This is a genomic window from Acinetobacter sp. ANC_7513, assembly GCF_056779915.1.
In genome coordinates, this window is sequence record NZ_JBWYIW010000004.1 from 1 (window position 1) to 115,343 (window position 115,343).

Here is a 115,343-nt window from a genome sequence, read left to right on the forward strand (position 1 = left end):
CACCTACAAACAAGAACAAGCCAAAGCAAACCATCTCGATGCAAGCGAAGCCAAACAACAACTCGAAAGTAGCTTAAACAACGCCAAAGCTCTCAGTGAAGTGGCAAAAAATCAACAAACTGATCCACTCAGCTTACTCGAAAACCTACAGGGCTATCTCAAGAACTTAGAGAGCGAAGATCAAAGCAAAGCCGCGGCTTTTAAACAAGCGATCATGCTCTTGGCTTCACCAAGTTCAATTGCCGTAGAAAGTAACGAAGACATCCACCTCAGTGCAGATGGGCAGATCAACCAGATTGCACAAGGAAGCATTAACACCAGCACGCAAGACAGCATCATCGGACATGCCAGCAAAAAGATCAGCTTATTTGCAGCGCAAGAAGGGGCACGAGTCTATGCAGGCAAAGGCAAGATCGAGATTCAAGCTCAAGGGGATGGTGCTGATCTGATTGCAAGAAAGGGTGTGCAGATTATTTCCACGGAAGATCGAATTGAAATTAAAGCGGCAAAAAAAATAGTGTTGATCGGTGGTGGCTCACAGATTGAAATTAGCAGTTCGGGAGTTTTACCGACCACAGCTGGTAAGTTTGAGGTTAAGGCAGGGCAGCATCAATTTGTGGGGGGAGCAAAGGTGCCGTTGAATTTTCCACTCATGCCAAATGAAATAAGACAACAGATTGCAATTAAATATCATGATGATGAGCCTGTTAAAGGTGTAAACTTTAAAATGAAATACGCAAATGGTCAGATATTTTCAGGTGTGACTAATGATGAAGGGATAGCTGATATAAGAGATGCGCCTGATGGTGAAGCAGAGATTATTTTTGGGGAAGATGCTAGATCTTATGAAGTTGTAGCACAAGCAGAAGAAAATATTAATTTTAAAGCAGATTGGAACATCTCAGATCTAGAAGAATCATACCAACAAGCACTTAAGGATTCTAAAAAATGAGTGCAGAAAATAAAATAGCTATAATTCAAATTGGTTCAGAGCTTTGGTCGAATACCAAGGCTGCCGGCAGTTGGGTAGGTGGAGCCTTACAAGGTGAATTTAACGAAAAATCAACTTTAGGTCAGATCGTATTTGATGCAGTTATTAGTATGTTTCCTGTCGCAGGTGAAGCCACAGCTGTTAGGGATTTAATCGCTATTTCAAATCGCATGGCAGGTAGTGAACAAGAGAAAAATAAAGTCCTGAACTGGGTTAGTATTATTTTGTGTTTATTGCCACTCATTCCAATATTTGGTGGTGTGTTAAAAGGTATTGGGCGCTTACTCATTACTGTGATTAAAGATGCCAGTAAAGCCGCAGAAGTAGCAATTGCAATTTTGGCTTTTTTAAGAAAAATGGGTTATGGAGACCCAATTAAATTTATAAACGCACTTAAATTTTCAAAATACCAAACTAAAATATTATCCGAGTTTAAAAAATTTATTGCGCGATTAAAATCCTCGATTCAGTTTTTCTTATCAAAAACGAGAGTCGTTCTACCTAAGCATGTACAACAACAATTAAACTCATTTTTACCTGAGTTAGATAAGCTTGCCAAACTCGCAGATAAAATGATTCCTTCTGCAATTAAAGAGTTGGACAGTGCTTTAAATAAAGTCCGATCTGAAATGATCAACCAGATGAATAAAGCTGGTGCGAAGATAGGTGGTGGAGAAACTAAAGTTTTAACCACGGAAGCACGTTTGGCTTCTACTGCTAGAAATACGATTGCGAGCAAGGGTCATAAACCTGCGCCTTTAAGCCATTATAAGCATAAGGACGGATGGCCGGATTTAGCTAAGAAGAAAAATGATTCTGCGACAAATGATGTTTTAAAATATTATGTAATAGCCTCATTTAGTCAGAAAGCTAATATTGAAGCAAAGTTATATAAACCTGGTGCTAGAGTTGGCTGGAAACGAATCATTGATCAAAAAAAACCATTTAAATCTGGTGCGTATTGGGCGGATAAAATGCCAATTAATGGCACAGCATGGCGTTTTGATTATGCTGTAAAAAGTGACTGGTCTAAAAATGGTATATTTGTGGCCCTAGACCGTATACCTACCATAGCTGAGTTAGAAAAATTAAATATTGTTGTACCTAAAAATTGGCAAGGCTTAAAAGTATGGGAAGGTCAGGTTGCAGAGCAACTTGATTTAGAAAAAATGCAAGGCAGTGGATTGTTGTTAGCTGGTGGTGAAAAACAGTTATATATAGATTTTGGCCACCCAGACAATCAGCCGATCAGGCAATATATTGAAAACATGGTTAAAATTCAAAAAACCAATTGGAATGATGCCATTCTTCCAAAAAAATTAGAAGATACGGTTGCGTATTTGGCGGCAAGAGAAAAAGCACAGAAAACTGTTCAACAGGGTCAGGTAGCTCGTGGTGTGTCTGCGACAGGTCGAGCAAATACTAAGCATGAGCAAAGTAAGGCGAATTAAGGGAATTTATGATGTATATCATTGATCAGAAAGCGAGAGACCAAACTTTTTATCTCATGAAAAAATATACCAGTTATCGGTATTTATATGTTGCATATGAACTGGAGAAAGAATTTGTAGACGCATTTGAGCAACAATTAAGGCATCCTCCTCTAAACTTATTGAATGAACCTGAAGGCTTTAAGGAGAGTCATGAAGAAGAATTATTATATTATTTGAGTGATCTAAGTGATACAGAAAAAGGTTTAACGGAACTGAGAAAAAGCAAATTCAAAAAAGAAGCATATGATCTTTATTTTGAAGGGAATATTCAGGGGAGGATTTTTGGTCGCTATGGTGATGAACATGGCTTGCTATATGATGTTTTTTATCAAAACCTAGGCATAGGTCAAGAGCCAAATGGAAATATTTTTATTGAACATGACCACACACGACATATTTTAAAATTATTGATAGCAAGAGCTATGGAGGGTATCACAGTTAATACTTTGTATAACGTTTCATATGATGTACCAAATAATAATCGAATTTATTATAAGAAATGGAGCTATGAATCTTTATTTAGTAAACTAAACTGGCCACCATGTAAGCAAATCGTTGAACCGATCATCCCTTGCCCAAATTATAATGAAAGCTCAAAAGGTCAAATTCATTCAGGTGAAGAAATCCAAATTTCAGGCATTTATGAACCATGGTTCGAAAAACCTGTCTATCAAAAATTAACCAATGATTCTGACTATAATATTTATGTTGGATGTCCAAACTACTTTTTAGAAGGGACAGAAGCAACCCAATATAAATTGGAAGGGACCGATGATTGGTACGATGTTAAATGGCGTTTAATTTGGGAAGACAATCGCTATATAGATGGAACCATACCCGAGGAAGAAAAGAATTATATTTTTGATATAGAAAATATAGGAAAACAATCCAATCAACCCGAAACTGAATCAACTGAAAAATTAAGTATAGCGGCTGGGCAGGTTTGTCCTAAAGCTGGCTATTGGTATACAACAGCGAAATCAAATTCACGGCAATACTTTAAACAGGGTGAGATCTTTCCAAATTATGAAAGTGATTGGGGCGAGGTGTACTGGCAGTTTGATGGAGAAGAATAAAACTATATCGCTCAAGGTGAAAACTTTCGCATTGATGGAAGTTTAATAAAAAACCCGCTTTCGCGGGTTTTTTTGATCTCAAACGAGATTACATATTCGGATAGTTCGGACCACCCGTACCCTCAGGCACAACCCAAGTAGAGTAAAGCCGATTGGCGACGCTATTTTGCGGTATTTGCATCATGGAATCATAATGGTGAGGTTGTTAAATACCGAGTGCCAAGGGGTGGGATCAATGTATGGGAAGGTCCAGCCGCAAGTCAGACTTTTAAAAATAGTGCGGGTAAAGTTGAAAAAGTGAATAGCAAAGGCGAGATATTTGTACTTGAAGGTGGTGGCATACAAATTGTTCTGGACCCAAAAGATTTAGTACGAGCAAATGTAAGTAAGCGTGAAGCAACCCCTTGGGGCTATGACAGTGGTTTAATTGTTGAAACGAAAACCAATATGGTTGGTGTGCCGCGTTTAGAGCAGAATTGGTATGGAGATAAAAAATAATGTCGCAATCATCTGAAATTCGTCCGCAGGAAATTTTCCTACTTGAACGCTATAGTTCGGCTGAATATTTTAAAGAACTGGTAGATGCTTTTAAAAATATGCTCGATGCAGCGGAAAATGCACTTGAGCTGTTTATGCAGGATTTACCTTATGATTATCGAAACCAACATATTTCACAACAACCTGACATAGTTTGGGGTGAGCATGTATTGCCTAATTTCAGATCAACTCTTGAGAGCTTGAATTATGGATATAAACGTTTATTAGAGGGTGATTTATCTGCTTTGCAATATGCAGGGAATGTGGTGACTGACTTTAGAAATCAAAGAATAGACTATTTCCCTGATTGGATGGATGAGGGTAATTTAGCCTTATTTGATCAATGGCAAAGTAAAGCTAGTAAGTTATCATCTAATATTAAAGCTACAGTTTTTGGTAGCTGGCCTATGACTTTTTTAAAAGAAGACTATGATTCAGATTATTTAGGAGAGTTAAACTTACCATCATCTTTACCAATATATAAGTTAAACCAAAATGTTACGGTAAAAACAGGCGAAACTGTGCCACAGGATGGTATTTACATTCCTGAAATACAGGAAGCAAGTGCACAGCTGCTGCTTAAAGGGCATGATGCGATAGAAGCATTAGTGGGACTTGATCCAGATTGCCCACAATATGATCATGAGGAAGATACGGAATGGGTATTGGTTGAACGAATTGCAGACGAGGGTGGGTCATCTGAGACTATTCAAGCTGAAAATTTAAAAGGTTTTGCTGGGCAGACTTGTCAACAGACAGGTAATTGGTGGAGTCCTGCAAATCAATTGCAATCCCGTTATTTTGAACAGGGAGAAGTATTTCCGAAGATTGAGAATAATAGCTGGGGAGAAACGATTTGGTATTTAGAAGTTACTAATAAGAAATAATTTATATATAAAAGATTGGATTGTCAAAATAATGATAAAGTTTTGATGATGGTAAAATTCTACCTGAGATCAAATCTGATTGGGATGAGGAGTTTTGGTAGTTTGATAGTGATGACTAACTTATGCTTAGAAGCTGTTCTAAATTGACTCGTTTTCAAAAACAATCAATTGCCCTAATTTATTATGTTACTTCACGATCTTATTTGGAAATGTTACTGACCAAACTGGATGAGTTGATTCAACATACTGGTGGAGTAATTGATTTAGCTGATCAGCAGTATCGTGACCGTGTTTTATTGCAAGAAGGTTGGGGAATGGGGGATACTTCAGCTAATTGGAGTACCTATGCTTACCCATCTTTACTCGATTTCAGATTAGGTCTAATCAGAATTATTGAAGAAACGAAACAGGAAAAATATGGCTGGACACCTGCATATAATACAGCACGTATGTTAGGCGAGTTTCGACCGAACTGGATGTCAGAAGAAGAAGAAGCTGATTTTAAATTGCGTTTTGATGAATTATATAGATTATGTAGTTATTACGACTCTTGCGTAAAGCCTCCAAGATCATGGAGTTTATATGGTTTATTTGAAGTGATTAAAGAACTGGGAATTTTTGAATATAAAGTACCTAAATTTAAGCTTCGTACAGACATACGTGTAAATAGTGGGGAAATTATTCCAAAAACAGGGGTATATATTCCTGTGGGTGATCGATATGGCGTACCACAATTTGCTTGGACTTATCGCGATGAAAATAGTTTTACACGTGGGCAATTAGAAGAGTGTGAAACATTAAATGCTTTAGGAAAGGACTTATTTTCTAAGTTTAATGAATATACAGCATGGACTCCTTCTGAAGAGTTAAGGGCGTTCGCAATTGAAAATATTAAAAATAAGCGAATAGAAGATGATTGGGATTATTTAAAATCAGATCGAGAAGTACAATTGGAACTAACCCCATCATTAATCTCAAGAAATGCATTTACTAGCTTTGATTCTAGCTGGTATTTCGTTGAGTTAATAGAAGGTGAGTTTGAAGATATTGGGGTTGAGGATGTAGATACTTTTGCTACACCTGATTTAAAAGTTATAGGGGGAGAATTATGCCCAAGAACAGGTTATTGGATTTTATCTAATGATAAAGGAAAACGACTGTATTTCACCAAAGGAACCATAATGAATAAATCTAGTAAAGATTGGGGCGAAGAATATTGGGTATATGACGGTGAAGAATAGAAAGTCATTCTAGGCTTTTATTTAATTGAACGCTTTGTCATGCTACCCCTTATGATGAAATCTTTGAACTCAGAACAGATCAAAGGGGGCAGTGCGTGCAGGAGAAGGTATACTCATCTCTACCTACAAACAGGAACAAGCGAAAGACCTCAGTGAAGTGGCAAAAAATCAACAAACTGATCCACTGAGCTTACTCGAAAACCTACAGGACTACCTCAAAAACTTAGAGAGCGAAGACCAAAGCAAAGCCGCTACGTTTAAACAAGCGATCATGCTCTTGGCTTCACCAAGTTCCATTGCCATAGAAAGTAATGAAGATATACATCTCAGTGTAGATGGGGAGATCAACCAGAAAAACAATTTGATGAATATGGCAAATTAAATAATCAATCTAAACAATAAATAGAGTTAGTGGTATTACGGTTGGTGAAGGATTTAAGTTACCGTTGTTTCGTTATCCTGAAGATAAGTCACCAGAATCTAACGATGATAAGCCTCACGGTAATTCATCTAATAATGGTCGTGGAAGAAATTAAATAGCTTATTAATTAGGATTTGTAAATGAGCACATCAACTTTATTTTTGAATAATCAAGAAATAGAAGAGTTAGTTCAGGATATTCCTCTTGATACGTCAATAATAGACCTCTTTCATAAATCAAAAACTGATCTATCTTTAGTTGATTATTTGTACCGAAGAATTTTAAATCTTCATGCATAATCTGCGGATGAAATACATTGATTCAAAGAAGCTCTCTGAAACACAGTTTAAGCGATATACAGGCATCTCATGGTCAACCTTTGATTTAATGGCTAAACAGCTAAAAATGCTTGTACCTGCTAAAGGTAGACCATCTAAGTTAAGTGTAGAAGATCAAATCCTTCTGAGCTTAAGTTATTGGCGTGAATATCGAACATTATTTCATGTCGCAACGAGTTATGGTGTGTCAGAGCCTACGGCTTCAAGAATCGTCCGCCACGTAGAGGCTTAACTGATCAAGTCCAATCTATTTAATTTACCCAAGAGTTTGCCTGAAGGCGAAAGTATCGACTGGAATGTGGTGATCGTAGATGCCACAGAAATTCCAATACAAAGACCTAAAAAAACAGAAGAAAAGCTATAGTGGTAAGAAGAAAGCTCATACTTTCAATGTACAAGCCATCATCCACTATAAGACTCAGCAAATTCTGAGTTTATGTACGAGTCGTGGTGCAGTACATGATTTCGAGCTCTTCAAACATAACCTGAATCAAATTCCTAAAGGGTCTTTTATCCTTGCAGATAAAGGCTATCAAGGGATTTATACGGTGTATCCAAATAGTCTATTGCCATTAAAAGCAAAAAAGCACTGTAAACTAGAACCTGAGCTAAAAGTTTACAATTAAGAAATCAATAAAAGAAGAATTGGGATTGAGCATGTATTTGGGACTTTGAAGACCTTCAAAATCCTTGCTGAGCGATATCGCAACCGTGGCAAAAGATTGGGATTAAGATTCAGTTTAATCGCAGGGATTTATAATTTAGAACTGAGTAAAAAATGATTTATGAAAGAACCCTATTGTTTACTAGTATTAAAGTTAATACATTAGAAACTAAGTGTTAGTGATTACTGTGAATGTTGAATATCTGAAATGACGATATTGCTTCTAGTTCAGCATTGCTGAATAAAGTTACTACAGAGTTAAATCAAGATAAAATCGATTTAAATAATAGGGAAAATAAAACACTCCATAAAAAAACCGAGCAAAAAAGCTCGGTTTTTTTTGTACGTTATTTATTTTTCAACAAAAGCACGTTCAATCACATAATCACCAAGAACACCCATACGTGGAGATTCTTTTAAGCCATGTTGATCAAGAAGTGCAGCTACATCGTCAAGGAATGCAGGAGAACCACATAACATTGCACGGTCAGTTTCAGGATTAAAACGAGGTAAGCCGATTTTCTCGAAAAGAGCACCAGTTTCAATCGCAGTTGTAACACGACCTTGAGTATGGAAGTCTTCACGTGTAACTGTTGGGTAATAAATTAACTTTTCTTTCGCACCAAGTTCCCCAAAGAACTCATGGTTTGGAATTTCATTTTGAATAAGGTCTTGATACGCCAATTCTGAGATATAGCGTGTACCGTGTACAACGATGATTTTCTCAAAACGCTCATAAGTTTCTGGATCACGGATAGTCGAAAGGAAAGGAGCTAAACCAGTACCTGATGATAAAAGATACAAGTTTTTACCAGGATTTAAATCATCAAGAACAAGTGTACCAGTCGGTTTTTTAGAAACTAAAATTTCATCACCAACTTTTACTTTTTGTAGGATTGATGTCAAAGGACCATCTGGAACTTTAATAGAGAAAAACTCAAGTTCTTCTTCATAGTTCGCGCTAGCAATCGAATATGCACGCATTAAAGGCTTGCCATTGACTTCTAAACCAATCATCACAAATTGACCATTTTTAAAACGCAATGCTGTATCGCGAGTCGTTTTAAAACTGAATAATGTGTCATTCCAGTGGTGTACGTGAGTAATCTTTTCGACGTTAAAAGCAGCCATTAAAGGTCTCAATAAATTATCAAATTAGAACAGCTTGCTATTCTAAACTAAAACCATTCTCGATAAACTGAATATATTTAATTGAGCTTATCAAAAAAAGTGATTATGAATGAGCTGACTTTACCTGTGATTGGTATAATGAGATCTCCCTACAAAGAAAAGTTTGGTATTCCACGTCAGCCAAATTTAGTAAATGTTGAAAGTTATATTGAACTATTGGCGCCATATAATGATGAATTGGCTTTTGAAGGTATACATGATTTCAGTCACTTATGGCTGATTTGGCAGTTTCACGATAATAAAAATCAGAATAATCAAAAATTTAAGCCTCAAGTCAGACCACCACGTTTAGGTGGAAATAAAAAAATGGGGGTCTTTGCGACAAGAAGCATGTACCGTCCAGCACCTATCGGTATGTCAGTCGTACAATTCAAAAAACTTTTTAAAGAAGGTGATTCTTTGAGATTGTATGTGTCTGGCAGTGATTTACTAGATGGAACACCCGTTATCGATATCAAACCATATATTCAATATTCTGATGCCGTGGTTGAGGCGACGAGCGGTTATGCACAGGATAAGCCAATTCAAAAAAAAGTTGTTTGGTCAAAAACTGCTGAAATTCAGCGAAATCAACTGTTGGATCAACAATGTGTCGCTGAAAGTTTAATCAAGGAATTGGAACAAGTTTTGTCATTTGATCCAAGACCATCTTATCAAAATGATCCTGAGCGAATTTATGGGCTAAGTTTCGGCCCCTTAAATGTCAAATTTAAAGTGGATACTGAGGTTGAGATCGTTGCACTGGAACTTTGTTCAAACGAATAAATTGTTGGACTGATGTATTTAAAGCTGAATTTGATCTAATGAATTTAATTATAAATTCTGAATAGGCTAAAGGCTAATGTTGAATAAAGAATTTGCTATAGTTGGGCTCAAGGAATGGGGCAATTTGAATGAATTTTAATTTTGAAATTGATACAACATGGTGTTTAGAACAACTACTAAAAGATGGTCGTATTTTAGAGCGAGATAAGTTGCTCATACAAACCCGACACCGTCAAAAAGATCAATTTAAATGGCATCCATTGCAGTGGATTGCACATTTTGAATTGGTTGATCAAGTTCAACCTCAACATAAGTTAACATTGCAACGCTTATGTGAATGGTTAGCATTAAAAACACAACTCCAATATTATGTGATCGACCCGCTTAAAGCAGATGTTGCAGCACTGACTCAGGTCATGTCACAAGAATATGCATTCAAAAATAAAATTCTAGCGGTGGAGGTGCATCCTGATCAGATCTTAATTGGTACAGATCAACCATTCTTGGATGATTGGGTTAAGAATTTAGAAAAGAGCTTAAGTCCTAAAAAAATTGTTAAGGTTTTACTGAATCCAGAGCAGTTACAACGTTACTTGATTGAATATTATCAAGTGAGCCGAGCAGTAAACTCTTCTCAATATTCAGGAGCTTACGACCGACAGAGCCGAGGTGTTGAATCCCTTTTACAATTGGGTGATAGTCAAAATCCTGATGCCAACGATCAGCACATCGTAAAATTAGTCGACTGGTTGCTTCAATTTGCCTTTGAACAGGGTGCGAGTGATATTCATCTTGAGCCTCGTGCGGAGAAAGGACGTGTTAGATTCCGTATCGATGGTGTGCTGCATACGATTTATAACATGCCCAGCAATACACTCACGGCAGTAATTTCTCGTATTAAAATTCTGGGTCGTATGAACGTTGCAGAAAAACGACGTCCTCAGGATGGGCGATTAAAAACGCGTACACCTAAGGGTCAAGAAACTGAACTGCGTTTATCAACTCTGCCTACTGCAGCAGGCGAAAAAATGGTAATGCGAATTTTTGATCCTGAAGTATTAGTGAGGAGTTTCCAACAACTGGGTTTTGAAGGAAAACTGCTAGCACAATGGAATGCCATTACCAAAAATAGTCACGGCATCATTTTAGTGACAGGTCCAACTGGTTCAGGTAAAACCACAACCCTGTATTCATCAATGAAACAACTTGCGACTGAGCAATTAAATGTTTGTACGATTGAAGATCCTATCGAGATGATAGAGCCAAGCTTTAATCAGATGCAGGTAAACCCTGCAATTGATCTTCATTTTGCCGATGGTGTACGTGCCCTCATGCGCCAAGATCCAGACATTATCATGGTAGGGGAAATCCGAGACCAAGATACAGCGAATATGGCGATTCAAGCTGCTTTAACAGGTCATCTCGTACTTTCAACACTTCATACAAACGATGCACCTTCAAGCTTGACTCGTTTACATGATCTAGGGGTGCAGCCATTTTTAACAGCGGCAACAATCTTAGGGGTTTTGGCGCAAAGGCTAGTCAGAAAATTATGTTCTCATTGTAAAGAAAAACGGGAAATTAATGCTCAAGAATGGGAGCATCTGACCTATGGGTATTTAGTAAAGATGCCTGCTCAAGTGTATCATGCCAAAGGCTGTGAACATTGTCGTCACACAGGGTATAAGGGGCGGGTGGGTATATATGAATTTATGCCTGTGTCTCTAGAAACAAAACAAAAAATCAGTGCTAATCTTAATTTAGATGAATTACGTGCTCACGCAAAAAAAGAAGGTGTAGAGCCGTTGCGTATTGCGGGTGCTCGAAAAGTCCTTGAAGGGGTAACGACATTAGAAGAGGTGCTAAGAGTCGTACCACTAAGTTAATTGTCAAAGATTAATAAATATTCATATTTCTTAAGATTCGCTTCAGCTTTGTTTGTTTTAATAGCTTCATCGAAACAAACATCACTTGAAAAGGTATAGAAAATGAAAATGTTTAATCAAGCTTTAATTGCGACAGCTTTAGTCGGTGCAACTACATTTGCAATGGCTAATACGGCAGTGAACCAAAGTGCTGTTAATCATGCAGCCATTGCACAACAAGCAATTACGACTGTTAAAAGTGCTTTAACTGCCAAAGATGATACGCCAGTGAAATTAAAAGGCTATATTGTTAAGGCAACTGGTGATGAAAAATATCAATTCCGCGATAGCACAGGTGTGATCACTGTGGATATTGATGATGAACTTTGGCAAGGTAAACCAATCTCTGCAAAAACACCTGTTGTTTTAATTGGTGAAGTGGATATTGATTATAAGCCTGCTAAGCGTGTAGAAATTGATGTAGATCAAGTTCAATTTTAATGAGCTATCTACTAAATTGAGTATTTGATTTATGGCTTTCAAGTACTCAAACCAAAAAAACCACATTCTCCAGAAATGTGGTTTTTTTATGCATCTTTTTTTGAAAAACTTTATAGTGAATGAATTGTGACTTAGTGAAGAGAGACATGCGTATATTATTAGCAGAAGATGATGTGTCACAAGCTGAAAGTATCAAAGCTTGGTTAGAAATGGATGGATATAGTGTTGATTGGGTCGAGCGTGGAGATCATGCGATATTAGCAATTGAGCAGCATCAATATGATTGTTTATTACTTGATCGTGGATTACCGAAAGCAACTGGTGATGACATTCTGACACATTTAAGAAAACACCAACACAATACACCAGTTATTTTTATTACAGCCCAAGACAGTATCCAAGATCGTGTTGGAGGACTTGATTTGGGTGCTAATGATTATCTAGTTAAACCATTCAGTTTAGATGAGCTCTCGGCGAGAGTGAGAGCACAACTACGTACTCAGCACAAAGGCACGTCTCAAATCCTAATGTATGGATCCGTGAGTTTGGACCCCCAAACCAAAGTTGTTAAATTGAATTCAGAAATTGTCAATCTTACAGCGAAAGAGTACCAAATTTTATATAAGTTGATGCAACATCCTGAACGTGTTGTGACACGTGAGCAACTAGAAGAGTCCTTATATGCATGGGGTGATGAAATCGAAAGTAATGCAGTTGAAGTTTTTATTTATCAGATTCGGAAAAAAATAGGCTCAACCATGATTAAAACGATTCGTGGATTAGGTTATCGAATGAATCTGGATCAGGTTTAAGGTAGAACAGTGTTGGATCAGCAACCTATATCTTTACAACATCGTCTTGTTAAGTCTTCAATGCTCAGTTCGATGTTGGCGGGCGTTGTCGCATTAATTCTTTTATTGGTGATCTCGTTTTACCAGAACATGCAGACCCATGACAATATGATGGATGAAATCGCCGATTTGATTTTGGTCAGTGATATTTCAAGTCATGTGGGAAATGAGTTAGATGATTTAAGTGAACAATTTGATATCAAATATGAGTTAAAGCTCAATGAACTTATTTTGATTGAATCGCAAGACCTTGCTTTCAGTCAAATTGGTTCCAAGGTCTTTTTTCAGAATGATCACTTTGGTTTTGTTTGGCTAGAAGGACGATTATTTCGTTATTACAGTGAGCAAAGTGATCAGCAAATTCTAACTATGCTTCAACCCATGTCAGCGCGTGTTGATCAGTTATTCAAAAGTTTGCTGGGCTACGGTGGTGTTCTCATTATTTTATGGGGCATTCAATGGTTTATTCTACACTTTATTATACGACGTCAGTTTCGATCTATTCACCAACTTTCAAAATTAATATCGCAAAAGACTGTTAAGGATTTATCACCGATTACACCTTCAAAACCAGAACTAAAAGAACTACAACCTATTGTGCATCAAATAAACCAAATGATGGAGCGTTTAGATCGTGCAATTACTGCGGAACAACGCTTTACAGCAGATGCATCCCATGAATTAAGGTCGCCACTTTCAGCGATTCAAATGCGGTTACAACTTTTAAAACGAAAATACCAGTCTGATCATGAGGATTTGTCACAAGACTTAGAGCAGATTCTAAAAGATGTGAGTAGGGGCTCAAATATTTTAGAAAATTTACTTTTGTTGGCCAGACTTGATCCGTCTTCAACGCAAGATGTACCGATACAGTCCATAGATTTAGACCGTTTGACGAAAGAGGTTTTACATTCAGTACAACCTTTGAGCCAAGAAAAAAATATTCAGTTTAAAACTGAGTTAGGAAATCATGCGATTAAGGCAAATCCTGAGTTAATGTTTAGCTGCATTCGAAATTTAGTCGATAATGCCATCCGCTATACGCCACAGAATGGAATCGTTGATATTTTAATCAAACAAAATAATAATGAAATTCTATTTGTGATTGAAAATGAAGGTCACGGCATTGAGCAAACAGTGATTGATCGGCTGGGAGAAAGATTTTATCGTCAGTTAGGCACACGTACAACGGGCTCAGGATTAGGATTATCAATTTGCCGTAAAATTGTCGAATTACATCAAGCCGAGATTGTATTTAAGAAATCGAAGTTAGGTGGTTTAAAAGTTGAAATAAAATTTCATTAAAACTAATTGTCTATAAAGTTGAAGAAATAAAATTAAAGAAGCAGTATGCGCTGATTCATACTGCTTAGTTCCACGATTATTATTATCAAATTTTAGAATTTTTATTTTGTCAAAATGAGTCGATTATTTCGTGTGAGACGAAGGCGATATTCTTCACCTGCATGCATGATGCGAATTTCTCTGCCTAGAGCAAATAGATTGTTTGAGTGAAGCATTGGTAATGCTTGGTGGTTTTCGTTATTACGTGTGAATAAGCTAAATGGTGCGTTCATTCCTTGGACTCCGTGGTATGTGGTGAACTATTTAAATGATAATCATTATCGAATAGAGCTGTCAACGATAATTTTTCTCATTTATAAAAAAACATAAAATGCTTACAATTAAGCACTCATTTTTTGAAAGATAATCATGTCAAAAAAAACGATTAATGTTTCTATAGCGTTGTTATTCCATAAAAATCAAGTTCTTGTAGGGTGGAGAGAAGCCTCTTTACATCAGGGGGGGAAAGCTGAGTTTCCTGGAGGGAAAGTCGAGTTAGGAGAAACTCCTGAACAAGCTTGCCAGCGTGAAGTTCAAGAAGAGGTGGGAATTTTTCTAGATCATGTCTATTTATTTGATCTTATTACGCATGAATATGAAGATCTAATCGTAAAATTGCATATTTATCAGGCTTATGTTGATCAGTCTCTACTAGATCATATTCAAAGTCCTTGGACATGGCATGATCGTTCAGCACTAACCATTTTGAATTTTCCTAAAGCTAATGATGCCATTGTTAAACGACTACTCTGGCCGAATAAAATTGCAATAAAAAATATAGATCGTCTCGATACAACCATTGATCTTAATCGAGTTAGCTATTTGAGAACTGAAAATGCTTTAGATTTTGCGCTGCAACTCAACCAGTATAATCAACTGGATCAGCTCATTATCAATCGTGATGTGTGGATAGGATTATCAGAATCAAATCAGAAAAAAGTATTTGCCGTACAATTTAAACATGATCAATTGATGCAATTAAATTCTGATTCATTTATGGAGGAATGGAAGGGCATTAAACGCATCGCATCCTGTCATGACCATTCTAGTGTCAGTCGAGCTGTAGCGTTAGGTTTTGATGCAATATTTTTAAGTCCAGTACTGTGTACAACATCGCATCCTCAGCAAGCACCCTTAGGTTGGACGCAGTTTGAATTGTTATCAAAAGATATACATATACCAGTTTATGCGCTAGGCGGTATGAAGCCTGAATTATTAGATCAGGCCATACAACATGGAGCTTATGGAATTGCTGGTATTCGTGCTTTTTAAAGGCATTAAAAAGTAAAACTCATGCTTAAATCAAAATTTCTTGATTTGGTTTTGTGCTTCTTGGATGAGTTTTTGATTTTTTTGGAGTTGGCTTGATTTCAAAATAATTTGCCAAAGTTGTCGTTTCATCGTTGCTGTTTGAGCATAACTGAGACCTCGTTTTGCCAACGATTCAGCATTTTTTGCCTCATTTTTTTGATTGGCAATCATCGCGAGATACATATAGGTCTCTGCAGATTGAGGGGCAAGTCTTTGTGCTTGGAGTGCGGCTTTCTCAGCTTCACTCCATTTTGCTTGACGAAATGCATGATGGGTTTGTTGCATTAAGTTTTTAAATGCGGGAAGTTGGCGGCCATCATCGAATTTTTGAGTTGAGCTTTTCTGTTCAGGAATAACAATTTGTAATTGTTCCCGTTTAATCTCAGGTCGATCGTAAGGCGTAATTTTAATACCATCGGCATCTTTTTGGGATGGTGTTGTTTTAGTCTCAGCTTGTTTAGGTTTCTGAGACGGTTGTGAGTTTTGAGAGGAGGTTAAAGTTTGGCAACCGCCTAAGAGTAATATGCTGGCGAATAGTACGCTAAAATTCAGTTTTGTCATTAACCTTAACTCCTCCTAAACTTATTTTAAGGATTATAACTTCCACTCGAAAGTACTCGAGTGGCATTCGTATTTAAATCCCGTTCCATTTCTGTTTCGCTCTCACGAATATATTGGTCGATGCTGTCTTCTGCTGGAATTTCTTCTGCATTCGTTTCAGGAACGTAAGTCGGCTCTACTTGGTAGTGTGGTAAGCCACATGCTGTTGCGCGACGTGGAACAGTATATTTAAGTATCGGTACATAGAGCGCACCTTGACAACCTTGAGCTGAAAGCTCGCCGCTATTTGAATCAATCCAATGCCATTGTACCTCATCAGGTTGACGTAAATTGACTGGTTTTTGCTTCAGTTGCTTCATTACGTTGGTCCACACGGGTAAAGCGCCAGATGAGCCCGTTAAGCCTGTGACTTTATTGTCATCTAATCCAAGCCAGACAACTGCCAAATGATTACCTGAATACCCCGCGAACCAAGAATCTCTTGTATCATTGGTCGTACCTGATTTACCCGCTAGATTTAGATTCGGAGCGAGGCCGTTATAAGCAGCACGTCCTGTACCTGCCGACATCACACGTTGTAATCCGTAATTTAAAATATAAGCAGCCGATGGGTCGATCGTTTGTTGAACATTTAAACTATAGCGATTAATGAGCTGACCATTGGTATCAACAACTGTTCGGATAGATTTTGTAGGATATTTAAACCCTCCAGTTGCAAAGTTGCCATAAATATTCATGATTTCCATAGGTGACATTTCAACAGCCCCTAAGAAAATCGATGGATAATTCGGAATAGGTGAAGTCACGCCAAACTTCATTAAATGATTGGTAAATGAAGAAAGTCCAAATTCTTGTCCCAAGCGAACTGTAGATAGGTTATATGAATTGGCTAAAGCTTGAACCATTGGGACGTAACCATACGAAGTTCCGCTATAATTTTTTGGGGTCCAAGTCTGATTGCGATCGACTGGCACACTAATTGGCGAGTCTTCGATTGCCGTCGCCCAGTTATAACGACCAGATTCCAAAGCAGTTAGGAAAATAACAGGTTTTAATAATGAGCCTACCTGACGTTTTGCATCAACTGCGCGGTTAAAACCTGTGAAGTCAGATACTGAACCTACGGCTGCAATCAATTCACCATTTTCAGGGTGAGAAACTAATACCGCGCCTTGAAGCTCTTTCAAGCGTGCAGGATTGGTCTTAGACAGTCTTGATACTGAATCTGTAAATGATTTTTGTACTTTGATTTGTGCGATTGGATCTAATGTGGTGAAAATTCGAAGACCTTGTTTCGTTAAATCGCTTTCTTGGTATTCTGTTTTGAGTTGACGACGAACGATGTCTAGGAAATCAGGGAAGCGAGCTGGGCCTAAAGTCGGTTTTTTAATCACGTTTAAAGGTTTAGCTGACTCAGTTTCATATTGATCTTCAGTCAAATATCCCATGACTAACATATTGTTTAGAACAACATTACGGCGTTTTAATGCACTTTCAGGATTTCTCCAAGGATTGTATAAGCTAGGACCTTGAACGAGTCCAACAAGGAAAGCCTGTTGCGCTACACTCAATTCTCTAAGTGGTAAACCAAAATAAAATTGAGACGCTAAACCATAGCCATTGATCGAGTAATTACCATTTTGTCCTAAATTAACTTCATTCAAATATGCTTCCAGAATTTCATCTTTGTCATAATGAAACTCAAGCAACAACGCCATAAAGGCTTCATTTACTTTACGTTTGATTGTACGTTCAGGGGTCAAATAAAAGTTTTTAACCAATTGCTGCGTGAGTGTAGAACCACCTTGACGTTTACCACCAGTAACGTTGCTTACAACTGCGCGTGCTGTACCACGAAACGAGACGCCGTGATGGTGATAGAAGTTACGGTCTTCAGTGGCAATAAGCGCTTGAATTAAAGGTTTAGGAACACGATTGAGTTTAATGAGAACACGGTCTTCGTTGTGTTGAGGGTAGATTCCCCCAACTAACATTGGTTCTAGACGGGCAATCCCCGTACTCGATGGTTTTGTTGCTTTAATCTCTGAAATTTGACTAGCGCCAAAACTGACTTGGAGGATTTGTTCTGGTTCTACACTATCACCAAAATCGAAACCACGCGTGTGGACATAAATGGTATTACCTTGAACCAAAAAATTACCTGGCTTGGTATAGTCTTCAGCGTTTTTATAACCCAACAGACCTAGCTCTTGAATGAAGTTTTGTTGCTCAACGGGTGCATTAGCATAAACTTCCAAGGGGCGTGCATATACTTTCGCTGGAATATCCCAACGATTGCCTTCAAATTTATCGCGAATAATATTATCTAAACGGATTAGATAAATACTAAAAGCCACAAATGCAGAAATCACCAGCACTGAGAAAATCAATGCAATTAAGCCAATACCACGTTCAAACTTCATAGATCAAAAAGCAAAACCCTGTTTTATTGCGCTCATCATGCGAAGCTTTTTTATAATTTGCAATAATTAAACTGTGAATTTATGCCTTTTTTAGATAAATGTAATGATTTATCTAATTCAATATTAAGGAGAAAATTAAGATTTTAAGTTGGGGAAATGTGAAATTATTCGTGAAATTCATAACATGAAACAGGCTTGAAATATGTAAGTCACAGAATGATGATGATATGATACTCAATAATTCATCTGGAGCCGTAGCATACGTGCAACTTTCAGCAAAGTCATTTCGTAATATTGGATTAATTGGACGACCAGATAAATCATCTGTGGTTGAGACTTTAAGTCTAATTCATGACCATTTGATTAGTTTAGGTTTGCATCCAGTTTTTGATTCAGAAACCGCTAAATTGGTCCCTTATAAAAATTCGCAAACGGTCAGTCGAGCTTTATTGGGTGAAGTTACAGATTTGGTGATTGTCGTAGGTGGTGATGGTTCATTGCTTCAAGCGGCTAGATCTTTAGTGAAATACAATACTCCCGTCATCGGGGTAAACCGTGGGCGTTTAGGTTTCCTAACAGATATCAAACCGACAGAAGTGTTATTTAAATTAGATCAAGTCTTGAAAGGTGAGTTTCAGCTAGATCGCCGTTTTTTATTAGAAGTCGAAGTTCGTAGTAAAAATGAACTGATTTATGATGCAATAGCATTGAATGATGTGGTTCTGCATTCAGGTAAGTCAGTCCATATGATTGAGTTTGATCTTCATATTGATGGTCAATATGTTTATCGCCAACACAGTGATGGTTTGATTGTATCGACACCTACGGGTTCAACAGCATACGCACTTTCTGGTGGCGGTCCAATTTTGCACCCAAGTATGGATGCGATCGCGCTAGTGCCAATGCACCCGCATACGCTTTCTTCTCGTCCGATTGTGGTGGGTGGTCAAAGTGAAATTAAAATTCAAATTCGTAAGAATCGAGTGTTGCCAATGGTGAGTGCTGATGGGCAACACAGTGTTTCTTTAAATGAAGGTGATTGGTTGCATATTCGCAAACATCCTTTCAAACTTACTTTATTACATCCACCTGGATACGACTTTTATATGGCATGTCGTACCAAACTAGGATGGAATCAAGATTACGATTCATTTCATCAGCAGGACTAAACATGAATATTGAACAAATGTTATCAGTTTTGGATGCAGACATCGTTGCTCGTTTAAGAACTGCCGTTGAAATCGGTAAATGGCCAAACGGTGTAGCTTTAACTCAAGAGCAGCGTCAGATTTCAATGCAAGCAGTCATTGCTTGGGAAGCTAAAAATCTGCCAGAAACAGAAAGATCAGGGTATATTGATAAAGGTCATAAAGAGGAAGGTGATGAATGTGATTCACATGTTCCAGAGCCAGAATTTCAACCTATACGTTTTGTATAATCTTCTATGTTAAAAAAGACACCTGATGGTGTCTTTTTTTAATCCGAAGTTAAACTCGATGACGTGACTGCCAGTATTCTTGAGCCAAGGTCTGTGCTTGTGTAAATGTTTCAGCCACATTCATAGTGTAGATTGCGATTGCCATAGTTTCAATAACAGCCACCTCTCCATAGCTATGGTGGGCATCACCTAACCATACGGCATTGAAAGTATCTAAGTTCAACTCTTCTTCAATTGCTGAACGATCAGCTGTGAGTTTCGGAAGTTCAAGCTCATACAGTTCACCGTCTCGTATACCGCAAATTAAGGTTTTTGCATCTGGGTTTCGTTCAAATTCACCGCCTTCACCTTTAATCACCGCACTGTTAACGTAACCTAATTTGGCAGCAGTCTGTTGATGAGAACTGCGATACACAGGGTGAAATATCGCTTGCAAAGTGGCTTTGGCATTGAAGGGATTGATGAGTCGTGAAAGCGTATGAATGGGTGAGCGTAAGCCCATGATATTGCGTAATGCAATTAAATCACTCAAGGTAGGTGAAATGACTTCGAGTGGTATATAGGCAAAGTTATGCTGATTCAGTTCTGATGCCACTTCGTTTTCATTTTGACAAATGGTATAACCTAAATACTGTAAAACTTGTTCTGTATATAATCGATTGAGGGTATGTCCAGAAGCCCCATGCATTACAATACGATGACCATGTTTTGCTAAGGTTAACGCCGATAAGATAAACCACGGATAGTGTTTGCGTTTCCCCGCGTAAGAAGACCAGTCTAGGTCGACATCAATAGCTCTAAATTTAAGTTGATCACGAGTCGCTTGCACAAAGCCAGCCAGTTCATCTACAGATTCTTCTTTCACTCGTAAAAGCATTAAAAAAGCACCCAGCTGAACGTCTAATACCTCATTTTTTAAAATCATCTCAAATGCTTGATAGGCTTCTTCATAGGTCAGTGATCGCGCACCATTTTTTCCTTTGCCAAGAATACGAACAAATTGCGCAAATGGATGTTCAAAGTCTTTATATAAATTACGTTTTGTATTCATGATCAATGCAGTTGGATGTTCTTAATGACATTGTAACGTGGAATGATGCTTCGAATAAAAGCTAAATATCAAATTCAATGATCAAGCATTATTTTTAGCTTTTGAGACTGACCAGATTGTATGAATTTTCAAGCGCTTTTGTCCATGACAACTGGAAAAAAACGGGATAGCATGAAAACTTATAAAAAAATGAAGTGTAAGGAACACAAGAATGTTGGCATATGATGCAGATTTAGAATTATTCCGTGATAATTTCAAACGTTTTATGAGTGAGCACGTTGCTCCTTATTATGAGCAGTGGGAACGCGAAGGAAAAATGCCACGTTCAGTGTGGAATGCACTTGGTGAAAATGGCTTCTTGTGCGTAGATGTTCCTGAAGAATATGGTGGTTATGGTGTTCCAACAGAATATTCTTTAATGTTGGTTGAAGAGTCGGCACGTGCAGGTTATAGCGCATTATCGACAGGTATTTCATGTCACTCAGAAATTGCAGCACCATATATTCTACACATCGCGAACGAAGAACAAAAAAAATACTGGTTGCCAAAAATGGTTTCTGGTGAAGTGGTGGGAGCAATTGGAATGACAGAGCCAGGTGCTGGTTCTGATTTACAAGCCATCCGTACGAATGCCATTTTGAATGGTGATCATTATGTTTTGAATGGCTCTAAAACCTTTATTTCAAATGGTCAGCATGCAGACTTGGTTGTGCTTGCCGTTAAAACAGATCCTCAGGCACGTGCTAAAGGCGTCTCACTTCTATTGGTTGATACTCATTTAGAAGGGTTTAAAAAAGGCACAAATCTCGACAAAATCGGTTTGCATTCGCAAGATACTTCGGAACTCTTTTTTGACAATGTCAAAGTTCCAGCTGATCAGCTTTTAGGTCAAGCGGGTCAGGGATTTGCATATTTGATGCAAGAATTACCACGTGAACGTACAGCGATTGCTGCGACAGCATTAGGAGCAATTCGAGGTTCAATTGATGTGACAGTTCAATATGTCCAAGAACGTCAGGCTTTTGGGCAAAAAATTGGACAATTCCAAAATTCTCGTTTTGTTTTAGCACAAGCGAAAATCGATGAACTGGCTACAGCCGCTTTTTATAATCAAAACCTAGCATTGTATAAAGAAGGGAAATTGGATGTTGAAACAGCAGCTGCATTAAAAAGTTTCAGTACAGATATGCAAATGAAAGTGGCGGATAATCTACTGCAACTCTTTGGTGGCTATGGCTATATGACGGAATATCCTATTTCACGCTTCTTTGTGGATGCACGTATTCAACGAATCTACGGCGGAACCAACGAAATCATGAAAGAAATCGTAGCACGTGGCATGCTAGGACGTTAATTTTTATCCGTATTTACATCTCGCTTGAGGAATACAAGCGAGATGTATTCGAATGTGTTTTCAATTTTAAAACTTATAGAACGAACTGATTTAAAAAAAAAGATTAAAGCTATCCTATTCAATGTTCTTGTCTTTTTTCTAATTTATAGCGCGTATTGGATTGATGATTATTTCAACTGTATATTTTTAAGTCTTATTGCCATAAAGTTTGGTTGCTTAACATTTGAAAGCTAACTATTGTTATACTGTTTACATAACTGATTCTGTAAGGCGACATTACAATGATCAACGATGATCAAAACACGACGAATTCTTTAGACTTAGCTAAAATACGCGAAGATATCGACTCAGTAGATCAACAACTCCAACAACTGATTAACCGTCGAGCACGACTTGCTGAAGCTGTAGCAAAAGCAAAATTTGCTTCTGAAGAAAATCCAATGTTTTATCGTCCTGAGCGTGAAGCACAAGTTTTGCGTAATGTGATGGAGCGTAATGAAGGTCCTTTATCTGACGTGACGATGGCGCGTTTGTTTAGAGAAATTATGTCTGCGTGTCTTGCTTTAGAAGCACCACAAAGCATTGCTTTCCTTGGTCCAGTAGGAACTTACACCCATTCGGCAGTACTGAAGCATTTTGGACATGATGCGGTTGTGCGCCCACTTCCTACAATTGATGAAGTGTTCCGTGAAGTCGAAGCAGGCAGTGCACATTATGGTTTAGTTCCTGTTGAGAACTCATCCGAAGGTGTGGTTAACCACACGCTTGATTGTTTTAAAGCGTCACATTTAAATGTGATTGGTGAAGTTGAATTACGTATTCATCATCAATTTTTGATTTCTTCAAATACGCGTAAAGATAGCATTAAACAAATCTATGCGCATCAACAAACTTTAGCTCAATGTCGTGGTTGGCTCGATGCTCATTATCCAGGTGTTGAACGTGTGGCTTTGAGTTCGAATGCTGAAGCTGCTCGCCGTATCCGTAATGAATGGCATTCTGCGGCAATCGCATCTGAAACAGCTGCGAGCTTATATGATTTAGAAATCTTGCATAGCAATATTGAAGATAATCCAGAAAATACCACACGCTTCTTAGTTATTGGGCGTGAAAAAGTACCACAAAGTGGTAATGATAAAACTTCTTTATTGATCTCTGCACATGACCGTGCAGGTGCGTTATTAGAAATTTTAGCGCCGTTCGCTAAACATAACATTAGCTTGACCAGTATCGAAACAAGACCTGCTTTGCCTGAAAAATGGGCTTATGTATTCTTTATCGATTTAGAAGGGCATATCGAACAAGAGAACGTACGTGCGGCTGTCGAAGAAATTCGTCCATTAGTCAAAGAAATCCGTGTTCTTGGTTCATACCCAATTGCGGTACTTTAAAAAGAGTTGAAACTTAGATATGTCTCAACCTTTATTTAAAAAAGTTGCATTTATTGGGCTAGGATTGATTGGATCAAGTTTAGCACGTGTCATTCAAGCACATGGTCTTGCTGAAAATGTTGTGGCATCTACGCGATCTGTTCAAACGTTAGAAGATGCTAAAGCTTTAGGTTTGATTAGTGAAGGATATGCTGATGCCAAAGATGCAGTGGTTGATGCAGATTTAATTGTTCTTGCTTTACCCGTGAGAGCTACACAATCTGTATTGAACTCGATCAAATCTGTGATTACTCCTGATACTATAATTACAGATGTGGGCAGTACCAAAGGCAATGTGGTTGAGGCTGCAATTGCGGTTTTTGGTGAGCAGTTACCCGCAGGTTTTGTTCCAGGGCATCCAATAGCTGGTGCTGAACATACTGGTGTTCATGCAGGTAAAGTAGATTTATTTGCTAACCACAAAGTGATATTAACGCCGTTAGCAACAAGTGCTGAGTGGGCAGTGCAAAAACTGATTCAGTTATGGCAAGCTGCTCAAGCTGAAGTAATTTGTATGGATGTGGAAAAGCATGATGAGGTGCTTGCGCATACAAGTCATCTGCCACATTTAATGGCATTCAATTTGGTTGAGCAACTTGCAAATCGTGAAGATAATCTGGACATTTTCCGTTATGCAGCAGGTGGTTTCAGAGACTTTTCTCGCATTGCGGCGAGTGATCCACAAATGTGGCATGACATATTCTTTGCCAATAAAAAAGCGATTTTGAATGCTGTTGATGGATTTGAGAACCAATTGGCTCATATTCGACAGCTCATTGAAAACGAAGATTCAAAAGCACTCATGGGATTGCTTGGACATGCTCAAGCAGCACGCCAACATTTTAACCATATGCTTGCCAAGAAACCTTTAATGGAGAACAAAACTGTGACACAGCAATTTACTATTCTGCCGGGTGCTAAATCATTTTCTGGAAAATTTAGCGTGCCAGGTGACAAATCTGTGTCACACCGTTCAATCATGTTTGGTGCGATCGCTGAAGGTACAACACATGTTACTGGTTTCTTAGAAGGTGAAGATGCCTTAGCAACACTTCAAGCATTCCGTGATATGGGTGTAAATATTGAAGGTCCAAAAAATGGTGAAGTCACGATTCATGGTGTAGGAATGTATGGCCTTAAAGCTCCAGCAAGTGAGCTTTATATGGGTAACTCTGGGACTTCGATGCGTCTTCTGTCAGGGATGTTGTCTGCGCAAAAATTTGACTCAGTAATGACTGGTGATGCATCGTTGAGCAAACGTCCTATGGAACGTATTGCAAAGCCACTCCGTGAAATGGGTGCTCAAATTCAAACAACAGGTGAGCGTGGCACACCGCCAGTATCGATCACAGGTAATCAGCAACTAAAAGGTATTCATTACGATTTACCGATGGCTTCTGCACAAGTGAAGTCTGGCATTCTGCTCGCTGGTTTATGGGCAGAAGGTGTAACGTCGGTGACTGAGCCAGAACCGACACGTGATCACTCTGAGCGTATGTTACGTGCATTTGGGTATGATGTGAAAACTGAAGGTAACCGTATTTCTTTAAAAGGTGGTGGTAAGTTAGTTGGCACGAATATTCAAGTGCCTTCAGATATTTCATCTGCTGCGTTCTTTATGGTGGGTGCTGCCATTACTGAAAATTCAGATGTAACACTTGAGGCAGTGGGTATTAACCCTACTCGTACTGGTGTGATCGAAATTTTGAAGCAAATGGGGGCTGATATTTCAGTCGAGAATGAACGAATTGCAGGTGGTGAACCAATCGCTGATATTCGAATTCGTGGCACTCGTACTTTGAAAGGCATCCACATGCCTGAAGATCAAGTGCCTTTAGCGATTGATGAATTCCCAGCATTATTTATTGCTGCAGCTTGTGCTGAAGGTCAAACAGTGTTAACTGGTGCAGCTGAACTTCGTGTAAAAGAGTCTGATCGAATCCAAGTGATGGCTGATGGATTGAAAACAATGGGTGTTGATTGTACGCCTACGGAAGACGGTATTATTATTGAAGGTAAAGGTAAGTCTGGTGATTGGTCTGCTATCTTTACAGGTGGTGAAATTGAGTCACATCATGATCATCGTATTGCAATGAGTTTCTCCATTGCGGGTCTGCGTACTTCAGGCGCAATTAAAATTGTGGGAACTGAAACCGTTGCAACAAGTTTCCCAACATTTACTCAACTCACTGAACAAGCGGGTTTATCTATTCAAGTTAGTGAATAATACGACCAAAGATTTGTATATTTCTTTTCAAACAGCCAAGCAAAAGCTTGGCTGTTTTGTTTATATTGCTTATTCTAATTCTATATAATTAAAAAGCCTTTGGATGAGGAAATGAAAAAATTACAATTTTTAGTTGATCAAACGAAATACGCTAAGGCTCATTCAAGTCATTCTCATGATAATGCACAAACTTACGTTACAGCATTGTTATCTGAACAGTTGGTGCAACATGGATTTCACACTCAAACTACGAATCCGCATGAATTAGAAGTCAGTGTCTCTGATCACCCAATCGCTTTAGGGGTGAACTGTAATCAACCAGATGGCGAAGGACATTTTGTATGTGAAATAAGTGCGCATGCAGACGAGGAACAGGATTGGTTCCAAAAAATTGAGACGCAGAGTGTGATTAAACAACTTGCGCAAGCAGTAGAGCAGACATTAAGAGAAGATGAGTCGTTCCAGTCGCTAGAATGGAAATCCTAACGAGGAATAAAACAAACCCAATGTAAAGAATCTACACTGGGTTTTTCTGAAACACGTAATATTTATATTAAGCCGTAAGGAAGCGAGTGATCGCGACGCGAAGTTGCTTCAAATAACCTGTGAAGAAGTGATTAGCACCAGGTAGCACTGTAATAATATGGCGTTGAGGCTTTGCCCATTCAATTAAATCGGATAATAAAGTGACTTCATCTGCTTCACCATGAATAAACAGAATATCACCTTTAATTGCCGGAGTAACATAGTGACGGATACCAGCAACTGTGGCTGTTGGTAAACCACATAGAATGACTTGTTCAGGTTGAATTTCTTGAGGTAGTGCATGATAGGCCTTCGCCATAACATGTGCACCAAAACTAAAGCCTCCAACATAGAAAGGCAATGTAAGGTGTTTTGCACGTACTTGACGGATGACTTCTAAAATATCTTCTGTTTCACCAAATCCTTCATCGTGAACCCCTTCACTTTGACCTGATCCACGGAAACTTGGACGATAAACGATATAACCACGCTCAAGGAACATTTGAGCTAGCAGAGTGGGAACTTTGTGTTGAGGAGTACCACCTTGAAGCGGGTGAGGGTGACAAACGACCGCAAATCCTTTTACTTCAGACTGAGGATAATCTACAAAAACCTCAATTTTGCCAACAGGGCCTTGAATGAACATTTGTTCAGACATAAAAATACCGATTAACGTGCAGGAGAATCGTATATTTTAACGTCAATAATTAAAAAAAACACAATTGGAAATAAAATAAGTCTACTGTTATAGTTTGATTAATTGTTTTTTGATCAGGTTTCTATGTTTGCCTTAATTTCTCCTGCTAAGACATTAGATTATGAATCTACACTTCCAACTGATGAGCATACTTTACCAAGATTGCTTGACCACTCACAACAGCTTATAGACGTAAGTCGTAAATTGTCTGCTTCAGAAATCGCCAAATTAATGAGTGTGAGTGAAAAGATTGCGAATCTTAACGTGGAGCGTTTTAGAGATTGGCAATCAGACTTTGATTTATCAAATGCACGCCAAGCAATTTTTGCTTTTAAGGGGGATGTTTATACAGGTCTGGATGCGTATTCGCTTACGCAAGCTGATTTAGAATATGCTCAACGCCATTTAAGAATGCTATCTGGTCTCTATGGATTACTTCGACCAATGGATTTAATGATGCCTTATCGTTTAGAAATGGGCACGAAATTAGCAAATCCACGCGGTCACAATCTTTACGAATTTTGGGGCGATGAAATTACCCAGTTGATCAACGAAGACTTATCAGAAGCCAAGAGTGATTTATTGGTCAATATCGCATCCGATGAATATTATAAATCGGTGAAAGAAAGCAAAATTAAAGCTGAAATTATCAAGCCTGTATTTTTAGACCAGAAAAATGGAAAATATAAAGTGATAAGTTTCTATGCTAAAAAAGCCCGAGGATTGATGGCACGTTATATTATCGAAAATAAACCTAACACGGTGGATGATCTTAAATCATTCAATACAGACGGCTATTATTTCGATGCTGAAAGTTCTTTGAAAGGTGAGCTCGTTTTTAAACGTGATGAGCAGGCTGCTTAAAAATAAATAGGCGGTAGCGGGGCAAGGTGTCTGATGATTGATGCATATTTAAACCAGTTGAGAAGATACTGGGCCGTTACTGCACAACAGCTTGAACTATCCTCAGAGGATTCCATATCTATTCTTGATAGATTAGAAGTTCATTACAGTGAGCCTCATCGGCATTATCATACAGTGCAGCATATCGTTGAATGTATGGATCACTTATAATTGGTTCTACCAAATTTAAAAGATCCTTTATCAGTCTCTATAGCTCTTTGGTTTCATGATGTCATATATGAGCCTAAGGCACACGATAATGAACAACAAAGTGCTGATCTGATGCTGAACATCATATCTCCCCACATGGAGATGAGGAGATATGAGAAAATTTATCAGTGGATATTAGCGACCAAAGAGCATCGTGCTTCAGTTGATTCAGACCTTAACTATTTACTTGATATTGATCTTGCAATTCTTGGTTCAACCGCCAAACGTTTTGAAGAATATCAGCAGCAAATTCATCAAGAATTCAGTTGGGTACCCTCTGAAATTTCTACACTAAAACGAAATGAAGTTCTTAATAGCTTTTATCAAATGGAATCCATTTATAAAACAGCATATTTTCATGACACTTAAGAAAATCAAGCCAAACAAAATTTTGAGCGAGCATTCGTTAGGCTGATTTGAAAGCAGCTAATGCGCGCTGTCGACTCATCTTTAAATCAACAATAGGTTTTGGATAATTGAGTTTAAGATTCGGATATTTAGCATAAGGCTCATGAATGATTTTCGCATCAAGATGAGCTAATTCAGGTATCCATTTGCGAATATAATCACCTTGACTATCAAATTTTTGTGATTGACTAATGGGGTTAAAAATACGGAAATAAGGTACAGCATCTGTACCTGTTGAAGCACACCATTGCCAGCCACCATTATTTGCCGCTAAATCCCCATCTATCAAATGTTGCATAAACCATTGTTCGCCTTTACGCCAGTCGATGAGCAAATTCTTACTAAGGAACATGGCGACAATCATTCTGACACGATTGTGCATCCAACCTGTTTGAAGCATTTGACGGATTCCAGCGTCCACAATTGGAATACCCGTTTGTCCAAATTTCCAAGCATTTAATTCATCGGGTGCATCACGCCATGGCACATTAGACGTATTTAAATTGAATGGTTGATATTTCGATAATCTTGGAAAATCAAATAGGATGTGTTGATAAAATTCTCGCCATAATAACTCATCTAACCAAGTTTGTTGACCATCAGAGTAGAGATGAAAATTGCCATTTGAGCGACTAAAAATTGCAGCCAAACATTGTCGAATCGAAATAATTCCTAGATTTAAATACGGTGATAATTGACTGGTAGCATCAATGTTTGGAAAGTCGCGTTGTTGTTTGTAGGGCTCTAAATTCTCGTCAACAAATTTCTCGAGCATTTGTAGTGCATATGATTCTCCAACAGGCCATTGATATTTAATCTGAGCATCAGGATAAAAATCATGTATCGATGGAATTTTGGAGGTATGAAAGCGTTGTATAAGCTCATGAGGCTGTACTTTCGGTACAGGGAGTGGTTGAGGAACAGAGATATTCAAGATCTCATAGCATGCACGTTTATAAGCACCAAAAACTTGGTAAGGCTGGTGCGTCTTATTACGAATTGATCCAAGTGGGAAAATTGTGCGGTCATGATAATACTCGACAGTTACTTGATGCGATTCTAATAAGGTCTGGACTTGTGCATCACGATGTAACTCATTCACGCCGATTTCAATGTTGGCGTGTATCGCAGTAATTTGATATTTATTTGCGAAAGTTAATAATCTAGCTGGTACATCATCCCATTGGGGAACGATTTCCACTACAAGTGGGATATTGAATTGCTTTAACTCACTTTCAAGTGATTTAAGTTGGCGAAGATAAAAGTCAATTTTAATCACTGCATCATCATGCAATTTCCATTGTTCAGGTGAAAGTATCACCAATGCACAAGTATTCCCATGCCGGTTTGCCTCCATTAACGCCGTGTTGTCCCTAACTCTTAAATCCTGACGAAACCAAATGAGATTCATATGATTAATATCCAAATATCCTCAGGAAATTATAAGAATTTGAATCATTTAAATCGTTAAGCATTGTAATTTTTTGCATAAAAAAAAGGCGAAGCAGGAGCTTCACCTTTTTGTCCTAAAATCCGTAGATCTTAGTGGTGGTGACCACCTACACCGTGAACGTGACCGTGATCTAACTCTTCTTGAGTAGCTTCACGGATTTCAACGATTTCAACATCAAATGTTAAGTCTTGACCAGCAAGCGGGAAGTTAGCATCAACGATTACGTTTTCGCCTTCAACAGCTTTAACAGTCACAATTTGAACGCCATCATCAGTTTGCGCTTGGAATTGCATACCAGCTTCGATGTTGTCTACGCCTTGGAACATTTGTTTAGGTACTTCTTGAACTAAATCAGTGTTGTACTCACCATAAGCTTCAGCAGCAGGAATCGTTACTGTGAATTTGTCACCAGTCGTTTTACCTAACATTGCTTTTTCTAAGCCAGGGATAATGTTGCCAGCGCCTTGCAAATATGCAAGTGGTTCACCTTGAGATTGATCGAGAGTTTCACCCTCTGCATTAGTCAATTTATAGTTAAATAAAACCACAAGGTCATTTGCAATAACTGTCATGTTAATGATCCATTCAAATATTTTAAGGGTACATCATAAAGTGAAAACCAATTTTTGTAGACAATTTTCTAAAAAAAATGCAGTTTCGATAATTTATAACGCTTAAATATTACATTGGGGCGTCTTTTAGATTTTTCAATGCAATTTGATTTTAGGTGCTATTTTTCTGGTCACAAAATCTTTGGCTGTGAGTAATCCTGCCTGTGCATAACCATAAATCGTGGCTTGATGCAGTCGGTAAAGAGATACATACATCGACTTCGCCACAAATCCTTGGACATTGACCTGACCTAGTAATTCGCCGACTGCTTTATTCTCACTTAAAGACACAAGTGAACCTTTGTCAGAAAAATTGAACATCGGTTGTGATCTTCCTGAAATTCGCGCTTTCATTGCATCAACGAGGAAAGCAGCCTGTTGACTTGCTACTTGCGCACGCGGTCCTAAAGCTGTTTCACGGGCATCTAAAATACAGTATGCGCAATCACCGAAAGCAAAAACATTCGGATCTACTTTTGTTTGGAGTGTTGCAAATACGTGTAAGCGACCCATACGATCTTTTTCGAAGCCTTCTAGGTTTTGAATCACTGCTGGAGTTTTAATGCCTGCAGCCCAAACTTTTAATTGTGCTGGAATTGAACTTCCATCATTAAAGTAAATTTGATCAGCATCCACTTTTTCGACACGCTTAGACGTTAAAATATCCACATTCATGCGCTTAAGCTGCTTAGTGCTGTGGTCTGACATTTTTTCAGAAAGAGCCGGTAAAATACGATCAGCGCCTTCGATTAACGAAATTTTGACGTTTTTAGGGTCAATTTTATTAAGACCGTATTTAAAGAAGTTTTGTTTGGCTTGAACTAATTCAGCTGCAAGCTCAACGCCAGTTGCACCTGCACCTATAATGCCAATATGCAGCTCACGATGGTCATTATTATTTTGAGCTTCGATATAAAGATGAAGTAGATGCTGCTGGAACTGTTCAGCCTGTTTTGGATTATCTAAATAGTGACAATGTTCTTGCACACCTGAAGTATTGAAATCATTGGAAACCGAACCAACCGCCAGAATAAGAGTGTCATAACTTAGCGTTAAATGATCAGTCGATTGGTCATAGGTTGATGCAACAGGTTTGAGCAATTGAATGGTCTTGGCTTCACGATCTAATTGTTCGAATTTACCCAATACAAACTCATAATGATGCTTCGCAGCATGACCAAAATAATTTGTTTCTTCATCACTAGGGCTCAACGTACCTGCTGCAATTTCGTGTAAAAGTGGTTTCCAGATATGTGTGAGCTTTTGGTCCACTAATGTAATTTTTGCTTTTTTCGATTTGCCCAGCGTGTCACCCAGTTGTGTTGCTAGTTCTAAGCCACCAGCACCACCACCCACAATGACAATATGATGAAGATTCGACATTTAATATTCCTATTTTTATAGCGTCATAAATAAAAAAGAGATGGGGTTAATATGCCATCTCTTTTTTAAAAGAATTGTTCTTTTTGTATTACAAGTTACAGATTTACAATAAAAAACTGCAATCAGTTTAAAGGATAGATTTTTGCTTGATTTGTACTGCCAGATCCAAAACTAAATAATTGTTTAAACCAATTCAAAATACTTTCAAACCATGATGCTTCATCAATTTGAAGTTCATCTTCAATCAATACCGTTTGAATGAGTCTGTTATTTTGATAGATATGAATACGTGCCAACTGCTGAATTTGCGCGATAGGTGCGGTTAATGATTGTGTTAGTAGCTCGACGTTCATATGCGTTTGAGTTTGCTGTAAAGGCTCAAGAGCTGAAGTGAATCCAAAAGCATCTGCTTGAATCAAACGATGAGTTTGATTGTCAAAATTACGCATATCAATCATTTGATTTGCGTTATACAAAGAGGTCGTCACGATACTTGGCTTTTTAGTTTCGACTTTGAACCTTTTTAAGGTAGATGCGACTACAGGGAGTTCAGCAATTAGTTGCTTATTTTTAATTGCAATTTCATTGCGTGTATAGGCATAGGATAGGTTTAAAAGTTGATGTGCGATTTCAGCGCGTTTAAAGCCACTTTGAGCACCGAGTACCACAACAATAAGTCTCCTTTGATTGAGGTCAAATTGTTGAGTTGGTCGGTTGGCTGTAAGTGCAAGGTTATAGCCTGCAGCACGAGTAAACCCTGTTTTTAAACCATCAACAGTAGCATCTTGTTTAAGTAAGATATTCGTTGCACGGTGAAAATGCTGATTGTAAGTAAAACTTTGCTGTTTCGAGTAGTCAAGGTAATCGGGTGTTTCATTGGTGAGTGCTTGTGCGAGCACGGCTAAATCATGCGCTGTTGAATAGTGCATATCCATTGTAATGCCCGCGGGATTGGCAAAGTTTGTATCTTTCATGCCAAGTGCTTTGGCTTCTTGATTCATGCGTTGAACAAATGCAGGCACTGATCCTGAAATTCGTTCAGCCAATGTGACAGCAGCATCGTTGGCAGACATGATAATTAAGCCTGCCAAAAGCTGATCAATCGTAATTTGTTGAGTCGGCATCAGATACATCTGAGACTCATCCCATTGAACTACATTGACAACTGGTGTGGCAGTAATAACTTCATTTTTGCTAATTTTACCCGCTTGAATGTCTTTCAGCGCGATGTAAGCCACCATCATTTTGGTTAACGAAGCTGGTGCACGTTGGACATGGCTATTGTGTTCAGTAATGACTTGACCTGATTGTGGATCTAAGACAGTCCATGCTTCAGCTTCTAAACTTTCTGGTGCAACTTCGAACAAGGAAGCATGTGTGATATTTACTATAAAAAAACTAAAAATTATGAGTAGAGCAGAGTAGAGTTTCAACGGGTTTACCTATATAAGCCAATCCAATGGCATAGATCATCAAGCACACCGCATGCTATGCCTTTTTTTTCTGAAACTCTAGTCAGATTTGTAGACAATTAATACGAATCGCGCAACTCCAAGTAAAAAAATGCTAATCTAAATACAAGTTGGTTCTATAGTTTCTCAATTAAGACATTATGTTGCATTATCAGATCGAATTTGACGACTTTCGTCAGCATCTCATTCACGTTACTGTTCGTTTCGTTGCTCAACCAACTCAAGTATTGAGCTTGCCAACTTGGATTCCAGGAAGTTATCTCATTCGAGAGTTTTCAAAACATATTGAGTCTGTTCGTGCCTATGATGAAGATGGTCGAATACTCAAGATTCGTAAAAATGAAAAAAATAAGTGGCAGTTATTTAATACTGATTTTGAGCTGATTACGGTTGAGTACGACGTCTATGCATACGACCTCTCAGTACGTGGTGCTTATGTTGATGAAACACGCTTATATGTGAATCCTGCTTGTGCATGTTTAGGTTTAGAAGGACAAGAAGATAAAGCGGTAGAAGTTGAGTTATTTTTGCCAGATGAATTGAAACATTTCCAACTCGCTACAGGATTGGCATCTAAAAGTTTAGTGCGTGGTCGCTATACGCTTAAGGCAAAAAACTACGCTGAATTGATTGATGCACCATTTGAACTTGCAGATCAAACTCGTTTTGCTTTTGAAGCAAATGGTATACCACATGAGTTTGTGGTTTCTGGCAAACATGCGATGAATGTCGAACGTATGAAACAAGATATTGAGAAAATCTGTACGACAGAAATATCCATGTTTGGTTCAGCACCATTTGAAAACTACACTTTTATGACCATCGCGACGGGTAACAGTTATGGTGGTTTAGAGCACCCGAACTCAACAAGTTTGATTTCTCCACGTGATGATCTACCTAAGTCCAATGAGCCTGTTGAACCTTCCGCTGATTATCAGCGTTTCTTAGGGTTGTGTAGCCATGAATATTTTCATTCATGGTTGGTGAAATTTATTCGCCCTGAAAATTTTGTGAATTATGATTTAGACAAAGAGGGCTACACCTCTTTGCTGTGGATTTTTGAAGGCTTTACGTCCTACTATGATGATTTGATTCTACTGCGTAGTGGTGTGATTTCTCAGGAATCTTACTTGAAGTTGTTAAAGGCGCAGATCGATCGTTATTTGCAAAATCCAGGTCGTTTTGTTCAAACTGTTGCAGAGTCAAGTTTTGATGCATGGGTCAAATTCTATCGTCAAGATGAAAACTCTAACAATGCTGGCACAAGTTACTATAACAAGGGTTGCTTAGTAGCGCTGTGTCTAGATTTAGGTTTACGTTTAAGAGGTTCAAGTCTTGATGCATTGATGCGTAAGCTGTATGAAAATACGCAAAAGGGTACACAGGTTCATGAACGTACCATCTATGAATTATGCCAGGAATTAACAGGTGATGATTGGTCTGAACAAATTAATCATTTGATTAATACCACGGATGAGTTACCGCTTGATCAATTGTTCCCTGAATTTGGCTTAGACTATGTTTTAAAGCATGATAAATCTTTACCATTTGGTTTAAAACTTGTAGATAAACCTGAAGGTGTATTAATTCAGTCTGCTCGTCGTGATGGCGCTGGTGTTAAAGCTGGGCTTTCTGCTCATGATATTATCATCGCAGTTGATGGTTTGAAGGCGACCACTAAACAACTCGACAAGTATGCAAAATTGGAAGGTACTTTTAATGTGCATGCTTTCCGTCGTGATGAATTAATGCAATTTGAAGTTCAATCAGGTGGTAGTGAACTCACTGAAGTAGAACTTAAGGTTTCCGATCAATCTAGAGTGGAGAAATGGCTTAAAGCTTAATTTGCCTAGGTCATAAAATTCATGTAAAACCCATACTTAGCTATGGGTTTTTTATTGTCAGAAGATGAATCAGAAAAGTTTGGTGTGGGGTATTGTAATTACAGTCATATGGCTTTTAGTCATTGCGTTGATTTGGTTTTTTGCTAACTTACAAAGTCCAGTATCTCTCAATGAATTGGGGGATGCACTTGCTGGAATTTTTGCACCTATTGCTTTTCTTTGGCTTGTTCTTGGTTATGTTCAGCAAGGTAAACAGCTTGAACAAAATACCAAAGCCTTAGAACAACAAGAAAAAGCATTACAGCTTCAAATTGATGAAATACGAGAGAATGTCAAACAACAGAAAAGATTAGTAGATGATCAGAAAATTATTATAGTTCGATACATGAGTCTGTGAAACCAATTTTAGTTGTAGCTCAGTCAAAAATTAGATTAAATCCACACCCTATCGATGCGGTAAATGCAAAAATAGAATATCAAGAAGCACCATTACTTCAGTTTAGAATTTTCAATGATGGTAAGGAAAAGGCATGTTTTGTTGAGGTGTTAGGTGGAGTTGACAATCTTAGACTATTACAGCAACTTAACCGAATTAATGACTTTACTAGTGTTTGGATCTCAAATTATTTATCTAAAGGTGAATCAGAGATTTTAAGTAAATGTTGCGAATTAACATACAGACTAATTATTAATTTTGAAGATATATATGGAAATAAATTTCAATCGCAACATTACTTTGATATTCGAATAAATAATGAAAATCATGTATCAATTATCGGAAGAGAATCAATTCCCTCGATAGGTTGAATAACCATATGAACTTAATAACAACGGAATATGGTAATGATCTAAACTACCATCAATCACAAAAACCACTGGCACTTCTGGGAAGAAAGTACGTTTGTTATTTGCTTTAAACCAGTCACCCGTTTTAAAAGTTACTCTGTAAACACCTTTTTGAAGATCTGTTTCAGCTGGATATAGAGCCTTGATACGACCATTTTCATCCGTTTTAGCTTCGTTGAGCTTTACCCATTTTTCACCCTGCTGCGCTTCAAGGGTAACTGCAATATTTGAGGATGGAAGACCAGTTTCTTGATTAAGCACATGAACACTTAAAGGATTTGCCAAAGTGAATGTTGAAAATGCAAAACCTGAAAGAGCAAGCGTAAATTTTTTCATAAGTATCAACTCACAATAAGCAAATAATCGAAAAAGTGTACTTAAAATGAGAGATTATTTAAGTTAATTTATGTATAAAAAAAGGATGCAATCGCATCCTTTTACTTTTTATACAATAGCTTGAGCTTAGCGTGCGCGTCCACGTGGAGCTTTTGTATTTGGGCGAGTAGTACCATTGGTCTTACGACGTGGTTTCTCATGTTCTTCCATTTGCCAAATACGTTTAGTACCCGATTTTTTCTTAGTACCATCTTTATTGACTTTCTTATTAATCGGCTTGCCACCTGTACCGCCTGGTTTCTTCACATAAGAGCGTGAGCGGTATGGCTCTTCTGCAGGAACATTTTGAAAGTCAGGATAAAGTAATGGTTCAATTTCTCTAGTTTCGCCAGATTCAAGACCCATCTGTACTAAGTCTATTGATCCAATTTTAGTGCGAATAAGACGTAAAGTTGGGAAACCTACTGCTGCAGTCATACGTCGAACTTGGCGGTTACGACCTTCGCAAATCGAAATTTCAACCCAAGAAGTAGGTACAGAAGCACGGAAACGAACAGGAGGATCACGATCCCATAACCACTCAGGCTGTTCAACTTTTACAGCTTTTGCGGGTAGAGTCATACCGTCTTTAAGCTCTACACCTTTACGAAGCTGTTCTAAAGCCTCTTCAGTCACATCACCATCAACTTGAACCAAATAAGTTTTAAATTTCTTATTGGCAGGGTTGGTAATGTACTGATTTAAACCACCATGGTCGGTTAAAAACACTAGACCTTCAGAGTCCATGTCTAAACGTCCAGCAAGACGTAAAGTCGGATCGTCAACGAAATCAGACATTGTCATATGCGCTTCGTCTTTACGAAACTGGGAGAGAACGCCATAAGGTTTATTGAGAATGACGATTTTCATATAAAAACTTCAATAATGTGCAAATAGTGAAAGGTCTGACTTATCAAGAATTTATGAACATCCTGAATTGATCTGAGGATTCGATCATTGAAGTCAAACAAAATAAATCGGGGAATTGGTGACTATTATGCGTGATTCAAAAAAGAAAGTATCGTATTGATCAAAAAAAATATGTAATTCTGACGATTTAATCGGTATAAGCAGGCTTTTATTGGTTGCTGACAAGTGCTTTTAATTTAAACAATACAATGCAAACGTCGATCAGACGCTAAAATTTAACTCAATTTAAGATGTTAGGTTGTATATGAAAAAAAGGATTATCGGATCACTCATTGCAATCAGTTGGATGCTTACTGCTTGTCAGCCCCCAAATTCAGGCGCAACAGCAGGAATACAATATCCATATTTATACTGGAAACTTCAACAGCAAGCGTTGACAGAGCCGTTGGCGATACCCGTTGAAGGAGTCAAAGTAACTCAAATAGCAGATACTTGGGGGGCAGCACGTTCAAATGGTCGTACACATCAAGGAATTGATATTTTTGCCAAACGAGGTACGCCTGTATTGAGTACAACACAAGGAATTGTAAGTCGTATCGGCACAAATAGTTTGGGAGGTAAAGTCATCTGGGTGGTAGGACCTCAGTTAAGTCGCCATTACTATGCACATTTAGATGAATATGCAGCACACATCCAAGAAGGTGACTGGGTTGAAGTCGGTGAAGTATTAGGATATGTGGGAAATACTGGCAATGCGATCAATACACCTCCACATTTACATTATGGGATTTATTTAACGAGTGGTGCTACAAATCCATATCCATATTTAAAACCAGATTTAAAACCAGAGGAATAAGTCTCGTTAATACAAGTAAACAAATGAGAGAGCCTTGTAAGCCTCGTAACATATATCAATTTTAATCCTCTGAAATTTAAATAGCTTACACAATGGAAGTTACGATGCAGTATTTTGATACAGCTCTATGCTCGCAGTTTCGTGCAAAAGGGTTATGGTTATTTGTATTGGTCTAATTCAAGTGAAAAAGAATTCAAGATCAGTATCAAAATCTGATAATCATGGAGATATGAAATGAGTAATCAATACAATCAAGATCAAAATGAGCAACAGCAACAAAATCACCAGCAACGTCAACAAGGTCAACAGCCACATCAACAGCAACCCAATCAGCAGCAACAGCAACAAGATCAACAGCAGCAGAATCAGCAACAGTCCCGTCAACAATCACAACAGCAATCTGATTTAGATCAACAAAATCGTTAATCCATTAATCATGAATTGAATGGGAATTTAGGGATGAATGCCCATTCTTGTCAGTAAATTCAAGCATTAACAATTTAAAGTGAATGACACGAGGAAGATAAGATATGGCGAATAAGTCCAAGTTAAAAATTAAAGATTTAAAAGATCAAATTAAATCGAGACTTAAGAAAATTTCTAAGCATGAATCTAAGTTAAAAGATTTAAAGAAAGCGCTCAAAAAGCGTAAATAGCAAAAGACCCTCATGTGAGGGTTTTTTTATGGAAGATCATTAGAAATATACAGTTTATGAACGAATCTTTGTGAAGCAATAATTTATAGTCAAGATTGAAATTAATCTATGATTTGAAATGATAAAAGATTATTATTCTCAATTAGAAGTTTGGAAATATTAGGGTGTATTTATGAAAATGTATCAAGTTGATGCCTTTACTACAGCGTTGTTTAAGGGGAATCCTGCAGCTGTAGTGGTCAGTGAAGAATGGCTTGATACATCACTCATGCAAAATATTGCATTTGAAAATAATTTGGCTGAAACGGCTTTTGTTAAAATTATTGATGATGAAAATTATGAAATCCGTTGGTTTACACCTAAAGTTGAAGTCGATTTTTGTGGTCATGCCACTTTAGCGAGCAGTTATGTACTTTTTAATGAGTATACTCAAGCGAAAAAAATTAAATTTCATGTCAAAGATTTAGGAATTTTTACCATCACTCGACAAGATGATGGAAAAATTACAATGAATTTCCCTGTTCGAATCCCTCATTTAACTGAAGAGTTTCCTGAGTTATTAAAAGAAGTGGTTGATCGTCCAATCAAGGAAATTTATCTAAATCAACAAGCTTATATTTTAGTCTTGGAAAGTGAACAAGATGTGCTTGATGCCAAACCTAATTTTGCCAATATTAATGCAATTGCTGAAGCATATGAGGTTAGTACTTGTATTACAGCATCCGATCATCCCGATATTGCTATAACTGCAGCATCAGAACAATATGATTATGTGGCACGTTATTTTGCACCACATAAAGGCATCAATGAAGATCCTGTAACAGGTTCTATGCATACAGGATTAGCACCCTTGTGGGCTGAGAAATTGAATAAAACAGAACTTATTGCTTTTCAAAGCTCAGAACGAGGTGGCGTGTTGTATTGCCAACTTAAAGAGAATCAAAGAATTGAAATTTCTGGCTATGCCAAACTTTATATGAAAGCTGAAATTTACCTTTAAAGCATAAACCCTATTGATCATACCCTTGTCAGGCGTGTGATCAATTTTTTTATATCAATAATTGGAAGAACAATGCTAACTCGTTTTAAAAAACTTTCACTTACTTTAATGATCGTTGCGGTCAGTTCTAGCGGTTTAGCACAACCTGTTTTGGTCAAGACTGAACAAAATATTGAAGAATACAAACTAGAAAATGGTTTACGGGTAATTTTGGCACCAATACCTAAAGAAAATAAAATTTTTATGAATATGGTGTATTTAACGGGAGCTTTGAATGACCCACAAGGTAAAGGTGGTTTAGCACATTTACTTGAGCATCTCGCGTTTAAAGGCACAGAAAATGTAAAAGGAGATGAGTTTCAACGTCGTCTAGATCAGCATACGCTTATGAGTAATGCGATGACTGACTACTATTCTACCCAGTATATGAGTGTCATCCGTCCAGAAAAAAAAGCCATTGATGAAATGTTGTATCTGGAGGCAGAGCGAATGGATAAGCTCGTACTTCAGGAAAAATTTGTTCCGTCAGAAATCGCAATCGTAAAACGAGAGCGTGAGGTTCGAATGGATCAACCTTTTTCAGTATTGATGGATCAAATTTGGAAATCTGCTTACGGAAATCAGTATCTAGGTCGTCTACCGATTGGTGATTTAACTGAGCTTCAGTCAATCAACATGAAGGAACTGAATCAATTTTACCGACAATGGTATGCACCGAATAATGCAGTTCTAGTGATTGCAGGTAAATTTGATAGAGCGGATATTCTGAGAGCAGTGGATAAAAATTTTAATCAAATTCCTGCGCGTCAAATTCCTGAGTCAACCAAAGTTCCAATGCTTGATTCGACCAAGATCAAAGATCGTCAATTTATCGTGCAAAAGGGAAGTGATTTAGGCAAATACAATATTTATCTCAATGGCACCCAGCAAAAAACACAGACTGCACTCGCTTTAGCACCTTATTTATTTACAATACAACCTAGTGGTCATTTGTACAAAGATATTGTAGAAACAGGTACGGCTACACAGGTTCAATCGACGACATGGTTAACACCGGATTTTAATCTTGTTTTTATGGGGGCAGTGTATGCTCCTAATCACGACGAGAAAAAAGTTGCCCTTTCTCTAGAGAAAGGAATTGAGAAAAAGCATCAATTTAATGAAACAGAATTAAATCGTGTCAAAAACATGATTAAAAATGGTCAAGAGAGCATGATGACCAATGCTTCTTCTGTGGGCGGTTTCATTAGTGATTATGTGGTTTCATCCAATGGGGATTGGGCAAAATATTTTAAAGATCAAGCAGAGATACAAAGTTTAAATGTCGATCAAGTTAATCAAGCAATAAATCAATTCTTGGTTGCTGAGCATCGCATTTCGGGAGACATACAACCTACGCCTGAGGATCAAAAAAAGGCACTCGAGCTAGACGCTAATGAACAAGATTCAAAAACTTTAGATCAAGTAACAACTCAAGAAGAGCCTTTAAAAGACCCAGCTGTGTATAAGGCTGAAGTGGCTGAGCACTTAAAAAATTCCAAACAGTATGTTGAAAAGTTAGAGAAAAAAATCAAGCGTGGTATTTTGAAAAATGGGATGCATTATGCACTATTCCCAACGTCAACACGCGATGACAAAACTTACGCATCGATATCTTTAAATTTCGGGACAGCACAATCACTCAAGCATCAAGGTGAAGCACTAGGCTTTATGTCTTATTTGCTATTGAGAGCATCTGAGCAATATAGCCTGCAAGATATTGCAGACAAATCAATCGAGGCGGGTGGTCGAGCATCTGCTTCAGCTGTTGATAATGGTATTGTGATTAACGTATCTGCGAAGAAAGAAAAATTTCCAGAATTCTTCAAGTTTATTGTCGACGTTATGAATAATCCGAAATTTGAGCAAAGTCAGTTTGACCTCATCAAATCGCAAACATTATCGTCATTAAATCGACCATATACAGAGCCTGAAACTGTTGCAGGACTGACTATTGCTAGAATCGTAGAGCGATATGAACCAGGTGATTTGCGATATCATTTTGAACCTGAGTTAGCAAAACAGCAAATTCAAACCATCACCAATGATCAAATTAAAGCTTTGTACCAAAAGTATTTTACAACTCAAAATGGTCAAATATCGGTGACAGGAGATTTTGATGACAAAGCCATTCTGAAATACTTGAATTCATCTTTAGGTCAGTCTAAGACAAAAGAACCATACCAACGTTTGCAGGGCAGTCATATAGATTATCCTGCTCAAAAAGTTCATGCGCTGGCTGAACAGCGTCAATTTGGTAATTATCAAGCGGTTATTGCCATTCCCGTGGGTAATAATCATCCTGATGCAGAAGCATTATATGTGTTGAGCCATATTCTAGGCGAGTCACAATTATCATCACGTCTTGCCATGGAGTTACGTGAAAAAAATGCGTTGGTTTACAGCTTTGGTAGTAGTCTGAGTTTGGATAATTTTATCAATGCTGGTGCTCTAGGTGTAAGTGCTAATTATGCAGCAGGAAAATCAGCCCAAGTTTCTCAAGGTGTGCATAAAGTATTTACTGACTTATTAAAGAATGGTGTGACGGAGCAAGAGCTTGAAGCGGCTAAAGCCAATATTATGAAACAGCGTGTCACGAATTTAGAGGATGAGCGCCGTATTCATCGTGGATTGAACAGCCAGCTTGAACAAAATAAAACACAGCTTTCAAGACTAGAGCGAGATCAGGCATTTGCAAAACTGACGAAGAAAGATATAGATGCAGTGATCAAAAAATATATTAAGCCTGAGTTTTTGGTTGAAGTTATGGCAGATCAGTATGGTAAACCACAACCTGAAATGATTTCAAAGCCTAAAACTTAGAACCACAATGTACGATTCAAAAAGGCTCATTCGATTGTGAATGAGCCTTTTTTTTAAAGCTTATAAAATTGCTGCGCATTTTTACAAAATATCTGTTCAACAACATCTGAATTATAGGTAGCGACAATGTCGCTAAAGGCATCAATGATATTTGTGAGTGATGTGCTCACTTTATCCATCGGGAAGTTGGATGCAAACATGACACGATAAGGCCCAAAACATTGTAAAGCATGAATAATCATAGGAGAGACCAATTCAATGATTTGTTGTTTAGATGCTAGTGTTCGTCGTGTATGAAATTGATGACCTAAAACAGGCATGAAGAGTCCAGACATTTTTGTATATACATTCGGACATTGAGCTAATTCTGCAAGATCTTCTTTCCAGTGGAAATAGATATTGTCTCGCGCAGTTTGGGTGATTCCTGTGTGTTTACCTACTGGGCCAAATAAACCTGCTGGTGTGCCCAAATGGTCTAAGACAATCGAAGTCTCAGGAAAACGTTTTGCCAAAGCAATAACATCTTTAAGCTGGCTAGAATAAACCCAAGCATCAAAGCTTAAATTGTACTGGGCTAAGGCTTCAAAACCTTTTAAAAATTTTCGATCAGTGTAGAGGTGGGGATCATCGTTCCATGCATGAATTCCAGGATCTTCATGATGTGCAGCCATTTTTTGAATACCACGAAAATGCCGAGATGCCTTTTTATGCATTTTAAGAATTTTTTTGAAATTACTTTCACGAGGATCAGCTGTTGCAACGATTCCAGCCAATTTGATGTTTTCTTGAGAAAAAGGAAGCTGCTGAATAAATTGCGTTTCTTCTACAACGCCAGTCCCTTTTTGATGATGCCAGCTGGCTTCGACATGTACAACACGGCTCACAGTATAGTGTCCAATGTCTTTGTGGTAATCCGCTGGTAAATAGGGTGCTGTGATGTAATCTGTAAGTCCTACTGTCTCTATTAAATCTTTAGGTTTTACGAGACGAACGACTTTATCCAAGATTTTTGGATGTTTTCCAAAAAGTTTAACAGCTAAAGCGGCAGCGTGCGGCGTGTGATAAGGATCCCATTGATGGATATGTGCATCGACAATGGGAAAGTTGAGTTGATTCATCGCTATCCTTAGTTGAGTCATCAATAAGAATAACATACGAGAAATTGATCAATTTTTGAATTGCATTTTCGTTTGAATATTAGATTTTAAGCATTAAAAAAGCCCCCTAAAGGAGGCTCAATGCACACAATGCAAATCTATTTAATGTTCGTGGTCATGTTTATTTGCATGAAACTCTTCATTACGACGGAAGCGAAGATAGTTTTCAAACTGCTCGCAGTATTCGTCATAATTATCTTCAAGCATCATATGAAACTGTTGCATGATATAAGACATCACTTGTTCTTTAGCATCACGCATTTCATTGCCATCTTTAAAGTTATTGGCAGCAACCCATGTGTTAAAACGAGCAGTACCAAATAGCATCGCAGCACTGACTTGACCACGAGCATCAGCTGGTTTAACAGTAGAACCTTTTTCAACACGGCAAAATTCATTGGCTTGCTTAATAAATTCATCAGCACGTTCGAAGAAAATCGCATTCAATGCTTCTTCTTCAGTGACATCAGTCGCTTGAATCTTTTGAACCATGAATTGTTCCTAATAAATAACTTAATTCAAGCACTATTATAGGCAAAGGCTTGCATAAACTAAACCTTTCACTTAATCTAAAAATAGCCTAAGTAATTTTTTTATGAGCTTTTCTATGCAAGATGCTATCGCAGTTCAAAGTTTAAAAAGTGATATTGCGTTACTGAGACAGAATATTTGGCCACCTGTTGATCTTGCGAATGTCGAAGGTCTTCCCATTTATTATGGAAGCAAAGAGCAAGTAGCTGCTTATTACCAGCAGTGGACAGGTCTAATCGAAAGGGCACAAGATTTATTTCAACCTTTTATGGAAGATGAGGTTTTAGATGCCATTCATTTACCGAGTCATCTAAATTTACCGCTGTTTTATTTTCATGTAGACCGAATTCGCATTAACAAAACACGTGCAAAGGAATCAAAGACTTTTCGTGGTATTGCTAGTGTATTAGAGAAGTGTGGACAATTTGAACCTGAACAAGTTTTGGCAATGAGTCGTTGGTTGGATCATGATGACACTGCTGCATTAGTTGCGCATCGCGAATTTATAGATTTAAGAACTTATGTATTTCAGCATGGGCAAAGTGAATATACGAGAACACGTTTTTATGTAAATGGTATTGTCTTAAGTGTTGAGCCTCATTTCGAGTTGGTTGATGCTCGCGATAAACCACGTAAGCAACGAAATGACTCATATAGCGATCCATTGGCTGATAACAACACGTGGCGTATTTATGGTAAATATCGTTAGTTGGACTGATTGAACTTAGTTTAGACATTAGAATCAACGATTAGCTACCATATAAGAACAAAGCTTCTACGATCCATATCCAAACTTATTGATTAGTATTGTTTAAAATAGTCATCACAAAAAATAACTAATTTCAAGAATGATGACTGAAAAGATTAAACAATTTAAAAAGGCGTGGATGTTATTTCGTCAACATGATGAAAATGGATTAAGTGTGTTCTTCGTTTTAGCCATACTTCAAATTTTAATTATTGGTACAAGTGTTGGTTTACCGTATTTGTTTAAGCTGCTGATTGACCAGACCAGTGAGCCTGATCATTACTATTCGATTCAAGACTTTTTTCAAATTCATCTGCTCTATTTATTCGCCGTGGCTTATGCACTTGCTTGGTTTATCAATGAAGGGATGAAGAATGTAAATAATTTTGCCATGTCTATGATGATCAGAAATGTTGATGCATCCATGCTTAAAGCTGGTGTATTTAATTTTCTAGATTTGAAATTAAAAGATCAACGTCAACAAGATATCGGTGTATTTAATGCCAATTTAATTCGTGGCAGCGAAGCACTTGGTACAATTATTTTTACTATATTTTTTGTCATTGTACCTACGGTATTTAAAATCTTAGGTATGGTGTATGTGCTCGGAAATACGATCAATCTTGAATTTGGTGTGTATTTTTTCGTATTCTCAGCTTGTACAGTTGCTTTATCGCTCATCATTACCTTTAAGACACAAGATATCTTTACGATTATGTATGGTGCTCGAAATCAACTGAATCAATTTGTGATTGAAAAACTCCAACAAAGTTATGATATCAAACTCAGTCATTCGAAATATTACGAATTTGAAGAGTTTAGCCGCAGAATCGATGACTATAAAATAAAGACTCAGGATACCTATAAAAAACTTCAGTATCTCATGATATATCAACTGTTATTTGTGTCATTTTTTCTTTTGGTATTCATGGTTTTATCAGTCTATATGTTTGAATATCAAAGTTTTAGTTCAGGTGATTTTGTTTTAGTCAGTACCTATATTATAGGTTTAACCATTCCTTTAATGATGATGTCTCAAAATATCATTCATTTGAAAGGTCATATTGTGGCTATTGATCAGTACCTAGAATATTTTGAATTGGAACATGAGTCATTCAGTACGAATGATCTAACAGCTGAGGAACAGAAAGAAAGTGAGGTGGCGTATTCATTTCAAAATGTGTCATTTGATCTAGGTCAGCAGACGATTGAAAATTTTAATTTAGACATCGTGTGTGGAAAAATATATTTAATTCAGGGGCGAACAGGTATTGGAAAATCAAGTTTCCTCAATTATTTGGTGGGAATAGAAAAGATCAAATCTGGACGGCTATTCTTTAGAAATTTAGAGATCACTTCAGTATTTTCAGAAAAGATATTTGATCAGATTGCTGTGGTCAGCCAAACTCCGATCGTATATTCAACCTCATTAAGACAAAATTTGATTCAAAATACTGAGATCAAATATTCTGATGAGGAGCTTAAACATTGGCTAAAAGAGTTTGATTTACTCCATTTGCTGGAAAAAAATCAAATTGAGTTAGACGATGATATACAAGAAATTTATAAAAACTTCTCTGGTGGTGAAAAACAACGATTAAACATCATTCGTGCATTATTAAAAAAACCAGAGCTTCTGATCTTAGATGAACCTACAGCAGCCTTAGATGAGAAAACAAGTTCGAAAATTTTAAAAATTATTCAAGAGCGAGTTGAAACGGTCATTATGATTTCTCATGAACGTATGGCGACAGAAATCGCAGATGAAATTATTGATTTCAACATCATTCTAAATTCTATCGATGAGGATTAAATGATGATTGTTGTGGCATGAATATCAATCAAAAAAAGCGTTTTTTAAAATATGTATTTATTTGATTAAATTTAGTCTTGAGCAACGATTCATGTACTTGATGATAGATTTTGATGTCAGTTAAATATTTTTTTGCATGATCTGAATGATTTTTATGCTATGAAATATTTATGATAATACAAAATCTACAGCTGCTTGCGCATGAATAGAAGTTGTATCAAATAGAGGGACTGAGAATTTTAGATCTCCTATAAGCATACAAATCTCAGTGCATCCTAAAATGATTCCTTCAGCGCCAGAAGATATTAATTCTTCGACAATATGAATATATTTCTTTTGCGAAGCTTCGCTAATTATGCCTAAACATAATTCGTTGTAAATAATATCATGAACAATTTTTCTACTCGCTTTATTAGGTGTTATTACTTTAAGTCCTTTTTCCTCCAATCTGCTTTTATAAAAATCTTGTTCCATCGTAAATGCAGTACCAAGCAGCCCAATTTTTGTAATTTTCTGGCTCATGATTTCCATGGCTGTCGCATCTGCTATATGAATAAATGGTATGTTGGTTGATTCCTCAATATAAGTTGCTACTTTGTGCATTGTATTTGTACAAAGTACTATGCCATCTGCACCTGCTTTTTCTAATCGTATGGCTTGATCTCTTAAATAGATTCCTGCATCTTCCCATAATCCTTTGCGTTGTAACTCCTCAATTTCAGCGAAATCAACGCTAATAAGAATAACCTTAGCAGAGTGTAACTTGCCAAGTTTCGTTTGAACCATCTTATTGATTTGTTGATAGTACAAATCAGTCGACTCCCAACTCATTCCACCTAATAAACCAATTGTCTTCAAGTTCGCACCTTTAAAAATTAAATATTTAATTTATCAATATAATGAAAATTATCGAGTATGAAATTGCTACTTTTTAAAATAATGACTTAATCAAAGTGAGAAAAGTTCAGCTTTTGATGTGTATTTTTAGGGGATGAATGTATATAAGTTTAGCAGCAGAATTTACCAATCTTATGGTTGAGTAAGCTTCTCATCGGAAGAATTCACATTAACCCCGAACTTAGATGCCATAAATAGAGGAAAATTATTGTATTGCTGAACAATCCATGTATAGAGCATTCTAGTTCAAAATCTTGTAGGATATCAATCAAAAGGCTCATTCATGAGCCTTTTGATGAGTGATTTGAAAGATTAAAAAGTCTATTGTTCATAAGATTTTTAAAATTAAATCAAGGTGTCTACAACACCTTTTAATACACCTAATCCTAGTGAATCAATTGTTCCATTAAGTGTTTCATTTACGCCAGTGCCAATTTTCACTAAAGGATCTTTTAATCCTACAAGAGAGCCGACAGTACCAAGCAAATTAGTCACTAAACCTGCACCAGATACTGCTTCAATTTCATCTAATGTAAGTTCTTTTAAAGTTGTTGGATTTGAATTATTCATTGTATTCACCATTCATGTTTGATTTTATTTTCAAGTAAATCGAATAACTAGCGTTAAACGATAGACTCATCATAATGAATGCATTTTGTATGCCAACTAATAAATAATGATAAATATATAATTTAGGTATAATTAATAATATGGAGGAGTGATTAACGGATTTTTCATGAAAAAATTCATCATTTTTGTGCAAATGTCACCGAATTGGTGCATTGATCGATTTGAATGATGGTTGAGAATTTAGCGCGTTAATTTCTTAAATTGATTTCACTCAACGAAATGAGTTTATATTTCATAGAATTATTTAAGAATTGAGCGTAAAAAATTACACTCAACTCAACTCAACTCAACTCAACTCAACTCAACTCAACTCAACTCAACTCAACTCAATTAATTGATGTACATTGCTGAGCTTTAGGATTATTCAATCCTCGACTATGAGTGAATACAGCAATTACAGCTAATGAAATAAAAATCAATACACTGTAAATTAAGGTACTGGTATTGAAGTGATCTACCATAAAACCACCAAATAAAGCGCCTGCTGCAATCATGATTTGGAACATACTGACAAAAAGAGGCATCCCTTTTTCAACCGCATGTGGCGCATGTAAAAACATCCAGATATTGGCTGTCGTAGGAAAGGCACCAAAAGCAAAACCCCATAATGCTGTAAGAATATATGCACCAGTTAAGAATTTGGCATAAACAGGGAATGTAAGGAATACGATTGCTAAACACAATGCAACAGCAAAAAGCGTATAGCGGACATTGATATTGCTGCTATAACCGGAGAATGCATTGCCTACGAAGCCTGCTGCTCCATAAATAAGAAGTAAAGAACTGATGGTTGAACCATCAAATCCTGCTTCATTTTTATAGAAAGGCGCCAAGTAACTGTATGTTGAAAAATGCGCTAATCCGATAAATAAAACAATGATTAACCCTTTACGAGCTTTTGGATCTCGAAACAATGCGGGTAGATCGCTATATTGAATAGCTGAAGTCGGCGGTAATTTCGGTAGGAATTTAATTTCAAAAAACAGAATAATGGCACCAATCACCGAGGTGATCATAAAGGCATTACGCCAACCGTAAATTTCACTTAGCCATGTTCCAACCGGAACACCCAGCACAGTTGCCAGAGTCACGCCAGCCATGACGATAGCTGTTGCTTTGGCGATGGGTAGGTGAGGAGGTGCAACACGACCACTTAAGGCGATTGCAGTTGCCCAGAATCCGCCTATCGCGATACCCAAGAAAAAGCGACTCAATAGAATCCAAGTGAAACTTTCTGAATAGCTCGTAATGAAATTTGCAATGACCATGACCGCTGTGAGTGCGATTAATAAATAGCGTCGATCAAGTTGCTTCACCCAGACCGAGATAAGCGGTGCTGCGAAAGCACCCATCACGCCTGGAAGGGTAATGAACAGGCCAGCAGTACCGACTGAAATGTTGAGATCTAGTGCGATTGCATTGAGCACACCAATAGGGAGAAACTCACTGGTCACTAATATAAAAGCGGTGATAGAAAGTGTTATAACAGCAAACCAATTTCCTTGATTTTTTGTAGGAGATGGAGAATTAACAGCGGTTTCAGTCAGATGAGATTCGGATTTCATTGACCAACGCTCCTTGAAAATAATTTCATAATGATTGTTATAGAAATAAAATATTTGAATTTAAGATCTGGGTCAATTAATTTATTAATGATCATTATAAAATTAATTGGGTTGAATATGCAGGAAAGTTCAAAGCCAATAAATCAAATGGATAGTGCCAAATCAATATCAAAGGGGCGTGGACGTCCTAAGTGTTTTAATGAAGAACAAGCACTTGAAAAAGCCATGACACTATTTTGGAAATACGGTTATGAAGCCACTTCAATGAGTGATTTAACATTCGCCATGGGAATCACTGCACCTAGTCTTTATAGTACGTATGGTGATAAATCTGAGCTCTTTAATCGTTGCATTGACTATTATCTCAGGCACGAATCATGCTCGATGGAAATGATTTTTAAACAGGCACATTCCATAAAATTAGCAATGGAACTCTATTTGATTGAAAATCTAAAACGACTGGTGCAAGAAGACAAACCTAAAGGATGTATGTTGGTCGTGTCGACAATGAACTGTTCGATTCAAAATCAACAAATACAACAATCAATTTCGCAAAAAAGACAGCTATCTAAATCGAATTTACTAGAAAAATTATTAGCTGCCCAAGCTTCAGGTGAAATTAGTGTACAAACTAATATTCAGGCAATGACAGATTATTATATGACGATTTTGCAAGGACTAAGCTTACAAGCACGTGATGGCGCAACTTTTGAACAATTGGAAAGCGTTGTACACATGGCGATGCAAACTTGGGATCATTTTTAAGTCAGAACTTCTCACTGACGAAAAGTTCTGACTTGAATTTTATGACTTGATAAATTTTCTGCTTACTAAGAATTGTTCAGTCGCTTCCAAAAGTTTTTCAGCGTAAATTTCTTGCTTTGCCGTCAACCAACCTAAGGCGAACCAGTCACTGGCTTCTAATTCTGTTTGCTGTAAGTAGGATGATGAGGAAGACAATACTTGATATTGTTCAGCTGCATAATGTGCATCATTAAGCGCCTTGCCGTATTTTTGTAAATTCTTCACATCAAAAATTTGTGTTAAGACTGGGAAACTGAATTTTAATTCACTTAAATGTATTGCCAATTGGTCAAGACTTTCAAAGTTAGAAGGATCAGCTTCATTCAGACATTCCTGTAAAACTTTATACTGCTGTTGAAGCGTATTTTGAGCATAGGTTTTGAGGTCTTGGGTTTGCACCTTCTTGGAATTGCCTAAACTAAAACTCAAAAGTTCAAGATAGTGTTGAACGTTTTGGGTAGATTTGACTAAGTTATTTAATTTTTCTCGGGCGTAGAGCACATCTTTGCTGAGCATTTCAGCAGTTTTAGGGTTTTGCAGAATAGCACCTAAGGTGTGTTGCATATGCTCATAATGTTTTAGGTTTTCAAAATGACTTTTAAATGCAGATAACTGATGTGCCCATTTATCTGTGCTCTTTGATGTCCAGTCTTTAAAAATAGATAGACTTAAAAACAAATAGTTCAAAGCAATATGTGCTTGTTCGATGTGTTCCTGTTCAGCCACTTCCGCAGAAATCGCAGCAATATTCGGCAGCAAATGTTGCATATGGTGACCGATCATCATTCGAATCGTTTTTTCTGCGCTTTCTTTTTTTGCAACGATCCATTCTTTTTCAGTTCGCGCTGGGCTTACAACTAAATTTGAAACCAATAAATTACCAAACTCAGCCTTACTTCGAACGTCTAGCCAAAGTTGATATTTTTTGACCCACTCAAAACTAAACGCTAGTAATGTTTCAACTTTTCCTTGTTTGAGTTCAAACTCTACTTCATGAATCTCATGTTCTCGATCATCTGATCGTACAACGCCAATATCTAGACTCACTTCAATCTCGGCATCTTCAAAGCTAATCACTCGAACTGTACGTTGAATGTCTGTTTCAAACTGCAAGACTAATTGGTCAAAATCACCTTTCAATGCGTCATTTAAGACCTCATAAGCTTCGGAATCATCTGAATAAATAGATAGATCTAAATTCGGTGCAGCCTCAAGATTACCTAAATCATGATTATGTTCGAAACGGTGTAAATGGCTTTTACTTTTCGTCGCTTTTAGGGTTTGAACCCAATTGGTATTTTCAAGACGTTGTCGAATGGCTATCCCATGCTGAGAGAGTAGGCGATCTGGAGTGTCATAGTACTTTGCTTGCATTTGAATGAGTTCAGACTTTTTTGGATCGATTGCTTTTAAAATCGCATTCCGTCGAGCTTCTGGGATCTGAAACTTTAATTCAATTTCAAGCATGTGATTTTCCTAATCGATCAATCATTTTCGTAGAAGTAAGACATTTGATTGCCTTTTAATTTAAAGGGGATTGTAACTGATTCAGTTAGAACCACAATCTTGACAATTCACTTACATTTACTTGAATGAATGATTAATCACAATATTTGTAAGATAAGCTTTTCAAGTGCGATTTTTTGAATTATGGTGGTCAAAAAAAGGACAGGAATACAACAATGAATGCTTATGTAGAGCCATCTTCATCGCAAGAAGAAGCTAAATTTCAATTACCCATCAAGAATTACTCAGAATTTTATCGTTTTTATTTGACTGAACACCGCAGCATTATGAGTCGTCGTTTACATGCAGCAGGTAGCTCAATCGGTATTTATTTTTTTACTCAAGCGATTCGTCAGCGTAAAGCTAAATATCTGGTCTACGGATTAGTTTCAGGCTACGCATGCGCGTGGGTGGGGCATTTTGTTTTTGAAAAAAATAAGCCAGCAAGCTTTAAACAACCGTTGTATAGCTTTATTTCAGACTGGAGAATGTTATCGGATATTTTGCGCGGAAACTTGAGTTTGAAAGATCGTAAATTTGATAAAATTGATAGCTAAATTTATATATTGTTAAAAAAGCTCAGCAGATTCTGGGCTTTTTTTGTCATGAAATGTTTTAAGAAAGCTACACAAAAATATGATTATATGATAGCTGGAGAGGCTTAACATCCAATGAATAAATCCAAATTATAAATATTGGGATTAAATAAAAAATTAACGTATTCAGTTAGATGAGTTAACGGTATTATTCTGATAAACCGCATATAATACATATTATGTTAATTTAAATAATACTGAAAAAAAAGAAGATGAACTATATATAGAACTTTTATTATGAGAGTGAGTATTTTTAATGCGAAACATACTTCTGTTTGATTTGGATCAAACTATTTTGAATAGGAATGAGTCACTTATTCGTTTTATAAGTTGGCAAGTAAATTTTTTCCAATTAGTACCACAAGAACTAAAAGATGCATTTATAAAAAAATTTATTGAATTGGATGATAATGGAAATGTTTGGAAAGATATCGTTTACAGTCAATTAATCAAAGATTTTAATATAAAAAAATTTACTGTTGATGAATTACTTAATTCTTACATTACTGATTTCAATAAATTTTCAATTGGTTTTGATGACGTCCAAAAAGTCATTTCAGATCTTTATCAAAAGGGATATAAGATTGGGTTAGTCTCCAATGGAAAAAGCCCATTTCAGGAACATAATTTTTATGCTTTAGGTCTTACCGAATATTTCTCGACTATCATAGTTTCAGAAGCGATTGGCTTAAGAAAGCCCGATAAAAAAATATTTGCTTACGCTTGTAACCAGTTAAATTGTACACCTTCTGATTGTATTTTTATTGGTGACAATCCTAAAGCTGATATAGAAGGTGCAAAAAATGTTGGTATGAAAACTATTTTTTTTCACCCAAATACAATACTAAAAAAAGCAATTACAGATGAGAGTATTCATCATTATGATGAATTAGAGCGAGCCATCAATAGAATAAATAATGGGGGCTTATGATGAATGATAAAATTAATTTATATGAAAACGTTTTATAAAATTGAATGAATTAAGAAAATGTATTGATAATATTGGTGCTTCACTCATTTTGATACTATCCGAGCGCTTTAACTAAACTAATAAAACTAGTAAAATTAAAGACTTAATCTGAGTTACACTCAGTAGATCTCTGAAAGAGAAAACAATCAAATTGTTAATTTTAAAAAACTTTCTGATGAAGCTATTTAAGTCCATTAGTTGCCGGCAAGTTTTACGATTGATTATTGATGAAGTTATCAAACATCATGAATTAAGTACTGAATCAAATAATTAAACGCATCTATTTAATATAATTGAGATTATACAAAATTATTGACTGTACTTTAATGGAAGAGGGAATCCTTTATGCATTTACTGTACATAACATGCCAAAAGGTGTTTTCATACTAATTATGAATGTGTTCTTCCAAGGCTTTGTCCTATAATGTTTTAAATTTTTAGTATTTGCCTAGAGTTATTCTTTATGCGCGGTTTGTATTTAATCACCAACGATGATCCTATTGAACTTCTATTAGCAAAGCTTGAAGGAGCGATGGCAACTTATGAAGTTGCAGTACTTCAGTATCGTCGTAAAAACGTTGCGAAAGAAGATCAAGCTTATGAAATTGAATACATGAAGAATATGTGTAATCAATATAAGGTTCCTTTTGTCATCAATGATGATTTAGAGGCCGCAGTCAAATATGGCGTGGGTGTGCATCTTGGTCAAGATGATGGTTCAATCCAAGAGGCTGTGGAAAGATTGCCAAAAAACGTCTTAATTGGACGTAGTTGTAATAATTCTATTGAACTAGCTGAGCAAGCGATCGCAGACGGCGCAAATTATGTAGCATTCGGCGCAATTTATGCGACACAAAGCAAACCTGAAGCAGGTAATATTGGTTTAGAAACATTAAAAGCTGCAAAAGCAAAATTAAATGTACCTATTTGCGCGATTGGAGGTTTGACGGTTGAAAATGGCGCTGAAGTGATTGCTGCTGGAGCAGATCTTTGTGCTGTCATTAGCGATGTATTGGGTCGGTCTATGTCAACTGTTGGTCAACGTGTTTACGACTGGTCAGAGCTATTTGCTAAACAAGCTTAAATTTTTTACTTTTTCGAGTTGAGTGATTTTCATGAGTTTATCTCCTAAGCAAGAACAACTATTTAAACAAGCCAGCAAACATATTCCTGGTGGTGTGAATTCTCCAGTACGTGCTTTTAATGGTGTAGGCGGTACGCCGGTATTTATTGAAAAAGCTCAAGGTGCCTACCTGTATGATGTAGATGGCAAACGCTATGTAGATTATGTGGGTTCATGGGGACCAATGATTTTAGGACATGCACACCCTGCGATTATTAAAGCTGTTCAAGACGCCGCTGTTGATGGTCTAAGTTTTGGTGCACCTACAGTGCATGAAACGACATTGGCAGATATTATCTGTGAAATTATGCCGTCGATTGAATTGGTACGTATGACCAACTCAGGGACAGAAGCAACAATGACTGCGATTCGTCTTGCACGTGGGTATACAGGTCGTGACAAGATTGTTAAGTTTGAGGGCTGTTACCATGGTCACTCAGATTCACTTTTAGTGAAAGCAGGTTCTGGTCTACTCACAAGTGGTGAAGGCGAGGCGACATCTGCGGGTGTTCCTGCTGATTTTGCAAAACATACATTAACGCTTCCATACAATGATATTGCGACTTTAAAAGAATGTTTTGCTAAGTTTGGTTCCGAAATTGCGGGTGTTATTGTTGAACCTGTTGCAGGTAACATGAACTTGGTCAAACCAATTGATGGATTCTTGCAAGCCATTCGAGATGTGTGTGATGAGCATGGTTCAGTATTCATTATTGATGAAGTGATGACTGGATTCCGTGTGGGATTAGGTGGAGCTCAAGCACACTACGGCGTTACACCTGATTTAACTACGCTAGGTAAAATTATTGGTGCAGGTCTTCCTGTAGGCGCATTTGGTGGTAAGCGCGAAGTGATGGAATGTATTGCACCTCTAGGTAAAGTTTATCAAGCGGGAACTTTGTCAGGTAATCCGCTGGCAATGAGAGCTGGGATTGAGATGTTTAAACATCTTCGTCAACCAGGTTTCTATGAAAATCTAACCGCACAGCTCGAAAAGTTATTGACTGGTTTACAGACTGCCGCTGATGAAGCAGGTATACCATTTAAGACTCAACAGGTTGGAGGTATGTTTGGATTGTATTTCACTGATCAAGAAGACATCACAAGCTTTGATTCAATGTTGAAATGCGATGTTGAAATGTTCCGTAAATTCTTCCATGGCATGTTGGATGAAGGTGTAAATTTAGCGCCTTCTGCTTTTGAAGCCGGCTTTATCTCAAGTGCGCATTCCGATGAAGATATTGCGTTCACTATTCAAGCAGCTAAGAATGTATTTGCGCGTTTAAAATAGAATTTTTTTGAAAATCTATTAACATAAGCCTACAGTGTAAATACTGTAGGCTTTTTTGCACGTATAAAATTCACGGACTTAAAATAGAAATGAAATTAAAACATTATTTAACTTTAGAAGACGCGGAGTTCTTACTGACGCGTGCGCAACAATATGCGATTGATAAAAAGTTGAATGTCAGTATTTCTGTTGTAGATGAAACTGGAAGTTTACTTGCAATGAAACGCATGGATGGTGCATCTCCGATGACTGCGAATTTGTCAGCTGAAAAAGCAAAATGTTCAGCTTTGAGCCGCCACCCATCTCAAATTTTTGAAGAGCTGATCAAAGATGGGCAATTGGGTTTTCTGACTGTTCACTCATTGTCGGGAATGTTAGAAGGTGCGGAACCCATTATTTATCAAGGGCAATTAGTGGGAGCCGTGGGAGTTTCAGGTGCTAAATCTTTTGAAGATGCTGAAATTGCGCTGCATGCCATAGAAGTTTTCTTGGCTTTAGCTGATTAAAGTGGCAATGTCATATTTTTATACACCACCCAAAAAAATTGAACTCAGCGCGAGTTTGGCAAAGTGGTCCATTCAAGCTGAACAATGCGTCTTGGTGGTTTTTGGATTTCAACGTTTAGCTGAATATAGCAATGACCAACATCAAGAATTATTAATTCATTTAAATCGCTTAATTAAAAAAGCTCAGGCTTTAGATATTGAAGTGATTGAAATTGAAGAGCAGCAATCATTTTCTAAAGTAGCGCAGTTGGGTGAATTGCTCGCAGAAAAGAAACAACTCATTGTATCTGGCATGATCAATTCACCTATAAAGCAACTTTTACAGCATATCATTTCGATTACTCCTCAAATTTGTGTGGTGAACGATGCTGTTCATGTAGAAACGAAGAGCCAACATTTACAGTGGATAGAGAACTGTGTAGAACAAGGTATTCATCATATGAATACCTCTGCCATGATTCGAATGTTGGAATTAAGTGCGCCGACTTCATTTATTCTTTCTGAAAAGGGCATATTACTGTCTATTGCTGAATACCTCGAATTCGATATTTTAGAAATTGATCCATTTCAAGATTTACGGAACTATGGCTTAGATTCAGTCGCAATGGTGAGTTTGATTGGCTTGTGGAGAGCCAATGGCGCACATATAGATTTTGAATCATTTGTGCAAAATTGTACACTTTCTCAATTGCTTCCTATCCTGAGAAAAGACTGCTAGATGTCACAAACAAAACTTAATTCATTTGAATCGTTAGATTGATTTAATTTCTATCAGATATCGGAAAAATCATCACTGTTTGTCCATTTCAAGATTGTAATTTATCGCTAAGCTTTCTATTATTGCCGCCTTGTTTTCACGATCTGCTAGGAATAGAAATTTGAGTCATTTTCTTCAGGAACATCTCATTCATCGTGATCAAGATTTTATGGTGATTCACAAACCAGCTGGATTACTTTCTGTTCCGGGCAAAACGCCTGATCTTCAAGATTGCGTTATCAATCGTCTTCTTCAAGAAGAACCACGTACGCTTCTGATTCATCGTTTAGATCGTGATACATCAGGCTTATTGGTGTTTGGACTCAGTAAAACAGGTCAAAAATCGATCTCTCGCCAATTTCAAGAACGTGAAACGGATAAAACTTATCAAGCACTAGTCGTGGGATGTGTAAAAGGTCAAGGAACTGTAGATATTCCCGTGATTTACGACCCATCGCGTCCGCCATTGCATATCGTAGATGCGCATCACAATAAAGCAGCGTTAACGCATTGGGAAGCAGTTGAACAATTTCAAATTCAAGATCAGTGGGTGACACGCGTAAAATTAACGCCAATCACAGGTCGAGCACATCAACTTCGCGTTCACATGCAGCATTTAGGGCATCCCATCGTAGGGGATACTTTGTATGCAACACCAGCGCAACAAGCTTTGAAAGATCGACTCTGTTTGCATGCAGAGCAGTTAAGTTTCAATCATCCTGTTACCGGTGAACGACTGAACTTTCATTGTCCAGTGCCGTTCTAAATACACATTTTAAAATCAGCATACGAATATTTTTATGATCTGATCATGATGAAATTATGGTTATGATCAATTAAATAGATCGGTGCTAAATATTGCTCACTTTTTGGTGGGCTTTATGTCAAAATATATTGCTTATAGACGTTAAATTTTGCTCAAATCATCTCCTGTTTGAGCATAAGTTTTCAGTCCTAACTTGAGATAAGGTGGAAAAATTGCAGCAGTTTGCTATTGGTCAACGTTGGTTATCAGACACAGAGACAGAGTTAGGTTTAGGGGTTTTGATTGATGTAAATGAACGATCAATTAGTATCCTCTTTCCTAAAAGTGACGAAACCCGTGTCTATGCACGTAGTAACGCACCTTTATCTCGAATTGTGTTCAATGTGAATGATGAGCTTCAAGACCAAGAGGGCATCGTCTGGAAAGTCGAATCATTAGAAGAGCGTGGTGGCGTTATTCGTTACAACGTCATTCGTCAGTTACAAGATGGTACTGATGAACGTAAATCATTAAATGAAACTCGTGTTGGTGCGACGATTCAATTGTCTAAACCACTTGATCGTTTACTGGCAAGCCAAATTGATTATAAAGAATGGTATGACCTGCGTATTGAAGCATTACAAATGCAAGCTAATATGCAAAATAGTCCATTACGTGGCATGGTGGGTGCTCGTGTTGGATTGATACCTCACCAATTTTATATCGCGCATGAAGTAGGTAAGCGCTTTGCTCCACGTGTCTTATTGGCGGATGAAGTTGGTCTAGGTAAAACTATTGAAGCAGGTTTAATCATACACCAGCAACTTAAAACAGGACGTTCTGAACGCATCCTCGTTTTAGTTCCTGATTCGCTGCAATATCAGTGGATGATTGAAATGCGTCGCCGTTTCAATTTGAATTTCTCGCTATTTGATTTAACGCGTACTGCTTCGATCAAAGAACATGATCCAGAATTGAATCCGTTCTTAACTGAACAGTGCATCATTGCGTCTGTTGATCTTATGATCGACCATGAAGATTTACGTGTGCAAGCGCTCGAAGCAGGTTTTGATTTGCTTGTGGTGGATGAAGCACATCACTTGATGTGGTCAGAAGAAGAAGGGGGTAATGACCGCTATGACCTTGTTGAAGAATTTGCTGAAAAAACAGCAGGGGTACTTTTGCTGACTGCAACGCCGGAACAGTTAGGTGTTGAGTCCCATTTTGCTCGTTTACGTTTACTCGATCCGCAACGTTTCAGTTCACTTGATCGTTTCTTAGATGAAGAAGAAAAATATCAGCAAACTGCTCAAATTGCGGAAGTGCTGATGTCGGATCAACCCCTTGAAGCTGATCATTTCCAAGCAATTGAGCAGTTACTGGGTCACAAGATTGAAGATGAGCCAGAACAGCGTTTCCGTGCAATTCATGAATTGTTAGATCGTCACGGTACGGGACGTGTACTATTCCGTAATACACGTGAAGCGATTCAAGGCTTCCCTGGTCGTGATTGTCAGCCTGCACCATTACCTGCGCCAGAAGGATGGTCGATGGATGGTAAACTTCGTGAACAAATGTGGCCAGAAGAAGCGCAATTGGACGGGGCTTGGATGGAAACTGATCCGCGTGTAACGTGGATTATGGAAATGCTCCGTACTCAGTTAAAGCATAAAAAAGTCTTACTCATTGCGCGTAGTGGGCCTGTGGTTGAAGCTTTAGAAAATGCATTACGTATCCATGCAGGGATTCGTACAGCAATGTTCCATGAAGGCATGAGTCTATTAGAGCGTGACCAAGCAGCTGCTTATTTTGCAGAAGATTCCTATGGTGCTCAGATTTTATTGTGTTCAGAAATTGGTTCAGAAGGTCGTAACTTCCAGTTTGCTTCAGATTTAATTCTATTTGATTTGCCAGCGAACCCTGATGTTCTTGAACAGCGTATTGGTCGACTTGATCGTATTGGTCAAGAAAACCGTATTCAGATTCATGTGCCATATTTAGTGGGCACTGCACAAGAGCGTATGTTCCGTTGGTACAATGAAGCATTAAATATTTTCAGCAATATTTCTCCGACCGCGCAAACCTTACAAGAAAACTTTATTATTGATCTTAAAGATTGCTTGTTGGCTGATAAAGGTCAAGCCTTTGAAGATTTGCTTGAAGCTGTAAGTGTGCAACGAGAAGCTTTAGAGCAAGAGCTACAAGCAGGACGTGATCGTTTATTGGAATACAATTCTTGTCGCCCAATGGTTGCGCAAGAAATTGTGCAAGCGCTTGAAGAGTATGATGACAATACGACTTTGCCAATGTTTATGAAACGCTTCATGGCGTCAACCAATATTGATTTTGATGAGCAAAGTAATGGCACGGTGATTATTAAGCCTACTGATCAAATGCAAGTCCAAGGTCTGACTTTGGATGAGGAAGGCATGACCGTGACGTTCTATCGTGATCAGGCTCAGATCCGTGAAGATGCGCAATACATAACGCTAGAGCATCCTTTCACTGAAAGTGTCATGGAAATGATCAATACGCAATCGTTTGGTAGTACCAATGTGGCGTTATTGAAATCTGCAGCTTTACCACAAGGTTCAGTTTTAGTTGAGGTGTGGTTCAAAGTGGATGTGATTGCACCGAAAGCATTGAACTTGCCAGCGAGTTTACCAACACAATTGATTCGTGTGTTATTAAGTGAAAAAGGCCAAGATTTATCAGCTAAAATTGCACCAGATATTTTGAAACCATACTTACATCATCTTGACGGTAATAGTTGTCGCCAAGTGGTGAAAGCACGTCGTGATGTCGTTGAACAACGTTATGCACAAGCTTTAGACATTGCAAAAGGTGCTTTGCCTGAATTAAAACAGCAAGCGAAAGAAATCTATAGCAATAAATGGCAATATGAAATTGATCGTTTAAGTTATTTGAAACAATTTAACCCAAGTATTCGCGAAGATGAAATTGCACGTTTGCAGAAGCTTCAAAAAGAAGGCTTAAGCCTTTTAGAAGGTTTAGCTGTAACGCCTGAAGCGATTCGAGTCTTGGTGGTGGTAAAGCCATAAAATAAAAAAAGCACCCTAGGGTGCTTTTTTTAGGACTGCAGAAATTGATTGAAGTCAGGTTTTCTTTTTTGTAAGAAAGCCATCACGGCTTCAATCATTTCAGGTGATGTTAAACGTTCTGCAACAACCTCAGCTTCCTGAACAATACAATTCAGAATTTGATCTTGCTCGGGTCGAATTTGTTTTTTAATAATTTTTAGCGTGGTCATTGGCAGTTGACTCATCTGTTGAGCTCGCTGCAAAGCTAATTGTTCAGGTTGCTCGCAAATCTGATTGATGATTCGACATTTTAGCGCTTCTTCCGCTGAAAATTTTCGACCTGTGAGCAATAATTCGGCAGCCATATGATAACCAGCCAACTCAGTGAAAAGAAGGCTGGTGCCACCCTCTACAGATAATCCCAAACTTACAAATGGAATTTGAAATTCTGTATCGGGGTGGGCGTATACCATGTCACAGTGAAATAGCATAGTGACGCCAACGCCTATAGTGCAGCCACGTACCGCAGCAATAATAGGTTTAGAAAATCTTGCGATCGCTTTTAGGAAGACAAAGGGTGGTGTAGCATCAGCGGCTAAACCAACATATTTTTGAGCGGCAGACATAAAATCTTTCAGATCATTTCCTGCGGTAAAATCCTGTTCGTTACCCTGTAAAATCACAACATTCACTTGTTGAGATTGATCTGCCGCATCCAATATTTTTGCAATGTCATTGTACATTTCCCCATTTAAAGCATTTTTTTGCTCGGGGTGATCAATTTTGATGGTCAGGATTCTATTCTCAATCGTGACATGAATAAAAGGGTTTAGTGAATCTAAATTTTTTAACATGGCGGCATTCCTTGTCGCAAATTAAAAAAGCTCAGTAGACACGATTGTATACTGAGCTTTTGTTCGTGCCTTATTGGCATTAAAGTCGATTTAAAATTTGCTCAGCATCTGAATAATTCATGTATTTTGGTACGGCATAAATTCCATGGGCTTCAGTAAAAGCAGATTTAATCATCTCTGGGAAATCTTGCTTTTTTAAATTCGGAATCTCAGTATCGATTTTCAAATCTTTGAGTAATTGCTTTACGCTTTGAATGAATATATTTGCGGCTTGTTCATCCGAAGTGTGTGACGAGCTTAAACCAATTTTCTTCGCTGCTAGTGCTAAGCGTTTTTCTGATGCTTTACGATTAAATTCTAGAACATGAGGCAAGATAATGGCATTAGCGCGTCCGTGTGGGATTTGATATTGAGTCCCTAATTGATGCGCCAAAGCATGTACATAGCCAATTCCAGCACTATTCATTGCCAAACCAGCATAATGAGAACCGAGCGCCATTGCTTCACGTGCTGCAATATTCTGACCATCTTCAAATGCAGTTTTTAAATTTTCCATGATCAATTTCATGGCTGCACTGGCGTAATAATCTGATTGTTTGTTGGCGAATCCGCTTACCCACGATTCAATTGCATGAGTAAGGGCATCAATACCAGTGTCAGCAGTGATAGCAGGTGGCATGCCTTTCATGATGACGGGATCTAAAGCAGTTGCTAATGGAACGACTTTGGGATCAATAACTAAGCCTTTAATATGAGTTTCACTGTCTGAAATAACTGCGGCAATGGTAACTTCAGAACCTGTACCTGCGGTGGTCGGAATCACGAACAATGGATATGCAGGTTTACGGCTTTTTAAAATTCCAAAAAGTTGTTTAGGCGATTTATGGTTTGCGGCTGCGAGCGCTAATACTTTTGCTGTATCAATCGTCGAACCACCCCCTATACCCAATACGCTATCGCATGCGGTATTTTTAAACAGTGCTAGAGATTTTTCGACAATTTCACAAGTTGGATCAGGTTTTACATCAGAGAAAATAACAACTTCAATCCCATTGTGCTGTAATTGATCTTGAATGGGTTGTATGACACCTAATTTGACCAATACTGCATCAGTCACAATCATCACTTTTTTCATGCCGAGCTGAGCAATATTGCCACACAATTGCATTGATGAATCTTTACCCGCAAATACGAGAGGATGTGATACTGGGATTGCAAGGGTGAGGGCTTTGACAGCCATGAGTTGAGTTTTTGCACGTAAAATAGTGGCAATCTGAGCCATAATGATCAATCTCTATCCATGAGTTTGATTTAGTTATAGGATAATCATTGTCCAAGTACATTGGCGATAATCATCAACACATTGGTCTTAAATTACAATTTTATCAAAAATATAGCGCTATTAAACTGAGCAAAATAATGGTTGGATTTTGATCAGAATTCATGATAGAAAATAGAAAATAATTCGAAAATTTAAATCGTAAAGCTGTAGTTTTTACTCGGCAATCAGGAACTCAGGACGAGTTTAAAACGATTAAATCAGCTTTCGGTTATGAGTCATTACATAACAACAATGATGCGTTATTGGGAGTCATTACACATGGAAGTAAATCAGAACAACAACCAATTTGAGTTTTTACCGACTCATATTCACTATTTAATGTATTGGGAAAAGAAATCGCCAAACCAAGATTTCTTGGTTCAGCCTTTACCAAATGGTCAGGTGATTAAATACACTTGGGGAGAAGTGGCCAGTCAAGTCAAAAAAATGGCTGCTTATTTACAATCTTTGAATTTGCCTGGTCGTTCTCAGATTGCAATTTTTGGTAAGAATAGTGCGCATTGGATTATGGCAGATCTTGCAATTTGGATGGCAGGTCATGTGTCGGTTCCTTTATATACGACTCTCAATGGTGAAGGAACCAAATATGTTCTAGATCATAGTGAAACTAAGGCTTTGTTTATCGGTAAATTGGATGGTATTGGAGACAGTTGGAACGATGTGAAACAAATCATCCCGCAAGATATGCATTGTATTAAATTGCCATTGGCACCTGACTATAATGCGCCAACATGGGATGAGATCACTGCGAAAACAGCACCAACCAGTGAGCCTTATTTTCCAAACGAGGATGAGCTTGCGACCATTATTTATACCTCGGGCAGTACAGGTCTACCTAAGGGCGTTATGCAAAGTTATAAGACCTTGCTCTCACCTGCGAGTGAGCTGAAATCTACGTTTGGTGTTTCAGAAAAAGATCGTGCTTTATCTTACTTGCCGCTAGCGCATGTTGCAGAGCGTGTATTTATTCAATCATCCGTCATGATTTGTGGTTTTACCGTTTATTTTGCTAATTCATTAGATACATTTATTGAGGATCTTAATCGTGCAAAACCAACGATCTTCTTTTCTGTGCCACGTTTATGGACCAAATTTTATTTGGGGATTAATGAAAAAATTCCACTTAATGTACAAAACGTGTTGTTTAAAATCCCATTCTTGGGCAATAAGATTAAGCAAAAACTCTTGGCAAAATTGGGTTTGAATCATGTTCGTTATGCTTTAACGGGTTCTGCACCTTTACCCGTAGATATTATTAAATGGTATCGTAATTTGGGCTTAGAGTTGCTTGAAGTTTATGGAATGACAGAAAACTGTGGATACTCGCATATCACACGTATGGGTGAATATATGAGTGGATATGTCGGACATGTTCAAGCACGAGTAGACTGCAAGATTGATGAGAATGGTGAGATTTTAGTCAGAAGCCCAGGAACAATGTTGGGTTATTACAAAAACCCAGAAAAAACAGCTGAAGATTTGACTGAGGATGGTTATTTAAGAACAGGTGACATGGGTGAAATTGATGCGACTGGCCGTCTAAAAATTACTGGACGTGTAAAGGACATCTTTAAAACTCAGAAAGGTAAGTATGTAATGCCTGTACCAATTGAACAAAAGATTGGTAATAACCAAATGATTGAATCTGTCTGTGTTGGTGGTGCAAGCCATAAACAGCCGATCGCCTTTGTGATGTTGGCAGAAGAAATTCGCAATAAATTACAGCAAGATAATAAACGTGATGATATCGAAGCAAAATTAATTGAGTTGAAGAATGAAATTAATGAAAAGCTTGAACCGCATGAAAAAATTGCATTCTTTGTGGTCATCATGGATTTGTGGACGATGGATAATGATATGTTGACGCCGACTATGAAGATTAAGCGTAATAAAATTGAGGCGAAGTACGAAGCATTTATTCCAACTTGGGTTGCTCAAAATAAAGAAGTAATTTGGGAAAAGTAATAAAAAAGCCCTTCAACTGAAGGGCTTTTTTACATTCAATATTCATTCTTTCAGATGACGTGCGCCTTCTAAAATCATTCGGATCATCGTCATCGTTTGTTCAGCTACAACTTTTCTTTCATCGTGTGGCATGTTGATTAATTTAGCACCCATAGTGAATACCAATTGAGTAATCGCTTTTGCAGCTAATTCTGGATGCTTGATTTTATGAGGGTTATTTTGCTCAAGGCGAACAAGATCATCCATGAGTTCTTGCTGAAAGTAATTGAGCTGTTTTTCAACCGCCTCTTTATAAGAGGCAGAACCAGTATAACCTTCACGTAACAACAAGCTCAGATTACCTTCGTCAGCATCTAACTGTTCAATAAATACTTCAACTGAACTACGCACAATACTTGAATTACGAACTGCTTTTAAGCGGGCTTGATGCAAGATTTGACGTAAAACAATACCTGAGCGATCAATCAATTCAATGGCAAGTTCATCGATATCTTTGAAATGTCTATAAAAGCTGTTGGGGGCGATTCCTGCTTCACGAGCAACTTCGCGTAAGCTTAAAGATGCGATGCTTTTTTGAGGTCCGATAAGGTTGAGAGCAGCTTGGAATAATTCTTCTTTCGTGATTGTGGCTTTTCTTCCGACTGTACGTGCAGTTGGATGCTCCAAAATGGATGCGGATTCACTGGCATGCAGAGGAGAAAGGGGAATCGTAGAGCTGCTCATAAATATCAGATGTTTACAGTTAGAGTTGCATTATATCGCTCTGTGTCAGGATATGGAAATCAATAGATGATATACAAGTGTCTATACAAATATATATACATGTGTATAATAATTCTAAACCCACTGTGATGAGCCCATAATGCAAGCAGTTAAGCAACCTAAAAATTTGATTAGATCCGCAGTAAATGCTGTATTTGATCCGAATGCTGCCAATTTTTGGTTGCAAAAGATCGATCCAATTTGGTCGGTGAATCAATCATTAGGCAAAATTGTTGAACGTACACAAGTTGCAAATGATACGGTCAGCTTAAAAATTGCGGTTAATCGAAAATTTCAGTTTGGTGAAGCAGGGCAACATCATCCAGTTATTGTCACGACACGAGGTCGTTGTTTTGAACGTACCTATAGTTTGACCAAAATCGACACTCAACATGTATTGTTGACTGCTAAGAAAGTCGATCAGGGTGTAGTCAGTTCTTGGATTAACGATATGGCTGAGGTAGGCGATATTGTTGAGTTTGGTGCACCCTATGGAGATATGACACTTGGAAGTGTAAATACACCTCTATTAATGCTGGCCGCAGGGAGTGGTATTACTCCAATGTACAGCTTAATCAAGGCATTATTGCAGCAAGAAAAAAAATTAGTTCAGCCAGTTAAATTGATGTACTGGGCAAAAAAAACAGAAGATTTAGCATTTCAAACAGAGTTGATTGCTTTGGCGAATCAACACTCAAATTTTAATGTTGAATTTTTTACCACTCAAGATGAAGTGGCTGATTCCCGTTTAGAAGATTCTCATTTAACTGCTATCGAATCCTTAGATCAATATACGGTTTATGCATGCGGTCCAGCAGGATTTGTGCAAGTTGCTGAACAACTAACTGATACTCGTGTTCATAAATTTAAAGGTGAAGCATTCAGTGTTGAACCATTCATTAGTGATGAAACTGGTTTTGTTCAGGTCACACTTACGAAATCAAATAAGGTCGTCACGATTCCAAAGGGACAATCAATACTTGCAAGTTTAGAGCAACAAAATATTCGCCCACAGCACGGTTGCCGCATGGGGGTATGTAATAAATGTGCATGCCATAAAGCGCAAGGTGCAACTAAAAACCTCGTCAATGGTGCAGAAAATACTGAGCCTGGAAATCTGCTCAAAATCTGTATCAATTCAGCTCAGTCTGATCTCACTATCGACCTATAAGCGAGAATAATCATGAATATGCCAGTTCAAGCACAATATTTCAAAAACCCAAAAAATCGTGAACTCACTGATGCACAACTTGATGAACTCGCACGTGAACTTGATGCAATTAAGCAGGAAGTTCTTGATGATTTAGGTGAAAAAGACGAAAAGTATATTAAGCGAGTGTATGCAGCGATTCGCTACAGTTCAATCCTTGGACGTGCATGCTTATTTGCTGGCTGGTTTCCTCCAGCATGGCTTTTAGGCACAGGCTTGCTTGGTTTTGCCAAAATCATGGAAAACATGGAGTTGGGCCATAATGTGATGCATGGTCAATATGATTGGATGAACGACCCTAAATTTAAAGGGACAACTTACGAATGGGATATCGTCGGCACATCTGATGATTGGCGCCAAACCCACAACTACAAACACCATACCTATACCAATATTAAAGGTATGGATGATGATATTGGTTATGGAATTCTTCGTTTGTTCCCAGAGCAACGCTGGAAAAAAGGATATTTATTACAACCACTTTACAGTATTCCATTCTGTTTGTTATTCCAGTGGGGTGTAGCGATTCAGAACTTAGAAATTGGTAAGCGCTTAAAAGGGCGCATGAGCAAAGAAGAATTTCAACAACGTTTGAACCCGATGAAAAAGAAAATGGGGAAACAGTTATTTAAAGATTATGTTTTTTTCCCACTCATTGCAGGTCCTGCAGCATTACCCGTTTTAACAGGTAATTTAGTCGCTAATGGTATTCGTAATATTTGGACATTCAGTATTATTTTCTGCGGTCATTTCACCAAGGATGTGGAAGTTTTCCCGAAGTCAGTTTTAGAAAATGAAAGCCGTGGCCATTGGTATATGCGTCAAATTCGTGGGTCTTCTAATCTCACAGGTTCTGAAGGATTCCATATTTTGACGGGGCATTTGAGTCATCAGATTGAGCATCATCTTTATCCAGATATTCCTGCTCGACGTTACCGTCAAATGGGGCCTAAAGTGAAAGCGGTGTGTGAAAAATACGGCTTGAATTATAATAATGCGAGTTTATTTAAACAATATGGTCAGGTTTTGGGGCGTATTGTGAAATATGCATTCCCATTTAAAAAGTAAAATCATTAAAAAAAGCCACTTATTGAGTGGCTTTTTGAACTTTAATAGCAAACTATTTTAATTGAATTGATCCATTTGCATTGACTGTGATTGTTGATTCTCCAGCAGCCATATTTTGTGAGTCTGCAACGGGTGCACTCTCTACAACCATTGCGGCACGTGCCATGGCCAATGGTCTTGGTGAATAATTATTGGTGTTCATATTCAAGTTAACCAAGTTATAACTAGAACGATTCCAAGCTTTAGTGAGAACCTGAGCGCGCTGTTGGAAATTTTGCGTGGCTTCAGTCAATAACTCATTTTCAACCTGCTTTCGTTTTTCAGTGGAAACAGTGAAATTAATCGATTGTGTTTGAAAATCTTGTTGTAACTCGCTAATTAATTGGCTCGCTGCTTTAAAATCTTTGCTTTCAATATTCACTTCAGCGCGGCCGCGCCATTCCTTCAGTTTTGTTGAATTGTTGTTGTCATAGACAGGGTAAGTGGTCTGAGAACCTGTTTCGACCTTAACTTGGGGGTATTTTTTACTGATGTTGATGGCCTGATTCATCAATTGGGTCATTTGTGTTGAAAGTTGTGCAGGCTGTTTATTACTTTTTTCAATAAATAGAATGGCGTGCATTTCGTCATTAGAGACTTGTTTAGAAGCGTCTGCTTGAAGATTAATAATATTAGTTTTAGGTTCTGTGTCAGCAAGTACCGAAAAGCTAATCCCGGTAGCTAAGATCAATAGTGGCAGTTTTAATAATTTCATTGTTATCTCTGTATCTTCACCTGATGAATATTCTACAGAATATTCTAATCTTTTTTGATGGAGAGAAAATGTGATTATTTGGTGATGAGATAGTAGCAATTGTAATATTCAACACCGATTTTACGACTTAAGTCGCCTTAACAAGGCTTTTAAAATGTATTTTAATTGAATTGTAGTTGAACAATAAAAGAATATAACTTGTCTTTGGATTAGTGCATTAATAATTTGTAATTCATGGATAATTCTATTATCAATGGTCTAATAAGTAGTATTAGAAATAGATTAAACATTCTGTATATTTAAATAATAAAATTTTAAAAACATGTAAAACAATAAGATAGTGTCTTCATTTGATAAATTATTTATAGTCTGAAACTATTGTCATAAAGAAAATAAGTATTGGCATATAGGTCAAGATTTTTCCATTCTAGCTCTCATCAGAGATGCAGGTATCTCTCTAAAAGAATTTGTCCTTTAGAAGGTTGTTTTCAAGCAATTTCCTAAGGTCAAATAGATCATCGAATGAAGTTGAAGGAAGTCTTGATGTCTAATTCTGCTGTAGTTGAATCAGTAGCACAAGCGTTACGAACTGCTGAATTATCACAAAGTGCAATCGCACCAATTCGCCCAACGTTGGGTGGTGAAGCTGCTGATGTAGATATCGCTTACGCTGTACAAGAAGTGAATACAGCGCGTGCCTTATCAGAAGGTCGTCGTTTAGTTGGGCGTAAAATCGGTTTGACATCAAAAGTGGTTCAAGCACAACTCGGTGTAGATCAACCTGACTTCGGTATGCTGTTTGCAGACATGGCTTATGGTGATGGAGAGGTGATTCCTGCAGGTCTATTGATCCAACCTAAAGTAGAAGCGGAAATCGCTTTGGTGATCAAACAAGATTTAACGAAAGAAAAACACACTTATGCTGACATTATCAGCGCGACTGATTATGCACTTCCTGCTGTTGAGGTGGTGGATAGTCGAATTGAAAACTGGAAGATCAGTTTGATTGACACTGTCGCAGATAATGCATCTTCAGCTGCATTTGTATTGGGTTCACGTCCTGTAAAACTCGATAACCTTGATCTAGTGAATTGTAAAATGATCATGACACGTGGTGAAGAAGTCGTGTCTCAAGGTGTTGGTAAGGCTTGCTTAGCAAACCCTTTAAATGCAGCTGTCTGGCTTGCTGATGAAATGGTACGTCGTGGTCGTCCATTGTTAGCTGGTGACATTATTTTAACAGGTGCATTAGGCCCTATGGTTGTAGCAAACCCAGGTGATGAATTCAAAGTTGAGATTGAAGGCTTTGGTTCAGTGACTGCTGCTTTCGCTGCTGAATAAGTCGGAATTTTGAGAGAGTACGTTAATGAAAAAGATTAAATGTGCAATGATCGGACCAGGTAACATTGGTACTGATTTGCTTTACAAACTTCAACGTAGCGAATGGTTAGAGCCAGTTTGGATGGTGGGTATCGATCCTACTTCTGAAGGTCTTGCTCGTGCTGCGAAAATGGGTTTAAAAACCACTGCAGAAGGGGTTGATGGTCTTCTTCCTCACGTCATTGAAGATGATATCAAAATTGCTTTTGATGCAACGTCTGCATATGTACATGCTGAAAACAGCCGCAAGTTAAATGAACTTGGTGTACTGATGATTGACTTAACACCTGCTGCAATTGGTCCTTTCTGTGTTCCACCTGTGAACTTAGAAGCTTTACTTGCAGAAGGTGAAGTGCCTAACGTGAATATGGTAACGTGTGGTGGTCAGGCGACAATTCCTATGGTTGCAGCAGTTTCACGTGTTCAACCTGTTGAATATGGTGAGATCATCGCGACTGTGTCTACAAAATCTGTAGGTCCTGGTACACGTAAAAACATCGACGAATTCACACGTACAACTGCGGGTGCTATTGAGAAAGTTGGTGGTGCGAAAAAAGGTAAAGCGATCATCATCATTAACCCTGCTGAGCCACCACTTATGATGCGTGACACAGTACACTGTCTTGTTGAAGGTGAGCCAGATCAAGCTGCGATCACTGAATCAGTTCACGCGATGATTAAAGAAGTGCAAAAATATGTACCAGGTTACAAACTTGTAAATGGTCCAATTTTTGATGGTAACCGTGTTTCTATCTTCTTGGAAGTAGAAGGTTTGGGTGATTTCTTGCCGAAATATGCAGGTAACCTCGACATTATGACAGCTGCAGCTGCTCGTACAGCAGAAATGTTTGCTGAACACGTATTCAACAAAGAAGAAGCTTAAGGAGCAACCGCATGTCTAAGATTATTGTTCATGATATGACTTTACGTGATGGTATGCATCCGCAGCGCCATCAAACGACTGTTGAGCAAATGATTGCAATTTCAACAGCACTTGATGATGCAGGCGTACCATTAATTGAAGTCACTCACGGTGACGGCCTTGGTGGTTCATCAGTAAACTACGGTTTTGCTGCTGCGACTGACGAAGAATACTTGTCTGCTGTTGTACCGCGTATGAAGAATGCAAAAGTTTCTGCACTTCTTCTTCCTGGTATCGGTACGGTTGACCACTTGAAAATGGCACATGAAATCGGTGTATCAACGATTCGTGTTGCAACTCACTGTACTGAAGCTGACTGTTCTGAACAGCACATCACCGCTGCGCGTAAATTAGAAATGGACACAGTGGGCTTCTTAATGTTGGCTCACATGGCATCTCCAGAGCGTCTTTTAGAAGAAGCGAAGAAGATGGTGTCTTACGGTGCAAACTGTATTTATGTGACTGACTCAGCAGGTTACATGCTTCCTCAAGATGTAATTGATCGCGTTGGACACTTACGTCAACACTTGGACCCAAGCATTGAGTTGGGTTTCCACGGTCACCACAACTTAGGTATGGGTGTATCAAATACTGTTGCTGCTGTTGAAGCAGGCGCGGTACGTGTTGACTTGGCATCTGCAGGTCTCGGTGCGGGTGCAGGTAACACACCACTTGAATTGTTCATCGCTGTTGCAAATCGTATGGGTATGGACACAGGCGTTGACTTGTTCAAAGTACAAGATGTTGCTGAAGATCTCGTGATTCCAATGATGCACAACCCAATTCGTGCAGACCGTGATGCAGCTACTTTAGGTTATGCGGGTGTTTACTCTTCATTCCTATTGTTCGCTAAACGTGCTGAAGCGAAATATGGCGTATCTGCGCGTGAAATCTTAATGGAGCTTGGTCGCCGTGGTACTGTTGGTGGTCAGGAAGACATGATTGAAGATCTAGCTTTGACTATGGCTAAAGCAAAAGAACTTAACGCATAATTTAAAAGTGATTTGAAAGAGCACTCTTAGGAGTGCTTTTTTTATGAATTTAGAAAAGATACATATAAAAAAACAATTGCGTGAGATGTTTGGGTGCTTATATTGAGTGATTTGGTGTAGAGCGTATCGTGATTGTTAAACTTAAAAACTATTAAATAAATGGCAAAATGCTTTTGGGTTAATTTGTAAGATATTAAAATATAATAAATTATCCATAGTAAAAGTTAATTTGCTTAGTTACTGAGCTATTATTAATTGTTTATAACAATGAGAGTTTTTAAAGTATTGTTTTTCATCGGAAAAGTCTAAATTTTTTTTAGACTCTAGTCTGATTTCTTCAGAGTGCACAATTTAGCAATATGCTCATCAACGCTGATTTGAGTATAGGATGAAGCCATGCGTCATCAAAAATTATGGCTAGCAATGATTGCTGCAACAACTCTAGGGACAACTGCTGCTCACGCGAATTTTGTGGCTGATTCAAATGTTCAGCTTAAATTTAAAAATTTCTATTTAGAACGTAATTACGATACAGCACCAAATCTAGATTATGGTAACTGGACGCAAGCAATCACTTTAGATGCTAAATCGGGTTATCACGATATTGGTGCAGGCATTCAAGTTGGTGCAGATCTCTTGGCTCAATATGCAATTGGATTGAAATCGCGTGATTCTGTAAATGACATTCATATGCCATATGATAACAGTCAAGGTCGTACAGAACGCGATAATGCTAAATTCGGTGCGACTTTAAAAGTTAAAGTTTCTGAAACTGAACTTAAAGTAGGTGATTTATTGCCGATGTCACCAGTTATTTTCTTCGATCCATCACGCCAATTATTAACTACTTATAGTGGTGCATGGTTAGAGTCGAAAGATATTCAGGATACTAAATTAACCTTAGCTTATATTGATGGTATTAATGCGCGTTACGATAATCAGTATCAAGATTTGACCTTATTCCCAAACAATGATTTTGCGAAGGCAGAAGCTCAAGGTCTCACAACTGATGATGGAATGTATATTGTTGGTGTTGATCACCAGTTTACATCAAAGATTGGTGGTAGTTATTGGTTCGCTGATTTAACTGACATCTTCAAGCAACATTATGTTGCTGCAAGCTATAAAACTAAACTTGATGAAAAAACGAATTTAGATGCACATATTCGTTACTTCGATAACAGTGAAACTGGCGATAAACTTTTTGGTGAAATTGATAGCCAAGCAATTTCTATGGGGGCGAAAGTCAATCATGGTATGCATACTGTTCAATTGGGTTATCAAGAGATGTTTGGCGAGCATGGAGATAAAGCGACACTATTCCCAACATTGGGTGGTTGGGTGCCACAACCTTATTTAGATAACTGGTCAGTCGCGAGTTTTATCCGTAAGGATGAGAAATCTTGGAGTGTAGGTTATACCTATAATTTTAAAGAAATGGGTGTACCAGGATTATCTGCCACTGTACGTCATTTCCAAGGTTGGAATATTGATACGGCAACACCAGGTCGAGGTCGCGAGAATGAAAATAACATCATCGTGAACTATGTTGTGCCAGAAGGTAAGTATAAAGGTCTTGGTTTCAACTATATGTTCATTGATACTAATTATAACAACATCAATGTTCCAGGTACCTTGAGTGATTTAGAAGAGCATCGTGTGGCGTTAAGTTATAGTTATAAATTCTAAAAAATGAAATTGATCTCGATATGATGAGCAAGGATCATATCGAGATCTTATCAAGTCATATTAGAGGGTGAATATTGATTTTAAAAAAATAAGAAAAAACAGTAATTTATTTAATTGGTAAAAAGATGGATGCAATCGTAAATTTGTATCAGTTGAAAGGTACAGAGCAGTTAATATAAGACTGTAAAACTATCATTTGTAAACATCAACTGATGATTGTTTCACAAATATATGATCAGTTATAGACAGTTAGAGGACTATGATGAGCACTGTTCAAATTCCAGAATATAAAACGGATTCATTCTTTGGTTTAGAAGATAAATGGATCGAAACTGCTGAAGGTGAGTTAACCCATTATCATGAAATTGGTGAAGGCACGCCTATTTTATTCCTTCATGGTTCTGGTACTGGTGTATCAGCAGCTGCTAACTGGTGGTTGAATTTACCTGCAATTGGTGAGCAAGCGCGTTGTATCGCAATTGATACCATTGGTTATGGTCAAACTGTCGTTGCACCAGGAACTCAATACGGTATCCGTGCATGGGTTGATCATGCAATTCGTACTCTTGATGCACTTGGTATTGAAAAAACATGGTTAGTAGGTAATTCGCTAGGTGGTTGGTTAGCATTCCAATTGGCACTTGATTATCCAGAGCGTGTACTCGGTATTGTTTCAATGGGTACAGGTGGTGCAAAACAAACTGCAGCCCTAAAAGCGCATGCAAACCCAGTTTTAACAGAAGAAGGTATTCGTAAGACACTTTCAATGTTCGTTGTAAATAAAGACTTAATTACAGATGAGCTGGTAAAAGTACGTTTTGATTCTGCGGCGAATGACTATGCATCTGATCGTTTAATGGATGTTGTGGGTGCGCGTGACCGTGATCGTTTCGAGTTCCCATTAGACTTTGAAAAAATGAAAGATATTACAGTTCCTGTATTATTGATTCATGGTACTCAAGATGTGGTGATTCCTGTGTCTCGTACTTGGGACATTTTAAATATCGTTCCTAATGCTGATGCACATATTTTCAGTCAGTGCGGTCACTGGTCACAAGTTGAAAAAGCAGAAGAATTTAATACGGTGATCAAAAATTATCTAGCAGTTCATGGTGTTAAATAATTTCAGATCCTAAAAAACTAAAAAAGAGGATGATTTAATCATCCTCTTTTTTAAAACTGAAAATACAGAACATGTGTTTAATACGTTTAAATCTGCATATTGATAATCAATATTGAGCATTGATCTGTTTTAATTCATTAGACTTAAGTGGTAGAGCAAGTCTAGTTAGTTAATGGGTTGTTTAAAAATTAGTCTATTCTAAAGCCTGAATTCATACAATTTATGATGATATTCGTAAAACTTTATTAGACTAAAGTCTAAGACTGATGGTTGAAATAAAAAATAAAAATCACCGCTATGTTTAACGGTGATCATTAATTTGAAAAAAAATTAATTAATGACGATTAATATCAAGGTAAAAAACAGAGCTCAATAAGTCCATAAATTTTTTGACGCCTTCTGAGTTAGTACTTTTTCTATAGCTTGCAAATAAATCGATTGAAGGTAATTCCACGTCTAGCGGGCGAATCACGGTGTTGTTCATCGTCAGTGGTGCGATATATCCAGGTAGAAAAGTACAGCCCAGGTTCATGCCAATAGAATTAATGTTAAAGAGGATATTGTCTGCAGTTTGAACAATATTTAAATTGATTTGATGGTATTTTGCAAAATCTAGAATGATCTTATTTAGGGTTTGAGATTGCTGTTCAGAAGGAATAATGAAATCGATTCCATCGAGCTCTTTTACTGGAATGCGATCGTATTTAGCGAGTGGATGATCTTTGGGGAGTAAGAAAATCAAAGGTTCTCGTAAAACAAATTGACTTTCGATTTCATCACTAAATAGATTTTGACGAGTAAAAGCGATATCAATTTCGCCTTTTTTTAACATTTTTGACTGATCGGAGTTGTTTAAGCTTAACAATTCAATCTTTAAATCCCGGTTTTGAACACGAAGATTAGGGAGAACGTAAGGAAAAATTTTCATTTCAACGACGGGAACAAAGCCGATACGTAACAATTGCTGTTTAGATTTGGCAATCTGACGAGTCATTGCGACTGCTTTGTCTGCTTGGGCTATCGTGAGGCGAGCTTGTTCAAGGAAGACTTGACCCTCCTCAGTGAGTTCTACCTTACGTTTTGTACGATAAAGCAAAGGGACGCCAATTTCATCTTCAAGATCTTTAATCTGCTGGCTCAATGATGGCTGAGCAGTATAAAGGCGCAAGGCTGCTTTGGTGAAGTTGAGTTCTTCTGCCACAGCAATGAAATATCGTAGGTGTCGTAGTTCCATAAAAAATCATCCAAAGATTGATTCATATAATGTCTAAATATGATCAAGTGCGAGTATAGTTCACAAATGGATATTCGGTGAAGTGGGGCTGAGCATATTGAAATATCAACGTTATTATTAAAATATGGTAAAATTCACGTATTCAGCGATTGATTAATTTATCGATAAAACATCTTGATTCAAACAAAAAAAATATTTCCCCAAAACTCGTTCAAAACTCATTATCTCTGCAAAGTTGAGTCTATTAGTTTGTGTCTAATTTAGTCACAGGAGAGCTTTTCATGAGTGGGAAAATTGATGTGCGCGAAATCGATGCTTTAGTCGATGCACAAAATGGACGTATCACGCCATCTATTTATACAGATCCAGATATCTATGAACTAGAACTTGAACGTGTGTTCGGTCGTACATGGTTATTCCTTTGCCATGAAAGCCAAATTCCAAAGGCTGGTGATTTCTTCAATACCTATATGGGTGAAGATCCGATCATCGTGGTACGTCAAAAAGACGGTTCAATCAAAGCATTGTTAAACCAATGTCGTCACCGTTCAATGCGCGTGAGCTTTGCTGACTGCGGTAACACTCGTGCATTTACATGTCCATACCACGGTTGGTCTTATGGCGTAGACGGCTCTCTTAAAGATATTCCTCTTGAAGATCGTGCATTCCCTCAAGGCGCATGTAAAGAGAAGTGGAGTTTGATCGAAGTAAACCGTGTGAAGTCTTATAAAGGCTTAATCTTCGGTTGTTGGGATGAAACAACTCCAGACCTTGAAGAATACATGGGTGATATCGCTTGGTACTTAGATGGCGTATTAGATCGTCGTCCAGGTGGTACTGAGATCATCGGTGGTGTTCATAAGTGGGAAATCGAATGTAACTGGAAATTTGCGGCTGAACAGTTTGCATCTGACCAATATCATGCATTGTTCTCTCACGCATCTGCGATTCAAGTATTAGGTGCTAAACCTGATGACGAATCTACTAAGAAATTAGGTGCTGCGCAAACTGCACGTCCTGTATGGGAAACTGCGAAAGACGCGATCCAATATGGTTCACGTGGTCACGGTTCAGGCTTCTTCTTTACAGAGAAACCAGATGCAAACGTATGGGTTGATGGTGAAGTAGCGAACTATTTCCGCGAAACTTACGAAGAAGTTAAAGAGCGTCTTGGTGAAATTCGTGCGTTACGTCTTGCTGGTCATAACACTATGTTCCCAACATTGTCTTGGTTAAACGGTACAGCAACACTTCGCGTATGGCACCCACGTGGTCCAAACAAAACTGAAGTATGGGCGTTCTGTATTGCGGATGCTGAAGCGTCACAAGAAGTGAAAGAAGCGTTTGAACGTTCTGCGACACGTGCATTTGGTCCAGCTGGTTTCTTAGAGCAAGATGACTCTGAAAACTGGATCGAAATTCAAAAAGTATTACGTGGTTACAAAGCGCGTCAAAACAAACTCATTATGGAAATGGGTCTTGGCAACGAGAAAATTCGTGAAGATGGTATCCCTGGTATCACCAACTACATTTTCTCAGAAACTGCGGCACGCGGCATGTACCGTCGTTGGGCAGACTTGCTAATCCATGAAAAATGGGAAGATGTTGAGAAAGCAGCTGACGAATATGAGAAGGAGCTTATGAAATGAGTCAAGTGAGTTTAGAACTTCACCATCAAATTAGCCAATTCCTCTATCGTGAAGCGAAATTGCTTGACGATTGGAAATTCCGCGACTGGTTAGATACGTTAGCTGAAGATATTTCTTACACGCTACGTACAACACCAAATGCTCAAACACGTGACCGTCGTCGTTCAATTGAACCACCTACAACTTGGGTGTTCAATGATACGAAAGATCTTTTAGAGCGTCGTGTTGCTCGTCTTGAAACAGGTATGGCTTGGGCTGAAGAGCCTCCATCACGTACAACTCATATGGTGAGTAACGTGATCGTAGAAGCTACTGAAGTGGAAGGCGAATACGATGTATACGTTACATATCTTTTGTACCGTACACAAAAAGAGAAAGATGTCACGATTTACTGTGGTAAACGTCATGACAAGATCCGTAAAGTTGAAGGTGGCCTAGGCTTCCAAATTTTCAACCGTAAGATCACGCTTGATCAAGTTACCTATAACTCTCACAACCTGAGTGTATTCTTCTAATGAATAAGATTTTTGTTTGCCAAGTTGACGAATTAGACGAAGGCGAAGCGTTGAAAGTAGATTGCGGCGTTAACGGTATCGATGCGCTTGCAGTGTTTAACAATGGTGGTGAGTTCTTCGCAATGAATGACCGTTGTTCTCATGGTAATGCTTCAATGTCAGAAGGTTATCTTGAAGACGATGGCACTGTCGAATGCCCATTGCATTCAGCTCGCTTCTGTTTAAAAACCGGTCAAGCATTATGTTTACCAGCGACAGATCCAATTCAAACTTTCCCAGTGATTGTTGAAGATGGTGCGTTATACGTTGAGATGGCAGGAGAGTAATCATGGGTTGGCTTAAAGGCGAAGTTGCACTGATCACAGGTGGTGGTTCTGGTTTAGGTTGGGCTTTAGTTGAACGCTTCCTTGAAGAAGGTGCACACGTTGGTGTGTTACAACGTTCACAATCTAAAGTCGATGCTTTAAAAGAACGCTTTGGTGATCAAATTGTTGCAATCGCTGGTGATGTTGCCAACTATGAAGACAATGTCCGTGCTGTAAAAGCAACTGTTGAGCGTTTTGGTAAGCTTGATTGCTTTATTGGTAATGCAGGAATCTGGGATCACTACGCAGATATCGTCAATACTTCAGGTGAGCAACTTGATAAAGCGTTTGACGAAATCATGGGAATTAATACGAAAGCATTAATTCTAGGTGCTAAAGCTGCACTTGATGAGTTAGTAAAATCTGAAGGTTCGATAATCTTCACACTATCTAACTCAGCATTATATTCTGCGGGTGGTGGTCCAGTTTACACAGCATCTAAGCATGCTGGCGTAGGCATCATGAAGGAATTGGCGTACGAGCTTGCACCCAAAGTTCGTGTGAATGCTGTTGCGCCGTCAGGTATGAATGTAAACATTAAAGGTGCTGCATCATTAGGCCAAGAAAATCTAGGTCTTTTAGATGCGCGTGATCCTGAGAAAATCGCGCGTGGTATGCCGTTGAACTTCTTACCTGAGCCTGAAGAAATGACAGGTTCTTATGTGCTCTTGGCATCTCGTCAAAATAACCGACCTTTAACTGGTGTTCTGATCAATGCAGAATGTGGTTTGGGTATTCGTGGTCTACGTCAACCACGTGCTGGTTTCTTTGACGAATAAAATCTAGTCTAAAAAAATGGACTTATCGGCAGCCTGTTCTAAGGCTGCCTTCCTTTTAAGGAGTCTCTCATGGCCGTTAAACTTATTTGTGCTTCGCACAGTCCTTTAATGGAATTTGCTTCACCTCAAGATCAGTCAAAAGAGCAAAAAGTACGTGCTGCTTTTGAACAATTATCTGCTGAAGTAAAAGCTTACGATCCAACACTGATCATTACTTTTGGTCCAGACCATTTTAACGGTTTTTTCTACGACCTTATGCCAAGTTTCTGTGTCGGTATCCGTGCTACGGCTGCTGGTGACTGGGATTACGGTAAAATTGACAATAAAATCGATGTTCCTGAAGACAAGGCTTTGGCACTTGTGCGTCAAGTTCTAGATGAAGGTGTTGATGTTGCATACTCATATCGTATGCAGGCTGACCATGGTGTGACTCAACCATTACACTTCCTTTGTGATGGAAAACTTGATCGTTATAAAACGATTCCAATATTTATTAATGGCGCTGCCGCACCAATGCCAACCACAAAGCGTACCATTGCTTTAGGCCGTGCGGTTGGACAATATATTAAGTCACTTAATCTTGAAAATGAGCGTGTACTTGTATTGGGTACAGGTGGTTTGTCTCATGATCCACCAACACCTCAAATGGGTTCAGTGCCACCAGAAGTTGAAGAGTTTTTAATTGCTGGCCGTAATCCAACTGAAGAAGCACGGAATGCGCGTCAAGCGAAAATTATTGCAGTTGGTCAGAAACTTGCTGCTGGAGATACATCAGTTGCAGTACCGCTGAGCCCTGAGTGGGATATTGCATTGCTTGAGAAATTTAAACAAGCAGATTTTGCTGCAATGGAAGCGATGACTGAGGCAGAAATTCGTGTCGAAGGTGGTCGTGGTGGTCAAGAAGTGCGTTGCTGGATGGCAGCATTTGCTGCACTGAGCGAAGTTGGTGAGTATGAAATGACAACTCACTGCTATGAAGATATTAGTGAGTGGATTGCGGGCTTCGGTATCGTATCTGCGGAATTAAAAGGTTAATCCCATGAGCAATGTAAACAACATCGTCATCGTTGGTGCGGGTCAAGCAGGCGCAAGTGCGATCCTTGAGCTTCGTGCAAACAAATATGAAGGTAAAATCACATTAATTGGTGATGAAACGCATCTTCCTTATGAGCGTCCACCACTGTCTAAAGACGTGATTTTAAAACCTGAAGAAACCAAGATTGAAATTTTATCTGAAGAAAAATTAGCAGATCTTGGTGTGACAGCAATTCGCGGTAATGGTGTCGTGAAAATCAACGCTGAAGCCAAAACTGTCGAACTTCAAAATGGTGATGTTGTTGCTTATGACAAATTGCTGATTGCAACTGGCGGTGCAGCACGTCGTCTTCCAAACTTCGATGCACTTGGCAAACATGTTTACACGCTGCGTAATCTTGAAGATTCACAAGCCCTTGTATCAGTGTTACAAAAAGGTCAACGTATCATCCTGATTGGTGGTGGTGTAATCGGTCTTGAGCTTGCATCATCTGCACGTTTCAAAGAATGTGAAGTCACTGTCATTGAAATGGGACCAATGGTGATGGGGCGTTCATCGCCACGCATCTTGAGTGAATTCTTGCTTGAACAGCAAAAATTGGCAGGTGTGGATGTTCGTCTTTCAACTTCAATTGCAGATTGCAAGCTTGATGGCGAAGAAATTGTGGTGACTTTAGCCGATGGCGAAGAACTTCGTGCGGATGCTGTGGTTTACGGTATCGGTATTGTGCCAAATGCACAGTTGGCAGTTGATGCTGGTCTTGACGTTGATCTCGCGATCAAAGTAAACGAAAATTGCCAAACCTCGAATGCTGATATTTATGCGGCAGGTGATGTGGCAACTCAACTTCGTGACTGTGGTAACCACCGTCGTGTTGAGACTTGGGAAAATGCCAATCTTCAAGCAGGTATCTTTGCACGCCATGTGATGGGTGTAGAACATCCTACTCCTAATCCAGCATGGTTCTGGACAGATCAGTTGGACATTAACTACCAATTCGTAGGTGATATGGCAGCAGCTGAGTGGTTAGTACGTGGTGAAATCAATCCTGAGCTACGTGCAGAATCTTCATTTGTATTGTTCGGTGTGACTGACGGTATTATTGTTGGTGGTATTACGGTAAATGCGGCTAAAGAAATGCGTCATCTTAAAAAATTGATTAGCAAACAAGCTGCATTTGAAGCAGATAAATATTTAGATCTTAGCCAAGACCTTCGTAAACTTGTGAAGTAAACTTGGTGAGATTGTGCAACAGACCTAGGGTAACTTAGGTCTGTTTTTTATGTGCCTAAGAAAATATTGATTTAATTTTGAGCAAATTATGAATTCTAGTTCCTCAAATATAATGGTCGTTGCGAGTATATATGCCTTATTGGTATTGATATGGGCTGCAACACCACTTGCCATTGTATGGAGTGTTGCAGAAATTCATCCAATGTGGGTGCTCATCATTCGATACTTTGGTGCATCTATAATTGCTTTGGCGTTGCTCAAAATGATGCGTGATCCACTCCCGTTTGATCATGTATCGCTGAAAAGTTATGTGGCTGGTAGCCTAAATTTAATAGGTGCGCAGTTATTTATCTACTTAGCAGCAAATTATTTAACGTCAGGCTTAATGGCACTGATCTTCGGATTTTCGCCATTAATTGCAGGTCTCATTGGACATCTCATCCTAAAAACACATAAGTTGTCTATTTTACAATGGAGTGGAATGGTCATTGCCGTATTGGGTCTCACATTTGTTTTTGCAGAATCTGCAGATGAGCGAGTCAATCCTTGGGGTGTGGTTCTGATGCTGATCAGTATGGTGTCGTATATCAGTTCAATTTTTTGGGTCAAACAAATTAATGCACCTTTAAGCCCCATGAGTCAGGCAACAGGTTCATTAATCTTTTCAGCTTTAGGATCACTCTTAATCATTCCATTCATTTGGCAACAAATCCCAACTGTGCTACCAAGTACGCAAGCGATGGTGGGTTTTTTGTTCACAATGATCATGTCATCAATTGTTGCGATGCTGTGCTATTTTTGGTTAATCCGCCGCTTAGCAGCGTCGACAGTGTCTTTGAGTAATGTCATGACGCCAGTCATCGCCCTAGTTTTGGGGGCATCCTTAAATAATGAAATTATTCATAATGACGCCTTGTGGGGGATTGTCGTTGTGATGATGGGGTTGCTGATGTATTTTAATCGAGAGCTCTTGAAACTATTCTTAAAAAAATGAGTGAAAAAAGTGGTTTTAATCACACACGTACAACTACATGAATATATAAGATTCATAATGTTACAAAACTATGCTTTAGCCCAAGCTCGAATTTAGGAATACTGAAAAAGTCAGTTCAAATCAGCAAAAAAAATTGAACATTTTTTGCATAATTTGGACTGTTTTACTTTAGCTCAAGTTCAAACTTATCTAAAATAGAAGTGGTACAGTTTGAAATCTATACAAGTTATCAATTTGTCACATTAATATTTTAGAATCTGCTGGTGAAAACGATAGAAATCTATTTATTTTATTTCAAAATTCGTTATCATCGCGCCCTCTAGTTATAACTCTACACAATAGGCTAACTAGAACTCTATAAAGCACCGAGTCAAAGGACCGCAAGTCACCCGACTTATTTCTATTAACCCATATCAGAGATGGTAATTCGATATGAGCGTTTCTTCTGTAAATCCTGCACCTAATTCTACTAACGAATACTATTTGACTCGCCAAAGTCAGATGGAATCTAATGTTCGTAGCTATCCACGTAAATTGCCGTTAGCGATAGCAAAAGCACAAGGTTGCTGGGTTACTGATGTTGAAGGTACAGAGTACCTCGATTGTTTAGCTGGGGCAGGAACATTGGCTTTGGGCCATAATCATCCTGCGGTCATTCAAAGTATTCAAGACACTTTAGCGAGTGGTCTTCCATTACATACTTTGGATTTAACGACACCTTTAAAAGATGCTTTTACTGAAGCTTTACTTGCTGAATTACCGGGTGGTAAAGAAGAGTACTGCCTACAGTTCTGTGGTCCATCTGGTGCAGATGGTACAGAAGCAGCAATTAAACTTGCAAAAACATATACTGGCCGTGGCACTGTGATCAGCTTCTCTGGTGGCTACCATGGTATGACTCACGGCTCATTAGCAATGACAGGTAATTTGTCTGCTAAAAACGCTGTGAATGGTTTAATGCCAGGCGTTCAATTCATGCCGTATCCACATGAATACCGTTGCCCACTAGGTTTAGGCGGTGAAGCGGGTGTTGACGCGCTTACTTATTTCTTTGAAAACTTCATCGAAGATGTTGAAAGCGGTGTGACTAAGCCTGCTGCAGTTATCCTTGAAGCGATTCAAGGCGAGGGCGGTGTGGTTACAGCACCTGTGAAATGGTTGAAAAAAATTCGTGAAGTGACTGAAAAGCACAACATCGTTTTAATTCTTGATGAAGTACAAGCTGGTTTCGCGCGTTCAGGAAAAATGTTTGCCTTTGAACATGCGGGTATCGAACCTGATGTTGTAGTGATGTCGAAAGCAGTAGGTGGAAGCTTACCACTTGCAGTACTTGGTATTAAGCGTAAGTTTGATGCTTGGCAGCCTGCAGGTCACACGGGTACTTTCCGTGGTAACCAATTGGCTATGGGTACTGGTCTTGCTACGATCAAAACGATTAAAGAGCAAAATCTTGCGCAAAACGCACAAGAGCGCGGTGATTTCCTTCAAGCTGAATTGAAGAAATTAGCTGTAGAATTCCCATGTATCGGTAATGTACGTGGCCGCGGTTTAATGATCGGTATCGAAATCGTTGATGAGCGTAAACCTGCTGACCATATGGGTTCACTTCCTGCAGATGGTCAATTGGCTGCTGCAATCCAAGCAGCGTGTTTCAACAACAAATTGTTGTTAGAAAAGGGTGGGCGTAACGGTACAGTGATTCGTCTACTTTGCCCATTAATTATTAACCAAGCTGAATGTGAAGAAGTAATTGTGCGCTTTAAGAAAGCAATTTCTGAAGCATTAGTTGCGGTACGAGGCGCTTAATTCATGGTAGATTTTGCAGAACACCGTAAAGCTTTGCTCTGTAATGATGCTGCATCCATTGCTGACTATACGTCAGCAATGGATCAGGCAACTCAAGCAGTAGCAGCTTGGTTACAAAATGACAAAATGTACACAGGCGGTAGCATTAAAGAGCTACGCAGTGCAATTGCATTTAATCCTTCTAAAGAAGGATTGGGTGTGGAAAAGTCATTACAGCGTATGGTTGAGCTATTCCTTAATAAGAGCTTAAAAGTACATCATCCTCATTCTTTAGCGCATTTGCATTGTCCTACTATGGTGACTAGCCAAATCGCAGAAGTACTCATTAACGCAACTAACCAATCGATGGACTCATGGGATCAAAGCCCTGCAGGTTCATTGATGGAAGTTCAGTTGATCGATTGGCTTCGTCAAAAAGTTGGTTATGGTGCAGGTCAAGCAGGTGTGTTCACCTCTGGCGGTACGCAGTCAAACTTGATGGGTGTATTGCTTGCACGTGATGCATGTATCGCGAAAAACTGGAAAGACGAAAACGGCAATCCGTGGTCTGTTCAGCGTGATGGCGTACCTGCGGAAGCGATGCGAAACGTTAAAGTCATTTGTTCTGAAAATGCTCACTTCTCTGTGCAAAAGAACATGGCGATGATGGGAATGGGCTTCCAATCTGTAGTGACTGTGCCTGTCGACGAAAATGCGCGTATGGACATGGATGCACTAGAGAAAACCATGGCACACCTTCAAAATGAAGGCAAAATTGTGGCATGTGTGGTTGCAACTGCAGGTACTACCGATGCGGGTGCAATTGATCCTTTAAAGAAAGTCCGTGAAATCACCAACAAGTACGGCGCGTGGATGCATATCGATGCAGCATGGGGCGGTGCTTTAATCCTATCTAATAATCACCGTGATTTGTTAGATGGTATCGAGCTTTCTGATTCAATCACACTTGATTTCCATAAGCATTACTTCCAAACGATTTCTTGTGGTGCATTCTTACTTAAAGATGAAGCGAACTATCGCTTTATGCATTATGAAGCGGAATACTTAAACTCTGCTTATGATGAAGAGCATGGCGTACCAAACCTTGTTTCTAAATCTCTACAAACTACACGTCGTTTTGATGCGTTGAAATTGTGGATGACGATTGAAGCACTCGGTGAAGAGCTTTACGGCTCTATGATTGACCACGGTGTGACTTTAACGCGTGATGTTGCAGATTATATTAAAGCAACAGACGGTTTAGAGTTATTGGTTGAGCCACAATTTGCATCAGTCTTGTTCCGTGTAATTCCTGAAGGTTACCCAACAGAATTACTCGATACATTGAACCAAAACGTTGCGGATGAATTGTTTGCACGTGGTGAAGCGAATATTGGTGTGACTAAAGTCGGTCAGGTTCAATCATTGAAAATGACAACTTTAAGTCCAGTAGCAACTTTAGACAATGTGAAGAACTTGCTTGCGCTTGTACTGGCTGAGTCTGATCGCATCAAAGCTTCAATTGCTGATGGTACATATACGCCACCAATCGATTAATAGATTGTTTTAAAAAAAAAGCGCTCAATTGAGCGCTTTTTTGATATTAAAAATTCATAACTTTGACATATTTTTAGATCATGATTGAAAAAATCTTTATGCAGAATTAGGGAGATAATTATTAAAGAATAAGTAGGTAATAAAAACATCAGTATTTAACCGTAATTATTATAAATTGTTGAAATATAATTAAAAAATAAATAAGCAGGTTGGTGTAATAAAAATAATAAAATCGTAATAAAGCTGTAACCTTATTGTCATATTATCAAATCAAAATGCATGTATCGAAATAAGTACAATACTTCAATAAAAAGTAGCGTACTCCAAATTTGCATAAATTGAGAGATAACATGATGCGCTTTACAAATATTGCAATTGCATTAGCACTTTCTGGGGCAGCTGTAGCAACAACCGCAAATGCAGCACGTGACACAATTCAAATTGCGGGTTCTTCTACAGTATTGCCATATGCAAGTATTGTGGCTGAAGAATTCGGTAATAACTTCCCTCAATTTAAAACACCAGTAGTTGGTTCAGGCGGTTCGTCGGGTGGTTTAAAACAATTTTGTAATGGTGTTGGCGACAATACGATCGATATTGCTAACTCATCTCGTGCAATTAAATCGAGCGAATTGGCTGAATGTAAGAAAAATGGCGTTAACCAAGTATTAGAAATTAAAATCGGTTACGACGGTATCGTATTTGCTTCAAATGCTAACAAAGCAGCTTATAAATTACGTCCACAACATGTATTTGCAGCTTTGGCAGCTGAATTGCCTTCAAACGGTAAAATGGTAAAAAACCCATATACACGTTGGAATCAAATTGATAAATCATTACCAAATGAGCCAATCACGCTTGTAATCCCAGCTTCGAATCATGGTACACGTGAAGTCTTCCAGGAGAAAATGGTGGACGCTGGTTGTGAATCGTATGCTGCTATTAAAGCTTTAGATAAAGATGCCAAAAAGAAAGCTTGCACAACGTTCCGTAAAGATGGTCGTGTTGTGGAAATTGCGGGTGACTATACAGAAACACTTGCACGCTTAAAGACTTCTCCAAGTGCTGTTGGTGTGTTTGGTTTAGGTTTCTATGATCAAAACCGTGACCGTTTACGCGTTGCAACTGTGAACAATGTGGCACCGTCTGAAAACACGATTTTAAATGGTTCTTACCCTGTATCACGCCCATTATTCTTCTATGTAAAAGGTGAACACTTGAAATCAATCAAAGGTTTAGCACAGTTTACTGAATATTTCTTAAATAAGCGTGTTTCAGGTAAAGGTTCTAAGTTAGAAAAAGCGGGCTTAATTTCACTCTCTGACAAAGAACGCGCATCAATTTTGGCAAACTTTAAAGCAGGTAAAGCTGTTAAGTAATCAAACGACAAACTAATGGCAGGAATTATCCTGCCATTGGTTTTTTCATTGAAAAAAGTTTTTTCAAACCATGAAAATTGAAAAGACAGTGGAGAATACATGAATCTGCTACTTATAGGTGTGTTATTGGCGATCATCGCCATTGCCTATCAAATCGGATTACGCAAAAGCCGTAACTTAGCAGGTCAGGGAAATAACTCTGCCGCTTTGCATTCACGTCCTGGTTACTATGGGGCATTAGTTGCGTTGTGGTGTGGTATCCCTGCATTTTTAATTTTGATTGTTTGGAATTTGGTTGAGCCAACGATCTTGGAGCAGGTGGTACTTAATCATTTGCCACAGGATATTAAAGCAAGTCTAGATCCAGCAAGCCTAAACGTAGTTGTTGACCGTGTTCAAGCGATTGCGTCCGGATTTGGTGTCAGTGACACAGCAACGTCCTATGAAGTTGCAGCTGCAGAGCAACTGAGTAAATTTTCAACTATTGGCTCTTTTGCAAAATTAGCAGTTGTCATTTGCGCTGCATTGGCAGGGTTAGTATGGGCAAAAAAAAGAATTAGCCAAGATTTTAGAGCGCGTAATCAGGTCGAGAAAGTCATCAATGTTGGCTTAGCTTTATGTTCTGGTGTCGCAATTCTTACAACACTTGGAATTGTAATGTCGATGTTTGGAGAAGCGATGCGCTTCTTCAGCTTTGTTAATCCTTTTGATTTCTTCTTTGGAACAGAGTGGAACCCGGGTTTCAGTACTTCGGGGAGTGCAGAAGGAAGCTATGGTTTACTTCCATTGTTGTGGGGTACGCTCATGGTCAGTGGGATCGCACTATTGGTTGCTGTACCAGTAGGTTTAATGATCGCGATTTATTTGGCTGAATATGCTTCTCCTCGCTTCCGTTCTTGGGCAAAACCGACCATTGAAGTTTTAGCTGGTATTCCAACGATCGTTTATGGTGTATTTGCACTCATGATTATTGGCCCATTTATTAAAACTGTAGGGGCAATGGTTGGTATTGATATCAACGCAACGAGTGCGCTCACTGCAGGTTTTGTCATGGGAATCATGATCATTCCTTTTGTGTCTTCTTTATCTGATGACATTATTACTCAAGTGCCTCGAGCATTACGTGATGGATCTTTAGGATTAGGGGCGACCAAATCTGAAACGATTCGTAAAGTGGTCATTCCAGCAGCGTTGCCTGGCATTATTGGTGCATTTTTATTGGCTGCTTCCCGTGCAATTGGCGAAACTATGATCGTAGTTCTAGCAGCTGGTAACAGTCCTCTTTTACACGCAAATCCATTAGAAGCTGTTTCGACCGTAACGATTACGATTGTTAATCAATTAACAGGTGATACTGACTTTGCAAGTCCGCAAGCATTAGTCGCTTTCGCACTAGGACTTACATTGTTTGTGATTACTTTAGGTTTGAACATTGTTGCACTTTACATCGTGCGTAAATACCGTGAGCAATACGACTAATGAGTACTTCTAATCCTAATACTCTCGAGACAGTTGATTCAGCAACAGCTGAGCAGCTTAGAGAAAAGCGTAAGAAGACTATTCAGAATTCTTTAGCTAAACGTCATCGTAAAGAAAAGACGTTCCGTTTCTTCGGTTTTTCAGCAGTGATTGCTGGCTTATTCTTCGTAGTATTGCTATTCGGTAGTATTTTAGCGAAAGGCTTGCCTGCTTTTTGGCAAAGTAGCATGAATTTGCCAATCTATTTCGATCCAAAAATTATTGAAGTTGGTCCAAAACCTGTACTGGCTGAAGGTGAGAATCCAGCTCAGTATGAAGAACGCTTTATTGAGTGGCAGACTGAAGTTGGCATGGTGGATTGGGATGCATTGATCATCAATGCAATGATCAAACAAGATCCTCAACTTGAAGCACAACGTGATGATTTAAGCTATATCTATACGAGCTCTGAAGCATATCGTATCCGTGATATGGTGATGAATGATCCAAGCTTGGTTGGTAAAACAGTCGATGTAAAAGTCCTTGCTGATGCAAATATTGATGTGTGGCTTGCAGGTAATATTGATCGTTCTTTGCCAGATGAACAGCAACAACTTAGTCCTGAGATTCGTCAAATTGCTGATGAACTCAAGGCTAAAGGTGTCATCGAAAATTCATTTAACACGAATATTTTCACGAGTCCTGACTCACGTAGTTCACCAGCGACATCTGGTTTAGCTGGTGCATTCATGGGCTCATTGTTCATGATGTTGATTGTAATTTTTATTTCGATTCCAATCGGCGTTGCATCTGCGATCTATCTTGAAGAGTTCGCGCCAAAGAACTGGATTACAGATATTGTAGAAGTCAACATCAATAATTTGGCTGCTGTTCCATCGATTGTATTTGGTTTGCTTGGTGCTGCAATTTTTATTGGTTGGATGCATTTACCATTATCTGCCCCTTTGGTGGGTGGTCTTGTGTTAAGTTTAATGACATTGCCAACGGTGATTATTACGACACGGGCTTCTTTAAAAGCCGTTCCACCTTCGATTCGCCAAGCTGCATTAGGATTGGGTGCATCAAGACTGCAAACTGTTTTTCATCACGTCCTGCCTTTGGCATTACCAGGTATTTTAACAGGTGCAATTATTGGTGTTGCTCAAGCTTTGGGTGAGACAGCGCCGTTATTGCTGATTGGTATGAGTGCTTTTGTAGCCAGTGTTCCAGCAAGCCCATTCGATCAATCTACAGCGCTGCCTGTACAGATTTTCTTGTGGCAGGGTAATGAACTTCGTAACTTCTTTGAAGGTCGTACTGCTGCAGCCATTATTGTTCTCCTTGCGATGATGATTAGCTTAAATAGTTTAGCGATCTGGTTACGTAAGAAATTTGAAGTCCGTTGGTAGTCGGAGCAAAATATGAATACAGTAACTTCGCAAGTAACTCAAAATTCCTTAAAAAAGGATCAATCAGTGAATTCAGATCAAACACAATTTACATCTCAAGATGCAAATCAAAAAACGTCAACTTCGTTTGTTTCACAATTTGACACGCAAAGCGAAAATAAAAAAGAAGCAAAATCGGATGTTGTAAAACTGAGTACAACTGATGTTCATGTTTATTATGGTGAATCTGAAGCGATTAAAGGCATTGATCTTAATATTTATCAAAATGAAGTGATTGCTTTTATTGGTCCATCTGGATGTGGTAAGTCAACATTCCTACGTACTTTAAATCGTATGAACGACACGATAGATAGTTGTCGGGTAACGGGTAAAGTCATGTTGGATAATCAAGACATTTATGATCCTAATCTCGACGTAGTACTACTTCGTGCGCAAGTGGGTATGGTGTTCCAAAAGCCAAACCCATTCCCAAAATCAATTTTTGAAAACGTTGCATACGGACCTAAACTCCATGGTTTAGCACGTGACAAATACGATTTAGAAGAGATCGTTGAAAATAGTTTACGTAAAGCGGGTTTGTGGGATGAAGTTAAGGATCGTTTGAATCAGCCTGGAACTGGTTTATCAGGCGGTCAACAGCAACGTCTGTGTATTGCTCGAACTATTGCAGTTTCGCCAGAAGTGATTTTAATGGACGAACCTTGTTCAGCACTTGACCCGATTGCGACGGCTAAAGTTGAAGAGTTAATCGCTGAGCTTTCAACACAATATACTATTGCAATTGTTACGCACTCAATGCAACAAGCTGCACGTGTATCAGACCGTACTGCCTATTTCCATTTAGGTGATTTGATTGAAGTGAATTCGACAGAAAAAGTTTTTACGCAACCTGATCATCAATTGACTGAGGCATATATTACGGGTCGATTCGGTTAATTAAAAATTTAGCAACATAAATAGAAAGAGTCTTCGGGCTCTTTTTTTATTACAAAAATCTGTGGATATAATAAGGTTATTCTCTAAAATGGAATTCTTAATAAACTGATATCCACATGACAATGAAAAAAATACTTTGTTTAACAGCATTAATGACCAGTATTTTTATGTTGAGTGCTTGCTCACATACACCAAATCAAAATCAACAAGTAACTACTAAAAGCAATACTTCGAATTCGATCGAACAACGTCTCATGAGTCATCTTAGCGCCTTAGAAAATATTGCAGCAGCTCATGGCGGTAATCGCGCAGTTGGAACGGATGGTGGTAAGGCTACTGCAACTTACATTATTGCAGAGGCAAAAAAAGCTGGTTTACACGCTCAGATGTTGCCATTTGAAAATCGTAATAAGCTCGTAGGTCAAAATATTATTATCGAAATCAAAGGTAAAAATCCTGATTTAGCTACGATAATCGGTGCGCATTATGATTCTGTGACCACAGGGCCTGGGATCAATGATAATGGTACAGGTGTAGCCGTTCTATTAGAGCTATTACAACATTATTCAAAATCTGAAAATCATCCTCAAAATACAATTTACCTTGCATTTTGGGATTCTGAAGAAGATGGTATCGGAGGTTCGCAAGATTTTGTTGCTAAAATGACACCTGAACAGCTGAAGGGAATAAAGGCTTATATCAATGTTGATATGGTCGGTACAAAAAATCCGAATATTTTGGTTGCTGATGTAGATAAATCTTCATTAAAAGATTTAGAAGCCCAGTTTAAGTCTGCTGGATTATCTGAATCTGACTATAAACCAATGATTGATGGTTTAAAGTCTTTACCTAGTCATCAAGGGGATACTGCGCTTGAAGAACATTTAAAATCATTCTTTAAAGCAAAGAACTTAACCATCAAAGAAGACATTACCACTTTAACAGCAAGTGACACAGCACCATTTCTAGGAAAAGTGCCGGTCACATCGATCATTTTATTTAATGAACAAGAACGTCCAGGTGCAAACGAGGGCGAAATAATTTTAGATTTTGCACCATGTTATCACCAAGCTTGTGATAGCAAGGATTTAGTTGATCCAAAATCTATGATTATGGCTCTAGAGGCGATTCAACATCTGTTAAAAGTCACCAACACTCAATAGTTGAGATGACTAAAGAATTATTTAGGTGTATCTCATTTGAATTGCATCATAGGGTGCAATTCAATTTTTTTTACTGAATAAAAAAGATTTATTCGTAAACTCGATCGAAAATATGTCTTAAAGCAGTTTTGCTATCTAGCTGAATTTTGCAATACACAGTAGAATATGCGCTCTCTTCAAGTCACATTGTGGCATGGTTCAAAAGACCATCCCGTGGAGCCAAAATCAGCATGTTTATCGTGGCCGGTGCACCAGCACACTCTTCTTTTAAGCAAACGCAACTATTAACTCGTTTACAGTCAATTAGTTCGGTTCAATCAATAGAAAGTCAATGGGTTTATTTATTCGACCAAGCGCTCAACGAGCAACAACAGCAATCCGCTTTACAGCTTCTAAATGATGGTGCGTCATTTGAATTACGCCAAGCAGCCACAGATGAGATTCAAATCTTAGTCACTCCACGCGTAGGCACAATTTCGCCGTGGTCTTCAAAAGCGACCGATATTTTCGCGAACTGCAACACACCGGTTCATCGTCTTGAACGCGGTGTTTTGTTTACTTTGAAGGGTGTAAAAGACGTTTCAAATGAAATTAAGCAAATTCTGCATGACCGAATGACAGAAAGTGTTTTCAATCAAATTGACGATGCTGCTGCTTTATTCACTGAAACTGAGCCAAAACCGCTGAACTCGATTGATATTCTAGGTCAAGGTAAAGAAGCGCTCGTTAAAGCAAACTCTGAATTTGGTTTTGCTTTATCGGATGAAGAAATTGATTATTTAACTGATGCATTTATCAAGTTAGGTCGCAATCCGCATGACATTGAACTCATGATGTTTGCACAAGCGAACTCTGAGCATTGTCGTCATAAAATCTTTGGTTCAGAATGGACAATTGATGGTGAAGTCCAACCATTGTCATTGTTCCAAATGATTAAAAATACCTATAAAGAATCACCTACAGATGTATTGTCAGCATATAAAGACAATGCTTCAGTGATTGTTGGTTTTGATACGCAACGTTTTTATCCGAAAAAAGATGAAAACGGTCATTATGTTTATAAATATAAGAGCCAAGCTGCCCACATCTTAATGAAAGTGGAAACCCACAATCATCCTACAGCGATTGCACCATTTGCAGGTGCGGCAACAGGTTCGGGCGGTGAAATCCGTGATGAAGGTGCAACAGGTCGTGGTGGTAAGCCAAAAGCAGGCTTAACAGGTTTCACTACATCTAACTTGAATATTCCAGGCTTCGAACAGCCATGGGAAGAAAACTACGGTAAACCATCTCGTATGGCATCTCCACTTCAAATTATGATTGAAGGTCCATTGGGTGGTGCTGCATTTAACAACGAATTTGGTCGTCCTGCGTTAAATGGTTACTTCCGTACATTTGAGCAAAATGTAAATGGAGATGTAAAAGGTTTCCATAAGCCAATTATGATTGCTGGTGGTTACGGTAACATCCGTCCTGACCATGTTGAAAAAGATGCGATCCAACCGGGCGATTTATTGATCGTGCTTGGTGGTCCTGCAATGCTCATCGGTCTTGGTGGTGGCGCTGCTTCTTCTGTAGATAGCGGTACAATGGGCGAAAGCTTAGACTTTGCTTCTGTACAACGTGAAAACCCAGAAATGGAACGCCGTTGCCAAGAAGTCATTGATACTTGCTGGCGTATGGAAGACCACAACCCAATCGTGTCTGTACATGACGTAGGTGCTGGTGGTATTTCAAATGCGATGCCTGAACTGGTAAATGACCACGAATTAGGTGCAAAACTTGATCTTCGTAAAGTACCATCATTGGAGCCAGGTATGGCGCCAATGGAAATTTGGTCAAATGAAGCACAAGAGCGTTATGTATTGGCGATCCGTCCATCTTCATTAGAATTATTTGAATCAATCTGTGCGCGTGAACGTTGTCCGTTTGCCGTATTAGGTGAAGCGACTGAAGCGCGTCATTTAACGGTTGAAGATCCATTGTTTGGTAACAACCCAGTTGATGTACCAATGCAAGTGATCTTAGGTGGTACGCCACGTATGAGCCGTGCGTATGACTGTATCGAACGTCACGGTGATGACTTTGATGCGGCTAAAGTGACTGATCTTAAAGATGCGATTTACCGTGTGATTAAGAACCCAACAGTTGCGTCTAAATCATTCTTAATTACCATTGGTGACCGTTCAATTACAGGTATGGTTGCACGTGACCAAATGGTTGGTCCATGGCAAGTGCCTGTAGCGGATGCTGCGGTAACAACAACAAGTTTAGTGGGCTACACAGGTGAAGCAATGGCAATGGGTGAACGTCCACCTGTAGCATTGTTAAATCCTGCGGCATCTGCGCGTTTAGCAGTGGCTGAGTCAATCACGAACATCATGTCTGCAAAAATCGAGAAAATCAGCGACATTAAATTGTCTGCGAACTGGATGGCTGCAGCAGGTCAAGTAGGCGAAGATCAAGCATTATTCGAAGGTGTAAAAGCCATCGGTATGGAAATGTGTCCTGCGCTTGGTATCGCAATTCCTGTAGGTAAAGATTCTTTATCGATGCGTACCACTTGGAATGAAGATGGTGAAGACAAGTCTGTAACTTCTCCAATGTCAGGTGTGATCACTGCATTTGCACCAGTGACTGATGTGCGTAAGACATTAACACCAGAATTGAAAAACTTAGATTCAGTACTTGTGCGTATTGATTTGTCTAAAGGTCAATTCCGTCTTGGCGGTTCGATCTTGGCTCAAGTGTACAAAGCAATTGGTTCTGTGACACCAGATGTAGATAGCTTCGATGACTTCAAAGCATTCTTTGCATTGGTACAAGATTGGAACAACCGTGGCTTAATTAAGGCGTATCATGACATCGGTGATGGTGGTTTAATCGCAACTGTTGCAGAGATGATGTTCGCTTCACGCTTAGGTGTGGCTTTAGAAGATCAGTCTGTAGCAAGCTTATTTGCTGAAGAAATTGGTGCGGTATTACAAATTGCTAAAGCTGATTGGGATGCACTACAAGCTGAAGTCGCAGCATCAAGCTTAAAAGATGCGATCAGTGTCGTTGGTACAGTGAATACTACTGATACGCTAACGATCAATGGTTTAACGCTAGATCGTGTTGAACTGCAACAAGCGTGGACTGAAGTGTCACATCAGATTCAACGTTTACGTGACAACGTGGAAACTGCAGATCAAGAATATAGTCTAATTGCGAATAAAGATCATAAAGGTCTTATTGCAAAAGCGACATTCGATTTGAATGAAGAAATTGAAGCACCGTATATCAATACACGTCGTCCGAATATGGCAATCTTGCGTGAGCAGGGTGTAAATGGTCATGTGGAGATGGCAGCTGCATTCGACAAAGTTGGTTTCAATACGATTGATGTCCATATGAGTGACCTACTCGCTGGTCGTGTAAGCCTTGATGAATTTGAAGGTTTAGTGGCATGTGGTGGTTTCTCTTACGGTGACGTTTTAGGCGCTGGTGGTGGTTGGGCGAAGTCAGTATTGTTCAATCCTAAACTTCGTGATCAATTTGAGAAATTCTTTAACCGTCAAGAAACATTCTCACTCGGTATCTGTAACGGTTGCCAAATGTTGTCTCAATTGGCTCCACTCATTCCAGGTGCTGAAAACTGGCCACGTTTCCATCGTAACGTATCAGAAATGTTTGAAGCGCGAGCTGTAAACGTTCGTGTTGAAAAATCTAAATCTGTACTGTTAGAAGGTATGGAAGGTTCGATTTTACCAATTGCTGTGGCGCATGGTGAAGGTCGCGTTGTTGCAGCGGACAGCTGTATTGCTGCATTGAATGCGGGTAATCAAGTGACTTTACGTTATGTCGATAGCCAAGGTAATCCAACTCAACATTACCCATTGAACCCGAATGGTTCACCTGAAGCAATTACAGGTGTTACATCTACTGATGGTCGTGCAACGATTATGATGCCTCATCCAGAGCGTAACTTCCGTGCGATTCAGCACTCTTGGAAACCTGAAGATTGGGATCAAGATGGTGCATGGTTACGTATGTTCCGTAATGCTCGTAAGTTTATTGGTTGATTAAATCAATAGATTGAAAAAGCCACCATAAGGTGGCTTTTTCATAAGTAAATTATTGTTTTGAAGATGTAGAATTGAGTTGAAAACAAATAAAGAGTTCTCAAATGCCTGGTTTAATTGAAAAAGTATTACACTTGCGTGAATTGCTAATAGCTAGGGCTACAGATAGTTAGGAAAAAGGTGCCTCAGAGGCATTTAAAGAGCTTAGAAAAGAATTGATGATAAAAAAACATTTTATGGCTATATTCCATTTATTGTTAAAGATACAAATACCTTAGATGAGTTTGAAGCGAGAATTAAATGGGATTTTAAATCTTATGTGGAACGTGAGAATTATATTTATTCAGAATTTAAAGAGTTATTGAGTGTTTTAGAAAGACGAAATACTTCTCCCTAAGATCAAGTAGTGGAGTTGAGAATTAAGTTCTGATTATGTTCATCAAATATGGCAGAAATCACTAGAGCGGAGAGTAACTGATCCTGATATTAATCAACTGTATAGATTAGTCAGTAAAAAATTAAATTTAGCGCCTTCTCAACACACAGAACAAACTTTTAAACAGATTCTTGAAAGATGTAGTACAGTGATTGAAGGCTTAGGATCATTGAGAAACTAAGTAGGGGATGCACATGGTTAGGGCAAAAAGAATTTTAAGCCTGCATCGCGTCATGCTGAATTGGCAGTCAATTTAGCTGGAACAATGTCAGTTTTTTTATTTTCAACGTGGAGCTTAAAAGAAAATAATGAATAATTTTATTAATAAAAAGCATTGTTAAATAGTATCTTAAATTTACCTTATGGAAAAATAAATGTAGATTCGCTAACATGAGCTTATTCAGCCACCATTTTGGTGGTTTTTTGTTTTTATAGACTTGGTTTCAAAATCTTTCTCCCACTGGACTTGGTTTGGTTTTTGCTTTTATATAGAGGTTAGGACAAGTGTGTTTATTGGACATATAGCTAACCATAATAAGTAAGAATTTAATGCGGTTCGTTTTTAACTCAGGTATGAGGTGACGATATGACCAAAACAATGATGATACTGAACAAACACGAGTTGAGGCAAAAAGGCTGGAAGCTATTCGCTTTTGTGGCCAGTCTTCAAATCCTATTTTTAATTGCAGGTTATTTCTTAACAGCGTAAAAAAAGCCACCTTACGGTGGCTTTCTTTAAATTCGAATTTAAAGCTCAGTTCATGAATCTTTAAGTTGATGCTGATCGAATAAATGATTACAAGCTACGACATTGTCCTTCTTTGTCCCCCTTAACGCGGTTTTGTCCGCCTTTTGGAGTTTGGCTATTTGACTCACATTTTAAATTACCATCGACCTGATTTGCAGTAACCTGAATGCTTGAACGATTTTCTTTAAGTTCAATATTGCCATCTACACGGTTATTGTGCAGTTGGATCGTTTTGCCTTTTTCAAGTTGAATATTGCCGTCAATGCTATTGTTTTTAGCCGTCACTTGACCGAAATTTCCTTTAGATTCGAGGTTACCGTCAATTGTGCTATTTAAAATAGTTACTTGCGCATTTGAATAGAGCATTACATTGCCTTTGACTGTAACTTGATCAAGCGTACATGGTTGTGTCACTTTTACATTGTCATCAATGGTTTTATTCTTAATTACACCGTTACAATTAAAGTCAGCGAGCGCTGGAACAGATAAACCTAAAAGTAGGGATGATAAAATTAACTTATTCATTTAAACTCCTTTCATTATAATATGTTCATAATTGAACCATGTCATGATATGAAAGAAATGTGACAATCCTTTGAATACTCAGCTAATTTTTTTGCTTTAATGATAATTTGTATAAATAAAACTTAATAATGACTATTTTGTTCAATAACGGAATATATCCAAACAGTCACTCACAAGTAGTGAGGCAGATTTTTATCAAAAGCCCTCTATAAGTTAATTCTACTATTTCAATAAACAATTAAATAAAGCATTTTGTAGAGTAAAATATTTTTTAAATTGTTGAATTATATGAAAAATATATTTGGAGCTTAAAAATACCTGTAAAATTAAACTGAGTAACTATTATTTAACTTTAAAACTCAATCAAGTCATCAGATTGTTCGTGGTTATAATGTTTTATAAATTTTAGATTTTAGAATAGTCACTATGAAAAAAATATTGATCTTAACAGGCTTGGCACTTATGTGCAGTCATGCTTATCCAACAAATATTACAGATGATAAACTGATGAATTTAAATTCTTTAAACTGTCAAGCGTCAGCGCAAATCTTTCAAATTTCAAATGATCTTAATGAACAAAAAAGCGTGGAATTAAGGTAAATCAGACAAACCACGAATTAAAATTAGCCCATAATATTTATAAGGATGTTTATGCTTATCAAAATTATAAAACCAAACATATGGTTCGAGATGATTTTGCTGTGAACTTTAAAAAGTATGGTGTGCGAGTCATCAAAATTGCATTTCAAGCAATTAAAACTTCAGAGAGTGAATCAGGCGCTTATTATTTTATTTTTGAAGGTCACCCATCGACTGTACTGTATCAACTTAAAAAATACTTTGGTGAAAAGTGGGAGAGTGAGCCGAGTTTTGATGAAACATCTCAAAGGAATACCAAGCTAAGCTGCGTTTATATCGGATATAAAGATTCAAATAAACGTATCCAACAAATTTTGACTACCATCATAAAGTCCTTTCTTCACTGATGCTGACATTCGTATGAAATTTCATCCAAGTTAGCAAGCCACCGTTTGGTGGCTTTTATTAGTTAAATGATCAATTGAATCTGTTTCAGAACTGCTCTCAAAGTATTTTCAAAATCAAAAGATTCATTGGTACTGTCTTGATAACGCCAAGCAACATAGCCATCTGGACGTACTAAAACAGCACCAGATTCATGAATTTCAGACTTCGCATTCCATGTACCATAGACATCACGATAATCTCTTGAACCGATTTGAATGACATCTAAATACTCAAGATTAAGCTGTTCAGCAGCTTGTTTCCAGCCTTTGCCTGAGAGGCCTGTGAGTAAGGTAAAACGACCTTTGCCCGTAATATCTAGAGTTGAAACTTTTTGACCTTTAGCATTGATGAGCCAAGTATGCGGTACTTTTGCTCCAGGGCGTGTAGTGGCTTGTAGGTAAAGTTGATCGTCTTGTTTAAATACTTCAGGTTCTGATTCAGAGATGACAGCATTTGAGCTATAACGCTGATTCAGTTCAACACCTTGAGCATTAAATTCAAAATTTTTAATTGCTAATGCATTGTAGAGTTTTGTACGTATTTCAGCGCCTTGTTCATTTTCAGCAAAAATACGCTCCAGCATTTGCTTTTGGGTTGTTACACCTTGATCAAAACCAAAAACTTCTTTGAGGTGTTTATAATCAAATCGTGATTGGTTTGCTCGCGCAACAATTTGCTTACCTACAGGCGCACGTTCAACGGTATAAGAATCGAGAAGCGTAGGTTGAGACCAACCTTTAACTGCATATGCAAGTTTCCAACCGAGATTAAAGGCATCTTGCATGCAGGTGTTTGAGCCTAGACCACTTGATGGTGGGTGACGATGCACTGCATCACCACCACAGAATACACGACCTTTCGAATATTCAGTTGCCCATGTTTGGTTCACGTACCAATAAGACAATTTTTGAATTTCAACATCTTCAACATGCTCACCAACGAAAGCATCTAAACGTGCACGAACTTGCTCTGCAGTCACTTGAGGCTCGCCCTTAGAAATATCGAAGCCCCAACCCATAATCCACTCATTCCATGGGGTGATGGCACGCAATAGCCCCATACCTAAATCACCAAAACTTGCTTCAGGATTGACTATCCATTGCAAAATCGCAGGGCGGTGCTGAACATATTTAGATAAGTCCGCCTTAAAGGTCACATACACTGTACCAGCTCGCGCCATCACGCCTTCAAGTGGTAATCCCAATTGTTCGACAACTTTTGAACGTGCACCGTCCATTCCCACCAAGTATTTTGCACGTAAACTAAATTCGGTATTGGTAATATGATTGAGGAATGTTGCAGTCACGCCGTGTTCATCTTGTACGTGAGATAAATATTCAGTATTGAAGTTAAAAATAGCGCCACGCTCTGCCGCATTTTTAACGAGCAGCGCTTCCATTTTAGGTTGGATAAGATCCACTAAAGGGCATGGACTTCCTTTGATATAATCGCCATGACGCTCATCACCTGTGCCCCAAGCACTGATACGGGCAATTTCTTCGCCGACTAAACTGGTTGTGATCAGGCTTTCACCCATGTGTTCCCAAGGTGTTGCGATTTCCTTCACCTGTTCTTCGATACCTAAATCACGGAGGACTTCTATGGCACGTTGATTAGTAATATGTGCACGAGGACTGTTGGCTAACCAATTAAACTGGGTAAACAATTGAACTTTGACGCCATAATTGGCAAGGGCAAGCCCCAGAGTTGAACCAGCAGGACCAGTACCAATGACAAGAACATCAGTGTCAAAATGTTGAGACATGCTTTTTCCTAAATGAATTGAATACATGGGGAGAGTTTTTGAATTGAGTCAGTCTAGAAAAAAAGTGCAGTGATCTATAGTCGTATTCATATAAACTATCGATCTATATAAAATTCAAAGTAATGAACGTGCACTTATGCACGATGGGCTGATTGAGATATGGAATTACGACATTTACGGTATTTTATGACTGTTGCTCAAGAGCAAAGCTTTACTAAAGCTGCCGAAAAGCTCTATACCGCACAACCATCACTCAGTCAGCAAATTAAAGATCTTGAACAGGAAGTCGGTGTTACTTTATTTGATCGGACCACTCGTAAAGTCAAACTGACTGATGAGGGGGAAGCATTTTTAAAATACGCAGCTTTGACGCTGGACAATGCCAAGCAAGCTGTAGCTGCAGCTAGACAGGTCGCGCAGCAAAAGAATAATCAGATTCACATTGGATTTTTGAATGTGGCTGAACTGAAACTGATGCCTAGCATTCTGGTGCAGTTAAGAAAGAATATTCCTAATCTTAAAATTCATTTACACAGTTTGACTTGTACTGAGCAAATACAAAAACTTAGAAATGCTGAACTTGATATATGTTTTACTCGATACAAAATGGATCATTCAGATTATGAAGATATCCATATTTTGACAGAACAAATTTATTTGGTGGCTGCAGACAATCTTCATCCTTCAGAACGGACATTGAAACTACAAGAATTAAAAAATTCATCAGTCATCATGTGTGAACAAAATGCTTCACCAATTTTCTATGACAAATTAAATGTTCTAGTTCCCTTCGAAAAGATGGATGATCAAATGCTGTGGGTGACTAATGTATTACAGCATATCAATCTGATTAATTTGGGAATGGGCTTTAGTTTTGCTCCCGAATACCTCCTGAAGTTTTTAAATCATAATATCAAAATTGTGAAAACAGATGAGCAATTACCACAGCTTGGTCTATATGCGAATTATCATCGTCATTCAAACAATATTGCATTGAAAATGATTACTGAAGCCCTTATGCAAATGACAACAGAGCGGAAAAGAGTGGAAGAGGTTATTCATGCTTAAACTGATCTATTTTGTACCAGAATCACATCTAGAGTTGACGAAACAGGCAGTATTTGAAGCAGGTGCAGGCGGGATCGGTGATTATGAGCAATGCGCTTGGCAGGTCAAGGGCTTAGGTCAATTTAAACCTGTCAATGGGGCTCAACCATTTATAGGTCAAGTCGGAGAGCTTGAACAAGTTGAAGAGTGGCGTGTAGAAACTATTGTGCCTGAAGATAAAGCCATAGAAGTGGCACGTGCATTAAAAGCCAGTCATCCTTATGAAGAACCGGCTTTCGAGTTTCTTCAATTGATTGATGTTGAATAGCCTGAGCTAAACAGGCACAGATTGTTTTTGTTGAATCCGCTTACGATATTGAGAAGGGGATTCTCCTGTCCATTCCTTAAATGCTCGTGAAAAGGCAGAGATCTCTGAAAAGCCAGTTAAAAAGACCACTTCATCACTACTGATCTCGGTATTTAAGACCAAGTCACGTGCCAATTTTTTTCTAAAATCATGTAATAGTTTTTCGTAGGTCGTGCCTAAAGCTTTAAGTTGTTGGCGTATCTGACGGACTGAACAGTTTAATTGTTGGGCTATATCTTCAATACGATATTCACGGCGCTGTAGTTGTTGAGGCAGCAGAATTTGTATCTTAAAGATCAGTTCGTGACATTCAACCCATGATAGCTTCTGAATAATTGCTTGACGGTGTAAGTCAAATAATAAAGGTTCAGCATTATCTGAAGGATGGTCAAGTAAAGCGGTTGAAAATTGAATACAGCCTTGTGGCATATTGAACTTTACAGGGCTTTTCCAGGCGTGTTCAAAAGGTGATGAATCTGGTTGATGATGGGTGAGCCAAATGGCTGTGGGCTTAAATTTGCCTTTGCTAACATGATGCAAAAATGACAACACGATCGATATCACACAATGCAGATAATGAGGTGACTCATGCTCAAAGCCAAACAGATAAGCATCTTCGCCTTTGACATGTAATCCTATGTCTAAAGCTGAACTAAAATAGCGATAATGTTCTAATAAGAAAGAAAGCGCTTCACCAAATTTAGCGCTACTCATAAATACATATTCAAAAATTTGACCACGAAAAGGGGGAAGTTGTTGCCCTACGTGTAATCCAATAAGTGGATCATGACTGATACGTGCGGCATCTTGCCAAAACTGAAATTGTAGACGGTTGTCATAACGCATTTCAGGGTGGGGTTTGTGACGTGATACACCTTGAGAATCGACATTACCATAAATCTGATCGGCATTATGACCCATTTTATGTAGGGTTTCATAAACCAACCAAGGGAATAAACCCGCATCGTTGCGTAGTATCGCTGTCATTATTCTGAACCTAGCATTGAGCAAGACAGTTTAATTTAAGTGAATCAAATGCTCAGCTCTAGGTCAGAAAATGCCCCGAAAATGTGAGATCAGGACATCATGTCTAATATGCTAAAAAATTAAATTAATTGATTGGGTCGATATACTCAATATAACCTCTACCATCAATTGCTTTGCCTTTAAACTGACCTTTATATTCATAACTACCCGCATAGCCACCCGTCATGCCAAATTGGTAGTCATTATTTGAGATCGCATCAATCTGAATTAAACATTGCCCTGAATGGTCATTTACTTGCCAAGAAAGGCGTTTAGGTAATCGCATTCGAATACCATTGGGTGATGTTACGGGATCAAGGTATTCATTTACCACAGATTTCAAACCAGCTTCATAGATGCCACCATGGTCATTGACACCACGAACATAGACCCGACGTTGTAACACTAAACCAGCTCCATGCGTGTCAACAAATAGAACTTGTGTGTGCTCATCAATATTTAAAATTTGATAGGTAAAGAATTGAATTGGCAGAGGAATATTGGCTCCACGTGCATATTCATAGGTACATAGACCAGAGATCTCTGTGTTTTCACCACGAAACTCAATATGTCCTTTGTATTGGCATAAAATAGACCAATGATCGTATAAGCCACCACGAAGTTTGACAAAATGTGCGATTTTATCTGTCATGGTGAGTTCAAGCTCAAAATTAAAATCATGACCTTGACGTGATGCAATCACTTGCTTGCCATTCACATCAATAGTTAAGTCATTGGCAAATTCAAGATGTCGACCATGGCTAGAGAAATTACATTCTTGGGTAACAGAATACCCTTTGAACTGCTGATTATTGGCGACGGCTGTACCAACTAACAGGTTTGCAGTATCAAGTGGTGTTGTTTTCACGATATGAGGATTACTAAAGATTCGCACATTAGGCTGTCCAATAATCGCAATCATATTCAGAAAGTGAAAAGGTGCGACTAAGTTTGGCACCATAATTCCATAGTGTACGGTGGTGTATTTGGCTTGAGGGGTATGTGTTGGAATCTGAGGGTCTAGTGGCTGCCCATTAACTAGTGCTGATTGATCAATTGCGTTGACGATGCTTTTCGGAAGTGAAATTGGCATATCTGACAAACCTCATTGCTATTTTTATGTCTATAGCATGAAGTCTAGAAGATCACAGAGGAAAATTTTTGACAATCTATCATCGGTAGGGTGAAGTGATTTGTCAACACAAGACATCCTTAGTAAAAATATTTTGTGCTGACAGAGCTCATGGAGAGGATTAGATCACTTTAAAACAGTTATGAAAATTAGACTGTTTCAATAAAAAGTTGGCGATCAAAACGATACTGCGGGAAGAAGACACCATCTTTTGCACGTTCACCTGCGCCAATCACCATTACGACATGTTGTTGATCGTTCAGATTGAGAATATTACGAACCATAGGCTCATCGAAACCTTCCATCATGCAGCTATCAAATCCATAGGCACGCAAAGCAAGTACTAAGTTCTCACAGGCAAGAGCCGTTGTTTTAGTTGCCCAAAGTACAGCATCTGATGGTTGAAACGCTGTCACAGGAAGTTGTTTATCTAAACGACGTGCAACACCAAAAGCCACCTTTTTGAAATGACCTAAGGCATTGAAGTAACCCGTTTTATAATTCAGTGGAATATAGGTGTAATATTTTTTGACGAGTGGAGGAATCTCAGGAAATGGAAATTCTTGAATATTCAGCTTTGCCATTTCATTAATTCGATCTGTACGTGCGACACAGACAATCAATTCAGCCGCTGTGCGCGCAGCCCATTGATTTAGACACGCTTTTACAATCTTTTGTTTCTTTTCAGGATTTTGGACAACATAAAAAGTCCAAGGTTGTAAGTTAGATGAATTAGGGGCCAAGAGTGCTAAATCTAAACATTGATCGAGGATATCAGACGGTATAGGTTTTCCTGTAAACTTCCGAACAGATCGACGACTGGTCACGACCTTTTTGAAATTTTCAACATCAATGCCTTGTGGTGCAGGTTCGTAGTAGCGTTTTTTTTCAGTCGTCATGATCCATTCCTTAGATAGAGAGTATTCACCGAGTCGTGAGACTCGGATCTTTTAGCTTAATTAAATTGTGTGAAATCAGGTTTACGTTTTTGCATAAAAGCTTGTACAGCTTCCATCATTTCTGGAGAACCGACGCGCCCCATAAAGATTACTGCTTCATGATCAATCCAGGACACGATCTCATCAACATCATGTTTCATTAAGGCTTTAGATTGCACGAGAGAAGCAAGTGGTAGTGAAGCCAGTTGAGTGGCTTTTTGAGCGGCAATTGCATAAACGTCAGATTCAATACTGTTGATCAAGTTTGCAGCCAATGCTTTTTCACTGTCGAATTTATCAGCAGTTAATAAAAGTTCTGCTGCTTTCACATGACCTGCTTGACGTGCTAGTAATTTACTAGATGCGCCTTCAGGTGAAAGACCTAAGCTTACAAATGGAATTTGGAACAAAGCAGTGTTATCTGCATAAACTAAGTCACAATGCAATAAGATCGTTACGCCAATACCAATTGCGACACCACGTACCGCAGCAATCAGTGGTTTAGAAAATTTAGCAGCAGATTTTAAAAGCACAAAAGGAGGACCATCTTCTGGACGAATTTGATCTTTCATCGCCGCAGATTTCATGAAGTCTTGCATATCATTACCAGCACTGAAATCCGCATCTTCGCCACGTAAAATGACCACACGAACAGCTTGATCTTTGTCTGCTTCATCAAGGGCTTTAGCGATCCAGAGGTATAATTCGCCGTATAATGCATTTTTGGCTTTAGGACGATTAATCGCCAAGGTCAGCACACCTTCTTCTAATTTTGCATTTAAATGCTCATGAGGTTGTTGAATACAACTTAATGACATCGTACTATCCTTGCTTTCAATTAATATAGATTTTATGAAATCTATTATGTCGTATTCTGGCGAAGAGTGACATAACTGATCAGTTCATAAACGTGACTTGGCGATGAATTATAAATTTGATTATTTGGTTTATATCGGACGTTTTCAGCCTTTTCATTTGGCACATATGGAAACCATTAAAATTGCGCTGACGCATAGCCAGAACGTTATTTTAGCGCTTGGTTCTGCTCAATTAGAGCGGAATATAAAAAATCCATTTTTAGCCATTGAACGTGAACAGATGATTTTGTCTAACTTTTCTCCTGATCAACAGGCAAGAATCAAATTTGTACACGTCATTGATGTTTATAATGATGAAAAATGGCAAAAATTGGTCAAATCTTTAGTGGCGGATGTAGTACAGCCAAGTGATCAAGTCGGCTTAATAGGTCACTTTAAAGATGACTCATCCTATTACCTCAAATTTTTCCCAGAATGGGAGATGTTGGAACTCGATAGTTTAAAAGGTGCAATTTCTGCAACACCACTTCGTGAAGCATACTATCGGGGGGAAATTATGGAAAAAGAACTTCCCCACGGAACCATTCAATTTTTACAAGCGTTTCAAAATTTAGAAATTTACCAACAACTGAAAACTAAATACCAACGTCAAGACAGTACAAGTTTGAGTGAATCAATTGAATGATTGTGTTTAACACAAGAAAACCGAGGGAAATCGTGCGTACTATTACACAAATGAGTTTGGCCACAGTGCTATTGTCTGCTTCTGTTTTTGCTCAAGCGCAAACATGGACACTATCACCTAGCAGTAAGATCAGCTTTGATATCCGATCTGCAGGAATGTCGATTGTAAATGGGCAATTTCAAAAATATCAATCACAGATGAATTTTGATCCGGCACAGCCTAATCAAGGTTCAGCTAAATTTGTGATGGATGTGAATAGCCTTAAACTGAGCAAAAACTCTTTAAAGGATATGGTCTTTGGTGACAGTTTCTTTCATGCAAGCAAATATAAAACTGTGACCTTTCAAAGTAATCAAATTCGTGCTTTAGGAAATAATAAATACAAATTTGATGGACAACTCACTATGCGTGGTGTGACACGTCCAGTTTCATTTGAGACAACTTTAACTCCAAATGCATCGAATCCAAATGTGTTGAATGTGCAATCTTCAACAGTCATCAACCGTAGTGATTTTGGTATGCGCAAAGCGATTGGTGGAATTGGCGAAAAAGTGAATATCAAGCTTGAAGGGCAATGGAAAGCCAACTAAATCGATAAAAAGAAAGCAGTGATTCAATCACTGCTTTTTTAATGTCATGAGTATGTCAGTAATATGTTTGAGTTGTGGGGACTGCTGTTTCCAATGATGCCAATATAGATCAACGTCTTGTGTTGCCTCAGGCAACAAACAAATCAATTGTCCTTGATCGAGTAAGTCTTGAATTTGCAGTTCAGGCACCATGCCATAGCCTAAACCGAGTTGGATTGCATCGACAAATGACTTTGAGGAGGGGACATAATGATATGGATAACTAGATTGCGGTAATCCAAATTGATTGAGTAGAACCGTTTCATGTAAATGATCTTTATCATTAAAGATGACCGCAGGCGCACGGCGAAAGGAATCGCGATTTAGTCCGTTTTTAAACCATGCTAATTTGAATTCTGGCGTACACACCATTTGATAACGCATCGTGAACAAAAATTCTGAGTGGCAACCTGTCATGGGTTGGGATTCAGCGCTTATACATGCATTTACATAGCCTGATTCCATTAATTGATGCGTATGATCCTGATCATCTATTCGAAGTTGTATTGTGATTTTATGCTCTATTAACTTTTCAGCAATCGCAGGCAAAAGCCAAGTTTCTAATGAATCTGCATTCGTTCCAATGATAATTTTATAAAACTCAGAATTTTGACTTTTTCCCTGAATAAGCTGCAGAACATTTTCTTCTTGACGCTTTTGCCTTAATAAATGTTCAAGCAATATTTCACCTGAATGTGTCACACGACAAGGTCGTTCTCTCAGGATTAAAGTTTGCCCAATCTGCCGTTCTAATTGTTGGATTCGAAGAGTAATTGCAGCCGCAGAGAGACAAAGCTTTTTAGCAGCCAGATCAAAACTTCCAGTTTCCGCCACGGTGATAAACGCGACACAGTCTTTATAATTGAAAATCATGATTTAATAAAACTTAATGAACTTAATATTAATTTAATAATACTCAATTTAAGATTGAATTGTTCATAATCCGCCTAATGATAAATATTAGGTGTTTTATGTCTTTATTCGTACTGTTTAATGGCTTTGTAACGAGTTTAAGTTTGATTATGGCGATAGGTGCTCAGAATGCTTTTGTGCTTAAACAGGGCTTAAAAAAAGAATATGTTTTATCCATTTGCCTCATTTGTGCCTTTTCAGACTCACTTCTAATTTTGGCTGGCGTATTTGGATTTGGGAAGTTTATCTCAGGCCATCCACAAATAATGACGTATGCACAATGGGGTGGTGCTGCATTTCTAGTGGTATATGGTGCCCATCATTTTTATCAAGCATTTTCGACCAAAAAATCGATGTGTCTTGATCATCATACGGCTGTTTCATGGTTTAAAATTATTCTCTTTTGCTTGGCATTCACATGGCTGAATCCCCATGTGTATCTAGATACTGTCGTGCTTGTAGGCGCAATATCGACGCAATTTGAAGATCACTTATTATCGTTTGCCATAGGTGCGATCACGGCATCATGGTTATTTTTCTTTAGTTTGGGTTTTGGTGCGCAATATCTATCAGCTTACTTTCACAATCCCCGCGCATGGCAAGTCTTGGATATTTTGATTGCTTTAATCATGTGGTACATCGCCTATCACTTAATTATATGAATATTGATTAGATAAATTCCTCTAAAGCTTGTACGTCGATTAGATGACAACATTTAATGAACAAAAACTCACATAAAGATAATAATGAGAATCATATAATAATGATTCTCATTATTATTAATTGTTCCGAAAATGAAAAATTACAGTACCAAATTACTCTCTCAATCTGTAAGTGTTCTTATGATGAGTGGCGGTATAGCGACTATCACATGGGCAAATGATCAAAACCAACTTCCTACGATTACAACACAAGCTGAAGCGATTAATGCTTATGCAGATGGAAAATTAAGCAATGTATCTAAGTTGGGTGCTTTAGGTGAAAAAAAATTAATCGATACACCATTCACTGTAATGCAATATGAGGAGCAATTAATACGAGAAAGACAGGCATCCACCGTAGGTGATGTTTTAAAAAATGATGCCAGTATTCGACTGACGACAAATCAAGGTCATTTAAACGAAAACTTCAAAATTCGTGGTTTTGACTTAAATCATGAGGATATGAACTACAACGGATTTTATGGTATTGCACCATACGGAAAAGTGCCGACTGAATTTTTAGAATCAGTGACAGTTTTGAAAGGACCAAATGCAATTGTCGCTGGTATGGCACCGAATGGAGGCGTTGGTGGTGTGGTCATTGCCAACTCTAAACGCGCTGACCAAGACATGACAAGACTAAACACACAATACCAAGATGGCGGCTACTATCAATCAGGTATTGATGTCTCAAGACGATTTGGTGCAAACCGTGAGTTTGGTGTTCGGGTCAATGGTGCATATGGTGATGGTGAACATATCATTAATGATATGAATGATCGCCTAGTTCTTGGTTCCATCGCTGCGGATTACACCACGGATAAACTTAAAATTAATTTTGATAGTTATGCTATTAAGCAAAATCGCGATGGTGGGTCACCAACAATGGTTGCACTGGGTGGAAAAGATACAGTTAACAAAGTCATTGCACCGCCTAAAGGTGACCAAAACTATTTTCCGTGGTTAGAAGGGAATTCTGACAGTAAATTTGCTGGCTTATCAGGTGAATATCAATTTTCTCCCTATTTGAAAACCTTTGCTGGTCTAGGATATGCTGAAAAATCATATGATGGTCATTTATTCGGTACACGAATGATCGTAAAGAATGAGGACGGCGATGCCTCTTCCCAATATTACCGAGTGGGTGCAAATGAAAAAAATAAAACAGCACACATTGGGGTTGAAGGAAAATTTGATACTGCTGGAATACAGCATAATGTTGGATTGCGTGCAGATTATTTAAATAAAAAATCGGATCAACATAAAGGACGTGGAGCTCCTCCTGTAGATTTTAACACCAATCTTTATGACCCAAGTAAAGAAGGCAATATGCCTTTACAGCGTCCAGAAATTGCACCTTTAGCAGATAATAAGTACATCAGTTATACATTGACTGATCAAATTTCATTATTGAATGATCAGCTTCAATTGATTGTAGGCGCTCGTTATCAAGATATTGAAACGAATAATTTACAGACCAAAAAAAATTACCAAGAAGACCGTATTTCACCAAGTTTAGGGATCGTCGTTAAACCTTTTGGTGAAGACTTGTCACTATATGCAAGCTATGTAGAAGGTTTATCAGAAGGATCGACCGTTGATAATGTCAATGATGCAAACGACAAAGTCACTTTTGCGCCGTTTGTGACGAAGCAATATGAGTTAGGTGCAAAACATCAGCATGGAACTTGGCTGAATACGCTGGCACTTTATCAAATTGAAAAACCAAGCACGATGAGCAAGTCGATTGAACCTTATACAGAAAATGGTGTAAAAATTAATCAAATTACAACAGATGGTGCTGAAACTCGATCACGCGGCATCGAGTGGTCATTTTCTGGAGCGATTACTGAAGATTTAAACCTAATGGGAAGTATGGCTTATATTGATGCAAAATATTCCAAAGCTCAAATGAATCAAGGAAATCAAGTTTTTGGTGTACCTGATTTTACTGCAACGCTTGGGGTGGATTATGATGTCCCACAACTCGAAGGATTAAATTTAAATGCCAGAGCAAGTTATGTCAGCGAACAGTATTTAAATGATACCAATACCTTGCAACTTCCAGATTATACTGTCATCGATCTAGGTGCACGTTATAAGACCAAGCTTGGTGGCGTGAATACGACGTTCTTAGCTAATGTTGATAACATTACAGATAAAAAATATTGGGAAGGTGCTTTTAACTCGAATTATGCGCTGATTGGTGGATCAAGAACTTATAAACTTGGCGTAAGCTTTGATTTCTAATTGTAGTTAAAAAAAATTATAAGTAGATGAAACCCACGTCAATCGTGGGTTTTTTTATTAGTTTTGCAAAGCTTTTAAATCTTCAAGCACTTGTTCAGCATGCCCTGCAGCTTTGACTTTACGATATTCTTTAACGAGTTTACCTTGATGAAAAATAAAAGTTGAGCGCTCAATCCCCATCACTTTTTTTCCATACATATTTTTCTCTTTAATCACATCAAAGTGTTGGCAAAGCACTTCTTCTTTATCGCTAATCAAATCGATTGTTAAAGCTTGCTTTTCGGTGAAGTTTTGATGGGCTTTTACTGAGTCTCTAGAAACACCGAAAATAGAGGTATGAAGCGCATCAAACTGATCTTTCAAACATGAAAAACCAACAGCTTGCGTTGTACACCCAGGTGTTGAATCTTTTGGATAAAAATAAATGATGAGCCAATCTGTATTCAACTCAGTTAAATTCACAGAACCTGTAGTCGTTGGGAATGTTTGATTGGGTAAACTAATCGTTTCCGTTGACATTATAATTTCCTTAAAAGTTGTCACTACATTTATAGGGGAATTCAAAAAAATAGCCACACGAGGTGGCTATCTTATGTTAACTGCGATTATTTTTTAGCTTGTGCTGCTTTCATTGCTTCCTCTGTTAACGACTGTAGCTTAGACGTTAACTGTGGGCCGAAGCATGCTTGAAGATCAGCGTTCTGTTTCTTCACGATAGCTAAAGTAGAAGGGCTTTTCTTTTGGTTAATCGCACTTTGGATTTCCCATTTTTGAGCATTAGTGAGCTTGCCGTCTGCTTCAATTGCACATGTACAATATTTGCTGACTTCAGTAGCAGAAAGCTTGTTCCCTTTAGCAGTTTCTTCCTTACAAACATTAATCAGTGCAGATTTTACGTTAGTACTTTTGTAGGCTTGCTGCATTTTATTATTCGGCTCATTTGCTTGAGCCGCAGAACCGAAAAGTGCTGCAGCAGAAACAATCGCTGAAAGAATAATGTTTGATTTTAAATTTTTCATATATGGCACCCTGTTATTACGGTATATAACGAGTTGGGTCTTCAACGCCAGCATCTGCAAAACCTTGTTTACGCAAACGACAGCTGTCGCATTTTCCACAAGCTCGTCCTTGGTCATCTGCTTGATAGCATGACACCGTTTGACTGTAGTCTACGCCATGTTCGATGCCTAAGCGAATAATATTTGCTTTGGATAATTGTAGTAAAGGTGTTTCAAATTTAAGAGGTTTTCCTTCAACACCTACTTTTGTCGCTAATCTTGCCATATTGGCAAATGCTTCAATAAATTCTGGTCGACAATCTGGATAACCAGAATAATCTACCGCATTAATTCCAATTACGATGGCTTCTGCGTCAAACACTTCTGCTGCTGCAAGTGCATAAGACAGGAAAATCGTATTACGTGCTGGAACATAAGTGACAGGGATCCCTTCTTGTTCTTGATCAGGAACATCAATGGAATGATCAGTTAATGCAGAACCACCTAAATTACCCAAATCTATATTAATCACGCGATGTTCAACGCCTGCTTGTTGTGTCAGTTTACGTGCAGCATCCAATTCAGTTGTTGAGCGTTGACCATACATAAAACTTAAAGCGATACATTCATAGCGTGCTTGCGCCCAAGCCAAGCAAGTCGTTGAGTCTAAACCACCTGATAACAATACAATGGCACGAGGGCGCATAGGAGAACTCCAAAAAATTAAAGTAAATAAAAAATGAATTATAACTGATTATATAAAGAATAATGGGGTATAAATTTTTTGAATATATAGATCTGCATAAGTCACAAAACTAAATGAGATCATTATAAAGAACGCGAAATGTTCGTTTTAGAAGATGAGATAAAACTCTCTTTTAAGTCGAATAAAGTTTAAACAGTTGTTGTTTTTGTTTAAATATTAAATATAATTTAACAAACACTTGATTAAAACTTACAAAAATAATTTTTACGGAATGAAAATGAATCAAATTAATACTTTAATTTTAACCACTGCTGCGTTGATCAGTACAAATTCTTTTGCATTTGAGGAGCTTTCAGATCAAGAATTGTCAACATATGCAGCACAAGATGGTATTACGATTAGCCTTTTACCAGGTGGACCCATTCAAGCTGATTTGATTTGGCACGATAACAGTGGATTCGGGCCAGATTACAACGAAGGAAACACAAAAGCAGGTGCCTTAATTTACGGTACAGCGAATGGACGTAGTAAGAATCCATTATCACTTTCTTCTGGTTCGGCAGATATTAGTATTACCTTAAAAATCGATGCTCAAGGAGGGAGTAGTACTACAGGCCCTTTTCTGAATTTAGGTGTATTTGTTCCTGAAGATATTATTATTAATACCGGTGATATTTGGGTTGGTAAATCGGGTCAAGTTAGTCCAACAGGACGAGGCTATAGTGACCCCGTTAAAATAATGGATAATATGAAATTTTATGTATCCAATCTCTCTACCAATATTCAGCTCGGTTCAGCACCTCAAGGCAGTCTTTTAAAACTGAATGGAATATTTAAAGACGGCTTACGTTTAGAGGGCTTCAAAGTCCACGATCATGATGGTGGTGGCGCATTCGGAATAGAATTTATTAATTTAAAAAATACTCAACCAGGGCGTTTCGGCATCAATAATCTTGATTTCGATGTTGCAGGTTCGATACGTACAGATGGACTGGAACTCAAAATAAATCGTCTTGGAGATCAAAATGGCTTTAATGCAATGTTATGGGGAGTAGGCGTTGGAGACGCATCATCAATAAATAATAAAATTGGCGATATTTCAATGAAAGGGATTAATTTAAATGGCACGACCGTTAAAGTGTCAGCGCACTAAAAGATCATTTTCTCTTAAAAAAAACAGTACAAAAAGTGCTGTACTGTTTTTAATTTGAGCTATTTGTTACATTTTAACGACCTGTTTCGTCATTCCAGAGCAACTTATGTAATTGAAGCTGGAAACGAACTGGTAAGTGATCCTCTAAGATCCATTGTGCTAAATCACGCGCAAGTTGCGGTAACTTTGCAGCACCTTTTTCTACAGCAAACGCAGGTGAGAACCAAACTGTACTTACACGCTTGTGCAATTC

General features: G+C 38.3%; 109 protein-coding genes and 1 pseudogene (1 of these 110 running past the window's edge). 76 read left to right on the plus strand and 34 right to left on the minus strand.

Annotated features, from left to right (window positions below; all coding sequences use genetic code 11):
- The 10 genes and pseudogenes from AC1M9B_RS06270 to AC1M9B_RS06315 all read left to right on the plus strand — a co-directional run.
- Positions 1 to 952, plus strand: a 952-nt coding sequence (locus tag AC1M9B_RS06270; RefSeq protein ID WP_481608790.1) for a DUF2345 domain-containing protein, incomplete at its 5' end; no start/stop codon positions are given.
- Positions 949 to 2,442, plus strand: a complete 1,494-nt coding sequence (locus AC1M9B_RS06275) for a hypothetical protein (RefSeq protein WP_481597416.1) — start codon at positions 949 to 951, stop codon at positions 2,440 to 2,442. The genes AC1M9B_RS06270 and AC1M9B_RS06275, both read left to right, overlap by 4 nt.
- 11 nt (positions 2,443 to 2,453) lie before the next feature.
- Positions 2,454 to 3,560 carry an Imm72 family immunity protein gene (locus AC1M9B_RS06280; protein WP_481595899.1) on the plus strand — a complete coding sequence of 369 codons (1,107 nt, stop codon included), beginning with the start codon at positions 2,454 to 2,456 and terminating at the stop codon, positions 3,558 to 3,560.
- A 216-nt stretch (positions 3,561 to 3,776) separates the two neighbouring features.
- Positions 3,777 to 4,058, plus strand: coding sequence for a hypothetical protein (locus AC1M9B_RS06285; protein WP_481597415.1), 282 nt, complete (start codon positions 3,777 to 3,779; stop codon positions 4,056 to 4,058).
- Positions 4,058 to 4,984 carry a hypothetical protein gene (locus AC1M9B_RS06290; RefSeq protein WP_481595901.1) on the plus strand — a complete coding sequence of 309 codons (927 nt, stop codon included), beginning with the start codon at positions 4,058 to 4,060 and terminating at the stop codon, positions 4,982 to 4,984. The genes AC1M9B_RS06285 and AC1M9B_RS06290 overlap by 1 nt, the downstream gene beginning before the upstream one ends.
- Before the next feature lie 122 nt (positions 4,985 to 5,106).
- Entirely contained in the window at positions 5,107 to 6,225 is a 1,119-nt protein-coding gene (locus tag AC1M9B_RS06295) for a hypothetical protein (RefSeq protein WP_481608791.1), read from the plus strand.
- Between the two features lie 56 nt (positions 6,226 to 6,281).
- Positions 6,282 to 6,577 (plus strand): annotated as a pseudogene (locus AC1M9B_RS06300) (type VI secretion system Vgr family protein); the annotation flags it as partial.
- A gap of 375 nt (positions 6,578 to 6,952) precedes the next feature.
- Positions 6,953 to 7,216 (plus strand): helix-turn-helix domain-containing protein, encoded by a 264-nt coding sequence (locus AC1M9B_RS06305; RefSeq protein WP_481608792.1) that lies wholly within the window; start codon positions 6,953 to 6,955, stop codon positions 7,214 to 7,216.
- 79 nt (positions 7,217 to 7,295) lie between these two features.
- Positions 7,296 to 7,610 carry a transposase gene (locus AC1M9B_RS06310; protein ID WP_481591352.1) on the plus strand — a complete coding sequence of 105 codons (315 nt, stop codon included), beginning with the start codon at positions 7,296 to 7,298 and terminating at the stop codon, positions 7,608 to 7,610.
- A 3-nt stretch (positions 7,611 to 7,613) separates the two neighbouring features.
- Positions 7,614 to 7,766 (plus strand): transposase, encoded by a 153-nt coding sequence (locus tag AC1M9B_RS06315; RefSeq protein WP_481591441.1) that lies wholly within the window; start codon positions 7,614 to 7,616, stop codon positions 7,764 to 7,766.
- A gap of 233 nt (positions 7,767 to 7,999) precedes the next feature.
- Here AC1M9B_RS06315 and AC1M9B_RS06320 read toward each other — a convergent pair whose 3' ends face one another.
- A complete protein-coding gene (locus tag AC1M9B_RS06320) occupies positions 8,000 to 8,779 on the minus strand; it encodes a ferredoxin--NADP reductase (RefSeq protein WP_035267346.1) in 780 nt (259 codons plus the stop codon).
- A gap of 105 nt (positions 8,780 to 8,884) precedes the next feature.
- Between AC1M9B_RS06320 and tsaA the strand changes: the two genes are divergently transcribed.
- The 5 genes from tsaA (at position 8,885) to AC1M9B_RS06345 (ending at position 14,126) form a co-directional block, all read left to right on the plus strand.
- On the plus strand, positions 8,885 to 9,604 hold the full coding sequence (tsaA, locus tag AC1M9B_RS06325) for a tRNA (N6-threonylcarbamoyladenosine(37)-N6)-methyltransferase TrmO (RefSeq protein WP_481608793.1): 720 nt from the start codon (positions 8,885 to 8,887) through the stop codon (positions 9,602 to 9,604).
- A gap of 128 nt (positions 9,605 to 9,732) precedes the next feature.
- Entirely contained in the window at positions 9,733 to 11,490 is a 1,758-nt protein-coding gene (gene tfpB, locus AC1M9B_RS06330; RefSeq protein ID WP_481608794.1) for a type IV pilus assembly ATPase TfpB, read from the plus strand.
- 102 nt (positions 11,491 to 11,592) lie between these two features.
- A complete protein-coding gene (locus tag AC1M9B_RS06335; RefSeq protein WP_481608795.1) occupies positions 11,593 to 11,970 on the plus strand; it encodes a NirD/YgiW/YdeI family stress tolerance protein in 378 nt (125 codons plus the stop codon).
- A gap of 146 nt (positions 11,971 to 12,116) precedes the next feature.
- Positions 12,117 to 12,782, plus strand: coding sequence for a response regulator transcription factor (locus tag AC1M9B_RS06340; RefSeq protein WP_481588976.1), 666 nt, complete (start codon positions 12,117 to 12,119; stop codon positions 12,780 to 12,782).
- 9 nt (positions 12,783 to 12,791) lie between these two features.
- Complete coding sequence (locus tag AC1M9B_RS06345) at positions 12,792 to 14,126, plus strand: sensor histidine kinase (protein ID WP_481608796.1); 1,335 nt, start codon at positions 12,792 to 12,794, stop codon at positions 14,124 to 14,126.
- A gap of 101 nt (positions 14,127 to 14,227) precedes the next feature.
- Here AC1M9B_RS06345 and hemP read toward each other — a convergent pair whose 3' ends face one another.
- Positions 14,228 to 14,398: a hemin uptake protein HemP gene (gene hemP / locus AC1M9B_RS06350; protein ID WP_035267337.1), complete on the minus strand. Its 171-nt coding sequence runs from the start codon at positions 14,396 to 14,398 to the stop codon at positions 14,228 to 14,230.
- Between the two features lie 136 nt (positions 14,399 to 14,534).
- Between hemP and AC1M9B_RS06355 the strand changes: the two genes are divergently transcribed.
- Positions 14,535 to 15,437 (plus strand): thiamine phosphate synthase, encoded by a 903-nt coding sequence (locus AC1M9B_RS06355; RefSeq protein ID WP_481608797.1) that lies wholly within the window; start codon positions 14,535 to 14,537, stop codon positions 15,435 to 15,437.
- A gap of 30 nt (positions 15,438 to 15,467) precedes the next feature.
- On the opposite strand, the gene AC1M9B_RS06360 is transcribed toward AC1M9B_RS06355, so the two are convergent.
- Both AC1M9B_RS06360 and mrcB read right to left on the minus strand, forming a co-directional pair.
- Entirely contained in the window at positions 15,468 to 16,037 is a 570-nt protein-coding gene (locus tag AC1M9B_RS06360; RefSeq protein WP_481608798.1) for a tetratricopeptide repeat protein, read from the minus strand.
- Between the two features lie 26 nt (positions 16,038 to 16,063).
- Positions 16,064 to 18,460: a penicillin-binding protein 1B gene (gene mrcB / locus AC1M9B_RS06365; RefSeq protein WP_481608799.1), complete on the minus strand. Its 2,397-nt coding sequence runs from the start codon at positions 18,458 to 18,460 to the stop codon at positions 16,064 to 16,066.
- A 227-nt stretch (positions 18,461 to 18,687) separates the two neighbouring features.
- On the opposite strand from mrcB, the gene AC1M9B_RS06370 reads away from it, so the two are divergent.
- Both AC1M9B_RS06370 and AC1M9B_RS06375 read left to right on the plus strand, forming a co-directional pair.
- Positions 18,688 to 19,629, plus strand: a complete 942-nt coding sequence (locus tag AC1M9B_RS06370) for an NAD(+) kinase (RefSeq protein WP_092767167.1) — start codon at positions 18,688 to 18,690, stop codon at positions 19,627 to 19,629.
- A 2-nt stretch (positions 19,630 to 19,631) separates the two neighbouring features.
- The gene (locus tag AC1M9B_RS06375; RefSeq protein WP_035267325.1) at positions 19,632 to 19,898 is read left to right on the plus strand and encodes a YeaC family protein; all 267 of its coding nucleotides are present in this window, start codon (positions 19,632 to 19,634) and stop codon (positions 19,896 to 19,898) included.
- A gap of 49 nt (positions 19,899 to 19,947) precedes the next feature.
- On the opposite strand, the gene AC1M9B_RS06380 is transcribed toward AC1M9B_RS06375, so the two are convergent.
- Complete coding sequence (locus AC1M9B_RS06380; protein ID WP_481608800.1) at positions 19,948 to 20,949, minus strand: glycosyl transferase family protein; 1,002 nt, start codon at positions 20,947 to 20,949, stop codon at positions 19,948 to 19,950.
- Positions 20,950 to 21,160: 211 nt separating this feature from the next.
- Between AC1M9B_RS06380 and AC1M9B_RS06385 the strand changes: the two genes are divergently transcribed.
- The 4 genes from AC1M9B_RS06385 to AC1M9B_RS06400 all read left to right on the plus strand — a co-directional run bounded on the left by AC1M9B_RS06385 (position 21,161) and on the right by AC1M9B_RS06400 (position 26,446).
- Complete coding sequence (locus AC1M9B_RS06385) at positions 21,161 to 22,303, plus strand: acyl-CoA dehydrogenase family protein (RefSeq protein WP_481597408.1); 1,143 nt, start codon at positions 21,161 to 21,163, stop codon at positions 22,301 to 22,303.
- 281 nt (positions 22,304 to 22,584) lie between these two features.
- The gene (gene pheA / locus AC1M9B_RS06390; protein ID WP_035267321.1) at positions 22,585 to 23,694 is read left to right on the plus strand and encodes a prephenate dehydratase; all 1,110 of its coding nucleotides are present in this window, start codon (positions 22,585 to 22,587) and stop codon (positions 23,692 to 23,694) included.
- A 19-nt stretch (positions 23,695 to 23,713) separates the two neighbouring features.
- Positions 23,714 to 25,960, plus strand: coding sequence for a bifunctional prephenate dehydrogenase/3-phosphoshikimate 1-carboxyvinyltransferase (locus AC1M9B_RS06395; protein ID WP_481608801.1), 2,247 nt, complete (start codon positions 23,714 to 23,716; stop codon positions 25,958 to 25,960).
- A 111-nt stretch (positions 25,961 to 26,071) separates the two neighbouring features.
- Complete coding sequence (locus AC1M9B_RS06400; protein ID WP_092767159.1) at positions 26,072 to 26,446, plus strand: hypothetical protein; 375 nt, start codon at positions 26,072 to 26,074, stop codon at positions 26,444 to 26,446.
- A gap of 67 nt (positions 26,447 to 26,513) precedes the next feature.
- Here the strand turns inward: AC1M9B_RS06400 and AC1M9B_RS06405 are convergent, their stop codons facing one another.
- Positions 26,514 to 27,143 carry an alpha/beta hydrolase gene (locus AC1M9B_RS06405; RefSeq protein ID WP_035267316.1) on the minus strand — a complete coding sequence of 210 codons (630 nt, stop codon included), beginning with the start codon at positions 27,141 to 27,143 and terminating at the stop codon, positions 26,514 to 26,516.
- Between the two features lie 123 nt (positions 27,144 to 27,266).
- On the opposite strand from AC1M9B_RS06405, the gene yaaA reads away from it, so the two are divergent.
- Both yaaA and AC1M9B_RS06415 read left to right on the plus strand, forming a co-directional pair.
- Positions 27,267 to 28,046 carry a peroxide stress protein YaaA gene (gene yaaA / locus AC1M9B_RS06410; protein ID WP_481608802.1) on the plus strand — a complete coding sequence of 260 codons (780 nt, stop codon included), beginning with the start codon at positions 27,267 to 27,269 and terminating at the stop codon, positions 28,044 to 28,046.
- 210 nt (positions 28,047 to 28,256) lie between these two features.
- Complete coding sequence (locus tag AC1M9B_RS06415; RefSeq protein ID WP_481608803.1) at positions 28,257 to 28,664, plus strand: HD domain-containing protein; 408 nt, start codon at positions 28,257 to 28,259, stop codon at positions 28,662 to 28,664.
- Positions 28,665 to 28,701: 37 nt separating this feature from the next.
- Here AC1M9B_RS06415 and AC1M9B_RS06420 read toward each other — a convergent pair whose 3' ends face one another.
- The 4 genes from AC1M9B_RS06420 to AC1M9B_RS06435 all read right to left on the minus strand — a co-directional run bounded on the left by AC1M9B_RS06420 (position 28,702) and on the right by AC1M9B_RS06435 (position 33,583).
- Complete coding sequence (locus AC1M9B_RS06420; RefSeq protein ID WP_481608804.1) at positions 28,702 to 30,114, minus strand: cryptochrome/photolyase family protein; 1,413 nt, start codon at positions 30,112 to 30,114, stop codon at positions 28,702 to 28,704.
- Positions 30,115 to 30,245: 131 nt separating this feature from the next.
- Positions 30,246 to 30,728 (minus strand): FKBP-type peptidyl-prolyl cis-trans isomerase, encoded by a 483-nt coding sequence (locus AC1M9B_RS06425; RefSeq protein WP_092767151.1) that lies wholly within the window; start codon positions 30,726 to 30,728, stop codon positions 30,246 to 30,248.
- Positions 30,729 to 30,863: 135 nt separating this feature from the next.
- Positions 30,864 to 32,150, minus strand: a complete 1,287-nt coding sequence (locus AC1M9B_RS06430) for an NAD(P)/FAD-dependent oxidoreductase (protein ID WP_481608805.1) — start codon at positions 32,148 to 32,150, stop codon at positions 30,864 to 30,866.
- A 122-nt stretch (positions 32,151 to 32,272) separates the two neighbouring features.
- Positions 32,273 to 33,583 carry a D-alanyl-D-alanine carboxypeptidase family protein gene (locus AC1M9B_RS06435; RefSeq protein ID WP_481608806.1) on the minus strand — a complete coding sequence of 437 codons (1,311 nt, stop codon included), beginning with the start codon at positions 33,581 to 33,583 and terminating at the stop codon, positions 32,273 to 32,275.
- 179 nt (positions 33,584 to 33,762) lie between these two features.
- Here AC1M9B_RS06435 and AC1M9B_RS06440 point away from each other — a divergent pair, with 179 nt between their 5' ends.
- The 3 genes from AC1M9B_RS06440 to AC1M9B_RS06450 all read left to right on the plus strand — a co-directional run bounded on the left by AC1M9B_RS06440 (position 33,763) and on the right by AC1M9B_RS06450 (position 36,273).
- Positions 33,763 to 35,466 (plus strand): M61 family metallopeptidase, encoded by a 1,704-nt coding sequence (locus AC1M9B_RS06440; RefSeq protein ID WP_481608807.1) that lies wholly within the window; start codon positions 33,763 to 33,765, stop codon positions 35,464 to 35,466.
- 64 nt (positions 35,467 to 35,530) lie between these two features.
- A complete protein-coding gene (locus AC1M9B_RS06445) occupies positions 35,531 to 35,863 on the plus strand; it encodes a hypothetical protein (RefSeq protein ID WP_481608808.1) in 333 nt (110 codons plus the stop codon).
- Complete coding sequence (locus tag AC1M9B_RS06450) at positions 35,860 to 36,273, plus strand: hypothetical protein (RefSeq protein ID WP_481608809.1); 414 nt, start codon at positions 35,860 to 35,862, stop codon at positions 36,271 to 36,273. The genes AC1M9B_RS06445 and AC1M9B_RS06450 overlap by 4 nt, the downstream gene beginning before the upstream one ends.
- Here AC1M9B_RS06450 and uraH read toward each other — a convergent pair.
- Positions 36,253 to 36,648, minus strand: coding sequence for a hydroxyisourate hydrolase (uraH, locus tag AC1M9B_RS06455; protein ID WP_481591371.1), 396 nt, complete (start codon positions 36,646 to 36,648; stop codon positions 36,253 to 36,255). The genes AC1M9B_RS06450 and uraH overlap by 21 nt on opposite strands.
- Before the next feature lie 126 nt (positions 36,649 to 36,774).
- On the minus strand, positions 36,775 to 37,557 hold the full coding sequence (locus AC1M9B_RS06460) for an rRNA large subunit pseudouridine synthase E (protein WP_035268720.1): 783 nt from the start codon (positions 37,555 to 37,557) through the stop codon (positions 36,775 to 36,777).
- Between the two features lie 304 nt (positions 37,558 to 37,861).
- Between AC1M9B_RS06460 and AC1M9B_RS06465 the strand changes: the two genes are divergently transcribed.
- The 5 genes from AC1M9B_RS06465 (at position 37,862) to AC1M9B_RS06485 (ending at position 42,931) form a co-directional block, all read left to right on the plus strand.
- Positions 37,862 to 38,413: a M23 family metallopeptidase gene (locus AC1M9B_RS06465; protein WP_035268718.1), complete on the plus strand. Its 552-nt coding sequence runs from the start codon at positions 37,862 to 37,864 to the stop codon at positions 38,411 to 38,413.
- A 234-nt stretch (positions 38,414 to 38,647) separates the two neighbouring features.
- Positions 38,648 to 38,839, plus strand: coding sequence for a hypothetical protein (locus AC1M9B_RS06470; protein ID WP_035268717.1), 192 nt, complete (start codon positions 38,648 to 38,650; stop codon positions 38,837 to 38,839).
- 104 nt (positions 38,840 to 38,943) lie between these two features.
- The gene (locus tag AC1M9B_RS06475) at positions 38,944 to 39,069 is read left to right on the plus strand and encodes a hypothetical protein (protein ID WP_257219857.1); all 126 of its coding nucleotides are present in this window, start codon (positions 38,944 to 38,946) and stop codon (positions 39,067 to 39,069) included.
- A 172-nt stretch (positions 39,070 to 39,241) separates the two neighbouring features.
- Positions 39,242 to 40,069: a PhzF family phenazine biosynthesis protein gene (locus AC1M9B_RS06480; RefSeq protein WP_092767133.1), complete on the plus strand. Its 828-nt coding sequence runs from the start codon at positions 39,242 to 39,244 to the stop codon at positions 40,067 to 40,069.
- Between the two features lie 72 nt (positions 40,070 to 40,141).
- Positions 40,142 to 42,931 (plus strand): M16 family metallopeptidase, encoded by a 2,790-nt coding sequence (locus AC1M9B_RS06485; protein WP_481608810.1) that lies wholly within the window; start codon positions 40,142 to 40,144, stop codon positions 42,929 to 42,931.
- 53 nt (positions 42,932 to 42,984) lie between these two features.
- On the opposite strand, the gene AC1M9B_RS06490 is transcribed toward AC1M9B_RS06485, so the two are convergent.
- The gene (locus AC1M9B_RS06490; RefSeq protein ID WP_481608811.1) at positions 42,985 to 44,049 is read right to left on the minus strand and encodes an amidohydrolase family protein; all 1,065 of its coding nucleotides are present in this window, start codon (positions 44,047 to 44,049) and stop codon (positions 42,985 to 42,987) included.
- 141 nt (positions 44,050 to 44,190) lie between these two features.
- Complete coding sequence (locus AC1M9B_RS06495) at positions 44,191 to 44,580, minus strand: DUF3144 domain-containing protein (protein ID WP_092767127.1); 390 nt, start codon at positions 44,578 to 44,580, stop codon at positions 44,191 to 44,193.
- A gap of 115 nt (positions 44,581 to 44,695) precedes the next feature.
- On the opposite strand from AC1M9B_RS06495, the gene AC1M9B_RS06500 reads away from it, so the two are divergent.
- A complete protein-coding gene (locus tag AC1M9B_RS06500; RefSeq protein WP_035268706.1) occupies positions 44,696 to 45,328 on the plus strand; it encodes a hypothetical protein in 633 nt (210 codons plus the stop codon).
- A gap of 178 nt (positions 45,329 to 45,506) precedes the next feature.
- Entirely contained in the window at positions 45,507 to 47,180 is a 1,674-nt protein-coding gene (locus AC1M9B_RS06505) for an ATP-binding cassette domain-containing protein (protein WP_481608812.1), read from the plus strand.
- A 168-nt stretch (positions 47,181 to 47,348) separates the two neighbouring features.
- On the opposite strand, the gene AC1M9B_RS06510 is transcribed toward AC1M9B_RS06505, so the two are convergent.
- The 3 genes from AC1M9B_RS06510 to AC1M9B_RS06520 all read right to left on the minus strand — a co-directional run bounded on the left by AC1M9B_RS06510 (position 47,349) and on the right by AC1M9B_RS06520 (position 50,272).
- Positions 47,349 to 48,038, minus strand: a complete 690-nt coding sequence (locus AC1M9B_RS06510; protein WP_481608813.1) for an aspartate/glutamate racemase family protein — start codon at positions 48,036 to 48,038, stop codon at positions 47,349 to 47,351.
- Between the two features lie 384 nt (positions 48,039 to 48,422).
- Positions 48,423 to 48,647 carry a hypothetical protein gene (locus AC1M9B_RS06515; protein ID WP_180028591.1) on the minus strand — a complete coding sequence of 75 codons (225 nt, stop codon included), beginning with the start codon at positions 48,645 to 48,647 and terminating at the stop codon, positions 48,423 to 48,425.
- Positions 48,648 to 49,033: 386 nt separating this feature from the next.
- Positions 49,034 to 50,272: an MFS transporter gene (locus AC1M9B_RS06520; RefSeq protein WP_481597396.1), complete on the minus strand. Its 1,239-nt coding sequence runs from the start codon at positions 50,270 to 50,272 to the stop codon at positions 49,034 to 49,036.
- A gap of 117 nt (positions 50,273 to 50,389) precedes the next feature.
- On the opposite strand from AC1M9B_RS06520, the gene AC1M9B_RS06525 reads away from it, so the two are divergent.
- Positions 50,390 to 51,037, plus strand: a complete 648-nt coding sequence (locus tag AC1M9B_RS06525; RefSeq protein ID WP_481608814.1) for a TetR/AcrR family transcriptional regulator — start codon at positions 50,390 to 50,392, stop codon at positions 51,035 to 51,037.
- 39 nt (positions 51,038 to 51,076) lie between these two features.
- On the opposite strand, the gene AC1M9B_RS06530 is transcribed toward AC1M9B_RS06525, so the two are convergent.
- Positions 51,077 to 52,543 carry a CYTH domain-containing protein gene (locus tag AC1M9B_RS06530; protein ID WP_481608815.1) on the minus strand — a complete coding sequence of 489 codons (1,467 nt, stop codon included), beginning with the start codon at positions 52,541 to 52,543 and terminating at the stop codon, positions 51,077 to 51,079.
- A gap of 215 nt (positions 52,544 to 52,758) precedes the next feature.
- On the opposite strand from AC1M9B_RS06530, the gene AC1M9B_RS06535 reads away from it, so the two are divergent.
- From AC1M9B_RS06535 to rapA, 8 genes are all read left to right on the plus strand, one after another.
- Positions 52,759 to 53,139 carry an Mpo1-like protein gene (locus AC1M9B_RS06535; RefSeq protein ID WP_180028595.1) on the plus strand — a complete coding sequence of 127 codons (381 nt, stop codon included), beginning with the start codon at positions 52,759 to 52,761 and terminating at the stop codon, positions 53,137 to 53,139.
- Positions 53,140 to 53,434: 295 nt separating this feature from the next.
- Positions 53,435 to 54,109, plus strand: a complete 675-nt coding sequence (locus AC1M9B_RS06540) for an HAD family hydrolase (RefSeq protein ID WP_481608816.1) — start codon at positions 53,435 to 53,437, stop codon at positions 54,107 to 54,109.
- Between the two features lie 502 nt (positions 54,110 to 54,611).
- On the plus strand, positions 54,612 to 55,232 hold the full coding sequence (thiE, locus tag AC1M9B_RS06545; RefSeq protein ID WP_481586403.1) for a thiamine phosphate synthase: 621 nt from the start codon (positions 54,612 to 54,614) through the stop codon (positions 55,230 to 55,232).
- A 31-nt stretch (positions 55,233 to 55,263) separates the two neighbouring features.
- The gene (gene hemL / locus AC1M9B_RS06550; RefSeq protein ID WP_481586402.1) at positions 55,264 to 56,562 is read left to right on the plus strand and encodes a glutamate-1-semialdehyde 2,1-aminomutase; all 1,299 of its coding nucleotides are present in this window, start codon (positions 55,264 to 55,266) and stop codon (positions 56,560 to 56,562) included.
- A gap of 89 nt (positions 56,563 to 56,651) precedes the next feature.
- Positions 56,652 to 57,068, plus strand: a complete 417-nt coding sequence (locus AC1M9B_RS06555; RefSeq protein WP_035267160.1) for a GlcG/HbpS family heme-binding protein — start codon at positions 56,652 to 56,654, stop codon at positions 57,066 to 57,068.
- Positions 57,069 to 57,075: 7 nt separating this feature from the next.
- Positions 57,076 to 57,786, plus strand: coding sequence for a phosphopantetheine-binding protein (locus AC1M9B_RS06560; protein WP_481595992.1), 711 nt, complete (start codon positions 57,076 to 57,078; stop codon positions 57,784 to 57,786).
- A 160-nt stretch (positions 57,787 to 57,946) separates the two neighbouring features.
- On the plus strand, positions 57,947 to 58,591 hold the full coding sequence (locus AC1M9B_RS06565; protein WP_180028829.1) for an RluA family pseudouridine synthase: 645 nt from the start codon (positions 57,947 to 57,949) through the stop codon (positions 58,589 to 58,591).
- Between the two features lie 203 nt (positions 58,592 to 58,794).
- Positions 58,795 to 61,632 (plus strand): RNA polymerase-associated protein RapA, encoded by a 2,838-nt coding sequence (gene rapA / locus AC1M9B_RS06570; RefSeq protein WP_481595938.1) that lies wholly within the window; start codon positions 58,795 to 58,797, stop codon positions 61,630 to 61,632.
- A 29-nt stretch (positions 61,633 to 61,661) separates the two neighbouring features.
- On the opposite strand, the gene AC1M9B_RS06575 is transcribed toward rapA, so the two are convergent.
- Positions 61,662 to 62,465, minus strand: a complete 804-nt coding sequence (locus tag AC1M9B_RS06575) for an enoyl-CoA hydratase-related protein (RefSeq protein ID WP_481608817.1) — start codon at positions 62,463 to 62,465, stop codon at positions 61,662 to 61,664.
- Between the two features lie 79 nt (positions 62,466 to 62,544).
- A complete protein-coding gene (locus tag AC1M9B_RS06580) occupies positions 62,545 to 63,747 on the minus strand; it encodes an iron-containing alcohol dehydrogenase (protein ID WP_481608818.1) in 1,203 nt (400 codons plus the stop codon).
- 318 nt (positions 63,748 to 64,065) lie between these two features.
- On the opposite strand from AC1M9B_RS06580, the gene AC1M9B_RS06585 reads away from it, so the two are divergent.
- Positions 64,066 to 65,772: an AMP-binding protein gene (locus AC1M9B_RS06585; protein WP_481608819.1), complete on the plus strand. Its 1,707-nt coding sequence runs from the start codon at positions 64,066 to 64,068 to the stop codon at positions 65,770 to 65,772.
- A 42-nt stretch (positions 65,773 to 65,814) separates the two neighbouring features.
- On the opposite strand, the gene fabR is transcribed toward AC1M9B_RS06585, so the two are convergent.
- Positions 65,815 to 66,495 carry an HTH-type transcriptional repressor FabR gene (fabR, locus tag AC1M9B_RS06590; protein ID WP_481595942.1) on the minus strand — a complete coding sequence of 227 codons (681 nt, stop codon included), beginning with the start codon at positions 66,493 to 66,495 and terminating at the stop codon, positions 65,815 to 65,817.
- 139 nt (positions 66,496 to 66,634) lie between these two features.
- Between fabR and AC1M9B_RS06595 the strand changes: the two genes are divergently transcribed.
- Both AC1M9B_RS06595 and AC1M9B_RS06600 read left to right on the plus strand, forming a co-directional pair.
- A complete protein-coding gene (locus AC1M9B_RS06595) occupies positions 66,635 to 67,705 on the plus strand; it encodes a flavin reductase family protein (protein ID WP_481608820.1) in 1,071 nt (356 codons plus the stop codon).
- A 12-nt stretch (positions 67,706 to 67,717) separates the two neighbouring features.
- Complete coding sequence (locus AC1M9B_RS06600; protein WP_481608821.1) at positions 67,718 to 68,812, plus strand: fatty acid desaturase family protein; 1,095 nt, start codon at positions 67,718 to 67,720, stop codon at positions 68,810 to 68,812.
- A gap of 52 nt (positions 68,813 to 68,864) precedes the next feature.
- On the opposite strand, the gene AC1M9B_RS06605 is transcribed toward AC1M9B_RS06600, so the two are convergent.
- Positions 68,865 to 69,566: an SIMPL domain-containing protein gene (locus AC1M9B_RS06605; protein WP_481591387.1), complete on the minus strand. Its 702-nt coding sequence runs from the start codon at positions 69,564 to 69,566 to the stop codon at positions 68,865 to 68,867.
- A 543-nt stretch (positions 69,567 to 70,109) separates the two neighbouring features.
- Between AC1M9B_RS06605 and AC1M9B_RS06610 the strand changes: the two genes are divergently transcribed.
- From AC1M9B_RS06610 to AC1M9B_RS06630, 5 genes are all read left to right on the plus strand, one after another.
- Positions 70,110 to 70,907: a 2-keto-4-pentenoate hydratase gene (locus AC1M9B_RS06610; protein WP_481608822.1), complete on the plus strand. Its 798-nt coding sequence runs from the start codon at positions 70,110 to 70,112 to the stop codon at positions 70,905 to 70,907.
- A 25-nt stretch (positions 70,908 to 70,932) separates the two neighbouring features.
- Complete coding sequence (locus AC1M9B_RS06615; RefSeq protein WP_035267137.1) at positions 70,933 to 71,829, plus strand: acetaldehyde dehydrogenase (acetylating); 897 nt, start codon at positions 70,933 to 70,935, stop codon at positions 71,827 to 71,829.
- Between the two features lie 11 nt (positions 71,830 to 71,840).
- On the plus strand, positions 71,841 to 72,860 hold the full coding sequence (dmpG, locus tag AC1M9B_RS06620; protein WP_092767099.1) for a 4-hydroxy-2-oxovalerate aldolase: 1,020 nt from the start codon (positions 71,841 to 71,843) through the stop codon (positions 72,858 to 72,860).
- Positions 72,861 to 73,256: 396 nt separating this feature from the next.
- Positions 73,257 to 74,549, plus strand: a complete 1,293-nt coding sequence (locus AC1M9B_RS06625; RefSeq protein ID WP_481593471.1) for an OprD family outer membrane porin — start codon at positions 73,257 to 73,259, stop codon at positions 74,547 to 74,549.
- A gap of 262 nt (positions 74,550 to 74,811) precedes the next feature.
- Entirely contained in the window at positions 74,812 to 75,672 is an 861-nt protein-coding gene (locus AC1M9B_RS06630) for an alpha/beta fold hydrolase (RefSeq protein WP_035267132.1), read from the plus strand.
- A gap of 334 nt (positions 75,673 to 76,006) precedes the next feature.
- Here the strand turns inward: AC1M9B_RS06630 and hcaR are convergent, their stop codons facing one another.
- Positions 76,007 to 76,906, minus strand: a complete 900-nt coding sequence (gene hcaR / locus AC1M9B_RS06635; protein ID WP_481595945.1) for a DNA-binding transcriptional regulator HcaR — start codon at positions 76,904 to 76,906, stop codon at positions 76,007 to 76,009.
- A gap of 281 nt (positions 76,907 to 77,187) precedes the next feature.
- On the opposite strand from hcaR, the gene hcaE reads away from it, so the two are divergent.
- The 17 genes from hcaE to AC1M9B_RS06720 all read left to right on the plus strand — a co-directional run bounded on the left by hcaE (position 77,188) and on the right by AC1M9B_RS06720 (position 98,373).
- The gene (gene hcaE / locus AC1M9B_RS06640; protein WP_092767097.1) at positions 77,188 to 78,555 is read left to right on the plus strand and encodes a 3-phenylpropionate/cinnamic acid dioxygenase subunit alpha; all 1,368 of its coding nucleotides are present in this window, start codon (positions 77,188 to 77,190) and stop codon (positions 78,553 to 78,555) included.
- Positions 78,552 to 79,070 (plus strand): 3-phenylpropionate/cinnamic acid dioxygenase subunit beta, encoded by a 519-nt coding sequence (gene hcaF / locus AC1M9B_RS06645; RefSeq protein ID WP_035267127.1) that lies wholly within the window; start codon positions 78,552 to 78,554, stop codon positions 79,068 to 79,070. Before hcaE ends, hcaF begins: the two co-directional genes overlap by 4 nt.
- Complete coding sequence (hcaC, locus tag AC1M9B_RS06650) at positions 79,070 to 79,396, plus strand: 3-phenylpropionate/cinnamic acid dioxygenase ferredoxin subunit (protein WP_005181999.1); 327 nt, start codon at positions 79,070 to 79,072, stop codon at positions 79,394 to 79,396. Before hcaF ends, hcaC begins: the two co-directional genes overlap by 1 nt.
- A 2-nt stretch (positions 79,397 to 79,398) precedes the next feature.
- Complete coding sequence (hcaB, locus tag AC1M9B_RS06655) at positions 79,399 to 80,214, plus strand: 3-phenylpropionate-dihydrodiol/cinnamic acid-dihydrodiol dehydrogenase (protein WP_035267124.1); 816 nt, start codon at positions 79,399 to 79,401, stop codon at positions 80,212 to 80,214.
- 69 nt (positions 80,215 to 80,283) lie between these two features.
- Positions 80,284 to 81,249, plus strand: coding sequence for a 3-carboxyethylcatechol 2,3-dioxygenase (locus tag AC1M9B_RS06660; protein ID WP_481591390.1), 966 nt, complete (start codon positions 80,284 to 80,286; stop codon positions 81,247 to 81,249).
- Positions 81,250 to 81,253: 4 nt separating this feature from the next.
- Positions 81,254 to 82,483, plus strand: a complete 1,230-nt coding sequence (hcaD, locus tag AC1M9B_RS06665) for a 3-phenylpropionate/cinnamic acid dioxygenase ferredoxin--NAD(+) reductase subunit (RefSeq protein WP_481608823.1) — start codon at positions 81,254 to 81,256, stop codon at positions 82,481 to 82,483.
- An 88-nt stretch (positions 82,484 to 82,571) separates the two neighbouring features.
- On the plus strand, positions 82,572 to 83,477 hold the full coding sequence (locus AC1M9B_RS06670) for a DMT family transporter (RefSeq protein ID WP_481608824.1): 906 nt from the start codon (positions 82,572 to 82,574) through the stop codon (positions 83,475 to 83,477).
- A 432-nt stretch (positions 83,478 to 83,909) separates the two neighbouring features.
- A complete protein-coding gene (locus tag AC1M9B_RS06675) occupies positions 83,910 to 85,283 on the plus strand; it encodes a diaminobutyrate--2-oxoglutarate transaminase (protein WP_481591392.1) in 1,374 nt (457 codons plus the stop codon).
- Positions 85,284 to 85,286: 3 nt separating this feature from the next.
- Positions 85,287 to 86,819 (plus strand): pyridoxal phosphate-dependent decarboxylase family protein, encoded by a 1,533-nt coding sequence (locus AC1M9B_RS06680; protein WP_481595949.1) that lies wholly within the window; start codon positions 85,287 to 85,289, stop codon positions 86,817 to 86,819.
- A 353-nt stretch (positions 86,820 to 87,172) separates the two neighbouring features.
- Complete coding sequence (locus tag AC1M9B_RS06685; protein ID WP_481608860.1) at positions 87,173 to 88,198, plus strand: substrate-binding domain-containing protein; 1,026 nt, start codon at positions 87,173 to 87,175, stop codon at positions 88,196 to 88,198.
- A gap of 99 nt (positions 88,199 to 88,297) precedes the next feature.
- Positions 88,298 to 89,677 carry a phosphate ABC transporter permease subunit PstC gene (gene pstC / locus AC1M9B_RS06690; protein WP_092767091.1) on the plus strand — a complete coding sequence of 460 codons (1,380 nt, stop codon included), beginning with the start codon at positions 88,298 to 88,300 and terminating at the stop codon, positions 89,675 to 89,677.
- Positions 89,677 to 91,065: a phosphate ABC transporter permease PstA gene (gene pstA / locus AC1M9B_RS06695; RefSeq protein ID WP_481591394.1), complete on the plus strand. Its 1,389-nt coding sequence runs from the start codon at positions 89,677 to 89,679 to the stop codon at positions 91,063 to 91,065. The genes pstC and pstA overlap by 1 nt, the downstream gene beginning before the upstream one ends.
- A gap of 12 nt (positions 91,066 to 91,077) precedes the next feature.
- Positions 91,078 to 92,001 (plus strand): phosphate ABC transporter ATP-binding protein PstB, encoded by a 924-nt coding sequence (gene pstB / locus AC1M9B_RS06700; protein ID WP_035267112.1) that lies wholly within the window; start codon positions 91,078 to 91,080, stop codon positions 91,999 to 92,001.
- Positions 92,002 to 92,117: 116 nt separating this feature from the next.
- Positions 92,118 to 93,164, plus strand: coding sequence for a M20/M25/M40 family metallo-hydrolase (locus tag AC1M9B_RS06705; RefSeq protein ID WP_481608825.1), 1,047 nt, complete (start codon positions 92,118 to 92,120; stop codon positions 93,162 to 93,164).
- Between the two features lie 230 nt (positions 93,165 to 93,394).
- Positions 93,395 to 97,228 (plus strand): phosphoribosylformylglycinamidine synthase, encoded by a 3,834-nt coding sequence (gene purL, locus AC1M9B_RS06710; protein WP_481608826.1) that lies wholly within the window; start codon positions 93,395 to 93,397, stop codon positions 97,226 to 97,228.
- 494 nt (positions 97,229 to 97,722) lie between these two features.
- The gene (locus AC1M9B_RS06715) at positions 97,723 to 97,845 is read left to right on the plus strand and encodes an abortive infection family protein (protein ID WP_481591445.1); all 123 of its coding nucleotides are present in this window, start codon (positions 97,723 to 97,725) and stop codon (positions 97,843 to 97,845) included.
- A gap of 420 nt (positions 97,846 to 98,265) precedes the next feature.
- A complete protein-coding gene (locus tag AC1M9B_RS06720) occupies positions 98,266 to 98,373 on the plus strand; it encodes a KGW motif small protein (protein WP_373687177.1) in 108 nt (35 codons plus the stop codon).
- Between the two features lie 87 nt (positions 98,374 to 98,460).
- Here the strand turns inward: AC1M9B_RS06720 and AC1M9B_RS06725 are convergent, their stop codons facing one another.
- The gene (locus AC1M9B_RS06725) at positions 98,461 to 98,937 is read right to left on the minus strand and encodes a hypothetical protein (protein ID WP_481591396.1); all 477 of its coding nucleotides are present in this window, start codon (positions 98,935 to 98,937) and stop codon (positions 98,461 to 98,463) included.
- Positions 98,938 to 99,638: 701 nt separating this feature from the next.
- On the opposite strand from AC1M9B_RS06725, the gene AC1M9B_RS06730 reads away from it, so the two are divergent.
- On the plus strand, positions 99,639 to 99,923 hold the full coding sequence (locus AC1M9B_RS06730; protein ID WP_481591397.1) for a hypothetical protein: 285 nt from the start codon (positions 99,639 to 99,641) through the stop codon (positions 99,921 to 99,923).
- Positions 99,924 to 99,985: 62 nt separating this feature from the next.
- Here the strand turns inward: AC1M9B_RS06730 and AC1M9B_RS06735 are convergent, their stop codons facing one another.
- On the minus strand, positions 99,986 to 101,728 hold the full coding sequence (locus tag AC1M9B_RS06735; protein ID WP_481608827.1) for an FAD-dependent monooxygenase: 1,743 nt from the start codon (positions 101,726 to 101,728) through the stop codon (positions 99,986 to 99,988).
- A gap of 159 nt (positions 101,729 to 101,887) precedes the next feature.
- Between AC1M9B_RS06735 and AC1M9B_RS06740 the strand changes: the two genes are divergently transcribed.
- Together AC1M9B_RS06740 and AC1M9B_RS06745 are read left to right on the plus strand one after the other, a co-directional pair.
- Positions 101,888 to 102,796, plus strand: a complete 909-nt coding sequence (locus AC1M9B_RS06740) for a LysR family transcriptional regulator (RefSeq protein WP_481591399.1) — start codon at positions 101,888 to 101,890, stop codon at positions 102,794 to 102,796.
- Positions 102,789 to 103,103 (plus strand): NGG1p interacting factor NIF3, encoded by a 315-nt coding sequence (locus AC1M9B_RS06745; RefSeq protein ID WP_481591400.1) that lies wholly within the window; start codon positions 102,789 to 102,791, stop codon positions 103,101 to 103,103. Before AC1M9B_RS06740 ends, AC1M9B_RS06745 begins: the two co-directional genes overlap by 8 nt.
- A 6-nt stretch (positions 103,104 to 103,109) precedes the next feature.
- Here the strand turns inward: AC1M9B_RS06745 and AC1M9B_RS06750 are convergent, their stop codons facing one another.
- The 4 genes from AC1M9B_RS06750 to AC1M9B_RS06765 all read right to left on the minus strand — a co-directional run bounded on the left by AC1M9B_RS06750 (position 103,110) and on the right by AC1M9B_RS06765 (position 107,056).
- Positions 103,110 to 104,129, minus strand: a complete 1,020-nt coding sequence (locus tag AC1M9B_RS06750; protein WP_481591401.1) for a helix-turn-helix domain-containing protein — start codon at positions 104,127 to 104,129, stop codon at positions 103,110 to 103,112.
- A 124-nt stretch (positions 104,130 to 104,253) separates the two neighbouring features.
- Positions 104,254 to 105,261, minus strand: a complete 1,008-nt coding sequence (locus AC1M9B_RS06755) for a DUF6670 family protein (protein ID WP_481608828.1) — start codon at positions 105,259 to 105,261, stop codon at positions 104,254 to 104,256.
- Positions 105,262 to 105,449: 188 nt separating this feature from the next.
- Positions 105,450 to 106,199: a nitroreductase family protein gene (locus AC1M9B_RS06760; protein ID WP_481591403.1), complete on the minus strand. Its 750-nt coding sequence runs from the start codon at positions 106,197 to 106,199 to the stop codon at positions 105,450 to 105,452.
- 56 nt (positions 106,200 to 106,255) lie between these two features.
- Positions 106,256 to 107,056, minus strand: a complete 801-nt coding sequence (locus AC1M9B_RS06765; RefSeq protein WP_481591404.1) for an enoyl-CoA hydratase-related protein — start codon at positions 107,054 to 107,056, stop codon at positions 106,256 to 106,258.
- Positions 107,057 to 107,159: 103 nt separating this feature from the next.
- On the opposite strand from AC1M9B_RS06765, the gene AC1M9B_RS06770 reads away from it, so the two are divergent.
- Together AC1M9B_RS06770 and AC1M9B_RS06775 are read left to right on the plus strand one after the other, a co-directional pair.
- The gene (locus AC1M9B_RS06770) at positions 107,160 to 107,741 is read left to right on the plus strand and encodes a nicotinate-nicotinamide nucleotide adenylyltransferase (RefSeq protein WP_481591405.1); all 582 of its coding nucleotides are present in this window, start codon (positions 107,160 to 107,162) and stop codon (positions 107,739 to 107,741) included.
- Between the two features lie 32 nt (positions 107,742 to 107,773).
- Complete coding sequence (locus AC1M9B_RS06775; RefSeq protein ID WP_481591406.1) at positions 107,774 to 108,331, plus strand: YceI family protein; 558 nt, start codon at positions 107,774 to 107,776, stop codon at positions 108,329 to 108,331.
- 27 nt (positions 108,332 to 108,358) lie between these two features.
- On the opposite strand, the gene AC1M9B_RS06780 is transcribed toward AC1M9B_RS06775, so the two are convergent.
- Positions 108,359 to 109,240 carry a LysR family transcriptional regulator ArgP gene (locus AC1M9B_RS06780; RefSeq protein ID WP_481591446.1) on the minus strand — a complete coding sequence of 294 codons (882 nt, stop codon included), beginning with the start codon at positions 109,238 to 109,240 and terminating at the stop codon, positions 108,359 to 108,361.
- Positions 109,241 to 109,341: 101 nt separating this feature from the next.
- Between AC1M9B_RS06780 and AC1M9B_RS06785 the strand changes: the two genes are divergently transcribed.
- Positions 109,342 to 109,944: a LysE/ArgO family amino acid transporter gene (locus AC1M9B_RS06785; protein ID WP_481591407.1), complete on the plus strand. Its 603-nt coding sequence runs from the start codon at positions 109,342 to 109,344 to the stop codon at positions 109,942 to 109,944.
- Between the two features lie 132 nt (positions 109,945 to 110,076).
- The gene (locus AC1M9B_RS06790) at positions 110,077 to 112,233 is read left to right on the plus strand and encodes a TonB-dependent receptor (protein ID WP_481591408.1); all 2,157 of its coding nucleotides are present in this window, start codon (positions 110,077 to 110,079) and stop codon (positions 112,231 to 112,233) included.
- A 57-nt stretch (positions 112,234 to 112,290) separates the two neighbouring features.
- Here AC1M9B_RS06790 and AC1M9B_RS06795 read toward each other — a convergent pair whose 3' ends face one another.
- The 3 genes from AC1M9B_RS06795 to queC form a co-directional block, all read right to left on the minus strand.
- Entirely contained in the window at positions 112,291 to 112,752 is a 462-nt protein-coding gene (locus AC1M9B_RS06795; RefSeq protein ID WP_481591409.1) for a peroxiredoxin, read from the minus strand.
- An 86-nt stretch (positions 112,753 to 112,838) separates the two neighbouring features.
- On the minus strand, positions 112,839 to 113,252 hold the full coding sequence (locus tag AC1M9B_RS06800) for a hypothetical protein (RefSeq protein ID WP_481590297.1): 414 nt from the start codon (positions 113,250 to 113,252) through the stop codon (positions 112,839 to 112,841).
- A 16-nt stretch (positions 113,253 to 113,268) separates the two neighbouring features.
- Positions 113,269 to 113,937 (minus strand): 7-cyano-7-deazaguanine synthase QueC, encoded by a 669-nt coding sequence (gene queC, locus AC1M9B_RS06805; protein ID WP_180028449.1) that lies wholly within the window; start codon positions 113,935 to 113,937, stop codon positions 113,269 to 113,271.
- A 277-nt stretch (positions 113,938 to 114,214) separates the two neighbouring features.
- Here queC and AC1M9B_RS06810 point away from each other — a divergent pair, with 277 nt between their 5' ends.
- The gene (locus AC1M9B_RS06810) at positions 114,215 to 115,090 is read left to right on the plus strand and encodes a hypothetical protein (protein ID WP_481591410.1); all 876 of its coding nucleotides are present in this window, start codon (positions 114,215 to 114,217) and stop codon (positions 115,088 to 115,090) included.
- Positions 115,091 to 115,163: 73 nt separating this feature from the next.
- Here AC1M9B_RS06810 and queE read toward each other — a convergent pair whose 3' ends face one another.
- Positions 115,164 to 115,343 carry the end of a 7-carboxy-7-deazaguanine synthase QueE gene (queE, locus tag AC1M9B_RS06815; RefSeq protein WP_092767073.1) on the minus strand. Its footprint extends 531 nt past the window's final position, so 180 of the gene's 711 nt are visible here — the last part of the coding sequence; its start codon lies beyond the right edge, outside the window; its stop codon occupies positions 115,164 to 115,166.

Excerpts from the sequence above, each read along its gene's own strand:
- AC1M9B_RS06275 (WP_481597416.1), top strand. The coding sequence starts at position 949 with ATGAGTGCAGAAAATAAAATAGCTATAATTCAAATTGGTTCAGAGCTT.
- AC1M9B_RS06280 (WP_481595899.1), top strand. The coding sequence starts at position 2,454 with ATGTATATCATTGATCAGAAAGCGAGAGACCAAACTTTTTATCTCATG.
- AC1M9B_RS06290 (WP_481595901.1), top strand. The coding sequence starts at position 4,058 with ATGTCGCAATCATCTGAAATTCGTCCGCAGGAAATTTTCCTACTTGAA.
- AC1M9B_RS06295 (WP_481608791.1), top strand. The coding sequence starts at position 5,107 with ATGCTTAGAAGCTGTTCTAAATTGACTCGTTTTCAAAAACAATCAATT.
- AC1M9B_RS06305 (WP_481608792.1), top strand. The coding sequence starts at position 6,953 with ATGAAATACATTGATTCAAAGAAGCTCTCTGAAACACAGTTTAAGCGA.
- AC1M9B_RS06310 (WP_481591352.1), top strand. The coding sequence starts at position 7,296 with ATGCCACAGAAATTCCAATACAAAGACCTAAAAAAACAGAAGAAAAGC.
- AC1M9B_RS06320 (WP_035267346.1), bottom strand. The coding sequence starts at position 8,779 with ATGGCTGCTTTTAACGTCGAAAAGATTACTCACGTACACCACTGGAAT.
- tsaA (WP_481608793.1), top strand. The coding sequence starts at position 8,885 with ATGAATGAGCTGACTTTACCTGTGATTGGTATAATGAGATCTCCCTAC.
- tfpB (WP_481608794.1), top strand. The coding sequence starts at position 9,733 with ATGAATTTTAATTTTGAAATTGATACAACATGGTGTTTAGAACAACTA.
- AC1M9B_RS06335 (WP_481608795.1), top strand. The coding sequence starts at position 11,593 with ATGAAAATGTTTAATCAAGCTTTAATTGCGACAGCTTTAGTCGGTGCA.
- AC1M9B_RS06340 (WP_481588976.1), top strand. The coding sequence starts at position 12,117 with ATGCGTATATTATTAGCAGAAGATGATGTGTCACAAGCTGAAAGTATC.
- hemP (WP_035267337.1), bottom strand. The coding sequence starts at position 14,398 with ATGAACGCACCATTTAGCTTATTCACACGTAATAACGAAAACCACCAA.
- AC1M9B_RS06355 (WP_481608797.1), top strand. The coding sequence starts at position 14,535 with ATGTCAAAAAAAACGATTAATGTTTCTATAGCGTTGTTATTCCATAAA.
- AC1M9B_RS06360 (WP_481608798.1), bottom strand. The coding sequence starts at position 16,037 with ATGACAAAACTGAATTTTAGCGTACTATTCGCCAGCATATTACTCTTA.
- mrcB (WP_481608799.1), bottom strand. The coding sequence starts at position 18,460 with ATGAAGTTTGAACGTGGTATTGGCTTAATTGCATTGATTTTCTCAGTG.
- AC1M9B_RS06370 (WP_092767167.1), top strand. The coding sequence starts at position 18,688 with ATGATACTCAATAATTCATCTGGAGCCGTAGCATACGTGCAACTTTCA.
- AC1M9B_RS06375 (WP_035267325.1), top strand. The coding sequence starts at position 19,632 with ATGAATATTGAACAAATGTTATCAGTTTTGGATGCAGACATCGTTGCT.
- AC1M9B_RS06380 (WP_481608800.1), bottom strand. The coding sequence starts at position 20,949 with ATGAATACAAAACGTAATTTATATAAAGACTTTGAACATCCATTTGCG.
- AC1M9B_RS06385 (WP_481597408.1), top strand. The coding sequence starts at position 21,161 with ATGTTGGCATATGATGCAGATTTAGAATTATTCCGTGATAATTTCAAA.
- pheA (WP_035267321.1), top strand. The coding sequence starts at position 22,585 with ATGATCAACGATGATCAAAACACGACGAATTCTTTAGACTTAGCTAAA.
- AC1M9B_RS06395 (WP_481608801.1), top strand. The coding sequence starts at position 23,714 with ATGTCTCAACCTTTATTTAAAAAAGTTGCATTTATTGGGCTAGGATTG.
- AC1M9B_RS06400 (WP_092767159.1), top strand. The coding sequence starts at position 26,072 with ATGAAAAAATTACAATTTTTAGTTGATCAAACGAAATACGCTAAGGCT.
- AC1M9B_RS06405 (WP_035267316.1), bottom strand. The coding sequence starts at position 27,143 with ATGTCTGAACAAATGTTCATTCAAGGCCCTGTTGGCAAAATTGAGGTT.
- yaaA (WP_481608802.1), top strand. The coding sequence starts at position 27,267 with ATGTTTGCCTTAATTTCTCCTGCTAAGACATTAGATTATGAATCTACA.
- AC1M9B_RS06420 (WP_481608804.1), bottom strand. The coding sequence starts at position 30,114 with ATGAATCTCATTTGGTTTCGTCAGGATTTAAGAGTTAGGGACAACACG.
- AC1M9B_RS06425 (WP_092767151.1), bottom strand. The coding sequence starts at position 30,728 with ATGACAGTTATTGCAAATGACCTTGTGGTTTTATTTAACTATAAATTG.
- AC1M9B_RS06430 (WP_481608805.1), bottom strand. The coding sequence starts at position 32,150 with ATGTCGAATCTTCATCATATTGTCATTGTGGGTGGTGGTGCTGGTGGC.
- AC1M9B_RS06440 (WP_481608807.1), top strand. The coding sequence starts at position 33,763 with ATGTTGCATTATCAGATCGAATTTGACGACTTTCGTCAGCATCTCATT.
- AC1M9B_RS06445 (WP_481608808.1), top strand. The coding sequence starts at position 35,531 with ATGAATCAGAAAAGTTTGGTGTGGGGTATTGTAATTACAGTCATATGG.
- uraH (WP_481591371.1), bottom strand. The coding sequence starts at position 36,648 with ATGAAAAAATTTACGCTTGCTCTTTCAGGTTTTGCATTTTCAACATTC.
- AC1M9B_RS06460 (WP_035268720.1), bottom strand. The coding sequence starts at position 37,557 with ATGAAAATCGTCATTCTCAATAAACCTTATGGCGTTCTCTCCCAGTTT.
- AC1M9B_RS06465 (WP_035268718.1), top strand. The coding sequence starts at position 37,862 with ATGAAAAAAAGGATTATCGGATCACTCATTGCAATCAGTTGGATGCTT.
- AC1M9B_RS06470 (WP_035268717.1), top strand. The coding sequence starts at position 38,648 with ATGAGTAATCAATACAATCAAGATCAAAATGAGCAACAGCAACAAAAT.
- AC1M9B_RS06475 (WP_257219857.1), top strand. The coding sequence starts at position 38,944 with ATGGCGAATAAGTCCAAGTTAAAAATTAAAGATTTAAAAGATCAAATT.
- AC1M9B_RS06480 (WP_092767133.1), top strand. The coding sequence starts at position 39,242 with ATGAAAATGTATCAAGTTGATGCCTTTACTACAGCGTTGTTTAAGGGG.
- AC1M9B_RS06485 (WP_481608810.1), top strand. The coding sequence starts at position 40,142 with ATGCTAACTCGTTTTAAAAAACTTTCACTTACTTTAATGATCGTTGCG.
- AC1M9B_RS06490 (WP_481608811.1), bottom strand. The coding sequence starts at position 44,049 with ATGAATCAACTCAACTTTCCCATTGTCGATGCACATATCCATCAATGG.
- AC1M9B_RS06495 (WP_092767127.1), bottom strand. The coding sequence starts at position 44,580 with ATGGTTCAAAAGATTCAAGCGACTGATGTCACTGAAGAAGAAGCATTG.
- AC1M9B_RS06500 (WP_035268706.1), top strand. The coding sequence starts at position 44,696 with ATGCAAGATGCTATCGCAGTTCAAAGTTTAAAAAGTGATATTGCGTTA.
- AC1M9B_RS06505 (WP_481608812.1), top strand. The coding sequence starts at position 45,507 with ATGTTATTTCGTCAACATGATGAAAATGGATTAAGTGTGTTCTTCGTT.
- AC1M9B_RS06515 (WP_180028591.1), bottom strand. The coding sequence starts at position 48,647 with ATGAATAATTCAAATCCAACAACTTTAAAAGAACTTACATTAGATGAA.
- AC1M9B_RS06520 (WP_481597396.1), bottom strand. The coding sequence starts at position 50,272 with ATGAAATCCGAATCTCATCTGACTGAAACCGCTGTTAATTCTCCATCT.
- AC1M9B_RS06525 (WP_481608814.1), top strand. The coding sequence starts at position 50,390 with ATGCAGGAAAGTTCAAAGCCAATAAATCAAATGGATAGTGCCAAATCA.
- AC1M9B_RS06530 (WP_481608815.1), bottom strand. The coding sequence starts at position 52,543 with ATGCTTGAAATTGAATTAAAGTTTCAGATCCCAGAAGCTCGACGGAAT.
- AC1M9B_RS06535 (WP_180028595.1), top strand. The coding sequence starts at position 52,759 with ATGAATGCTTATGTAGAGCCATCTTCATCGCAAGAAGAAGCTAAATTT.
- AC1M9B_RS06540 (WP_481608816.1), top strand. The coding sequence starts at position 53,435 with ATGCGAAACATACTTCTGTTTGATTTGGATCAAACTATTTTGAATAGG.
- thiE (WP_481586403.1), top strand. The coding sequence starts at position 54,612 with ATGCGCGGTTTGTATTTAATCACCAACGATGATCCTATTGAACTTCTA.
- hemL (WP_481586402.1), top strand. The coding sequence starts at position 55,264 with ATGAGTTTATCTCCTAAGCAAGAACAACTATTTAAACAAGCCAGCAAA.
- AC1M9B_RS06555 (WP_035267160.1), top strand. The coding sequence starts at position 56,652 with ATGAAATTAAAACATTATTTAACTTTAGAAGACGCGGAGTTCTTACTG.
- AC1M9B_RS06560 (WP_481595992.1), top strand. The coding sequence starts at position 57,076 with ATGTCATATTTTTATACACCACCCAAAAAAATTGAACTCAGCGCGAGT.
- AC1M9B_RS06575 (WP_481608817.1), bottom strand. The coding sequence starts at position 62,465 with ATGTTAAAAAATTTAGATTCACTAAACCCTTTTATTCATGTCACGATT.
- AC1M9B_RS06580 (WP_481608818.1), bottom strand. The coding sequence starts at position 63,747 with ATGGCTCAGATTGCCACTATTTTACGTGCAAAAACTCAACTCATGGCT.
- AC1M9B_RS06585 (WP_481608819.1), top strand. The coding sequence starts at position 64,066 with ATGGAAGTAAATCAGAACAACAACCAATTTGAGTTTTTACCGACTCAT.
- fabR (WP_481595942.1), bottom strand. The coding sequence starts at position 66,495 with ATGAGCAGCTCTACGATTCCCCTTTCTCCTCTGCATGCCAGTGAATCC.
- AC1M9B_RS06595 (WP_481608820.1), top strand. The coding sequence starts at position 66,635 with ATGCAAGCAGTTAAGCAACCTAAAAATTTGATTAGATCCGCAGTAAAT.
- AC1M9B_RS06600 (WP_481608821.1), top strand. The coding sequence starts at position 67,718 with ATGAATATGCCAGTTCAAGCACAATATTTCAAAAACCCAAAAAATCGT.
- AC1M9B_RS06605 (WP_481591387.1), bottom strand. The coding sequence starts at position 69,566 with ATGAAATTATTAAAACTGCCACTATTGATCTTAGCTACCGGGATTAGC.
- AC1M9B_RS06610 (WP_481608822.1), top strand. The coding sequence starts at position 70,110 with ATGTCTAATTCTGCTGTAGTTGAATCAGTAGCACAAGCGTTACGAACT.
- AC1M9B_RS06615 (WP_035267137.1), top strand. The coding sequence starts at position 70,933 with ATGAAAAAGATTAAATGTGCAATGATCGGACCAGGTAACATTGGTACT.
- dmpG (WP_092767099.1), top strand. The coding sequence starts at position 71,841 with ATGTCTAAGATTATTGTTCATGATATGACTTTACGTGATGGTATGCAT.
- AC1M9B_RS06625 (WP_481593471.1), top strand. The coding sequence starts at position 73,257 with ATGCGTCATCAAAAATTATGGCTAGCAATGATTGCTGCAACAACTCTA.
- AC1M9B_RS06630 (WP_035267132.1), top strand. The coding sequence starts at position 74,812 with ATGAGCACTGTTCAAATTCCAGAATATAAAACGGATTCATTCTTTGGT.
- hcaR (WP_481595945.1), bottom strand. The coding sequence starts at position 76,906 with ATGGAACTACGACACCTACGATATTTCATTGCTGTGGCAGAAGAACTC.
- hcaE (WP_092767097.1), top strand. The coding sequence starts at position 77,188 with ATGAGTGGGAAAATTGATGTGCGCGAAATCGATGCTTTAGTCGATGCA.
- hcaF (WP_035267127.1), top strand. The coding sequence starts at position 78,552 with ATGAGTCAAGTGAGTTTAGAACTTCACCATCAAATTAGCCAATTCCTC.
- hcaC (WP_005181999.1), top strand. The coding sequence starts at position 79,070 with ATGAATAAGATTTTTGTTTGCCAAGTTGACGAATTAGACGAAGGCGAA.
- hcaB (WP_035267124.1), top strand. The coding sequence starts at position 79,399 with ATGGGTTGGCTTAAAGGCGAAGTTGCACTGATCACAGGTGGTGGTTCT.
- AC1M9B_RS06660 (WP_481591390.1), top strand. The coding sequence starts at position 80,284 with ATGGCCGTTAAACTTATTTGTGCTTCGCACAGTCCTTTAATGGAATTT.
- hcaD (WP_481608823.1), top strand. The coding sequence starts at position 81,254 with ATGAGCAATGTAAACAACATCGTCATCGTTGGTGCGGGTCAAGCAGGC.
- AC1M9B_RS06670 (WP_481608824.1), top strand. The coding sequence starts at position 82,572 with ATGAATTCTAGTTCCTCAAATATAATGGTCGTTGCGAGTATATATGCC.
- AC1M9B_RS06675 (WP_481591392.1), top strand. The coding sequence starts at position 83,910 with ATGAGCGTTTCTTCTGTAAATCCTGCACCTAATTCTACTAACGAATAC.
- AC1M9B_RS06680 (WP_481595949.1), top strand. The coding sequence starts at position 85,287 with ATGGTAGATTTTGCAGAACACCGTAAAGCTTTGCTCTGTAATGATGCT.
- AC1M9B_RS06685 (WP_481608860.1), top strand. The coding sequence starts at position 87,173 with ATGCGCTTTACAAATATTGCAATTGCATTAGCACTTTCTGGGGCAGCT.
- pstC (WP_092767091.1), top strand. The coding sequence starts at position 88,298 with ATGAATCTGCTACTTATAGGTGTGTTATTGGCGATCATCGCCATTGCC.
- pstA (WP_481591394.1), top strand. The coding sequence starts at position 89,677 with ATGAGTACTTCTAATCCTAATACTCTCGAGACAGTTGATTCAGCAACA.
- pstB (WP_035267112.1), top strand. The coding sequence starts at position 91,078 with ATGAATACAGTAACTTCGCAAGTAACTCAAAATTCCTTAAAAAAGGAT.
- AC1M9B_RS06705 (WP_481608825.1), top strand. The coding sequence starts at position 92,118 with ATGACAATGAAAAAAATACTTTGTTTAACAGCATTAATGACCAGTATT.
- purL (WP_481608826.1), top strand. The coding sequence starts at position 93,395 with ATGTTTATCGTGGCCGGTGCACCAGCACACTCTTCTTTTAAGCAAACG.
- AC1M9B_RS06720 (WP_373687177.1), top strand. The coding sequence starts at position 98,266 with ATGATACTGAACAAACACGAGTTGAGGCAAAAAGGCTGGAAGCTATTC.
- AC1M9B_RS06725 (WP_481591396.1), bottom strand. The coding sequence starts at position 98,937 with ATGAATAAGTTAATTTTATCATCCCTACTTTTAGGTTTATCTGTTCCA.
- AC1M9B_RS06735 (WP_481608827.1), bottom strand. The coding sequence starts at position 101,728 with ATGTCTCAACATTTTGACACTGATGTTCTTGTCATTGGTACTGGTCCT.
- AC1M9B_RS06740 (WP_481591399.1), top strand. The coding sequence starts at position 101,888 with ATGGAATTACGACATTTACGGTATTTTATGACTGTTGCTCAAGAGCAA.
- AC1M9B_RS06745 (WP_481591400.1), top strand. The coding sequence starts at position 102,789 with ATGCTTAAACTGATCTATTTTGTACCAGAATCACATCTAGAGTTGACG.
- AC1M9B_RS06750 (WP_481591401.1), bottom strand. The coding sequence starts at position 104,129 with ATGACAGCGATACTACGCAACGATGCGGGTTTATTCCCTTGGTTGGTT.
- AC1M9B_RS06755 (WP_481608828.1), bottom strand. The coding sequence starts at position 105,261 with ATGCCAATTTCACTTCCGAAAAGCATCGTCAACGCAATTGATCAATCA.
- AC1M9B_RS06760 (WP_481591403.1), bottom strand. The coding sequence starts at position 106,199 with ATGACGACTGAAAAAAAACGCTACTACGAACCTGCACCACAAGGCATT.
- AC1M9B_RS06765 (WP_481591404.1), bottom strand. The coding sequence starts at position 107,056 with ATGTCATTAAGTTGTATTCAACAACCTCATGAGCATTTAAATGCAAAA.
- AC1M9B_RS06770 (WP_481591405.1), top strand. The coding sequence starts at position 107,160 with ATGAATTATAAATTTGATTATTTGGTTTATATCGGACGTTTTCAGCCT.
- AC1M9B_RS06785 (WP_481591407.1), top strand. The coding sequence starts at position 109,342 with ATGTCTTTATTCGTACTGTTTAATGGCTTTGTAACGAGTTTAAGTTTG.
- AC1M9B_RS06790 (WP_481591408.1), top strand. The coding sequence starts at position 110,077 with ATGAAAAATTACAGTACCAAATTACTCTCTCAATCTGTAAGTGTTCTT.
- AC1M9B_RS06795 (WP_481591409.1), bottom strand. The coding sequence starts at position 112,752 with ATGTCAACGGAAACGATTAGTTTACCCAATCAAACATTCCCAACGACT.
- AC1M9B_RS06800 (WP_481590297.1), bottom strand. The coding sequence starts at position 113,252 with ATGAAAAATTTAAAATCAAACATTATTCTTTCAGCGATTGTTTCTGCT.
- queC (WP_180028449.1), bottom strand. The coding sequence starts at position 113,937 with ATGCGCCCTCGTGCCATTGTATTGTTATCAGGTGGTTTAGACTCAACG.
- AC1M9B_RS06810 (WP_481591410.1), top strand. The coding sequence starts at position 114,215 with ATGAATCAAATTAATACTTTAATTTTAACCACTGCTGCGTTGATCAGT.